The 114,052-nt window shown below is 71.0% G+C and carries 109 protein-coding genes and 2 tRNA genes (1 of these 111 cut by a window edge); 34 read left to right on the top strand and 77 right to left on the bottom strand.

Going from position 1 to position 114,052, the window contains the following annotated elements:
• From AC1Q49_RS00555 to AC1Q49_RS00530, 6 genes are all read left to right on the top strand, one after another.
• Positions 1-142 carry the 3' portion of a DEAD/DEAH box helicase gene (locus AC1Q49_RS00555; protein WP_492490650.1) on the top strand. It extends 1,700 nt beyond the left edge of the window, so only the last 142 of its 1,842 coding nucleotides appear in the window; its start codon lies beyond the left edge, outside the window; the stop codon is at positions 140-142.
• 41 nt (positions 143-183) lie between these two features.
• Complete coding sequence (locus tag AC1Q49_RS00550; RefSeq protein WP_191008653.1) at positions 184-729, top strand: SRPBCC family protein; 546 nt, start codon at positions 184-186, stop codon at positions 727-729.
• Positions 726-1,814, top strand: a complete 1,089-nt coding sequence (locus AC1Q49_RS00545; RefSeq protein WP_492490649.1) for a VIT1/CCC1 transporter family protein — start codon at positions 726-728, stop codon at positions 1,812-1,814. Before AC1Q49_RS00550 ends, AC1Q49_RS00545 begins: the two co-directional genes overlap by 4 nt.
• Before the next feature lie 73 nt (positions 1,815-1,887).
• A tRNA-Leu gene (locus AC1Q49_RS00540) sits at positions 1,888-1,972 on the top strand.
• Positions 1,973-2,095: 123 nt separating this feature from the next.
• Positions 2,096-3,406 (top strand): M20/M25/M40 family metallo-hydrolase, encoded by a 1,311-nt coding sequence (locus AC1Q49_RS00535; RefSeq protein ID WP_492490648.1) that lies wholly within the window; start codon positions 2,096-2,098, stop codon positions 3,404-3,406.
• A 10-nt stretch (positions 3,407-3,416) separates the two neighbouring features.
• Entirely contained in the window at positions 3,417-4,250 is an 834-nt protein-coding gene (locus tag AC1Q49_RS00530; RefSeq protein WP_101306429.1) for an undecaprenyl-diphosphate phosphatase, read from the top strand.
• Here AC1Q49_RS00530 and AC1Q49_RS00525 read toward each other — a convergent pair whose 3' ends face one another.
• Positions 4,251-5,123, bottom strand: coding sequence for a PAC2 family protein (locus AC1Q49_RS00525; RefSeq protein ID WP_101306428.1), 873 nt, complete (start codon positions 5,121-5,123; stop codon positions 4,251-4,253).
• 125 nt (positions 5,124-5,248) lie between these two features.
• Between AC1Q49_RS00525 and AC1Q49_RS00520 the strand changes: the two genes are divergently transcribed.
• From AC1Q49_RS00520 to lnt, 9 genes are all read left to right on the top strand, one after another.
• Complete coding sequence (locus AC1Q49_RS00520; protein WP_492490647.1) at positions 5,249-5,926, top strand: HAD family hydrolase; 678 nt, start codon at positions 5,249-5,251, stop codon at positions 5,924-5,926.
• Complete coding sequence (locus tag AC1Q49_RS00515; RefSeq protein ID WP_060958654.1) at positions 5,923-6,987, top strand: tRNA (adenine-N1)-methyltransferase; 1,065 nt, start codon at positions 5,923-5,925, stop codon at positions 6,985-6,987. The genes AC1Q49_RS00520 and AC1Q49_RS00515 overlap by 4 nt, the downstream gene beginning before the upstream one ends.
• Positions 6,988-6,991: 4 nt before the next feature.
• Positions 6,992-7,942, top strand: a complete 951-nt coding sequence (locus tag AC1Q49_RS00510) for an FKBP-type peptidyl-prolyl cis-trans isomerase (RefSeq protein WP_492490646.1) — start codon at positions 6,992-6,994, stop codon at positions 7,940-7,942.
• 56 nt (positions 7,943-7,998) lie between these two features.
• Positions 7,999-9,018 (top strand): helix-turn-helix transcriptional regulator, encoded by a 1,020-nt coding sequence (locus AC1Q49_RS00505; RefSeq protein ID WP_101306425.1) that lies wholly within the window; start codon positions 7,999-8,001, stop codon positions 9,016-9,018.
• A complete protein-coding gene (locus tag AC1Q49_RS00500; RefSeq protein ID WP_061781735.1) occupies positions 9,015-9,983 on the top strand; it encodes a helix-turn-helix transcriptional regulator in 969 nt (322 codons plus the stop codon). The genes AC1Q49_RS00505 and AC1Q49_RS00500 overlap by 4 nt, the downstream gene beginning before the upstream one ends.
• Positions 9,984-10,042: 59 nt before the next feature.
• On the top strand, positions 10,043-10,273 hold the full coding sequence (locus AC1Q49_RS00495) for a twin-arginine translocase TatA/TatE family subunit (protein ID WP_060958650.1): 231 nt from the start codon (positions 10,043-10,045) through the stop codon (positions 10,271-10,273).
• A 65-nt stretch (positions 10,274-10,338) separates the two neighbouring features.
• Entirely contained in the window at positions 10,339-11,091 is a 753-nt protein-coding gene (tatC, locus tag AC1Q49_RS00490) for a twin-arginine translocase subunit TatC (protein ID WP_492490702.1), read from the top strand.
• Positions 11,088-13,598, top strand: coding sequence for a DEAD/DEAH box helicase (locus tag AC1Q49_RS00485; RefSeq protein ID WP_060958649.1), 2,511 nt, complete (start codon positions 11,088-11,090; stop codon positions 13,596-13,598). The genes tatC and AC1Q49_RS00485 overlap by 4 nt, the downstream gene beginning before the upstream one ends.
• A 23-nt stretch (positions 13,599-13,621) precedes the next feature.
• Positions 13,622-15,214 carry an apolipoprotein N-acyltransferase gene (gene lnt, locus AC1Q49_RS00480; RefSeq protein ID WP_492490645.1) on the top strand — a complete coding sequence of 531 codons (1,593 nt, stop codon included), beginning with the start codon at positions 13,622-13,624 and terminating at the stop codon, positions 15,212-15,214.
• Between the two features lie 3 nt (positions 15,215-15,217).
• Here lnt and AC1Q49_RS00475 read toward each other — a convergent pair whose 3' ends face one another.
• The 4 genes from AC1Q49_RS00475 to AC1Q49_RS00460 form a co-directional block, all read right to left on the bottom strand.
• Positions 15,218-15,592, bottom strand: coding sequence for an RNA polymerase-binding protein RbpA (locus AC1Q49_RS00475; RefSeq protein WP_060958647.1), 375 nt, complete (start codon positions 15,590-15,592; stop codon positions 15,218-15,220).
• A 101-nt stretch (positions 15,593-15,693) separates the two neighbouring features.
• Positions 15,694-16,467: a glycerophosphodiester phosphodiesterase family protein gene (locus AC1Q49_RS00470; protein ID WP_492490644.1), complete on the bottom strand. Its 774-nt coding sequence runs from the start codon at positions 16,465-16,467 to the stop codon at positions 15,694-15,696.
• Positions 16,464-17,444, bottom strand: coding sequence for an SPFH domain-containing protein (locus tag AC1Q49_RS00465; protein WP_232783907.1), 981 nt, complete (start codon positions 17,442-17,444; stop codon positions 16,464-16,466). The genes AC1Q49_RS00470 and AC1Q49_RS00465 overlap by 4 nt, the downstream gene beginning before the upstream one ends.
• The gene (locus tag AC1Q49_RS00460; RefSeq protein WP_060958644.1) at positions 17,444-17,959 is read right to left on the bottom strand and encodes an NfeD family protein; all 516 of its coding nucleotides are present in this window, start codon (positions 17,957-17,959) and stop codon (positions 17,444-17,446) included. The genes AC1Q49_RS00465 and AC1Q49_RS00460 overlap by 1 nt, the downstream gene beginning before the upstream one ends.
• 149 nt (positions 17,960-18,108) lie before the next feature.
• Between AC1Q49_RS00460 and AC1Q49_RS00455 the strand changes: the two genes are divergently transcribed.
• Both AC1Q49_RS00455 and AC1Q49_RS00450 read left to right on the top strand, forming a co-directional pair.
• A complete protein-coding gene (locus tag AC1Q49_RS00455) occupies positions 18,109-18,873 on the top strand; it encodes an SDR family oxidoreductase (protein WP_060958643.1) in 765 nt (254 codons plus the stop codon).
• A gap of 2 nt (positions 18,874-18,875) precedes the next feature.
• Entirely contained in the window at positions 18,876-20,864 is a 1,989-nt protein-coding gene (locus AC1Q49_RS00450; protein ID WP_492490643.1) for a S9 family peptidase, read from the top strand.
• A gap of 66 nt (positions 20,865-20,930) precedes the next feature.
• Here the strand turns inward: AC1Q49_RS00450 and AC1Q49_RS00445 are convergent, their stop codons facing one another.
• A complete protein-coding gene (locus AC1Q49_RS00445) occupies positions 20,931-21,482 on the bottom strand; it encodes an HdeD family acid-resistance protein (protein ID WP_060958641.1) in 552 nt (183 codons plus the stop codon).
• 122 nt (positions 21,483-21,604) lie between these two features.
• Positions 21,605-21,802 carry a hypothetical protein gene (locus tag AC1Q49_RS00440; RefSeq protein WP_492490642.1) on the bottom strand — a complete coding sequence of 66 codons (198 nt, stop codon included), beginning with the start codon at positions 21,800-21,802 and terminating at the stop codon, positions 21,605-21,607.
• A 172-nt stretch (positions 21,803-21,974) separates the two neighbouring features.
• On the opposite strand from AC1Q49_RS00440, the gene deoC reads away from it, so the two are divergent.
• The 5 genes from deoC (at position 21,975) to AC1Q49_RS00415 (ending at position 26,305) form a co-directional block, all read left to right on the top strand.
• Positions 21,975-22,637, top strand: coding sequence for a deoxyribose-phosphate aldolase (gene deoC, locus AC1Q49_RS00435; protein ID WP_492490641.1), 663 nt, complete (start codon positions 21,975-21,977; stop codon positions 22,635-22,637).
• Positions 22,638-23,076: 439 nt separating this feature from the next.
• The gene (locus tag AC1Q49_RS00430) at positions 23,077-24,033 is read left to right on the top strand and encodes a hypothetical protein (protein ID WP_492490640.1); all 957 of its coding nucleotides are present in this window, start codon (positions 23,077-23,079) and stop codon (positions 24,031-24,033) included.
• The gene (locus tag AC1Q49_RS00425; protein WP_492490639.1) at positions 24,030-24,434 is read left to right on the top strand and encodes a GntR family transcriptional regulator; all 405 of its coding nucleotides are present in this window, start codon (positions 24,030-24,032) and stop codon (positions 24,432-24,434) included. The genes AC1Q49_RS00430 and AC1Q49_RS00425 overlap by 4 nt, the downstream gene beginning before the upstream one ends.
• 38 nt (positions 24,435-24,472) lie before the next feature.
• Positions 24,473-24,955: a DUF2087 domain-containing protein gene (locus tag AC1Q49_RS00420; RefSeq protein ID WP_492490638.1), complete on the top strand. Its 483-nt coding sequence runs from the start codon at positions 24,473-24,475 to the stop codon at positions 24,953-24,955.
• 9 nt (positions 24,956-24,964) lie between these two features.
• The gene (locus AC1Q49_RS00415; protein ID WP_101306417.1) at positions 24,965-26,305 is read left to right on the top strand and encodes an MFS transporter; all 1,341 of its coding nucleotides are present in this window, start codon (positions 24,965-24,967) and stop codon (positions 26,303-26,305) included.
• A 21-nt stretch (positions 26,306-26,326) separates the two neighbouring features.
• Here the strand turns inward: AC1Q49_RS00415 and AC1Q49_RS00410 are convergent, their stop codons facing one another.
• From AC1Q49_RS00410 to polA, 6 genes are all read right to left on the bottom strand, one after another.
• Positions 26,327-26,584, bottom strand: a complete 258-nt coding sequence (locus AC1Q49_RS00410; protein WP_060958637.1) for a DUF6458 family protein — start codon at positions 26,582-26,584, stop codon at positions 26,327-26,329.
• Positions 26,585-26,687: 103 nt separating this feature from the next.
• Positions 26,688-27,449, bottom strand: coding sequence for an SGNH/GDSL hydrolase family protein (locus AC1Q49_RS00405; protein ID WP_174524648.1), 762 nt, complete (start codon positions 27,447-27,449; stop codon positions 26,688-26,690).
• A gap of 112 nt (positions 27,450-27,561) precedes the next feature.
• On the bottom strand, positions 27,562-28,926 hold the full coding sequence (locus AC1Q49_RS00400) for an MFS transporter (protein WP_492490637.1): 1,365 nt from the start codon (positions 28,924-28,926) through the stop codon (positions 27,562-27,564).
• Positions 28,927-28,939: 13 nt separating this feature from the next.
• Positions 28,940-29,974, bottom strand: a complete 1,035-nt coding sequence (locus AC1Q49_RS00395; RefSeq protein ID WP_101306415.1) for an LLM class flavin-dependent oxidoreductase — start codon at positions 29,972-29,974, stop codon at positions 28,940-28,942.
• A gap of 38 nt (positions 29,975-30,012) precedes the next feature.
• On the bottom strand, positions 30,013-31,689 hold the full coding sequence (locus AC1Q49_RS00390; RefSeq protein WP_101306414.1) for a DUF885 domain-containing protein: 1,677 nt from the start codon (positions 31,687-31,689) through the stop codon (positions 30,013-30,015).
• An 85-nt stretch (positions 31,690-31,774) separates the two neighbouring features.
• Positions 31,775-34,447, bottom strand: a complete 2,673-nt coding sequence (gene polA, locus AC1Q49_RS00385; RefSeq protein WP_492490636.1) for a DNA polymerase I — start codon at positions 34,445-34,447, stop codon at positions 31,775-31,777.
• Positions 34,448-34,512: 65 nt separating this feature from the next.
• On the opposite strand from polA, the gene AC1Q49_RS00380 reads away from it, so the two are divergent.
• Complete coding sequence (locus AC1Q49_RS00380) at positions 34,513-34,947, top strand: hotdog fold thioesterase (protein ID WP_060958850.1); 435 nt, start codon at positions 34,513-34,515, stop codon at positions 34,945-34,947.
• Between the two features lie 43 nt (positions 34,948-34,990).
• On the opposite strand, the gene AC1Q49_RS00375 is transcribed toward AC1Q49_RS00380, so the two are convergent.
• Positions 34,991-35,611 (bottom strand): ANTAR domain-containing response regulator, encoded by a 621-nt coding sequence (locus AC1Q49_RS00375; protein WP_060958632.1) that lies wholly within the window; start codon positions 35,609-35,611, stop codon positions 34,991-34,993.
• A gap of 56 nt (positions 35,612-35,667) precedes the next feature.
• Between AC1Q49_RS00375 and AC1Q49_RS00370 the strand changes: the two genes are divergently transcribed.
• Positions 35,668-35,748: transfer RNA gene (locus tag AC1Q49_RS00370), tRNA-Leu, on the top strand.
• 72 nt (positions 35,749-35,820) lie between these two features.
• Here the strand turns inward: AC1Q49_RS00370 and pyk are convergent.
• From pyk to AC1Q49_RS00230, 28 genes are all read right to left on the bottom strand, one after another.
• Positions 35,821-37,269 carry a pyruvate kinase gene (gene pyk / locus AC1Q49_RS00365; RefSeq protein WP_060958631.1) on the bottom strand — a complete coding sequence of 483 codons (1,449 nt, stop codon included), beginning with the start codon at positions 37,267-37,269 and terminating at the stop codon, positions 35,821-35,823.
• Positions 37,270-37,314: 45 nt separating this feature from the next.
• On the bottom strand, positions 37,315-38,784 hold the full coding sequence (locus AC1Q49_RS00360; RefSeq protein ID WP_060958630.1) for a glutamate synthase subunit beta: 1,470 nt from the start codon (positions 38,782-38,784) through the stop codon (positions 37,315-37,317).
• Positions 38,777-43,378, bottom strand: coding sequence for a glutamate synthase large subunit (gltB, locus tag AC1Q49_RS00355; protein ID WP_492490635.1), 4,602 nt, complete (start codon positions 43,376-43,378; stop codon positions 38,777-38,779). The genes AC1Q49_RS00360 and gltB overlap by 8 nt, the downstream gene beginning before the upstream one ends.
• 119 nt (positions 43,379-43,497) lie before the next feature.
• Complete coding sequence (lgt, locus tag AC1Q49_RS00350; protein WP_492490634.1) at positions 43,498-44,478, bottom strand: prolipoprotein diacylglyceryl transferase; 981 nt, start codon at positions 44,476-44,478, stop codon at positions 43,498-43,500.
• A gap of 51 nt (positions 44,479-44,529) precedes the next feature.
• Positions 44,530-45,315 (bottom strand): tryptophan synthase subunit alpha, encoded by a 786-nt coding sequence (gene trpA / locus AC1Q49_RS00345; protein ID WP_492490633.1) that lies wholly within the window; start codon positions 45,313-45,315, stop codon positions 44,530-44,532.
• Positions 45,312-46,520 carry a tryptophan synthase subunit beta gene (trpB, locus tag AC1Q49_RS00340; protein ID WP_492490632.1) on the bottom strand — a complete coding sequence of 403 codons (1,209 nt, stop codon included), beginning with the start codon at positions 46,518-46,520 and terminating at the stop codon, positions 45,312-45,314. Before trpB ends, trpA begins: the two co-directional genes overlap by 4 nt.
• Entirely contained in the window at positions 46,517-47,293 is a 777-nt protein-coding gene (gene trpC, locus AC1Q49_RS00335; protein WP_492490631.1) for an indole-3-glycerol phosphate synthase TrpC, read from the bottom strand. Before trpC ends, trpB begins: the two co-directional genes overlap by 4 nt.
• Position 47,294: 1 nt before the next feature.
• Complete coding sequence (locus AC1Q49_RS00330; protein WP_060958624.1) at positions 47,295-47,525, bottom strand: DUF6704 family protein; 231 nt, start codon at positions 47,523-47,525, stop codon at positions 47,295-47,297.
• A 37-nt stretch (positions 47,526-47,562) separates the two neighbouring features.
• Positions 47,563-48,177 carry a Trp biosynthesis-associated membrane protein gene (locus tag AC1Q49_RS00325; RefSeq protein ID WP_492490630.1) on the bottom strand — a complete coding sequence of 205 codons (615 nt, stop codon included), beginning with the start codon at positions 48,175-48,177 and terminating at the stop codon, positions 47,563-47,565.
• On the bottom strand, positions 48,174-48,557 hold the full coding sequence (hisI, locus tag AC1Q49_RS00320) for a phosphoribosyl-AMP cyclohydrolase (RefSeq protein WP_492490629.1): 384 nt from the start codon (positions 48,555-48,557) through the stop codon (positions 48,174-48,176). Before hisI ends, AC1Q49_RS00325 begins: the two co-directional genes overlap by 4 nt.
• Positions 48,554-49,318, bottom strand: coding sequence for an imidazole glycerol phosphate synthase subunit HisF (hisF, locus tag AC1Q49_RS00315; RefSeq protein WP_060958621.1), 765 nt, complete (start codon positions 49,316-49,318; stop codon positions 48,554-48,556). The genes hisI and hisF overlap by 4 nt, the downstream gene beginning before the upstream one ends.
• Before the next feature lies 1 nt (position 49,319).
• Complete coding sequence (gene hisG / locus AC1Q49_RS00310; RefSeq protein ID WP_061781743.1) at positions 49,320-50,162, bottom strand: ATP phosphoribosyltransferase; 843 nt, start codon at positions 50,160-50,162, stop codon at positions 49,320-49,322.
• A 46-nt stretch (positions 50,163-50,208) separates the two neighbouring features.
• Positions 50,209-50,472: a phosphoribosyl-ATP diphosphatase gene (locus AC1Q49_RS00305; protein ID WP_060958619.1), complete on the bottom strand. Its 264-nt coding sequence runs from the start codon at positions 50,470-50,472 to the stop codon at positions 50,209-50,211.
• 59 nt (positions 50,473-50,531) lie between these two features.
• Complete coding sequence (rpe, locus tag AC1Q49_RS00300; RefSeq protein ID WP_492490628.1) at positions 50,532-51,203, bottom strand: ribulose-phosphate 3-epimerase; 672 nt, start codon at positions 51,201-51,203, stop codon at positions 50,532-50,534.
• A gap of 40 nt (positions 51,204-51,243) precedes the next feature.
• Positions 51,244-52,602 (bottom strand): RsmB/NOP family class I SAM-dependent RNA methyltransferase, encoded by a 1,359-nt coding sequence (locus AC1Q49_RS00295; protein WP_492490627.1) that lies wholly within the window; start codon positions 52,600-52,602, stop codon positions 51,244-51,246.
• Positions 52,599-53,543 (bottom strand): methionyl-tRNA formyltransferase, encoded by a 945-nt coding sequence (gene fmt / locus AC1Q49_RS00290; protein WP_101306407.1) that lies wholly within the window; start codon positions 53,541-53,543, stop codon positions 52,599-52,601. The genes AC1Q49_RS00295 and fmt overlap by 4 nt, the downstream gene beginning before the upstream one ends.
• A 47-nt stretch (positions 53,544-53,590) precedes the next feature.
• Positions 53,591-55,582: a primosomal protein N' family DNA-binding protein gene (locus AC1Q49_RS00285; protein ID WP_492490626.1), complete on the bottom strand. Its 1,992-nt coding sequence runs from the start codon at positions 55,580-55,582 to the stop codon at positions 53,591-53,593.
• Positions 55,583-55,590: 8 nt separating this feature from the next.
• Positions 55,591-56,784, bottom strand: a complete 1,194-nt coding sequence (gene metK / locus AC1Q49_RS00280; protein WP_492490625.1) for a methionine adenosyltransferase — start codon at positions 56,782-56,784, stop codon at positions 55,591-55,593.
• Between the two features lie 119 nt (positions 56,785-56,903).
• Positions 56,904-57,158 carry a DNA-directed RNA polymerase subunit omega gene (rpoZ, locus tag AC1Q49_RS00275; protein ID WP_060958614.1) on the bottom strand — a complete coding sequence of 85 codons (255 nt, stop codon included), beginning with the start codon at positions 57,156-57,158 and terminating at the stop codon, positions 56,904-56,906.
• 189 nt (positions 57,159-57,347) lie between these two features.
• Positions 57,348-58,244, bottom strand: coding sequence for a guanylate kinase (gene gmk / locus AC1Q49_RS00270; RefSeq protein ID WP_101306404.1), 897 nt, complete (start codon positions 58,242-58,244; stop codon positions 57,348-57,350).
• Positions 58,237-59,070 carry an orotidine-5'-phosphate decarboxylase gene (pyrF, locus tag AC1Q49_RS00265; RefSeq protein ID WP_492490624.1) on the bottom strand — a complete coding sequence of 278 codons (834 nt, stop codon included), beginning with the start codon at positions 59,068-59,070 and terminating at the stop codon, positions 58,237-58,239. Before pyrF ends, gmk begins: the two co-directional genes overlap by 8 nt.
• A complete protein-coding gene (gene carB / locus AC1Q49_RS00260) occupies positions 59,067-62,381 on the bottom strand; it encodes a carbamoyl-phosphate synthase large subunit (protein ID WP_060958611.1) in 3,315 nt (1,104 codons plus the stop codon). The genes pyrF and carB overlap by 4 nt, the downstream gene beginning before the upstream one ends.
• Complete coding sequence (gene carA, locus AC1Q49_RS00255) at positions 62,381-63,532, bottom strand: glutamine-hydrolyzing carbamoyl-phosphate synthase small subunit (protein WP_101306402.1); 1,152 nt, start codon at positions 63,530-63,532, stop codon at positions 62,381-62,383. The genes carB and carA overlap by 1 nt, the downstream gene beginning before the upstream one ends.
• Positions 63,529-64,083 (bottom strand): PH-like domain-containing protein, encoded by a 555-nt coding sequence (locus tag AC1Q49_RS00250; RefSeq protein ID WP_101306401.1) that lies wholly within the window; start codon positions 64,081-64,083, stop codon positions 63,529-63,531. The genes carA and AC1Q49_RS00250 overlap by 4 nt, the downstream gene beginning before the upstream one ends.
• Complete coding sequence (locus AC1Q49_RS00245) at positions 64,080-65,411, bottom strand: dihydroorotase (RefSeq protein WP_223848936.1); 1,332 nt, start codon at positions 65,409-65,411, stop codon at positions 64,080-64,082. The genes AC1Q49_RS00250 and AC1Q49_RS00245 overlap by 4 nt, the downstream gene beginning before the upstream one ends.
• A complete protein-coding gene (locus AC1Q49_RS00240; protein WP_060958608.1) occupies positions 65,408-66,388 on the bottom strand; it encodes an aspartate carbamoyltransferase catalytic subunit in 981 nt (326 codons plus the stop codon). The genes AC1Q49_RS00245 and AC1Q49_RS00240 overlap by 4 nt, the downstream gene beginning before the upstream one ends.
• Positions 66,385-66,924 (bottom strand): bifunctional pyr operon transcriptional regulator/uracil phosphoribosyltransferase PyrR, encoded by a 540-nt coding sequence (gene pyrR, locus AC1Q49_RS00235; protein ID WP_101306400.1) that lies wholly within the window; start codon positions 66,922-66,924, stop codon positions 66,385-66,387. The genes AC1Q49_RS00240 and pyrR overlap by 4 nt, the downstream gene beginning before the upstream one ends.
• Positions 66,925-67,007: 83 nt before the next feature.
• The gene (locus AC1Q49_RS00230) at positions 67,008-67,409 is read right to left on the bottom strand and encodes a hypothetical protein (protein ID WP_492490623.1); all 402 of its coding nucleotides are present in this window, start codon (positions 67,407-67,409) and stop codon (positions 67,008-67,010) included.
• A 161-nt stretch (positions 67,410-67,570) separates the two neighbouring features.
• Between AC1Q49_RS00230 and AC1Q49_RS00225 the strand changes: the two genes are divergently transcribed.
• The gene (locus AC1Q49_RS00225; protein ID WP_492490622.1) at positions 67,571-68,818 is read left to right on the top strand and encodes a DUF222 domain-containing protein; all 1,248 of its coding nucleotides are present in this window, start codon (positions 67,571-67,573) and stop codon (positions 68,816-68,818) included.
• Positions 68,819-68,839: 21 nt separating this feature from the next.
• Here the strand turns inward: AC1Q49_RS00225 and AC1Q49_RS00220 are convergent, their stop codons facing one another.
• The 5 genes from AC1Q49_RS00220 to AC1Q49_RS00200 form a co-directional block, all read right to left on the bottom strand.
• The gene (locus AC1Q49_RS00220; RefSeq protein ID WP_492490621.1) at positions 68,840-70,405 is read right to left on the bottom strand and encodes a Rieske 2Fe-2S domain-containing protein; all 1,566 of its coding nucleotides are present in this window, start codon (positions 70,403-70,405) and stop codon (positions 68,840-68,842) included.
• Positions 70,406-70,640: 235 nt separating this feature from the next.
• Entirely contained in the window at positions 70,641-71,051 is a 411-nt protein-coding gene (nusB, locus tag AC1Q49_RS00215) for a transcription antitermination factor NusB (protein WP_101306397.1), read from the bottom strand.
• An 18-nt stretch (positions 71,052-71,069) separates the two neighbouring features.
• Positions 71,070-71,630, bottom strand: coding sequence for an elongation factor P (efp, locus tag AC1Q49_RS00210; protein WP_060958603.1), 561 nt, complete (start codon positions 71,628-71,630; stop codon positions 71,070-71,072).
• Between the two features lie 96 nt (positions 71,631-71,726).
• Positions 71,727-72,185 (bottom strand): type II 3-dehydroquinate dehydratase, encoded by a 459-nt coding sequence (aroQ, locus tag AC1Q49_RS00205; protein WP_060958602.1) that lies wholly within the window; start codon positions 72,183-72,185, stop codon positions 71,727-71,729.
• Positions 72,186-72,211: 26 nt separating this feature from the next.
• A complete protein-coding gene (locus AC1Q49_RS00200) occupies positions 72,212-74,029 on the bottom strand; it encodes a sugar phosphate isomerase/epimerase and 4-hydroxyphenylpyruvate domain-containing protein (RefSeq protein ID WP_492490620.1) in 1,818 nt (605 codons plus the stop codon).
• An 82-nt stretch (positions 74,030-74,111) separates the two neighbouring features.
• Here AC1Q49_RS00200 and AC1Q49_RS00195 point away from each other — a divergent pair, with 82 nt between their 5' ends.
• The 3 genes from AC1Q49_RS00195 to AC1Q49_RS00185 all read left to right on the top strand — a co-directional run bounded on the left by AC1Q49_RS00195 (position 74,112) and on the right by AC1Q49_RS00185 (position 77,114).
• A complete protein-coding gene (locus AC1Q49_RS00195; protein WP_191008627.1) occupies positions 74,112-74,732 on the top strand; it encodes a TetR/AcrR family transcriptional regulator in 621 nt (206 codons plus the stop codon).
• Positions 74,733-74,846: 114 nt separating this feature from the next.
• Complete coding sequence (locus AC1Q49_RS00190; protein WP_223848935.1) at positions 74,847-75,743, top strand: shikimate dehydrogenase; 897 nt, start codon at positions 74,847-74,849, stop codon at positions 75,741-75,743.
• 42 nt (positions 75,744-75,785) lie between these two features.
• Positions 75,786-77,114, top strand: coding sequence for an MFS transporter (locus AC1Q49_RS00185; protein WP_060958598.1), 1,329 nt, complete (start codon positions 75,786-75,788; stop codon positions 77,112-77,114).
• Positions 77,115-77,175: 61 nt separating this feature from the next.
• Here the strand turns inward: AC1Q49_RS00185 and AC1Q49_RS00180 are convergent, their stop codons facing one another.
• The 13 genes from AC1Q49_RS00180 to AC1Q49_RS00120 all read right to left on the bottom strand — a co-directional run bounded on the left by AC1Q49_RS00180 (position 77,176) and on the right by AC1Q49_RS00120 (position 90,989).
• Positions 77,176-77,712, bottom strand: coding sequence for a GNAT family N-acetyltransferase (locus tag AC1Q49_RS00180; protein ID WP_492490619.1), 537 nt, complete (start codon positions 77,710-77,712; stop codon positions 77,176-77,178).
• Complete coding sequence (gene aroB / locus AC1Q49_RS00175) at positions 77,709-78,788, bottom strand: 3-dehydroquinate synthase (RefSeq protein ID WP_060958596.1); 1,080 nt, start codon at positions 78,786-78,788, stop codon at positions 77,709-77,711. Before aroB ends, AC1Q49_RS00180 begins: the two co-directional genes overlap by 4 nt.
• Positions 78,785-79,309 carry a shikimate kinase gene (locus AC1Q49_RS00170; RefSeq protein WP_492490618.1) on the bottom strand — a complete coding sequence of 175 codons (525 nt, stop codon included), beginning with the start codon at positions 79,307-79,309 and terminating at the stop codon, positions 78,785-78,787. Before AC1Q49_RS00170 ends, aroB begins: the two co-directional genes overlap by 4 nt.
• The gene (gene aroC / locus AC1Q49_RS00165; RefSeq protein ID WP_060958594.1) at positions 79,306-80,523 is read right to left on the bottom strand and encodes a chorismate synthase; all 1,218 of its coding nucleotides are present in this window, start codon (positions 80,521-80,523) and stop codon (positions 79,306-79,308) included. Before aroC ends, AC1Q49_RS00170 begins: the two co-directional genes overlap by 4 nt.
• A 4-nt stretch (positions 80,524-80,527) precedes the next feature.
• The gene (locus tag AC1Q49_RS00160) at positions 80,528-81,400 is read right to left on the bottom strand and encodes a shikimate dehydrogenase family protein (RefSeq protein WP_492490617.1); all 873 of its coding nucleotides are present in this window, start codon (positions 81,398-81,400) and stop codon (positions 80,528-80,530) included.
• Positions 81,387-82,955 (bottom strand): endolytic transglycosylase MltG, encoded by a 1,569-nt coding sequence (gene mltG / locus AC1Q49_RS00155; RefSeq protein ID WP_492490616.1) that lies wholly within the window; start codon positions 82,953-82,955, stop codon positions 81,387-81,389. Before mltG ends, AC1Q49_RS00160 begins: the two co-directional genes overlap by 14 nt.
• Positions 82,955-83,428: a Holliday junction resolvase RuvX gene (gene ruvX / locus AC1Q49_RS00150; protein WP_101306390.1), complete on the bottom strand. Its 474-nt coding sequence runs from the start codon at positions 83,426-83,428 to the stop codon at positions 82,955-82,957. The genes mltG and ruvX overlap by 1 nt, the downstream gene beginning before the upstream one ends.
• Positions 83,425-86,088: an alanine--tRNA ligase gene (alaS, locus tag AC1Q49_RS00145; RefSeq protein WP_205282995.1), complete on the bottom strand. Its 2,664-nt coding sequence runs from the start codon at positions 86,086-86,088 to the stop codon at positions 83,425-83,427. Before alaS ends, ruvX begins: the two co-directional genes overlap by 4 nt.
• A 70-nt stretch (positions 86,089-86,158) precedes the next feature.
• Positions 86,159-86,440 (bottom strand): ATPase, encoded by a 282-nt coding sequence (locus AC1Q49_RS00140; protein WP_223848932.1) that lies wholly within the window; start codon positions 86,438-86,440, stop codon positions 86,159-86,161.
• Positions 86,441-86,563: 123 nt separating this feature from the next.
• Entirely contained in the window at positions 86,564-87,193 is a 630-nt protein-coding gene (rpsD, locus tag AC1Q49_RS00135) for a 30S ribosomal protein S4 (RefSeq protein ID WP_060959594.1), read from the bottom strand.
• Between the two features lie 153 nt (positions 87,194-87,346).
• Entirely contained in the window at positions 87,347-88,081 is a 735-nt protein-coding gene (locus AC1Q49_RS00130) for a DUF1361 domain-containing protein (protein ID WP_492490615.1), read from the bottom strand.
• Between the two features lie 44 nt (positions 88,082-88,125).
• Entirely contained in the window at positions 88,126-89,667 is a 1,542-nt protein-coding gene (locus tag AC1Q49_RS00125; RefSeq protein ID WP_492490614.1) for a tetratricopeptide repeat protein, read from the bottom strand.
• A gap of 29 nt (positions 89,668-89,696) precedes the next feature.
• Positions 89,697-90,989 (bottom strand): replication-associated recombination protein A, encoded by a 1,293-nt coding sequence (locus tag AC1Q49_RS00120; protein ID WP_061781829.1) that lies wholly within the window; start codon positions 90,987-90,989, stop codon positions 89,697-89,699.
• A gap of 193 nt (positions 90,990-91,182) precedes the next feature.
• On the opposite strand from AC1Q49_RS00120, the gene AC1Q49_RS00115 reads away from it, so the two are divergent.
• The 3 genes from AC1Q49_RS00115 to AC1Q49_RS00105 all read left to right on the top strand — a co-directional run bounded on the left by AC1Q49_RS00115 (position 91,183) and on the right by AC1Q49_RS00105 (position 93,825).
• A complete protein-coding gene (locus AC1Q49_RS00115; RefSeq protein ID WP_101306387.1) occupies positions 91,183-91,476 on the top strand; it encodes a dioxygenase in 294 nt (97 codons plus the stop codon).
• Between the two features lie 117 nt (positions 91,477-91,593).
• The gene (locus tag AC1Q49_RS00110; RefSeq protein WP_492490613.1) at positions 91,594-93,111 is read left to right on the top strand and encodes a DUF349 domain-containing protein; all 1,518 of its coding nucleotides are present in this window, start codon (positions 91,594-91,596) and stop codon (positions 93,109-93,111) included.
• Between the two features lie 141 nt (positions 93,112-93,252).
• Positions 93,253-93,825: a type IV toxin-antitoxin system AbiEi family antitoxin gene (locus tag AC1Q49_RS00105; protein WP_492490612.1), complete on the top strand. Its 573-nt coding sequence runs from the start codon at positions 93,253-93,255 to the stop codon at positions 93,823-93,825.
• Here the strand turns inward: AC1Q49_RS00105 and AC1Q49_RS00100 are convergent.
• From AC1Q49_RS00100 to pdxS, 12 genes are all read right to left on the bottom strand, one after another.
• Positions 93,804-96,083: a RelA/SpoT family protein gene (locus AC1Q49_RS00100; RefSeq protein WP_060959590.1), complete on the bottom strand. Its 2,280-nt coding sequence runs from the start codon at positions 96,081-96,083 to the stop codon at positions 93,804-93,806. The two genes, AC1Q49_RS00105 and AC1Q49_RS00100, sit on opposite strands and share 22 nt — an antisense overlap.
• 59 nt (positions 96,084-96,142) lie before the next feature.
• Complete coding sequence (gene secF, locus AC1Q49_RS00095) at positions 96,143-97,132, bottom strand: protein translocase subunit SecF (RefSeq protein ID WP_492490611.1); 990 nt, start codon at positions 97,130-97,132, stop codon at positions 96,143-96,145.
• Positions 97,132-98,871, bottom strand: coding sequence for a protein translocase subunit SecD (gene secD / locus AC1Q49_RS00090; protein ID WP_492490610.1), 1,740 nt, complete (start codon positions 98,869-98,871; stop codon positions 97,132-97,134). Before secD ends, secF begins: the two co-directional genes overlap by 1 nt.
• A gap of 38 nt (positions 98,872-98,909) precedes the next feature.
• Positions 98,910-99,350 carry a preprotein translocase subunit YajC gene (locus AC1Q49_RS00085; protein ID WP_492490609.1) on the bottom strand — a complete coding sequence of 147 codons (441 nt, stop codon included), beginning with the start codon at positions 99,348-99,350 and terminating at the stop codon, positions 98,910-98,912.
• A 63-nt stretch (positions 99,351-99,413) separates the two neighbouring features.
• Entirely contained in the window at positions 99,414-100,445 is a 1,032-nt protein-coding gene (ruvB, locus tag AC1Q49_RS00080; RefSeq protein WP_205282990.1) for a Holliday junction branch migration DNA helicase RuvB, read from the bottom strand.
• On the bottom strand, positions 100,438-101,061 hold the full coding sequence (gene ruvA, locus AC1Q49_RS00075; protein ID WP_492490608.1) for a Holliday junction branch migration protein RuvA: 624 nt from the start codon (positions 101,059-101,061) through the stop codon (positions 100,438-100,440). Before ruvA ends, ruvB begins: the two co-directional genes overlap by 8 nt.
• 58 nt (positions 101,062-101,119) lie before the next feature.
• Positions 101,120-101,686: a crossover junction endodeoxyribonuclease RuvC gene (ruvC, locus tag AC1Q49_RS00070; RefSeq protein WP_492490607.1), complete on the bottom strand. Its 567-nt coding sequence runs from the start codon at positions 101,684-101,686 to the stop codon at positions 101,120-101,122.
• Between the two features lie 243 nt (positions 101,687-101,929).
• The gene (locus AC1Q49_RS00065; protein WP_060959584.1) at positions 101,930-102,688 is read right to left on the bottom strand and encodes a YebC/PmpR family DNA-binding transcriptional regulator; all 759 of its coding nucleotides are present in this window, start codon (positions 102,686-102,688) and stop codon (positions 101,930-101,932) included.
• Positions 102,689-102,721: 33 nt separating this feature from the next.
• Positions 102,722-103,255 (bottom strand): DUF1697 domain-containing protein, encoded by a 534-nt coding sequence (locus AC1Q49_RS00060; RefSeq protein WP_492490606.1) that lies wholly within the window; start codon positions 103,253-103,255, stop codon positions 102,722-102,724.
• Positions 103,256-103,301: 46 nt separating this feature from the next.
• Entirely contained in the window at positions 103,302-104,108 is an 807-nt protein-coding gene (locus AC1Q49_RS00055) for a hypothetical protein (protein ID WP_492490605.1), read from the bottom strand.
• Between the two features lie 43 nt (positions 104,109-104,151).
• Entirely contained in the window at positions 104,152-104,754 is a 603-nt protein-coding gene (gene pdxT / locus AC1Q49_RS00050) for a pyridoxal 5'-phosphate synthase glutaminase subunit PdxT (RefSeq protein ID WP_060959581.1), read from the bottom strand.
• The gene (pdxS, locus tag AC1Q49_RS00045; RefSeq protein ID WP_492490604.1) at positions 104,748-105,638 is read right to left on the bottom strand and encodes a pyridoxal 5'-phosphate synthase lyase subunit PdxS; all 891 of its coding nucleotides are present in this window, start codon (positions 105,636-105,638) and stop codon (positions 104,748-104,750) included. The genes pdxT and pdxS overlap by 7 nt, the downstream gene beginning before the upstream one ends.
• Before the next feature lie 83 nt (positions 105,639-105,721).
• On the opposite strand from pdxS, the gene AC1Q49_RS00040 reads away from it, so the two are divergent.
• Positions 105,722-107,080 (top strand): aminotransferase class I/II-fold pyridoxal phosphate-dependent enzyme, encoded by a 1,359-nt coding sequence (locus AC1Q49_RS00040; RefSeq protein ID WP_492490603.1) that lies wholly within the window; start codon positions 105,722-105,724, stop codon positions 107,078-107,080.
• A gap of 7 nt (positions 107,081-107,087) precedes the next feature.
• Positions 107,088-107,939 (top strand): pyridoxal kinase PdxY, encoded by an 852-nt coding sequence (gene pdxY / locus AC1Q49_RS00035; RefSeq protein ID WP_101306378.1) that lies wholly within the window; start codon positions 107,088-107,090, stop codon positions 107,937-107,939.
• A 231-nt stretch (positions 107,940-108,170) separates the two neighbouring features.
• Here the strand turns inward: pdxY and AC1Q49_RS00030 are convergent, their stop codons facing one another.
• The 3 genes from AC1Q49_RS00030 to thrS form a co-directional block, all read right to left on the bottom strand.
• Positions 108,171-108,635, bottom strand: coding sequence for an SMI1/KNR4 family protein (locus AC1Q49_RS00030; RefSeq protein ID WP_492490602.1), 465 nt, complete (start codon positions 108,633-108,635; stop codon positions 108,171-108,173).
• 13 nt (positions 108,636-108,648) lie between these two features.
• Positions 108,649-109,218 carry an HIT family protein gene (locus AC1Q49_RS00025; RefSeq protein ID WP_492490701.1) on the bottom strand — a complete coding sequence of 190 codons (570 nt, stop codon included), beginning with the start codon at positions 109,216-109,218 and terminating at the stop codon, positions 108,649-108,651.
• A 133-nt stretch (positions 109,219-109,351) separates the two neighbouring features.
• Positions 109,352-111,370, bottom strand: coding sequence for a threonine--tRNA ligase (gene thrS, locus AC1Q49_RS00020; protein ID WP_492490601.1), 2,019 nt, complete (start codon positions 111,368-111,370; stop codon positions 109,352-109,354).
• A 181-nt stretch (positions 111,371-111,551) separates the two neighbouring features.
• Here thrS and AC1Q49_RS00015 point away from each other — a divergent pair, with 181 nt between their 5' ends.
• Complete coding sequence (locus AC1Q49_RS00015) at positions 111,552-112,712, top strand: ArsB/NhaD family transporter (protein WP_101306375.1); 1,161 nt, start codon at positions 111,552-111,554, stop codon at positions 112,710-112,712.
• Between the two features lie 41 nt (positions 112,713-112,753).
• Here the strand turns inward: AC1Q49_RS00015 and AC1Q49_RS00010 are convergent, their stop codons facing one another.
• Together AC1Q49_RS00010 and AC1Q49_RS00005 are read right to left on the bottom strand one after the other, a co-directional pair.
• Positions 112,754-113,413, bottom strand: coding sequence for a DNA alkylation repair protein (locus AC1Q49_RS00010; RefSeq protein ID WP_492490600.1), 660 nt, complete (start codon positions 113,411-113,413; stop codon positions 112,754-112,756).
• A gap of 8 nt (positions 113,414-113,421) precedes the next feature.
• Positions 113,422-113,931 carry a glycine cleavage system transcriptional repressor gene (locus AC1Q49_RS00005; protein ID WP_101306373.1) on the bottom strand — a complete coding sequence of 170 codons (510 nt, stop codon included), beginning with the start codon at positions 113,929-113,931 and terminating at the stop codon, positions 113,422-113,424.
• Positions 113,932-114,052: the final 121 nt, after the last annotated feature.

The following is a 114,052-nucleotide window of genomic DNA, read 5'->3' as shown; positions in this document are numbered from 1 at the left end:
CTACGCCCGCCAGAGCGGCGAGCCGCACGGCGCCGTGCACGCCGAGCTGCGACGGGTGTGCGGGGGACCGGAGGTGGCCCGCGCCACCGTCGCGCAGCTGCAGGCCCGCATCGAGGTCCTCCGCGCCCGCGTCCGGTCCTGACATCGCACCACGCCGACACCGGCGCGCGTACACTCGCGCCCATGCGCCGCGGCTACGACTTCACGTCGCGATGGGTGGTCCCGGCATCCGTCGAGCGGTGCTGGGCGCTGTGCGAGCAGAGTCTCGTCTCGGGCGAGGTGCCGTGGTGGCCTTCCGTGCGGATCGTGCCCGGGGCGCGCGCTCCCGCCGTCGGAGACGTGCGGCATCTGGAGGTGCGCAGTCCCTGGGGCTACCGTCTGCGGGTCGCCCTGACGGTCACGGAGGTGCGACCCCCGCACCTGCTCGCCGCGACCAGCACGGGCGATCTGGTCGGCATCGGGCGGCTCGCCATCGCGGCGCGGCCGGGATCGCCCGCAGACGGCGCCGCGCTCACCTGGATCTGGCGGGTCGAGCTCACGCGGCGATGGATGCGCCTCGCCGCTCCCGTGCTGCGCCCCGCGTTCGTCGCCGCGCACCGTCTGGTCATGCGCCGCGGTGAGCGGGGGCTGAGGGCTGCGCTCGCCGGTGCTTCGGAGATCCGAAATCCTGACAATACCGGCGTGAGCGGTCGGCGCCGCCGCCGTCGACGGTACCGTGAAGCCCCGTGAGCCCGACCCCGAAACCCACGCAGAGAGACCGGCGCCGCTGGGCGCGCTATCTCGCCGACGAGCGTGCCGAGGCGCAGGTCTATCGCGCCTTGGCCGCACGGCGCGAGGGGGAGGAGCGTGAGATCCTGCTCGCGCTCGCCGAGGCGGAAGGACGACACGAGGCGCACTGGCTCGAACTGCTCGGCGGGGAGCCCGTCCGCCTTCCCGCACCCGGGTTCGGCTCGCGCGTGCTCGGGTGGATGGCCCGCCGATTCGGGTCGATCTTCGTGCTCGCCCTCGCCCAGAACGCGGAGGGACGATCGCCCTACGACAGCGAGCCGTTCGCGACCGCGCGGATGGTCGCCGACGAGAAGATCCACCGCGAGGTGGTCCGTGGGCTCGCGGCTCGCGGGCGACGCCGGCTGTCCGGCACCTTCCGCGCCGCCGTCTTCGGCGCCAACGACGGACTGGTCTCGAACCTCGCCCTCGTGATGGGCATCGGGGCGACCGGCGTCGGCGCGCAGTTCGTGCTGTTCAGCGGGATCGCGGGACTTCTCGCGGGCGCGCTGTCGATGGGCGCCGGCGAGTACGTCTCGGTGCGCTCGCAACGCGAGCTGCTCGACGCGACCGAGCCCAGCGGATACGCCGATCACGTGCTCCCAGATCTCGACCTCGACGCCAACGAGCTCGCTCTCGTCTATCGCACCCGCGGCATGGACGAGCAGGAGGCGCACGATCTCGCGCGCCGCGTCGTCGAGACGGCGCACGCCGCGGACCGTGGCGAGCCCTACCGTCTGCCGCGGGCCGCCGGTGCCGACCACGAGGTCGTGGGCAGCGCGCTGGGGGCCGCCGGGTCGAGCTTCCTCTTCTTCGCGTCCGGTGCGATCATCCCCGTGCTGCCGTGGATCTTCGGCTTGAGCGGCCTGCCCGCGGTCGCCTTCGCGCTGCTGCTGGTCGGCACGGCGCTCACCGCGACGGGCGCGATGGTCGGGCTGCTGTCGGGCGCGCCGCCGCTGCGTCGCGGGCTCCGCCAGCTCGCGATCGGGTTCGGAGCGGCCGCCGTGACCTACCTGCTCGGTCTGCTGTTCGGCGTGTCGGCGGGCTGAGCGCGACCTCGATTCCACGTCTGGCGTCGGATCTGGTACTGTCGATCTTCGGTTGCGAAACCGAAAACCACCTGCGCGGGTGGCGGAATAGGTAGACGCGCTAGCTTGAGGTGCTAGTGCCCGTATAGGGCGTGGGGGTTCAAGTCCCCCCTCGCGCACAGAGAGAAGAAGGTCCCGTCAGGGGCCTTTTTCTTTTGCCCCGATGGATGTCGGGGCGAGGTCCCGTGTCGTCGTGTGTCACCGCGCGGAGGCCCCCTCCCGATCGCAGTACCGTGGTGAGCATGTCCGCATCCGAGCTGCCTGAGACCGAGCTGCCCGAGGTCGTCGCCGTCGCGCGCGATCTGATCCGCTTCGACACCACCAACTTCGGCGAGGGGCGCTCGCACGGCGAACGCGAGGCCGCGGAGTACGTCGGGGCCTACCTCGAAGGTCTCGGACTCCGCCCGGAGTACTACGAGCCCATCCCGCGCCGCACCAACCTCAGCGTGCGGGTGCCGGGGCGCAATCGCGACAAGCCCGCCCTCGTCCTGCACGGCCACCTCGACGTGGTCCCCGCCGTCGCCGACGACTGGAGCGTCGACCCGTTCGGCGGCGTGATCAGGGACGGCATGCTGTGGGGGCGCGGTGCCGTCGACATGAAGGACATGGACGCGATGATCCTCACCTCTGTCGCCGAGCTCCTGAGAGCGGGGGAGCAGCCGGAGCGCGACCTGATCCTCACGTTCTTCGCCGACGAGGAGAACGGCGGGGTGGAGGGCTCGCAGCTGGTCGTGCGGGATCGGCCGCACTGGTTCGACGGCGCCACGGAGGCCATCAGCGAGGTCGGCGGCTACTCGATCCCGGTGGGCGAGCAGCGCGCCTATCTGCTGCAGGTGGGGGAGAAGGCCCTCGTGTGGCTCCGGCTGCGCGCTCGCGGCACCGCCGGCCACGGCAGCCGCTTCCACCCGGACAACGCCGTGACGAGGCTGTCCGAGGCCGTCGCCGCCCTCGGGCGGTCGGTCTGGCCGCTCGAGCTCACCGCCACCACGCGCCAGACCGTCGACGGCCTCGCGGCCCTGTGCGGCGTCGACCCCGCCGATCCGGATGCCGTGGCGGACGTGACCGGCGCGGCATCCGGTTTCCTGCGTTCCACCTTCCGCACGACGACCAATCCCACGGGTCTCGTCGCGGGGTACAAGCACAACGTCATCCCGGATGCAGCGGTCGCGACGATCGACGTGCGCACGCTCCCGGGCCAGGAGGAGCGGGTGCTCGCGGAGATCCAGCGCATCGTGGGCGACGACATCGAGGTCGAGATCTCGCATCGCGATATCGGGCTCGAGGTGCCCTTCCGCGGAGAGCTCGTGGAGGCGATGGTCGGGGCGCTCGAGCGGCACGATCCGGGGGTTCCGGTGCTGCCCTACCTGATGGGCGGCGGCACCGACAACAAGGCTCTCGCCGAGCTCGGCATCGCCGGATACGGGTTCGCGCCGCTGCGGCTTCCCACGGATCTCGATTTCACCGGTATGTTCCACGGTGTGGACGAACGCGTCCCCATCGACGCGTTGGTCTTCGGGCAGCGCGTGCTCACCGATCTGATCCGCACGTACTGAAAGGGCCCCCATGCACCTGTTCGAGGCGATCATCCTGGGCCTGGTCCAGGGACTCACCGAGTTTCTCCCCGTCTCCTCCAGTGCCCACCTGCGCATCATGGGCGAGTTCCTCCCGTCCGCCGAAGACCCCGGCGCGACCTTCACCGCCATCACCCAGATCGGCACCGAGCTCGCGGTGCTCGTCTACTTCTGGGGCAAGATCGTGCGGATCATCTCCCAGTGGGCGAAGTCGCTGACCGGCCGCGTGCCGCGCAACGACCCCGACGCCCGCATGGGGTGGATCGTCATCATCGGCACGATCCCGATCGGCATCGCCGGGTACCTGTTCCAGGAGTCCATCCGCAACACGTTCCGCAACCTCTGGCTGGTCGCGATCGTGCTGATCGTCTTCGGTCTCCTGCTCGGCGCCGCCGACGCGTTGGGGCGCCGCACCCGCACCGAGAAGGACCTGACCTACGGGCACGGCCTCGCTCTGGGCCTGGCCCAGATGCTCGCCCTCGTCCCGGGTGTCTCGCGCTCCGGTGCGACGACGACGATGGGCCTGGCCCTGGGCTACACCCGTCCGGCCGCGGCGGAGGTCGCGTTCCTGCTCGCGGTGCCGGCCGTGTTCGGCAGCGGCCTCTACGAGCTGGTGCAGGCCATCAAAGACCCGGGCGACCAGGTGTACAACATGTTCGAGACGGGCGTCGCCACGGTCGTCGCGTTCGGCGTGGGCCTCGCGGTGATCGCGTTCCTGATGCGCTACCTCAAGCGCGGCAGCTTCCTGCCGTTCGTGCTCTACCGCCTGGCGCTCGGACTCGTGCTGATCGTGCTGCTGAGCTTCGGAGTGCTGCAGGCGTACTGATCAGGAGCGGCGGGGGTCGTCGCGACCGGGTTTGCCGGGGCCCTCGCCGCTTCCGCCGCGGCGCAGATAGCGCTCGAACTCCTGCGCTATGGCGTCTCCGGACGCTTCGGGGGAGTCCCAGGTGTCGCGGGTCTGCTCCAGCTGGTGGATGTACTCGGTCATCTCCTCGTCGTCCGCCGCCGCGGCATCGATCGACGCCTCCCAGGCGAGGGCCTCGGCGGGCAGCTCGCCGCGGGCGACCACCGCTCCGGTCAGCGCCATGACGCGATCGAGCAGCGCGAGCGTGGCCTTCGGCGACGGCGTGTGGCCGGCGACGTAATGCGGGACACTCGCCCACAGGGCCGCGGTCGGGATGCCGGCCGCCTCGGCAGCCGCGGAGAGCACGGTGAGGATGCCGGCCGGCCCCTCGTACGTCGGCTTCTCCAGTCCCAGCGCGGCGCGCAGCTTCTCGTTGTCGCTTCCCGCGAACACCGAGATCGGGCGGGTGTGGGGCACATCCGACATCATCGAGCCGAGCGCCACGATGCCCGTGATGTCCTCGCTGAGGGCGGCGTCGATCAGCTCGGCCGCGAACGACTGCCAGGCGCGGGCGGGCTCGACGCCGGAGAGCACCCACAGCCGTGTGCCCTCGGCGGGATGCAGCGGCCGCCACACGGTGGCGTCGGGCCAGCTGAGGGTCCGCGAGCCGTCGGCTTCCACCTTGAGCTGCGGTCGCGTGTACTGGTAGTCGAAGTAGAGCTCCGGGTCGACCGAGAAGACCTCGCGGTAGGCGCCCGACTCGCGGATGTGCGCCGCGGCGGCGGAAGCGGCCTCGCCCGCGTCGTTCCATCCGTCGAAGGCCACGACCAATACGCGGTTTCCGAGTTCGTCCACTCCGCCCCTCTCGCACGGTGAATCGATCCCTCAACGATACGCGTCGCGACCGGCGACGGGGCGGCGCCCGCGCGCGACGCGCGGTGCCGGCGGGACGCCGCGGAGCGCGTCGGTAGCATGGTCCGGTGAGCCCCGCCCTTCCCGTCGCCGTCCTGTGGGACATGGACGGCACCCTCGTCGACACCGAGCCGTACTGGATGGAGGCGGAGACCGCGCTCGTCGAGAGCTTCGGCGGCACCTGGACCCACGAGCAGGCGCTGACGCTGGTGGGGCAGGGCCTCGAGACGTCGGGAGCGATCCTGCAGGAGGCCGGCGTGCGGATGTCGGTCCGCGACATCGTCGACCACCTCACCGCCGAGGTCACCCGGATGCTGGCCGAGCGCGGCAACCCCCTGCGGCCGGGCGCGGCTGACCTGCTGAGCGCTCTGCGGTCGGCCGGGGTGCGGTGCGCCCTCGTGACGATGTCACTGCGGTCGATGGCGGAGCAGGTGGTGGCGCCCTTCGGCGACACCTTCGAGCTGATCGTCGCCGGCGACGACGTCACCCGCCCCAAGCCCCACCCCGACGCCTACCTGCAGGCCTGCCGGGCGCTCGGCGTCGAACCGTCGGAGGTCGTGGCGATCGAGGACTCGCCGACGGGGGTGCGCGCCGCGGTCGCCGCCGGGGTCACCACCATCGGGGTCCCGCTGATGGTCTCGCTGGTGGGTGCCGGCGCCCACACCCTCTGGTCGACGCTCGCCGAGCGCACGCCCGATGACATCGCCGCCGTGTACGCGGCACACCGCACAGGAGATCACACATGACAACGCCCACCCCTCTCGTCGACCTCCGACCGAGCGGGCCGTTCCGGCTGGGCGACCGGGTGCAGCTGACCGGCCCGAAGGGGCGTCTGCACACCGTGACGCTCCGCGAGGGCGGCGAGCTGCACACGCATCACGGCGTCCTCAAGCACGCGCAGCTGATCGGCCAGCCCGACGGATCGGTCGTGACCAACTCGGGCGGCCACGAGTACCTGGCGCTGCGCCCGCTGCTGCGCGACTTCGTCATGTCCATGCCGCGCGGAGCGGCGATCGTCTATCCGAAGGATGCGGCGCAGATCCTCGCCTCCGCCGACATCTTCCCGGGCGCCACCGTCGTGGAGGCGGGCGTCGGCTCGGGCGCGCTGTCGATGTGGCTCCTGCGCACGATCGGATCGGCCGGCCGCCTGGTCTCCTTCGAGCGTCGCGAGGAGTTCGCCGAGGTGGCCCGCGCCAACGTCGAGACCTTCTTCGGCCACGCGCCCGAGGCCTGGGAGGTCGTGGTCGGCGACCTCGTCGCGGAGCTGCCCGGCGCGGTGGACGCGGCATCCGTCGACCGTGTCGTCCTCGACATGCTGGCGCCCTGGGAGTGCATCGACGCGGTCGCCGACGCCCTCACGCCCGGCGGTGTCGTGCTGTGCTACGTGGCCACCGCCACCCAGCTCAGCCGCGTCGCCGAGTACATCCGCGGCACGGGCCTGTTCACCGACCCCGAGGCCACCGAGACGATGGTGCGCGGCTGGCACGTGGAAGGTCTCGCCGTGCGCCCCGACCATCGGATGGTGGCGCACACCGGCTTCCTCATCACGGCGCGCCGTCTGGCGCCCGGAGCGATGCCGCCCGACGTGCGCAAGCGTGCGCTCAAGAAGCCGAGCTATGCCGACGCGGATGTCGAGGCGTGGACCCCCGGTGCGGTCGGCGACCGCGAGATCACCGACAAGAACCTCCGCAAGCGGGTGCGCGAGGCGCAGCGCGCCGCCGACGGGGCGCGACAGGCCACCGCCGGCGCCGACGCGGACACCGGCCCCGACGGCGCGGGGGAGCGGGCCGCGGACGACGTAGACTGATCCGGTGCGCCGGATCCCTGCTGCCCTCGCCGTCGTCGGCCTCTCCGTCCTGACCCTGGTCGGGTGCGCGTCCGCATCCCCATCGGCCGCCGCGTGCGACCGTGGGGCCGACCCGTCCGGCGTGCTCGACACCGTGAGCGTCTCCGGCGCCGAAGGCACCCCCGAGGTGACCCTGAGCGCTCCCGTCTACGTCGATCACACCGTCGCCGTCGACGAGACCGTGGGTTCGGGCCAGCGCGTGACCTCCGACATGCAGGACGTGCAGTTCGCCATCACGATCATGAGCGGCTCGACCGGGCAGAAGATCCTGACCTCCGGCACGCAGGTCACCCCGCTGTCGAAGTGGCGCGAGCAGTACGCCGGCTTCGCGGACATGATGATGTGCGCGACGGAGGGCTCGCGGATCGTCGGGGCCGTGCCGGCCAGTGACCTCTCCGACGCCGCGGCTCAGGGCTGGGGCCTCAGCGGCAGCGATGCGATCGTCGTCGCGATCGACCTCCAGAAGGTGTACCTCGCCGCCGCCGACGGTGTCCCGCAGTACAACGACCGCCGCGGCATGCCGTCGGTCGTGCTCGCGCCCGACGGCACACCCGGCGTCATCATCCCCGACACGGCCCCGCCCACCGATCTCGCGGTCGAGGTGCTGAAGAAGGGCGACGGCCCGGCCGTCGGCGGAACCGACAGCATCCGCATCAACTACACCGGCGTCACGTGGGCCGATCGCAAGGTCTTCGACTCGACGTGGGAGAACGGCGCCTCGGCGGCCGTCACCCTCGACGCGGTGGTGCCCGGCTTCGCTCAGGCGCTCGACGGCCAGACGGTCGGGTCGCAGATCCTCGTCGTGATCCCGCCGGCGCTCGGATACGGCGACACGGCGAGCGGCTCGATCCCCGCAGGATCGACGCTCGTGTTCGTCATCGACATCCTCGGCGTCGACACGCCCGCCACGAGCTGACGACCGCGACCGCGCGGCAGCGCCGCCGGCGCACAGGCGACGCCTAAGATTGTCGGGTGCCCACCGAGACCGTCCGCAGCGCGCCCGAGGAGCGTCTGGTCAACCTCGTCGTCGCCCTCATGGCGACCGAGCAGGGGCTCACGAAAGACACCATCCTCGCCTCCGTCGCGGGCTACCGCGAGCAGAGCAGCGCCGGCGCGTCCAAGGATGCGCTCGAGAAGATGTTCGAGCGCGACAAGGAGAACCTGCGTTCGCTCGGCATCCCGGTCGAGACGATCGGCGACTACGCCGACCCGGACGACCTCCGCGAGGCGCGCTACCGCATCCCGACGGCCGAGTACGAGCTGCCCGCCGACATCGAGTTCACCCCCGCCGAGCTCGCCGTCCTGAACCTCGCCGGCGGCGTGTGGAGCGAGAGCTCCATGTCGGCCGATGCGCGCAGCGGTCTGCGCAAGATCCGCGCGCTCGGCATCGAGGTCGACGCGCCGATCATCGGATACTCGCCGCGCGTCAACCTGCGGGAGGCCTCGTTCGGGCCGCTGCAGAGGGCGATCGAGCAGGGGCGCGTCGTCGAGTTCGCCTACCTCAAGGCCGGCGACGAGACCGCACGGGTGCGCCGCGTGCAGCCGTACGCCCTCGTCGAGTACGAGGCGCGCTGGCACGTGTACGGGTTCGACCTCGCCCAGGACGACGTGCGCACCTTCCTGCTGTCGCGCATCGTGTCGGATGTCGCGATCACCCGCGCCGGCTTCGATCTCGCGCTGCGCGAGGGCGCCGGTGAGCGCGCGCTGGCCGGTCTCGAGGCCCTCGCGGCCCGTCAGCAGGCGCTGCTCGAGATCGCTCCGGGCACCGAGGCCGCCCTGCGTCTGACCCGCCGCGCGACGGATGCCGAGCAGGGGATCCGGGTGCCGTACGTGGACGTCCACATCCTCGCCGACGAGCTCGCCTCCTACGGCCCGGAGGTGCGCGTGGTCGAGCCGGCCGCGCTGCGCGATCAGGTCATCGCCCGACTCGAGCGCACGCTCCGGCTGCACGCCGGCCCGGATGCCGCGACCGACGAGGGGGCGGGGTCATGAGCCGTCGTCGCAAGCCGCTGCTGGCGACCGATCGGGCGGCGCTCATCCTGCAGCTCGTGCCCTACCTGATCGGGAAGGGCGAGGTGTCGCTCACCGAGGCCGCCGACGAGTTCGACGTGACCGTCGAGCAGATGCGCGGGATGGTCGAGAAGCTCACCGTGATCGGCCTGCCCGGCGACGGCGGCTTCTGGCAGATGGCCAACGACCTGTTCGACATCGACTGGGACCTCCTGGACGAACAGGACCTCATCGTGATCACGAACACGGTGGGTCTGGAGCGCACCCCGCGGCTGACCGCACCGGAGGCGGCCGCGCTGCTGGCCGGGCTGCGTGTCGCGGCGACACTGCCCGGCGTCGGCGACAGCGGCGTCGTCCAGGGCCTGCTCGCCAAGCTCGCACGGGGCGCGTCGGGCGTGCCGGCCGATGTCATCGTCGCCCCCGACACGGTCGACGACGTGCGCCTGACGGTCGCGCAGGCTCTCCGCGAGCACGTCGCCGTGGCCTTCTCGTACCAGGCTCCCGATGCCGCGCCCACGACCCGCACGGTCGACCCGGTCAAGGTGCACATCGCGGGTGGCCAGTGGTACCTGCAGGGATGGTGCCATCTGCGGCAGGCGATGCGCACCTTCCATCTCGACCGCGTCTCCGACGTGCGTCTGACCGACATCGCGAGCACCCACGGCGAAGACTCGGTGCCCGCGCTGTTCGAGGGCGCCGCGGGAGACGTCGAGGTCGAGGTCCGCTATCGCGCGTCGGCGGCGCCGTTGCTGGCCGACTACGTCGTGCTGGACGACCCGGCCACGATCGACGCGGAGATCCGGTCGGCCCGCGTTCGGGTGGGCGACGCGCGGAGCCTCAAGCGCGTCGCGACGCGGCTCGGCGGCGACCTCGAGGTCGTCTCTCCGGATGCCGCACGCCGCGCGACCGCCGCGTGGGCCGAAGCGGGGCTCGCCCAGTACCGCTGAACCCATCCGTCGGGGCGGCAGGTAGACTGGCCAGCAACCCCACACCCGAGGAGACCCTCATGCTCGGAGGCTTGACCGGCTGGCACCTGCTGGCCCTCGTCATCATCATCCTGCTCCTGTTCGGGGCGGCGAAGCTCCCGGCTCTGGCCAAGAGCGTCGGACAGTCCGCTCGTGTCTTCAAGGGCGAGATGAAGGCGATGAAGGAAGAGGACGCGCCCGCCGCGCCGACCGCACCCAACGGCACCAGCCCCGCCCCGACGGCGGAACCCGGTACCGACACCAAGCCCTGACACTCGTGGCCACGGTCGACTCCGCGCGCATCGCCGAAGAAGAGGGTCCGCGCCGTGACCGGCGGATGTCGCTGGGCGAGCACCTCAAGGAACTGCGCCGTCGGTTCATCATCGGGATCATCGCGCTCGTCGTGGGGATGGTCGTCGCGTGGATCTTCACCGATGCGATCATCTGGGCGATGACCGAGCCCATCCGCGTCGTCGCCGAGCAGCGCGGCGACGCCGACGTCGTCACGCTCATGTACCAGAGCATCACGGGCCCGTTCGACATGCGGCTGCGGATCTCGCTGGCCGTCGGCGTCATCATCTCGGCCCCCGTGTGGCTGTGGCAGGTGTGGGCGTTCCTGGTCCCCGGCCTCACGCGCAAGGAGGTCCTCTACACGATCGGCTTCGTCTCCGCGGCGATCCCGTTGTTCGCCGCGGGAGTGTTCGTCGGGTGGCTGATCATGCCCCACATCGTCGAGCTGATGGCGTCCTTCACGCCAGAGGGCGCCTCGAACATCTATGACTCGAAGTACTACTACGACTTCGTCTTCAAGCTCCTGCTCGTCGTCGGCGTCTCGTTCGTCCTGCCGGTGTTCCTCGTCGCGCTGAACCTCGCGGGCGTCATGAGCGGCATGGCGATCCTGAAGGGCTGGCGCGTGGCCATCCTCGTCGCCTCGGTCTTCGCGGCGCTCGCGACACCGGCCGCCGACATCGTGAGCATGCTGATGCTGGCCGGCATCCTCACCGTCCTCTTCTTCGCGGCCGCCGGTCTGTCCGTCCTGTTCGACCGTCGACGCGCCAAGCGCGAGAAGGCCCTCGGTCTCGAGCTGTGACGGATCCCGCCACCCGCTACGCACAGGCGCAGGCGCGTCAGGCCCACCCTCTCACCGCCGCCTTCGCCGACGAGCAGAGGTTCGAGCTCGACCCGTTCCAGATCGCCGGATGCCACGCTCTGGAAGAGGGGCGCAGCGTGCTCGTCGCCGCACCCACCGGGGCGGGAAAGACGATCGTCGGAGAGTTCGCCGTGCACCTCGCCATGCGCGAGCCGGGCGACAAGGCCTTCTACACGACCCCGATGAAGGCGCTGTCCAACCAGAAGTTCCGCGAGCTGCAGCAGGTCTACGGCGAGGACGAGGTCGGACTTCTCACCGGCGACACCAACATCAACGGGAACGCGCGCGTCGTCGTGATGACCACCGAGGTGCTGCGCAACATGCTCTACGCCGACTCGCCGGCGCTGCGCGGCTTGCGGTACGTCGTGATGGATGAGGTCCACTACCTCGCCGACCGCTTCCGCGGCGCCGTGTGGGAAGAGGTCATCATCCACCTGCCCGCGCGGGTGCGGCTGGTGTCGCTGTCGGCGACCGTCTCGAATGCCGAGGAGTTCGGCGACTGGCTCGACACCGTGCGGGGGGACACCGCCGTCATCGTGTCCGAGACGCGACCGGTGCCCTTGGAACAGCACGTTCTCGTGCGCGGCGACTTGCTGCCCCTGTTCGACGATCGCGCCGGCATCGCGACCGCGCAGGTGAACCAGGAGCTGATGCGCCTGAGGTCCGTGCGCGGCTCGTCGTTCGAGAGCAACCGGCGCGCGCAGGAGCACCGCTCGCAGGAGCACCGTTCGCAGGGACACCGCGCCCACGGTCAGCGGTCCGCAGGCGACCGTGCGCCGGGACAGCGACCGTCCTCCGGCGGGCGGCGCCCCATGCGCGCGGCGAACGCCCAGCGCATCGAGCGCATCGATCGCCCGCAGGTCGTCGAGCTGCTCGCGCGCGCCAACCTGCTGCCCGCGATCTTCTTCATCTTCAGCCGCGCCGGGTGCGAAGGCGCCGTGCAGCAGGTCCGACGTGCCGGCGTGCGCCTCACCGATCGCGACGAACGCGACGAGATCCGGCGCATCGTCGACGAGCGCACGGCCGCGCTTCCCGACGAGGACTTGGCCGTGCTCGGCTTCTGGGAGTGGCGCGAGAACCTGGAGCGCGGCATCGCCGCCCACCACGCCGGTCTGCTGCCCGCCTTCAAGGAGATCGTCGAGGAGCTCTTCCAGCACAAGCTCGTCAAGGTCGTGTTCGCGACCGAGACCCTCGCCCTCGGCATCAACATGCCCGCGCGCACGGTCGTGCTCGAGAAGCTCGAGAAGTTCAACGGCGAGGCGCGGGTCGCGATCACCTCGGGGGAGTACACCCAGCTCACCGGACGCGCGGGACGCCGTGGCATCGACGTCGAGGGTCACGCCGTGATCCAGTGGACCGAGAGCCTCGATCCGCAGGCGGTGGCCGCGCTCGCCTCGCGGCGCACCTATCCGCTCAACTCCAGCTTCCGCCCGACCTACAACATGGCCGTGAACCTCATCGACCAGTTCGGGCGCGCCCGCGCGCGGGAGATCCTCGAATCCTCCTTCGCCCAGTTCCAGGCCGACCGCGCGGTCGTCGGCCTGGCGCGCGAGGTGAAGGAGGCCGAGGACTCGCTCGCCGGGTACACGGCCGCGATGACGTGCGATCGCGGCGATTTCGCCGAGTTCGCGCGGATGCGGCGTGAGCTCACGGATCTGGAACGCAAGGGCGACCGGTCCAGCTCGCCGAAGCTCCGCCAGCAGCGGCAGGAGCAGCTGGAGTCGCTGCGACGGCGTCTGAAGCGGCATCCGTGCCAGACCTGTCCCGATCGCGAGAAGCACGCCCGGTGGGCGGAGCGGTTCTGGAAGCTGCGGCGGCACACCGACAAGCTGCGTCAGCAGATCGATGCGCGCACCGGCACCGTCGCGCGCATCTTCGATCGCGTCGTCGACGTGCTCGCGGCGCTCGACTACGTCGCGGTGGACGCCGACGGCGTGACCACGCTCACCGCGGCCGGCGCGACGATGAAGCGCATCTACGGCGAGCGCGATCTCCTCGTCGCCGAGTCGCTGCGCACCGGCATCTGGGCAGACCTGGATGCCGCGGGGCTCGCCGCGCTGGCCTGCAGCCTCGTCTACGAGCCGCGTCGCGACGAGAGCGGCCCGGGGGAGCGCGGGCTGCCGCGAGGCGCGTTCCGCGACGCGCTGGCGGCCACCCAAGAGCTCTGGGCGCGACTGGACGACCTCGAGCAGGACCACCGCCTTCCCGGGTCCGCGCCCGTCGCCACCGGCCTCGCCCCGGCGATGCACGCCTGGGCGCGCGGCGCGAGCCTCGACCGGGTGCTGCAGGAGGCCGACCTCGCCGCGGGCGATTTCGTGCGCTGGACGAAGCAGACCATCGATCTGCTCGATCAGCTGTCGATGGTCGCCGACCCGCCGATCGCGACCACGGCGCGCTCGGCGCTCGACGCCGTTCGTCGCGGCATCGTCGCTTACGGCTCGTTCTGATCCCGCTCGCTTAGGCTCGTTCCGTGCCCCGACTCCCGCGACCGTCCTCGCCGCCCCCGAGGCCGCTTCTGCCGCTGTGGGCCGCGGCGGTGACCTCGGCCGCGGCGGGGCTGCTGCTGACGCTCGCCTTCCCCGCCCTCTCGTGGTGGCCGGTGGTGTTCGTGGCCGTGCCCCTCGCGCTGGTCGGGCTCATCGGACGCAGCGTGCGCGGTGCGCTCCTGGTCGGGCTGCTGTTCGGAGCCGGGCTGTTCTTCGTGAACTTCTCCTTCACGGCGCGCTATCTCGGTCCGGTGCCGTGGATCGCGCTCGCGAGCCTCGAGTCCGTCCTCACCGCCGTGATGGCGGTGCCGATCGCCCTGGCCTACCGCTGGCTGCCGCGGTGGGCGCCGGGAACGGCGGGTCGTCTGGTGGCGCTTCCGGCGCTCGTCGCGGGACTGTGGGTGTCGCGGGAGGAGCTGCAGGGGACATTCCCCTACGGAGGGTTCCCCTGGACGCGGATCGCCGTCACCCAGGCCGACTCTCCCCTGGTCGACGTGACGTCGTGGACGGGGATGAGTGGGCTGTCCTTCCTGATCGTCTTCGCCTGCGCCGCCGCGGTCGAGGCCGTACGTCTGGGGCGCCTGCGCGATCTGCGCACCGCGCTGCCGGCGGCGCTCACGGTGCTCGTGATGTTCCTGCTGCCGGCCTTCCCCACGACGGATGCCGGCAGCATCCGCGTGGGCGCGGTGCAGGGCAACGGGCCCGCCGGCTACTTCGACGAGCGGGCGGCCTACGACGTCCTGCGGGCTCAGCTGGCGGCGACGGCGCCGATCGAGGACGAGGACATCGACGTGCTGCTGTGGCCGGAGGGCGGCATCGACGCCGACGCCCTGTCGAACACGTCGGTGCGTGCCGCGCTCGACGCGCTCGCGGGCCGCGTCGGCGCGCCGCTGCTCGTGAGCGGCGTGACCCAGCGGGGCGATCAGTACTTCAACTCGTCGATGCTCTGGAAGGACGGAGCCGACAACCCCGTCGCCCTGTACGACAAACGGCATCCCGTGCCCTTCGGGGAGTACGTGCCCGATCGCTGGTTCTACGACATGCTGGCCCCGGATCTCATCGGGCTCATCCAGCGGGAGTACACGCCGGGCACGTCGACACCGATGTTCGACGTCGACGGTGTGGGCGTCGGTCTCGCCATCTGCTTCGACGTCATCTACGACGACGTGATCCGCGAGGGCGCTCTGGCCGGTGCTCAGGTCTTCATGTTCCAGACAAACAACGCCGACTTCCGGGGCACCGACGAGAACCTGCAGCAGCTCGCGTTCGCGCGGATCAGGGCCGTGGAGTCCGGTCGGGCGGTCGTGAACCTCTCCACCGTGGGAACCAGTCAGGTCATCGGTCCGGACGGGCGCACGATCGACGCCCTGCCCGCCGACGAGCCGGGGGCGATGGTCACCGACGTGCCGCTGCGCACCGGTCTGACGCCCGGCATCCTGCTCGGCGAGGCCCTGCAGACCCTGCTCGGGTGGGGGAGCGTCCTCGCTCTGGCGGTGGTCGGCCTCGTCGCGCGGCGCCGCGCGCGCACGCCGAAGACGCCGACCCCCGAAGGGGCCGGCGTCATCACGGGGGAGTGAGCGTCAGGCGCTGAGGCGAGCGTCGCCCGTGGCGCCGCGGCGGGCGCGCAGCAGAGCCAGGCGCTCCTCGAGCAGCTCCTCCAGCTCGGGCACCGTGCGACGCTCCAGGAGCATGTCCCAGTGCGTGCGGGGAGCCTTGTCGCCGGAGTGGTCGATCTCGACGACCGAGTCGCCGACGCGGAGCACGGCCTCGGCGCCGCAGGTGCGGCACTCCCAGGCCTCGGGAAGCTCGGCGTCCGCCGCGAAGGTCATCACGGTCTCGCGTCCGCACTGCGTGCAGACATACGTGTGGTTGGCGCGCTCATGGAACACGACGCCTTCCTCGCTCTGTAGGCTGGAGGCGCCGAGTCGGATGCCGCGCAGGCTGCGATCTGCCATTGTGTGGTCCTCTCGTCGTGTCAGGTATAACGCGCGCACCTGTGTGCATCATCCGAACGGGCGTCCGGCCACCCCCTTTCACAGGGGATGCTCAGCCCGGGTCAGTGCCGCGCGGCGACCGCCTGCAGTGCGAGGTCCGCACGGTCGGTGACGAGGCCGTCCACCCCCAGATCGAGCAGCCTGTCCATGTCGTCGCGGTCGTTGATCGTCCACACGTGGACCTCGACGCCCGCCGCGTGCGCGGCGCGGAGCAGGCGCGGGGTGACGATGCGCACCGCACCCTGGCGCTCCGGAACCTGGAGCGCGTCGACGTCGCGCAGCGCGCGGGCGACAAGGCCCGCCGAACCGGTGGACACCGCCGCCAGGACACGCGCGATGGTGGCCCGGCCGGCGGATGTGGCGGGCTCGCCGCCGAGGTGGCGCGCCGCGTCCAGCGCGTCTCGGCGACGCGCGTCGGAGAAGCTCGTCAGCAGCACGCGATCCGCGTGGGGGACGACGAGGCGTCCTACGGGCCGCGCGGCCGCCGCCGCCTTCACGTCGAGGTTGAAGCGCAGCGTCGGGAACGCCGAGAGGGTGTCCGCCGCGGTGGCGAGCCCACCCCGATCGGCCATGATGCGTTCGAGCTCCGCGTGGTGCACCGCCGCGATCGCGCGCGGGTCGCCGGTCACGCGTCGCAGGTCGTCGTCGTGGAAGAAGACCACGACGCCGTCGGCCGTGAGGTGGCAGTCCGACTCGACGTAGACCGCTCCGGCGGCATGGGCCGCCGCGAACGCGGCGACGCTGTTCTCCACGATGCCCTCGGCATCCGGGGGAACGAACCCGCGGTGGGCGAGCACCCGCGGTGACGACGTCCCCGTGAACCAGGGGTGGGTCACGACGGATCGACGGGAGGCGTGTGCGGTGCGGGCGCGGCGCTCGGCGGCGGGGTCGGCCCGGATGCACCCGCGGCCGCGTCGGTGCGTGCGGCGAACGCGCCGCCCAGGCCCTTCATCGCTTCGGTGAACTCGCTCGGGATGATCCAGAGCTTGCTCGATGCGCTGTTGCTGATCTTCGGCAGCGTCTGGAGGTACTGGTACGCCAGCAGCTTGTCGTCGGGGCGTCCGGCGTGGATCGCGGAGAAGACGTTCTGGATGGCGGCCGCTTCACCTTCGGCCCGCAGGATCGCCGCCTGCTTGTCGCCCTCCGCCCCGAGGATGGCGGCCTGACGGCGTCCCTCCGCCTCGAGGATCTGAGACTGCTTCGAGCCCTCGGCGGTCAGGATCGTCGCGCGGCGCTCCCGCTCGGCGCGCATCTGCTTCTCCATCGAGTCCTGGATCGAGTGGGGCGGGTCGATGGCCTTGAGCTCAACGCGCGACACCCGCAGACCCCACTTCCCGGTCGCCTCGTCGAGCACGACGCGCAACTGACCGTTGATGTTGTCACGGCTGGTGAGGGCCTGCTCGAGGTTCAGCCCGCCGACGACGTTGCGCAGTGTCGTCGTGGTGAGCTGCTCCACCGCCGACAGGTAGTTGGCGATCTCGTAGGTGGCCGCGCGTGCGTCGGTGACCTGGAAGTAGACGACGGTGTCGATCGAGACCACGAGGTTGTCCTCGGTGATGACCGGCTGCGGCGGGAACGAGACGACCTGCTCGCGCATGTCCACGAGCGGGCGCAGGCGGTCGATGAACGGGACGAGCAGGTTCAGGCCGGGGGAGAGGGTGCGCTGGTAGCGGCCGAGGCGCTCGACGACACCGGAGTAGGCCTGGGGGATGATGCGGATGGACCGGAAGAGGACCACGATCACGAAGATCGCGACGACGACCAGGAGGACGATCACGAAGATCTGTCCGACGAATGCTCCGACGTCGACCATCAGTCGGTGCTCCTTTCGGGGGAGTCGGATGCCGCGGGGGACCCCGGGGCGGGAAGCGGGGCAGCGGGCGCGACTTCGACGGTCGCCCCGCGCACGGCGGTGACCACGGCGCGGTCGCCCGGGCCGAGCGGCGCGGCGGACGGCGCGAGCTCGGCGGTCCACTGCTCTCCGTTGTCGAGGCGGACGTATCCGCGCCCGTCGACGAAGGCGGCGCTGACGCGCGCACCCATCCCGTAGAGCGCGTCGACGTTCGTCGGGTGCGGCTGGCTGGAGCGGTGCAGTGCGCGCAGCAGGAGCGGGCGGATCGTGAACAGGAGCAGGGCCGACACGGCGGCGGCGATGAGCACCTGCAGCCACCAGGGGCCGCCGAGGAGGTTCACGCCGAGGCCGCCGATGAGCGAGCCCGCGGCCAGCATGAGGAAGGTGAACTCGAGGGTCAGCAGCTCGATGATCACGAAGATCACGGCCAGCACGAGCCAGGCGATCCACAGATACTGCGTCAGATCGGGCAGCATGCGAGCTCCCTTCGAGTTCTTGTTCGAACCCTAACACCCGGTCTCTCCGTTGCGGTGGCCGCTCGCCGGTCGGCGCGAGGCCCCGGTTGATAGTGTCGAGAGGGCCACGGCGAACTCCGCCCGGCATCCGTCATTTCGCAGGAGCAATCATGTCCCAGCCCATTCCCGCCGGTTCGCTCGCCGGAAGGACGGCGCTCGTCACCGGGTCCTCGCGCGGCATCGGCGCCGACACGGTCCGTTACCTCGCCGAAGGCGGCGCGAACGTCGTCATCAACTTCCGCAACAAGGCGCCGCGCGCGGAGAAGCTCGCCGCGCAGCTGCGCGAACTGGGCGTCGAGGTGCTCGTCGTGGGGGCCGACCTCACCGACCCGGGTTCCGTCGAGGCGATGATGACCGCCGTGCAGGAGACCTTCGGGCAGCTCGATCTGCTCGTCCTCAACGCCTCCGGCGGGATGGAGAGCGGCATGGGCGAGGACTACGCGCTCGTGCTCAACCGCGATGCGCAGCTGAACGTGCTCGATGCGGCCCTGCCGCTGCTGCACGACGGTTCCCGCGTCGTCTTCGTGACCAGCCACCAGGCCCACTTCATCCGCACGACGCCGACCATGCCCGAGTACGAGCCGGTCGCCCTGTCCAAGCGCGCCGGCGAGGATGCGCTGCGTGAGCGGATTCCGGCTCTCGCCGAGCGCGGCATCGACTTCGTGGTCGTCTCCGGCGACATGATCGAGGGCACGATCACCGCGACGCTGCTCGAGCGCGCCAACCCGGGGGCCATCGCCGACCGTCGCGAGTCGGCGGGCAAGCTCTACAACGTGTCCGAGTTCGCCGCGGAGGTCGCTCTGGCCGCCGTCGAACCCGTTCCCGCCGACAACACGAGGCTCGTCGGAGACGTGAGCTCGTTCGGCGGGGAGTGAGCATGCGCGCCGTCGACATCACCTCCCTGACCACGGTCGGTCGCCCGAGCATCGCCCCCGACGGCGCGTTCTCGGTCTTCGCGACCTCGCGCCCCGACCTCGACGCCGACCGCAACGTCGGCCAGATCTGGCGGATCGACCTGCCCGACGGCGAGCCGCGTCGACTGACGCGCGGCACGGCCGACGCCGAGCCGCAGGTGTCACCGGACGGCGGACGCATCGCCTTCGTCCGCGGCGACGCCGACGGTACCCCGCAGGTGTTCGTCCTCCCCGCGACGGGCGGCGAGCCGGTGCAGGCGACCGACGCCCGCGGCGGCGTCGGCTCGTACGCCTGGTCTCCCGACGGCACGCGCATCGCCTTCACCGCCCGCGTACCCGAGCAGGGCCGCTACGGCACCGTCGAGGGCCGCTCCGCCGACGCGGAGTCGCCGCGGCGCATCACCGGGGTGCGCTGGCACGCGAACGGTCTCGGCTACATCGGCGACCGTCCGTCGCACGTCTTCGTCGTCGATGCGCCGGATGCGGGTGCGGAGCCGTTCTACACGCCCGCGCCGACCGCGGACGGCGCGAACGCGGGCGCCAAGGCGAAGCGGGTCGCAGCGGATGCCGTCGCCCTGACCTCGGGGGCGGCATCGCACCATGGCGTCGTCTTCACCGCCGACGGTTCCCACGTGCTCACGGTGGTCGACGAGATCGAGCACGACCGCCGCGACCTGCGCACCCCCCTCATCGCGGTCGCCGTCGACGGCTCGGGCAGCGTCGAGGTGATCGCGCGCGAGGCCGGCTATTCCGTCGACGAGGTCGCCGTCGCGGCGGACGGCACGATCGCGATGCTGGCATCGCGGCCGGGTGCGTCGGGCATCGACTTCATCGCCCCCGACGTCGCGCTGTACGTCCTCGACGGTCCGGTGTCGGCGGTCGTCCCGCGTCGACTCACCGATCCCGAGGCGACCGACCTCGGCGAGGTCGGTTCGCACATCACGCCCATCGGTGCCGATTTCCTCGTGCAGAACCGCACGCGTGGCCGTGTCGAGTTGCTTCGTGTCACCCGTGACGGCGACGTCTCGGTGCTCGTCGACGGCGACGTCGAGGTCGGTGGACACGCGGCGGCGGGGGAGCGGATCGTCTACGCCCACGCGACGCCGCGAAGCCTCGGCGAGCTTTCGCTCGTCGGCGAGGGTGCCCTCACGGCGTTCGGAGACGCGACGGAGCGCTCCATCGTGGTGCGTCCGGAGGAGCGGGAGATCGTCGGTCGCGACGGCTATCCCGTGCACGGCTGGGTCGCCGTCCCGGCGGGTGAGGGGCCTTTCCCCGTCATCCTGCAGATCCACGGAGGACCGTATGCGTCCTACGGCATACACGTCTTCGATGAGACCCAGGTGCTCGTCGATGCCGGCTACGCGGTCGTGTACTGCAATCCGCGGGGGAGTGCGGGCTACGGCCGCGCGCACGGACGAAGCATCCGTGGCGCGATGGGCACGCTCGACCTGGCCGATGTCCTCGACTTCCTCGACGGCGTGGTCGACGGCGACGACCGTCTGGACGGTGCCCGTGTCGGTATCCAGGGCGGCTCGTACGGCGGCTATCTGACCGCGTGGACGATCGCTCACGATCATCGGTTCGCGGCGGCGATCGTCGAGCGCGGGTTCCTCGATCCGGTCAGCTTCCAGGGAACGAGCGACATCGGCTCGTTCTTCGGCGACGAGTACGTCGGCACCGACCCGGAGGACATGGCGCGGCAGAGTCCGATGGCCGTCGTCGGTGCGGTGCGCACGCCCACGCTGGTGATGCACTCGGAGCTCGACTTCCGGTGCCCGCTGGAGCAGGCGACGCGCTACTACACCGCCCTGAAGCGGCAGGGCACCGAGGCGGAGATGCTGATCTTCCCCGGCGAGAACCACGAGCTCACCCGGTCGGGTCGACCGCGACACCGCGTCGAGCGCTTCGATGCGGTGCTCGACTGGTGGGCGCGCCATCTGCCGGCCGGCTGACCGACGGCATCCGCGACGCAGAAGCGCCCCGCGACCTCTCGGTCGGCGGGGCGCTTCTGCGTCGGATCACTTGCCGAACGAGAAGGCACGTCCGATCTGGATGACACCCATCACGACGGCCGAGATGCCCAGCAGCCACCACAGCACCACGGCGCCCCAGAGCGGCGAGAACAGCAGGGTGACGCCGGCGATGATCGAGATGATCGCGTAGAAGATCGTCCAGCCGCGCGACGGGGCCAGGTCGAGGGTCGACAAGGCGACGACGCCCTCGATGATCCACATGATCCCGACGAGGATGCCGAGGAACGCGGCGAGGGTGACGGCGGTCGCACCGAGGTTGGTGAACGCGACGATGCCGGCGACGACGAACAGGACACCGAGCAGCACGTGTCCGATCCGCGACCAGCCGCCCTTTCCGGCGGCGAAGATGCCCAGGCCCGCGTAGACGAGACCGGCGATGATCGCGTAGACCGCGATGAGCGCGGTGACGACCATCGCGGTCTTGCCGGGCCAGACGAGGATGACGATGCCGAGGATGACCGACAACACACCACCCAGACCCAGTGCGGTCCGGATGCCGTTCGTTGCCGTCTTCTCGAGGGACGGTTCAGCAGTCATGGCGAAGCCCTTTCTGAAAATCTCCTGTGAGCGGAGATGTTCTCAGGGTAGCGCTGTTGCGCGGACGGTGCGGAAAGTGACGCGCGGAGTACGCGACGGTTTCGCCGACGGGGGAGAGGGGGTCAGGGCCTCGCGGAGCCGGAATCCTCCTCTGGCTCGCCGCGGCGCTCGATCGCCCCGAGGGCGAACGGAAGGCCGACGGCGAGGGAGGTCAGCAGGAGGCCTCCGATGAAGACCAGCCCTTCGTACTCGGCGACGTTGAAAGCGAACCCCATGAGGTACATGCCGCCGAGGAACAGGACGAGGTAGAGGACGAACACGGGGGAGTCTCCTTCGGAGGGAAGCGATCACACGCAGGTGATTCGTGTGCGTACTATTAGTGTACTAACTAATGATCTGCGCGGTGTCATCACGACCCCGCCGGCGACCCCCAGCCGAGATGAGCATGACCGACCAGACTTTCCCCCCTCCGCAGACTCCGATCTGCGGGGGATGATCGACCACACGCTGTTGACGCCGGAGGCCACCGCCGCCCAGGTCGACGCGCATCTGCGCGAGGCGCTCGACCTCGGTGTCGGTGCGGTGTGCATCCGTCCGACGCTGATTCCCGCCGATGCGTACGGGCTCCGCGTGGTCACGGTGTGCGGGTTCCCGTCGGGTGCCCACGATCCGCGGGTGAAGGCGCTCGAGGCCGAGCTGGCGCTGGCGCGGGGTGCGGACGACATCGACATGGTCGTCGACCTCGGCGCGGTGGCTTCGCACGACTGGGCTGCCGTTCGTCGTGACATCGATGCCGTCCGCGCGGTCGTGCCGAGCGAGAAGACGCTGAAGGTGATCATCGAGTCCGCGGCGCTCTCGGAGGACGAGATCATCCGCTGCAGCGAGATCGGTGCCGAGGCGGGTGTCGACTACATCAAGACGTCGACGGGCTATCATCCCGCTGGCGGGGCCTCGGTATCCGACGTCGCCCTGATCGCACGGATCGTCGGGCCCCACGTCGGAGTGAAGGCGTCGGGCGGCATTCGCACTCGGGCGCAGGCGATCGCGCTCGTGAACGCGGGAGCCTCCCGCCTCGGCGTCTCGTCGACACGTGCATTGCTCGCCGACGAAGCTGCGGATGCCGCACCCGTCGGCGGGGATGCCGTGTCGTACTGACGCGCCCGGGGGGCGCGCATGGGGCGCTCGGTGGCACCTGTCGCGTTCCCTCTCGGCCTTCTCCTGTAACGCCGATAATGCACATTATGTCAACTCGAAGAGAGTGTCGTCGCGTCTCTCGCGCAGCGGTCGCTCCCCTCTCCGGCCGTGCGTCGTCGGCGCCGTGCTGCCGGTGGCGGACATGAGCCCGGTCTAGTCATTACGTCGCGGACAACGGACGCGAGGCCTGTCGCCTGCTCTTGACGCCGTTGTCGCGATCGCGCGAGTTCGAAGCCGAGCCGCAACCCTGCTTGTATCCCAAACGTGGTACAACTTGTGATAGAACTATGACACAAGAGTGGCGGGAGAGACCATGTACGGATTGAGGATCGCGGGCTTCGCTCCGATCGACTGGTTGGCGGCGGCGTTCTCGACGCCCCTCACGTCTCTGGTTCTGGCGATGATCGCCGTCGGCGGGTATGTCGCTTTTACGGGGTCTGGCCGACACGCCCCCATGGTGTTGCACGGGGCCGCCGAGCGGTCGGTGAACAAGCGATACGCACATGAGCGTCGCGCTCTGGCGATCTCTGCCCTCGCGGTGGTCGCTGTTTTCGCGGCTGAGGACATCGTGCGCGGCTCTGCGCTCCATGCGGACGGCGCGGTGTCATGGTGGCGATTCGCCACCCCCGTCGTATCCAGCGCTCTCGCCGTCGGTGTTCTCGCTGCCGTGATCACGCGGCGAGGATCCGGGCCCGCCGAAGCTGCGGTCATGACAGGAGCGCGGCGAACGTGGACGACCTTCGGTCCCCGCGTGGGCCTCATCCTGTGCGGTGTCGTGTCCGTGTTTCTCATCGCGACGACGATCGGCGCCGGGCTGACGTCGTCTGCTGATGACCGCGGTCAGCACATCTGGCTCGAGATTCCCATCCCGAACGAAGCCGCGATCGATCCGATCCGGCTCGGGTACTACGGATGGGCGTTCGGTGCGCCGGTCCTGATCGCCGTCGCGGCTCTGCTCGTCACGACAGTGATCGCACTGCGTCGCAACGCCGCGCGGCCCTTCATCCGCCCGGAGACGGTCGCAGCGGAACGCGGACTTCGCGCGGATGTCGCGAGCGGCGCCGTCGCACTGTCGACGGCCGGGATGCTGCTGGCGATGGGCGGGGCATGGCGGCTCATCGCCCGCGCGGGCTCACCGGCGCAGTTGTGGATTGACGGCCAGAACGGTGGCGAGCCGTACGACGCGACATGGCGGTACGCGGAACTCGCTTCCGTCGCCGGTTGGGCGGCTCCCATTCTCGAGCTCATCGCGTTCGGCCTCCTCTTCGTCGTCGCCGCCAAGATGGGGAAGAAGCGCCCCTCCTCCCCTGACGCGCGCATCGACGAGCTGGCCGACGCGGCGGGGACGGGTCGGTGAGCGCCCACCGGGCGCTGTCGCCGGCAGACGACGGCAGCCCCACGATGGACATCTACCGGCAGTTCCGTGGTCTCATCGTCTCCGGCCAGCTGGGGGCCAACGAGCGGCTGCCTACCGTGCGCCAGACCGCCAGCGACCTCGGCGTTGCGGCCGGCACCGCCGCGAAGGCGTACAAGATGCTCGAGCAGGACGGACTCGTGGTCACCCGGACCGCCGCCGGCACGCGGGTCGCCGAGTCGGCCGCACGCCTTCCTCTCTCGGTCGCCCGGCGGATACGCGAACTGGTGACCGCAGCCGACGCTGCCGGCGCCGAGCTCGACGATGTCATCGACGTCCTTCGTGTCACGTGGCGAACGACAGTCGACGGTGGATTCACGGGGTCACCGCAGGAAGCCATGTGAGGAGCCCTGTAAAACCCCAGCCTCGCTACCCTGAACGGATGACGGACTCCCCCGAGACGTGGCGCGCGATCATCGCGGCGTTGCGCGACGACGACGTCCGTGCGGTCCTCGCGGAGACGGCGTCCCCGCCGCGAACGCCACGAGCGCGCGAGCGAGCCCTCGACCGCCTCACGGCTCTCGGCCTGGTGGTGCGCGGCGGCGACGGCATCCGCTTCGACGATGCCCCGCTGCGGGCTCTTCTGGTGGCGCCGCCTCGCCCGCGCGGGCCCGAGCGCTTCCTCGACCACGACGGTCGCATCGATCGGTATCCCTCGCAGCAGGGTGAGCGTGTCGCGCTGCTCCGTCTCGTCACGGAGCGCGCCTTCTCCCCCGGCGTCCTCATGAGCGAGCGCGACGTCAACGAGCGGCTCGAGCCGTACGCGCCGAGCGGCGATGTCGCCGTGCTCCGACGTCACCTGGTCGATCACGGACTCCTCGTCCGCACGCCGTCCGGGTCCGAATACACGCTCGCACGCGAGTAGCGTTGAGGGGTGAGCTCGCCCCGCCTCTCCCCCGCGTCCGTCGGGCCGGATGCCAGAGCCTGGCTCATCTGGGGCGTGGGCGTCGCGGCCTACATGCTCGCCGTGATCAACCGCTCCTCGCTGTCGGCGGTGGGCGTCGACACCGCACAGCGATTCGGGGCGGATGCCGCGACGCTCTCGATGTTCGCCGTCGTCCAGCTCGCCGTCTACGGCGGCATGCAGATTCCGATCGGCCTCCTGCTCGACCGTTACGGCGCCCGCCCGATCATGACGGCGGGGATGCTGCTCATGGCGGCGGGACAGCTGACTCTCGCCTTCTCCCCCAGCGTCGGCGTCGCGATCTTCGCCCGGATGCTGCTCGGCGCCGGCGATGCGGCGATCTTCCCGGGGGTGCTGCGCCTCGTCGCCGTGTGGTTCCCGGCGCAGCGCGGTCCGCTGATGGGTCAGCTCACCGGACTCGTCGGACAAGCGGGACAGCTCCTGGCCCTCGCGCCGCTCGCCGTGATGCTCCACGCCACGAGCTGGGAGATCGTGTTCGGCGGCATCGCCGGGCTGTGCGTGCTGTTCGGCATCCTGGTGTGGGCCGTCATCCGCAATCATCCCCCCGCGCTGCGCGCCGATGTCTCGGTCGACACCAGCACCGGGGCGATCAGGGTGGTGCGCTCGTCCATGGACACCGGCGTCGGCATCCGCGCCGCCTGGGCGCACCCCGGCACCCGCCTCGCGTTCTGGTCGCACTTCACGGCTCCCTTCGCCGGCACGGCGTTCGTGCTGCTGTGGGGAACGCCCTTCCTGACGGCCGGTGAGGGGCTCAGCGCCGCCCAGTCGGCGGGCGTGCTGTCCACGTACGTCGTCGTGGGCATGGCGCTCGGCCCGATCATGGGCGACATCTCCCGTCGCATCCCGCATCTGCGCTCGCGCGCCCTGGTGCTGCCGGCGGTGGCGACCCAGTTCAGCGTGTGGATGGTGGTCGTCGCCTGGCCCGGACCTGCGCCGCTCTGGCTGCTGTACGCGCTGGCGGTCGCTCTCGCCATGGGCGGTCCGGCCTCGATGATCGCGTTCGACCATGCGCGCACGCACAACCCGGCGCACCGGTTGAGCACGGCGACGGGTATCACCAACGTCGGCGGCTTCCTCGCCGCGCTGATCGCGATCTTCGCGATCGGTCTGGCCCTCGACCTGCAGGGTGCGGGCACGCCCGACACCTACCGGCTGGACGCGTTCCGCATCGCCTTCCTGGCTCAGGTGCCGCTGTGGGCGCTCGGATGGACCTTCATCGTCATCGAACGGCGCAAGACCCGGGTTCTTCTGGGCATGGACCCGCCGCGCCGCCCGCGCGCGAAGGGCTGAACGGGGCGAGGGTGAGCCCGCTCAGACGGTGCCGTCGCCGGAGGTGCGCGACTCGGTCTGGGTGATCCGCTCCCCCACCCCGGGCTCGACGGTGCGCGTCACCTGCTGCGTCGAGCGACGACGAAGCAGGAGGACGAGCCCGATGATGAAGACGAGCACACCGGCGCCCATCAGGATGTAGCCGATCATGTCGAGGTCCACGTACGGGACGTCGACGTTCACCGCGAAGACCAGGATGGCTCCGATGACGAACAGCGCGATGCCGGCTCCGATGCTCATGGCGTTCTCCTTGGGTGGGGTTCGGGTGACGGGATGAGACGTCCCCATCGTGGCCGACCCGTGATCGCGTGCCCATGCCCTTGACAGTCACGGGCGCGCGACGCTAGCGCGGGGCGATCTCCACCCATCCGCCGCCGAACTTCGGCTCGCGTCCATCACCCGACGACGTTCCGGTCAGCCGCCGGCGCACCCAGGGGCCCAGGTGCTCGCGGACGTAGTCGCGCTGAGCGAGCCGCACGGCATCGGGGATGGCCGGCATGCTCCACCATCCGTCGGGCACGGCCTCCCCCAGGGCGTCGAGCACGCGGGCGGCGACCCGATGGTGGCCGCGGCTGTTCATGTGGAGGCGATCCTCGGACCAGTAGGACGGGTCGGACAGTTCGGCGTCGGGCCAGTTGAGGGCGCGGACGACGTCATCACGGTCGCCGACACGGTCGATGACGGCATCCGACATCAGATCGCCCCGCCGCTGGATCAGGCGGCCCATCGGCAGTTGCGCCGACGGGTTCGCGCCCGAGAGGAGGACGAGCGTGACGCCCTCCTCGTCGCAGCGGCGCAGCACCTGGCTGAAGGCGTCGGCGATGTGCGCGATGGACGTCCGCGGGCGCAGCATGTCGTTGCCGCCGCCGTTGAACGACAGATGCGTCGGCTTCAGTGCCAGTGCCGCCTCCAGCTGCTGACGCACGATCGGCCAGATCAGCTTCCCGCGGATCGCGAGGTTCGCGTACTGAAGGGGTTCCCCACGCGAGTCGGCCCACCCCTGCGCCGCGAGATCCGCCCAGCCGCGGACCCGGCCGTCGGGAAGCTCGTCGCCGACACCCTCCGTGAACGAGTCCCCGATCGCCACGAAACGCACGTCTGTCACCCGCTCAGCCTACGCCGCGCGTCACCCGACACGTCTCCTTCATTCGTCCCCTGTGGTCGCATCCCTGTGCGCAGAGCGACCACAGGGGACGGATGAAGCGGATGCCGGGGCGTCAGCGGTCGTCGAGGGCGGCGCCGCGGTGGTCGGCCGACCCCCATGCCGCAGCGGCGGCGAGGACGAAGAACGCGGCGAACACCACGAACAGCAGCGGGGCTCCGCCGCCCGCGAGCAGCGGCGACACGCTCAGCGGTGCGACGATCGACGCGATGCGTCCGACGCCGGCCGCCCATCCGGCCCCGGTCGCGCGCAGCGACGTCGGATAGTTCTCGGGCGTGACCGCGTACAGCGCGCCCCACGCGCCCAGGTTGAAGAACGACAGGGCCATCCCCGCCCCGATGATCATGCCCTCGGTCGATGCGGTTCCGAAGACGACGGCGGCCGCGGCGGATCCGGCGAGGAACATCGAGAGCGTGAGGCGGCGACCCCAGACCTCGATCAACCAGGCCGCCACCGCGTAGCCCGGCAGCTGTGCGAGGGTGATGATCAGCGTGAACCCGAACGACTTCACGAGGCCATAGCCCTGCGCGAAGAGGATCGTCGGCATCCAGATGAATGCGCCGTAGTAGGCGAAGTTGACGCAGAACCAGACGGTCCACAGCGCCGCGGTCCGCACGCGGAACTCGCTCGACCAGAGCGCGCGGACGCCTCCCGTCGCGAGTGCGGGGCCGTCCGCCGACCCCGCCGGGGCGTGGCGGCGGTGCCCCCCGCCGAGCACGGGCGACGACTCGAAGCCGGCCGTGATCGCCTCCGCCTGCGCGACGCGCCCGCGGCGCACGAGCCAGCGCGGCGACTCCGGCAGGCCCCAGCGCACCACGAGCGCGTACACGGCCGGAACCGCACCCAGCGCGAACGCCCAGCGCCAGCCGTCGGCGGATGCCGGGACCACGAAGAAGCCGATGAGGGCCGCCGCCGTCCACCCGACGGCCCAGAACGCCTCGAGGATCACGATGAGCCGTCCGCGCATCCGCGCCGGGGCGATCTCGCTCACGTAGGTGCTCGCCACGGGGAGCTCCGCGCCGAGTCCCAGGCCGACCAGCACCCGCAGGGCGATCAGGGCGGCCAGCCCGCCGGCGAGGGCGCTCGCGCCCGTCGCGACGCCGTAGACGAGCAGTGTGATCGCGAACACCGACCGACGGCCGAACCGATCGGCGAGCAGGCCGCCGAGACTCGCCCCGATCGCCATGCCGACGAAGCCCGCCGAGGCGATCCACGACGCCTGCTCCCCCGTCAGCGACCATTGCGCGATGAGCGCCGTCAAGACGAAGGAGACCAGGCCGACATCCATCGCATCCAGTGCCCACCCGAGGCCGGAACCGGTGAGCACCTTCAGGTGCCGACGGGTGAACGGCAGCGCGTCCAGCCTCTCGCCCACGTCGGCGCGCGCCGAGACGCGGGGGGCGGCCGCAGCATCCGTCATGACTGAACCCTTCTCAGGATGCCGCGAGCATCTCGCTCACGAGCGGTGCGACCCGGGTGCCGTACAGCTCGATGGAGTGCATCAGCTTCGCGTGCGACAGGGTGCCGTTCGCGTACTTCAGGTCGAAACGCGTGGCGCCGAGGGTCTTCATCGTGGCCGCGATCTTGCGGGCCACGGTCTCGGGCGAGCCTGCGTAGACGGAGCCCTCGGGCCCGATGTCGTGCTGGAACTGCAGCCGGCTGTACGGCGGCCAGCCGCGCTCGGCGCCGATCGCATTGCGGTTGATCTCCATCGCCGGGTACAGCTCGTCCCAGGCCTGGGCGTCGGTGTCGGCGATGTGGCCGGGAGAGTGCACGCCCACCGGCATCGGGGCGGTGTGACCGAACGAGGCGAGCGAGCGGTGGTAGAGATCGACGTAGGGACGGAAGCGGTCCGCGGACCCGCCGATGATCGCGAGCATGAGGCCGTACCCGTACCGCGCGGTGCGCACCACCGACTCCGGCGAGCCGCCGACACCGACCCAGGCGCGGAGACCGTTCTCCGTCTTCGGGTAGACGTCCGCGGCGGTGAGCGACGCGCGTGTCGTCCCCTGCCACGTCACGGGCTTCTCGGTCAGCAGCTGCGAGAAGAGGTCGAGCTTCTCCTCGAACAGCACCTCGTAGTCGCTGAGGTCGTAGCCGAACAGCGGGAACGACTCGATGAACGAGCCCCGTCCGAGGATCACCTCGGCGCGACCGGACGACAGCGCGTCGAGGGTCGCGAAGCGCTCGTAGACACGCACCGGATCGTCGCTGGAGAGCACGGTGACGGCCGTACCGAGATGGATCTTCTCGGTACGGGCCGCCGCCGCGGCGAGCACGAGTTCAGGGCTCGACACCGCGAACTCGTGCCGGTGGTGCTCCCCCACGCCGAAGAACGACAGGCCGACCTGATCGGCCAGCACCGCCTGATCGACGATGTCGCGGATCGTCTGCGCGTCGCTCAAGCGCGTGCCGTCATCGCCGACCGTGACGTCGCCGAAGGTGTCCAGTCCCAACTCTGCATTCATGTGAATGAGAACCTTCCGCGCGTCGGCCGCATTCCCGGTCAGCCCTGCGCGAGGGCCATCCGCAGGGTGTCGAGTCCGACACCGCCCAGTCGCAGCGCCCGCATGTGGAAGCGCTTGATGTCGAAGTCGTCGCCCTCGCGTTCGGCGGTCTCGTCGCGGATCTGCTCCCAGATACGCTGTCCGACCTTGTAGGAGGGCGCCTGACCCGGCCAGCCGAGGTAGCGGTTCACCTCGAACTGGATGAACTCGTCCGACATGTTGACGTTGCGGCGCATGAACTCGAGCGCGAAGTCGGCATCCCAGATGCCCTCGCCGTCGGGGCGCGGCTTGCCCAGGTGCACGCCGATGTCGAGGACGACGCGGGCGGCGCGCATGCGCTGACCGTCGAGCATGCCGAGACGGTCGGCGGGGTCGTCGAGGTAGCCCAGCTGCTCCATGAGGCGCTCCGCGTACAGGGCCCAGCCCTCCGCGTGACCGCTGGAGCCCGCGAGGAGGCGGCGCCAGGAGTTGAGCTCGGCACGGTTGTAGACGGCCTGCGCGATCTGCAGGTGATGACCGGGAACGCCCTCGTGGTAGACCGTCGTCAGCTCGCGCCAGGTGTCGAAGGAGTCGACGCCCTCGGGCACCGACCACCACATGCGACCGGGACGGGAGAAGTCGTCCGTGGGGCCCGTGTAGTAGATGCCGCCCTCGTTGGTGGGCGCGATCATGCACTCCAGGCGACGGATCTGCTCCGGGATGTCGAAGTGGGTCTTGCCGAGCTCCTCGACCGCGCGGTCGCTCGTCGCCTGCATCCACTCCTGCAGCGCGACGGTGCCGCGAAGCTTGCGGGCCTCGTCGTTCTCCAGGAACGCGACGGCCTCCTCGACGCTGGCTCCCGGAAGGATCTCGTTCGCGATGGCCTCCTGCTCGGCGACCATGCGGGCGAGCTCTTCCAGACCCCACTCGTAGGTCTCATCCAGGTCGATGACCGCGCCGAGGAAGCTCCGGGAGTGCAGTGCGTACAGCTCACGACCGACGCCGTCCACCTCGGAGGCCGCGGGAGCGAGCTCGGTGCGCAGGAAGTTCGCGAGCTCGTCGTACGCGACCCGCGCCGCACCGGCATGACCGGACAGGGTCTTGGCGAGCGAGGCGGGCAGCTGCCCCTCGGCGGGGGCGGCGTCGGCGGCGAAGGTCGCGAAGAAGCCGTTGTCGGACGTGTACCGCGCGATCTGACCGATGACCTCGGTGACCTGGCGGCGGGCCGGCACGACCCCGGTCGCGATCCCTTCGCGGAGGGTCTCGATGTAGCCGCCGATCGCCTCGGGGATGGCGGACAGCCGCGTGGCGATGACCGACCAGTCGTCGATCGTGTCGGTGGGCATGAGGTCGAAGACGCTGCGCAGCTCCTGCGCGGGCGAGGCGATGACGTTGACGTCGCGCAGGTGGGCGCCCGCCTCGTACAGCGCGATCGAGAGCTCCAGGTCTCCGCTCAGGTCGGCCTTGGTGACGACGTCGACGTCGTCGACCGGCTCGGCGGCCTGCAGGGCGGCGAGGGCGGCGCGCGCGGCGTCCACGCGCGCGGCGGCGCCGGCGAGCGAGTAGTCGTCGAGTCGGCCGTTGTGCTCGAAGCGTCCGATGTAGGTGGCCAACCCCGGGGAAAGCTCGGCACAGGTGTCGACCCATGCCTCAGCGATCGCGTCGATCGGCGTGGGGGTACGGGGGGAATCAGTCATTCTTCGAGCCTAATCCCGACACGGCCTCGACGTGGGGCGGGATGCCGACGACCGCGGAACCGGATGCCACCGCGGCCGCGCCCGCTCAGTGCCCCGCGATGTCCCAGTTCTCGCCCCGGCCGATCTGGACGTCGAGCGGCACCGACAGCTCCGCGGCGTCACCCATGCGGTCGTGGACGATCTTCTCGACCGTGTCCCACTCCCCCGGTGCCACCTCCACCACGAGCTCGTCGTGGATCTGGAGCAGGACCCGCGATGCGACGCCCTGCGCGCGGAACTCGTCGTGGATGCGGAACAGCGCGATCTTCATGATGTCCGCGGCGCTGCCCTGGATCGGGGCGTTCAACGCGGCGCGCTCCGCGTTCTCGCGCAGCACGCGGTTGGGGCTCGCGAGATCGGGGAAGGGGCGGCGGCGCCCGAAGATCGTCTCCGTGTAGCCGTCGATGCGCGCCTGCTCGACGGAGGAGCGCAGGTAGTCGCGCACCGCGCCGAAGCGGGCGAAGTACTCGGTCATCAGCAGCTTCGCCTCGGACTGTTCGATGCGCAGCTGCTTCGACAGGCCGAACGCGCTCAGGCCGTACACCAGGCCGTAGCTCATCGCCTTGACCTTGGTGCGCATGGCGGACGTCACGTCGGCCGGCTCGACGCCGAACACCCGTGCCCCGACGAACCGGTGCAGGTCCTCGCCCGAGTTGAACGCCTCGATCAGACCGGCGTCGCCCGAGAGGTGCGCCATGATGCGCATCTCAATCTGCGAGTAGTCCGCCGTCAGCAGGGTATCGTAGCCCTCGCCGACCTCGAACGCGGCGCGGATGCGCCGAGACTCCTCGGTGCGGATGGGGATGTTCTGCAGGTTCGGGTCGGTGCTCGACAGACGCCCCGTCTGGCTGCCCGTCTGCACGTACGTCGTGTGGATGCGGCCGTCGGAGCCCGCGGCGCGATCGTTGCCGATCGACGAGTCGAGCGACTCGATGATCTGCCGGAGCTTGGTGGCTTCGCGGTGCTGCAGGAGCAGATCGAGGAACGGATGCGGGTGCGACTCCTGCAGGTCGGCGAGCACCGCGGCATCCGTCGAGTACCCGGTCTTCGTCTTGCGCGTCTTGGGCAGCTCGAGCTGCTCGAACAGCACGTCTTGCAGCTGCTTGGGCGAGCCGAGGTTGACCTCCCGCCCGATCTGCGCGTAGGCGAGCTGGGCCACGGCGTCGGCCCGCGCGCCGAGCTCCGTGGAGAACGCAGAGAGCTTCTCGTGCGAGACGGCGACGCCGGCCAGCTCCATGTCGGCGAGCGTGTCGAGGGTGGGCAGCTCGATCTCGGTCATGACGCGGGCGACGGATGCCGGGATCTGCGCACGCATCTCGTCGGCGACCCGCAGCGCGTACCACGAGAGCTGGCCCGGGGTCGCGCCCTCGGTCTCGGGCACGAGCTGGGTGGGATCCGCCTCGGGGAGCTTCTCGTCGAGGTAACGGTCGACGAGGTCGGACAGCCCCTTGTCGGGGAAGCTCGGACGCAGCAGCCAGCCGGCGAGGATCGGGTCGAAGACGAGCCCCTGCAGGCGCACGCCCGCGCGGCGCAGGGCCTTCACCTGGGGCTTCGCGTCGGCGATGACCTTGGGCGCCGCGCTCTCCAGCCACGGCCGGAGCACGGCCGCCGTGTCGGGCGACCACGTCGTCTCGACGGCGCTGTCGGCCAGGGCGAGTCCGACGCGGGCGGGAAGGCCGGCGTCGGTCGTCACCGTCACGGCGACGTCGGCGGCATCCGGGGTGAGATCGCGGGCGCCGATCCAGGCGGCCAGCGCGGCGGCATCCGCCTCTGCGGGCTTCGGGGCGGCGACCGCGGTCGCGGCGTCGTGCGCGCCCTCGTCGGGGTCGGCGCCGACGGCCTCGAACACGCGCGGGAGGAGGGTGCGGAACTCGAGCCGCGCGAAGATGTCGCGAACGGCCTGCGCGTCGATGGGCTGCACCACGAGGTCGGACGGCTCGACGCCGAGCTCCACGTCGCGAAGGAGCGCGTTGAGCGACCGATTGCGGCGCACGTCGTCGAGATGGTCGCGGAGGTTTCCTCCGACGACACCGGTGATCTTGTCGGCGTTCTCGATGAGCGCATCCAGCGTGCCCCACTGCGTGAGCCACTTCACGGCGGTCTTCTCCCCCACCTTCGGCACGCCGGGCAGGTTGTCGCTCGTCTCGCCGACGAGGGCGGCGATGTCGGGGTAGTTGACGGGCGGGAGGCCGTACTTCTCGACGACCGCGGCGGGCGTGTAGCGCTTGAGCTGCGAGACACCCTGCACGCTCGGGTAGAGCAGCGTGACGTCGTCGGTGACGAGCTGGATCGTGTCGCGGTCGCCCGAGCACACGAGCACGTCGAAGCCCTCCGCGGCTCCCTGTGTCGCGAGCGTCGCGAGGATGTCGTCGGCCTCGACGCCCTCCTTGGTGAGCACCGGGACGTTCATCGCGGCGAGGCAGTCCTGCAGCAGCGGGATCTGGCCCTTGAACTCCGCCGGCGACTCGGACCGGTTCGCCTTGTACTCCGGATACACGTCGGTGCGGAACGAGTGGCGCGAGGTGTCGAAGGCCACCGCGAGGTGGGTGGGCTGCTCCGCCTTGACGAGGTTGACGAACATCGACAGGAAGCCGTAGATGCCGTTCGTGTGCTGCCCGTCACGGGTCGTGAAGTTGTCGACCGGGAGGGCGAAGAACGCACGGTAGGCGAGCGAATGGCCGTCCACGACGAGAAGGGTAGGCTTTGCGGAGTCCGTCACCCTGCAACTCTAGACGGGGGCATGGACACCGCAGCCTCCGATCCGATCGCTTCCGAAGGTGGATGATGACCGCTGAGAACACCCCTGCAGACCTCGACGGCATGGCCTGGGCGCGGCAGCGCGGGATGGGCGCGCTGGCCGAGAAGATGGGCATCGAGTTCGTCGAGTTCACGATCGAGCGCTCCGTCGCGACCATGCCCGTGGCGGGGAACACGCAGCCCGTCGGGCTGATGCACGGCGGTGCCTACGTCGTGCTCGGCGAGTCGCTGGGCTCGATGGCCGCGAACCTCCACGCCGGACCGACACGCCTGGCCGTCGGCGTCGACATCAACGCGACGCACACGCGGTCGGCGACCAGCGGCATCGTGACGGGGGTGTGCACGCCGGTGCACCTCGGGCGCAGCATCACGGTGCACGAGATCGTCGTGACCGACGAACAGGGACGGCGATGCTCCACGATCCGGATCACCAACATGATCACGGATCGCCCGGCGGTCTGACCCCCTCAGCGGGGCGCCGAGCCGCGGGAGACCGCCCGCGGCGTCAGGACTTCTTCGGCGAGAGCTGCTCGATGATGGCCTTGGCGACGTCCTGCATCGTCAGGCGACGGTCCATCGACGCCTTCTGGATCCAGCGGAACGCCTCCGGCTCGCTGAGGCCCATCTTCTCGTTGAGCAGCCCCTTGGCGCGGTCGACGAGCTTGCGGGTCTCGAAACGCTCGACCATGTCGGCGACCTCGGCCTCGAGCGTGATGATCTGCTCGTAGCGCGCGAGGGCGATCTCGATCGCGGGCAGCAGGTCGTTCGGCGTGAACGGCTTCACCACGTAGGCCAGGGCGCCGGCCTCGCTGGCGCGCTCGACGAGCTCCTTCTGGCTGAACGCCGTCAGCAGCACGACGGGGGCCACGTGGTTCTTGCTGAGCTTCTCGGCGGCGCTGATGCCGTCGAGCACGGGCATCTTGACGTCCATGATGACGAGGTCGGGGCGCAGCTCGGTGGCGAGCTGGACCGCGGTCTCACCGTCGCCGGCCTCGCCGACGACATCGAAGCCGTTGTCCCGGAGGATCTCGACGATGTCGAGGCGGATCAGCGATTCGTCCTCCGCGACGACGACGCGTCGGGGGGCGGATGCCGTGGGAGTCGTGCTCGGTTCCTGCTCAGTCACCTTTGAATCCTACGGTATGGTCAATCCCGGACGCGCGCCGACGAGCGTCCGCGTGCGCCGGTGTGGCGGAATGGCAGACGCGACCGACTCAAACTCGGTTGTCTTCGGACGTGTGGGTTCGACTCCCACCACCGGCACGGAAGATGCGCAACGCGAAAGGGGGGATGCCGGCAATCCCGGCATCCCCCCTTCGTCGTTCGTGCTGCGACCTACTTCTCCGTCTGGTAGATCGGCGCCTTGCCGTGGACGGCGTCGCCGATCCGGTGCACCCGGATGTCGTTGGTCGAGCCGATGATTCCGGGAGGGGAACCGGAGATCACGACGACCTTGTCCCCTTCCTGGGCGAGGCCCTGGCCGAGGAAGAACTCGTCGACCTGGAGGAACATCATGTCGGTGTGGGCGACGTGCTCGACGAGCGTCGACTGCACGCCCCACGTCAGCGCCATGCGGCGGCGGATCGCCGGGTCGACGGCGAAGGCCATCATCGGGATGCCGGGACGCAGGCGCGACATGCGACGCGCCGTGTCACCGGACTCCGTGAAGATCGCGATGTACTTCGCCTCGATGAACTCGGCGACCTCGTTCGCGGCCAGGGTCAGGATGCCGCCCTGCGTGCGGGGCTTGGCGCTGAACGGACGGATCCGCTCCAGGCCGTGCTCCTCGGTCGACTCCACGATGCGGGCCATCGTCTGCACGGTGACGACCGGATAGTCGCCGACGCTCGTCTCACCCGACAGCATGACCGCGTCGGCGCCGTCGAGCACCGCGTTGGCGACGTCGGACGCCTCGGCGCGCGTGGGGACGGGGGCGTGGGTCATCGACTCGAGCATCTGCGTCGCGACGATGACGGGCTTCGCCATCCGGCGGCACATCTCGACGGCGCGCTTCTGGACGACCGGCACGGCCTCCAGCGGCAGCTCGACGGCGAGGTCGCCGCGGGCGACCATGATGCCGTCGAACGCGTCGATGATCTCCTCGAGGTTGTCCACCGCCTGCGGCTTCTCGATCTTGGCGATCACGGGGACCTTGCGGCCCTCCTCCGCCATGATCTCGTGCACGCGGGTGATGTCGGCCGCGTCGCGGACGAAGGAGAGCGCGATCAGGTCGGCACCCGCCTTCAGCCCCCAGCGGAGGTCGGCCTCGTCCTTCTCGGAGAGCGCGGGGACGCTCACGGCGACGCCCGGGAGGTTGATGCCCTTGTTGTTGGACACGGTTCCCGCGACGATGACCTTGGTCGTGACGACCGGACCGTCGACGCTCTCGACCTGGACGCGCACCTTGCCGTCGTCGATGAGGAGGAAGTCGCCGGGCTTGACGTCGCCGGCGAGGCCCTTGAAGGTCGTGCCGACGAGATCGCGGGTACCCACGACGTCATCGGTGGTGATGCGGAAGGTCTCCCCGACGGCGAGGTCGTGCGGTCCATCGCTGAACTTGCCGAGACGGATCTTGGGGCCCTGCAGGTCGACGAGGATGGCGACGGCGCGTCCCGCGTCGTCGGCGGCCTTGCGCACGTTGGCGAAGCGGACTTCGTGCTCGGCGTACGAGCCGTGGCTCAGGTTCATTCGGGTGACGTCCACGCCCGCCTCGATGATCGCGCGGATCATCTCGTACGATTCGGTGGCCGGTCCCAGGGTTGCGACGATCTTCGCGCGTCTCACTGAAGACTCTCCGGTCTCTATGGGTTGTTCGGGGTTGATTTCAGCCTACGCGGGCTGAAGGCCGATCGCGACGTCCGTCGGGCGCACCGGTGACGGCAGGCTCGTGCGGCCCATCAGGTACTCGTCGACGGCGGCGGCCGCCGCGCGCCCTTCCGCGATCGCCCAGACGATCAGGGACTGGCCACGGCCGGCGTCTCCGGCGACGAACACGCCGGGCGCGGTCGTCTGGTAGTCATCGCCGCGCTCGACGTTGCCGCGGCCCGTGAACACGGTACCCAGCTGCGACTCGAGTTCGGCGCGCTCGGGGCCGGTAAAACCCATCGCGATGAGGATGAGGTCGGCGGGGATCTCGCGCTCGGTGCCGCTGCGCGGCACACGGCGCCCGTCGGGGAGGTACTCCGTCTCGGCGACGCGGAGCGCGCGCACCTCGCCGGCCTCGTTGCCGAGGAACTCGACGGTGGAGGCCAGGAAGCTGCGCTCCCCGCCCTCCTCGTGCGCCGAGGAGACCTCGAACACCGTCGGCGTCATGGGCCACGGCTGGTGGTCCGGGCGGCCCGCCGGGGGCTGCTTGCCGATCGCCAGGTTGGTCACGCTGAGCGCGCCCTGACGGTGCGCCGTGCCGATGCAGTCGGCACCGGTGTCGCCGCCGCCGATGACGATGACGTGCTTGCCCTCGGCGTGGATCTGGTGGGGCACCTGGTCGCCGGCGACGGCCTTGTTGGACTCGACGAGGTACTCCATCGCGAAGTGCACGCCCGCCAGGTCGCGGCCCGGGATCGCGAGTTCGCGAGGCAGCGTGGAGCCGGTCGCGATGACCACCGCGTCGTAGCGGGCCCGCAGCTCGCTCCAGGTGATGTCGGTGCCGATCTCCACACCGGCGCGGAACCGCGTGCCCTCGTCCTGCATCTGACGCAGGCGCGACTCCAGGTGGCGCTTCTCCATCTTGAAGTCGGGGATGCCGTAGCGCAGCAGGCCGCCGATGCGGTCGTCCCGCTCGTAGACCGCGACGGTGTGACCGGCCCGGGTCAGCTGCTGCGCCGCCGCGAGTCCCGCGGGGCCCGAGCCGACGACGGCGACGGTCTTGCCGGTGAGCCGCGCGGGCGGCTCCGGCTCCACCCAGCCGTTCGCGAACGCCTCGTCGATGACGGAGACCTCGATCTGCTTGATCGTGACCGCGGGCTGGTTGATCCCGAGGACGCAGGCGCTCTCGCACGGCGCCGGGCACAGCCGCCCGGTGAACTCCGGGAAGTTGTTCGTCGCGTGCAGACGCTCGATCGCGGAGCGGCCCTCGCCGCGCCACGTCAGGTCGTTCCACTCCGGGATCAGGTTGCCCAGCGGGCAGCCCTGGTGACAGAACGGGATGCCGCAGTCCATGCAGCGGCCGGCCTGACGACGCAGCACGGCGGAGTCGCCGGGCTCGTAGACCTCTTTCCAGTCCATGATGCGCACGGGAACCGGCCGGCGCGCCGGGAGCTCGCGCTCGGTGGTCTTCAGGAAGCCCTTCGGGTCAGCCACCGGTCACCTCCAGGATGCGGGTCCAGACGACGTCGCCGTCGGGGTCGAGCCCCTCGGCGGCCGCCTCCTGGCGGGTCTGCAGCACCGCGGCGTAGTCGCGCGGCAGGACACGGACGAAGTTCGCGGCCTCGGCCTCGAGATCGTCCAGAAGTGCGGCGCCGAGCGCCGAGTCGGTCTCGGCGACGTGACGCTCGAGCAGGTCGCGGAGGATCTCCACGTCACCGGAGCCCATGTCGAGCAGCTCGAGTTCGCCGGTGGCGAGCGCCTCGCGGTTGACGAGGTCGCGGTCCAGCTTGTAGATGTACGCCGTCCCGCCCGACATCCCGGCGCCGAGGTTGCGCCCCGTCGGACCGAGGATGACGGCCAGACCGCCCGTCATGTACTCGAGCGCGTGGTCGCCCACGCCCTCGACGACGGCCGTGGCGCCCGAGTTGCGCACCAGGAAGCGCTCCCCGACCACGCCGCGCAGGAAGAGCGTGCCCTGCGTGGCGCCGTAGCCGATGACGTTGCCCGCGATGACGTTCTGGGCGGCGTCGAAGCTCGCCCCGCGCGGCGGGCGCACGACGATCTCGCCACCGGACAGCCCCTTGCCGACGTAGTCGTTCGAGTCGCCCTCCAGCCGCAGGGTGATGCCCGACGGCAGGAACGCGCCGAAGGACTGGCCCGCGGAGCCCGTCAGGTTGATCTCGATGGTGCCGGACGGCAGGCCGTGCTCGCCGTGGGCGAGCGTCACGCGGTTGCCGAGCATCGTGCCGACCGCGCGCTCCGTGTTGCGGATCGGCAGGTCGATCGAGAAGTGACCGCCGTGGACGATGACGTCCTGCGCGCGCTCGATGAGCTGCACGTCGAAGTGCTCGTCCAGTTCGTGGTCCTGGTCGCGGAGGTGGCGACGGGGCACGTCGGGCGCGAACGCCGGGCCCTCGAGGATGGGCGCGAGGTCGAGTCCGCTGGCCTTCCAGTGGTCGATCGCGCCGTTCATGTCCAGCACCTCGGTGCGCCCGACCGCCTCGTCGATGGAGCGGAAGCCGAGCTCCGCGAGGTACTCGCGCACCTCCTGGGCCAGGAACTCCATGAAGTTGACGACGAACTCGGGCTTGCCCGAGAAGCGGCTGCGCAGCACCGGGTTCTGCGTCGCGACGCCGACCGGGCAGGTGTCCAGGTGGCACACCCGCATCATGATGCAGCCCTCGACGACCAGGGCGGTCGTCGCGAAGCCGAACTCCTCGGCGCCCAGCAGCGCCGCGATCACGACGTCGCGGCCGGTCTTGAGCTGACCGTCGGCCTGCACCACGACACGGTCGCGCATGTCGTTGAGCATGAGCGTCTGCTGCGTCTCGGCGAGCCCCAGCTCCCACGGGGTTCCCGCGTGCTTGAGCGAGTTCAACGGGCTCGCGCCCGTGCCGCCGTCGTGCCCCGAGACGAGGATGACGTCGGCGAGGGCCTTGGCGGTGCCGGCGGCGACCGCGCCGATGCCGGACTGGCTCACGAGCTTCACGTGCACGCGGGCCTTGGGGTTCGCGCGCTTGACGTCGAAGATGAGCTGCTTGAGGTCTTCGATCGAGTAGATGTCGTGGTGCGGCGGCGGCGAGATGAGCCCGACGCCGGGCGTCCCTCCGCGCGTGCGGGCGATCCAGGGGTACACCTTGCCCGGGGGCAGCTGCCCGCCCTCGCCGGGCTTCGCGCCCTGGGCGAGCTTGATCTGGATGTCGTCCGCGTGCGTGAGGTACATGCTCGTCACGCCGAACCGGCCCGACGCCACCTGCTTGATGGCACTGCGGCGCTCGGGGTCCAGCAGACGGTCGACGTCCTCGCCGCCCTCCCCCGTGTTCGACTTGGCGCCGATCGAGTTCATCGCGATCGCGAGCGTCTCGTGCGCCTCCTTCGAGATCGACCCGTAGCTCATCGCACCGGTGGAGAACCGCTTCACGATGGAGGAGACCGGCTCGACCTCGTCGATCGGCACGGGCGGGCGCACGCCGGTCTTCAGCTTGAACATCCCGCGCAGGGTCTTCAGCTCGGCCGCCTGGTCGTCGACGAGCTTCGTGTACTCGCGGAAGATGTCGTACCGACGGGTCCTGGTCGCGTGCTGCAGCCGGAACACCGTGTCGGGGGTGAACAGGTGGGGCGCGCCGTCCCGGCGCCACTGGTACTCACCGCCGGTCCAGAGGCGCTCGTGCGCGCGGACCGCGCCGTCCTCGGGGTAGGCGTAGTCGTGGCGAGCCTGGTTTTCGGCGGCGATCTCGCGGACGCCGACGCCGCCGAGCTTGGTCTCGGTGCCGGTGAAGTACTTCTCGATGAGCTCCTCCGACAGGCCGACGGCCTCGAAGACCTGCGAGCCCGCGTAGGACGAGACGGTCGAGATGCCCATCTTCGACATGATCTTCAGCACGCCCTTGCCGAGCGCGTAGATGAGGTTCTTGACGGCCTTCTCGGGCGTGATGCCGGTGATGAAGCCGGCGCGGACGAGATACTCGACCGTCTCCATCGCGAGGTAGGGGTTCACCGCCGAGGCGCCGTAGCCGATGAGGGTGGCGACGTGGTGCACCTCTCGGACGTCGCCGGCCTCCACGACGAGGCCGACCTTCATCCGGTTCTCCTTGCGGATGAGGTGGTGGTGCACGGCCGACAGCATGAGCAGCGACGGGATCGGCACGAGGTCCTTGTTCGAGTCGCGGTCGCTCAGGATGATGAACTCGGCACCGTCGGCGATCGCGGCATCCACTTCGGCGGAGATCTCGTCGAGGCGACGCTCGAGGGCGTCCTCGCCGTGCTCGAGGTGGTAGAGGCCGCGGATCGTCACGGAGCGCCGTCCGGGCAGGGCTTTGTCGATGTTCTGGAGCTTCGCCAGCTCGTCGTTGTCGATCACCGGGAAGTCGAGCATGATCGTCCGCGTGTGCTCGGGACCCCACTCGAGGAGGTTGCGCTCGGGGCCGAGGCCCAGGGCGAGCGAGGTGACGACCTCTTCGCGGATCGAGTCCAGCGGCGGGTTGGTGACCTGCGCGAACTGCTGCACGAAGTAGTCGAACAGCAGGCGCGGCCGCTTGCTGAGCACGGCGATCGGGGTGTCGGAGCCCATGGCGCCCAGCGGCTCCGCGCCGTTCTGGCCCATCGGGGTCAGGAGGATGCGGACCTCCTCCTCCGTGTAGCCGAAGGTGCGCTGGCGGCGCGTGATGGAGGCGATCGGATGCACGATGTGCTCCCGCTCCGGCAGTTCCTTCAGGCGCACGCGGCCGGCGTCCAGCCACTCCTGCCACGGCTGCAGAGCCGCCAGCTCGGCCTTCACCTCGTCGTCCTCGATGATGCGACCCTGCGCGGTGTCCACGACGAACATGCGGCCCGGGCGCAGGCGTCCGCGGCGCTTGATGCGCTCGGGGGCGAAGTCGAGCACACCGGTCTCGCTGCCGATGACGACCAGTCCGTCGGTCGTCTCGGTCCAGCGGCCGGGGCGCAGGCCGTTGCGGTCGAGCGTCGCGCCGACGAGCGTGCCATCGGTGAAGATGAGCGCGGCCGGGCCGTCCCACGGCTCCATCTGCATGGAGTGGTACTCGTAGAACGCACGCAGATCCGGTGCGATGTCGGCCTGCTTCTCGTAGGCCTCAGGCACCATCATCATGATCGCGTGCGGCAGGCTGCGTCCCGTCAGGGTGAGCAGTTCGAGCACCTCGTCGAAGGATGCCGAGTCGCTCGCGCCCTCGGTGCAGATCGGAAGCAGCGGGCGGATGTCGCCGATCAGCTCGGACTCGAGCTGCGACTGACGTGCGCGCATCCAGTTGCGGTTGGCGCCGACGGTGTTGATCTCGCCGTTGTGGGCCAGCATGCGCAGCGGCTGCGCGAGGGGCCACGACGGGAACGTGTTGGTCGAGTAGCGCGAGTGCACGACCGCCAGCTCGCTCTGGAAGCGCTCGTCCTGCAGGTCGGGGTAGAAGGGCTCGAGCTGGAGCGTCGTGACCATGCCCTTGTAGCCGAGCGTGCGCGCGCTGAGCGACACGAAGTAGGCGTCGTGCTCGCGACGGGCCCGCTTGCGCAGGCGGTAGACGCGCCGGTCGAGCTCGATCCCGCTGAGCGCGGGGGCGTCGCCCACGGCGGGGCGCGACACGAAGAGCTGCTCGAAGTGGGGACGGGCCTCGTAGGCCAGCTTGCCGAGGTGCTCCTGCTCGGTCGGGACGTCGCGCCAGCCGAGCACCGTCAGGCCCTCGGTCTCGGCGATGCGCTCGACGCCCGCCTTGATGTCGGCGCGGGCCGCCTCGTCGAGCGGGAGGAACGCCATGCCGGCGGCGTACTCCCCCACCGGCGGCAGGTCGAAGTCGACGACGGCGCGCAGGAACGCGTCGGGCATCTGCGTGAGGATGCCGGCGCCGTCGCCCGTGCCGGCGTCGGAGCCGATCGCGCCGCGGTGCTCGAGGTTGCGCAGCGCCGTCAGCGCCAGCTCGACGATGTCGTGGCCCGGCTCGCCGCGGAGCGTGGCGACCATCGCCAGGCCGCAGGCATCCTTCTCGAAGGCCGGGTTGTACATCCCCTGCTTGGCGGGGAAGCCGGATGCGGGGCGCATCACGGGCTGTTCGTGGGTCTCTTCACGACGGGGGCTCGAAGCCATGGCAACCGTCCTCATGGTCAAACTGATCGGGGACGACGTCGGCCCTGGGCATTCAGCGGAGGTGTGTTCAGCGGAGGAGAAATCGAAGCGTGGCGGGCACCGGGGAGGTGACTGCGGTGCTACTTCGATGCGACGGTGCTTGTGGCTGCGTCCGCGATGGAGTCGGGCGTCGGGGGTGCGCTGACGTCCACGAATTCATCGGTGTTCTGCGATTGTACAGCCCCGCCCCGCTCGCGGCCGCGCATGTACGGCGACGGCTCGAAGCCGGGGTGACGACGCGTCTGCACCACGAAGATGGCCAGACCCACGATGACCCCGAAGATGGCCGCCCACACGTTGGTGCGCAGGCCGAAGAACACCTCGCTCGGGTCGATGCGGATGCTCTCCCAGACGATGCGACCGGCGCTGTACCAGACGAGGTAGATCGCGAACAGACGGCCCCACTGCAGCCGGAAGCGGTGGCCGGCCCACAGGAGGACGAAGACACCCATCATGTTCCAGATGACCTCGTAGAGGAACGTCGGGTGGAACAGCGTGCCCGCGGGCAGGCCGACCGGCCAGGCTGCGTTCGGGTAGTCGATCTGCAGGCCCCACGGGAGGTCGGTGGGCAGGCCGTACAGCTCCTGGTTGAACCAGTTGCCGAAGCGTCCCATCGCCTGCGCGAGCAGCAGCCCCGGGGCCAGGGCGTCGGCGAAGGTCCAGAAGCGGATGCCGGTCCACTTGCAGCCCAGCCACGCACCGATCGCGCCGCCGATGAGGGCGCCGAAGATCGCGATGCCCCCGTCCCAGACGTTCCAGATCGCGTCGCGGACGAAGGGGTTCCACCAGTCGCGGCCCTGCTCGAAGTAGAAGCCCCAGTGGGTGACGACGTGGAAGGCGCGCGCCCCGACGATCGCCAGCGGCACCGCCAGCAGGCAGATGTCGATGACGACCCACGCCTCGGCTCCGCGCTTGGTCAGCCGGTGGTTGGTCATGAACGCCGCGACGACGATCCCCGCGAGGATGCACAGGGCGTAGAAGTGGATCGTCAGCGGGCCGATCTGGAAGGAGCTGATCGACGGGCTCGGGATGCTGGCGACGACGGAGGCGGAGGAAAGCACGAGGGGCAGTCTACTTCGCCGTCGGGATCGTCACGTGTCGCCGCGGACGGCTCAGGAGCCGGTGCCGCCCGTGAGCGCGCGGGTCTCGGCGGCGAGGGCCGCCACGCCGCCGTCGCGGAGGGCACGGACCAGAGCCGTCCCGACGATGGCGCCGTCGGCGTACTCCAGCACTGCGGCGACCTGTTCGGCGGTCGAGATGCCGATTCCGACGCAGGCGTGCTCGACGCCGAAACCGCGGAGACGGGCCACGAGGGTGCGGGCGGCGGCATCCAGTTCTGCGCGCTCCCCCGTGATGCCCATCGTGGAGACGGTGTAGACGAAGCCGGTGGAGGCCTCTGCGATCATCCGCAACCGCTCGTCGGTGGAGGTCGGTGCGGCGAGGAAGACGCGGTCCAGTCCGGTGCGCTCCGAGGCGGCGATCCAGTCGGGTGCGGCGTCGGGGGTGATGTCGGGGGTGATCAGGCCCGCTCCCCCCGCCGCGACGAGCTCGTCGGCGAACTGGTCCACGCCGTACTGCAGCACCGGGTTCCAGTAGGTCATCACGAGGATGGGCACGTCGACGCGCGCGGCGATGGCGCGGACGGCCGTGAAGGTGTCCCGCAGCCGGAAACCGCCGGCGAGGGCCGCCTGCGTGGCCTCCTGGATGATGAGCCCGTCCATCACGGGGTCGGAGTAGGGCGGCCCCAGCTCGAGGATGTCGGCGCCGTTGTCGGCCAGGGCGACGGCGGCGTCGATGCTCGTCTGGAGGTCGGGGAACCCGAGCGGCAGGTAACCGACGAACGCCCCCCGCCCTTCGGCCTTCGCGGCGTCGATCGCCGCGGCCACGCGCGAGGTCACTGCGCGGCCCCCTCGTCGTAGAGTCCGAACCAGCGGGCGGCGGTGTCCATGTCCTTGTCGCCGCGGCCGGAGAGGCTGACGGCGATGATGGCGTCCGGGCCCAGCTCGCGGCCCAGGCGCAACGCGCCCGCGAGGGCGTGGGCGGACTCGATCGCCGGGATGATGCCCTCGGTGCGCGAGAGCAGGCGCAAGGCGTCCATGGCCTCGGCATCCGTGGCGGGGATGTACTCGGCGCGGCCGATGTCGGCGAGCCACGCGTGCTCCGGCCCGACACCCGGATAGTCCAGGCCCGCCGAGATCGAGTGCGACTCGACGGTCTGGCCGTCCTCGTCCTGCAGCACGTAGGTCTTCGCGCCGTGGAGCACACCGGGTCGGCCGCGCTCGATGGATGCCGCGTGCTTCGGGGTGTCGACGCCGTCGCCGGCCGCCTCCACGCCGTACAGCTTCACCGTCTCGTCGTCGAGGAACGCGTCGAACATGCCGATCGCGTTCGAGCCGCCGCCGACGCACGCGACGACGGCGTCAGGCAAGCGCCCGGTCTCGTCGAGGAGCTGGGCGCGCGCCTCCTCGGAGATGATCTTCTGGAAGTCCCGCACCATCGCCGGGAACGGGTGGGGTCCCGCCGCGGTGCCGAAGATGTAGTTGGTCGTCTCGACCGATGCCACCCAGTCGCGGTATGCCTCGTTGATCGCGTCCTTGAGCGTGCGCGACCCGGTCGTGACGGGGATGACCTCGGCGCCGAGAAGACGCATGCGGGCCACGTTCAGTGCCTGGCGCTCGGTGTCGACCTCGCCCATGTACACCGTGCACTCGAAGCCGAACAGCGCGGCGGCCGTCGCGGTCGCGACACCGTGCTGGCCGGCGCCGGTCTCGGCGATGACGCGCTTCTTGCCGAGCCGTTTCGTCAGCAGAGCCTGCCCGATGACGTTGTTGATCTTGTGCGAGCCGGTGTGGTTGAGATCCTCGCGCTTGAGGAAGATCCGGGCGCCGCCCGCGTGCTCGGCGAAACGGGGCACCTCGGTCAGCGCCGACGGGCGCCCCGCGTACGAGTGCAGCAGGCTCTCGAACTCCGCCTGGAACGCGGGGTCGGCCTTGGCCGACTCGTACTCCGCGGTCAGCTCGTCGATCGCGGCGATGAGCGATTCGGGCATGAATCGACCGCCGAAGTCGCCGAAGAACGGTCCGTGCTGGTCACGCAGGCTCATGATCCGGCCTCCAGGAAGGCATGCAGGGTGGTGATGGGGTCGTTCGTGACGAGCGCCTCCCCCACCAGGACGACGTCGGCGCCGCCGGCGCGGTAGTGCGTGACGTCGGCGGGGGCGAGCACCGCGGACTCGGCGATCTTCACGGCATCCGCCGGGAAGTGCTCGGCGAGCGAGCCGAACAGGTCGCGGTCCAGCTCGAAGGTGGACAGGTTGCGGGCATTCACGCCGATGAGCTTCGCGCCCAGGTCGGCGGCGCGCTCCAGCTCCTCGCGGGAATGCGTCTCGACGAGCGGCGTCATGCCGAGCTGGAGCACCAGCTCGTGCAGTCGGCTCAGCAGCGGCTGCTCGAGGGCGGCGACGATCAGCAGCACCAGGTCGGCGCCGGACGCACGTGCCTCCAGCACCTGGTACGGCGTCGCGATGAAGTCCTTGCGCAGGACGGGCACGCCGACGCGTCCCTTCACCGCCTCGAGGTCGGCGAGGGAGCCCTTGAATCTGCGCGCCTCGGTCAGCACGGAGATCGCCGAGGCCCCGCCCTCCTCGTACAGCGCGGCCTGGAGGGCGGGATCGGGGATCGCCGCGAGATCGCCGCGGGACGGGCTCGCGCGTTTGACCTCGGCGATGATCTTCACCCGGTCGGCCGGGGCGAGGGCGGCGAGGGCGTCGAGCGCGGGGGCCTGTGCGAGGGCGTCACGCTCGACATCGCGAAGAGGACGTGCGTCCTCCCGCGACCGGGCATCTTCCACCGCACCGGCCGTCAAGCCATCGAGCATGTCAGTGCTGCTTCGGGGCGTACTTCGGGCCCTTGGCGCCGTAGCCGGCCTTCGCCATGCCCCAGCCGACGAGCGCGCCGACGATGAGCAGGCCCACCGAGGCCCAGACCAGGATCGGCATGTCGAACCAGTAGAAGACCGTGCCGAGCGTCACGGCGAGCAGCATGATGACCACAGCCGTCCAGGCGGCGGGCGAGTGTCCGTGGCCGGGGTCGTCGATGCTGTTGCTCATGATGCTCCTCGGAGTGATTCGGGGGTTCTCCGCCAGTCTAGCGGGCGGTGGGATCGTCGCCGTGCGACAGGTCGTCCCAGGAGTCGATCGCGTCGTAGGGGCGGGAGGCCGCCGCTGCGGACGGCGCGGCGGCTCCCGCGCCGGTCCCGCCGTCGGTGCGGTAGCGGCGGCCGCTGCGGCGCCAGAGGTGCGCCGTCGCGATCGTCAGCGCACCCCCGGCCACGATGAGCACGCCCGCCACGACGGTCAGCCAGGGCCACGGCGTGGCGGTAATGGACGTCACGAGTCCGGCGATCGCCGCCGTACCCGACAGGCCCGTCGACGTCGTGACTGCGGCGGCGACCGCATCCAGCGGATGCTCGATCGCGATGCGGCCGGCGGCGACGGTCAGCGTCCCGCCGATGAGGAGGGCGAGCGCGCCGAACGCATACCGCAGCGCGCGGCCCACCACCGTCAGCGCGAGTCCCAGCGCGAGGGCCGCCAGACTCAGCGGTGCCAGCATCGTGAACGCCTTCGCCCCCGCCACCTGCAGGGCCGCGGTCGCGCCCGCGTCGAGGGTCACGTCGAGCCAGGTCTGGGTCGACGAGATGATCGCCAGCGCTCCGCCGGCGATGATCGCCAGCACCGCAAAGCTGCGCGCACGTGCCGTCACGACGCGTCGCCGCCGGAATCGATGGGCGCCCAGGCGACGACGGGCGACAGGTCGTCGGCGTCGAAACAGGTGTGGTCACCGGTGTGGCAGGCCGCGCCGATCTGCTCGACGGCGATCAGCAGGGTGTCGCCGTCGCAGTCCAGCCGCGCGCCGCGGACGTACTGCGCGTGTCCGGAGGTGTCGCCCTTGCGCCAGTACTCCTGGCGGGACCGCGACCAGAACGTCACGCGGCCCTCCGTCAGCGTGCGGCGCAGCGCCTCGGCATCCATCCACCCGAGCATGAGCACCTCGCCGGTGTCGTGCTGCTGGATGATCGCCGGGACGAGCCCGTCGTCGTTGAAGGCGACGCGGCCGATGCGGGGATCGTCGACGGCGGTCATCGGCGCACCTCGATGCCGTCCGCGCTCAGCGCGTCCTTGACCTCGCCGATCGTCAGCTGGCCGGAGTGGAACACGGATGCCGCGAGCACGGCGTCGGCTCCGGCGTGCACGGCCGGGGCGAAGTGGTCGACGCTGCCGGCGCCGCCGGAGGCGATCACCGGCACCGACGACAGCTCGCGCATGAGCCCGACCAGCTCGAGGTCGAAGCCGTCCTTGGTGCCGTCGGCGTCGATCGAGTTGACGAGCAGCTCGCCGGCGCCGCGGTCGATGGCCTCACGGGCCCAGTCGAGGGCGTCGAGGCTCGTGGCCGTGCGTCCGCCGTGGGTCGTCACGACGAACCCGGACCGGGTGCCGGGTGCGCGCTTCACATCGAGCGAGAGCACGAGCACCTGGGCGCCGAAGCGGTCGGCGATCTCGCCGACGAGGTCGGGGCGCGCGATGGCCGCGGAGTTCACGCCGACCTTGTCGGCACCGACGGCGAGCAGGCGCGCGACGTCGTCGGCGCTGCGCACGCCCCCGCCCACGGTGAGCGGGATGAAGACCTCTTCGGCCGTGCGCCGCACGACGTCGTACGTCGTCGCGCGGTCGTCCACCGTCGCGGTCACGTCGAGGAACGTCAGCTCGTCGGCGCCCTGGGCGAAGTAGAGCGCGGCCAGCTCGACCGGGTCGCCCATGTCGCGCAGGTTCTCGAAGTTCACGCCCTTCACGACGCGGCCGGCGGCCACATCGAGGCACGGGATCACCCGTCGTGCGAGCGACATGTCAGAGCCTCGCGTTGTGGATCGGCGTCACCAGGATGGCGCGGGCGCCGATGGCGTAGAGCGCGTCCATGACCTGATTGACCGTCGTGCGCGGGCTCATCACGCGCACCGCCACCCACTCGGGGTCGCGCAGCGGCGAGATGGTGGGCGACTCGATGCCGGGTGCGATCGCCACCGCGTCGTCGACCAGCGACGCGGGCAGGTCGTAGTCGATGAGCACGTAGCGACGCGCGACCATGACGCCACGCAGGCGCCGCAGCAGGGTCTCGGTGCCCTCGGCCTCGGTGGGAGCCCCGATGAGCACGGCCTCCGACTGCAGGAGCACCGGTCCGAAGATCTCCAGGCCCGCCTGCTTCAGCGTCGTGCCGGTGGAGACCACGTCAGCGACGGCATCCGCCACGCCGAGCTGCACCGCCGACTCGACCGCACCGTCCAGCGGCACGAGGTCGACGGCGACGCCCTGCTCGTCGAGGAAGCCGTCGACGAGGCCCGGGTAGGCCGTCGCGACCCGCAGGCCCTCGAGGTCGGTCACCGCGGTGAAGCGTCCGGGAGGGCCGGCGAAGCGGAACGTCGAGCCGCCGAAGCCGAGCTGCTCGATCTCGCGTGCCCCCGGCATCCGGGCGTCGAGGAGCAGGTCGCGGCCGGTGATGCCGACATCGAGGGCGCCGGAGCCGACGTAGGTCGCGATGTCCTTCGGACGCAGGTAGAAGAACTCGACCTCGTTGATCGGGTCGATGACATGGAGATCCTTGGGGTCGCGACGGCCGGTGTATCCGGCCTCCGCGAGCATCTCGGCGGCGGTGTCGGCGAGCGACCCCTTGTTCGGCACGGCGATGCGCAGCATGGGTGAAGGGCTTTCGGTAGCGGGACGAGCAGAGGCGGGAGCGCGCTCAGAGATGTCGGTACACGTCGTCGAGGGTGAGGCCCTTGGCCAGCATGAGCACCTGCAGGTGGTACAGCAGCTGGGAGATCTCCTCGGCCGTCTCGTCGTCGGACTGGTACTCCGCGGCCATCCACACCTCGGCGGCCTCTTCGACGATCTTCTTCCCGATGGCGTGCACGCCGCGGTCGAGCTGCGCGACCGTGCCGGAACCCTCGGGACGGGTCTCGGCGGTCGTCGTCAGCTCCGCGAACAGGGCGTCGAACGTCTTCACCCTGACAGGCTACCGGTCCGCGCCGGGGGCGAGCGCCGTCCGGGCGGCCGGCGGGCGGGTCAGTGCCGGTGGTGATCGACGGCGAGGCGACGCAGGGCGGCGATCGCGCGGTCCGGCTCCCCCGCGCCGAAGACGGCCGAACCGGCGACGAACGTGTCGGCGCCGGCCTCGGCGGCCTGGGCGATCGTCGACTCCGAGATGCCCCCGTCGACCTGCAGCCACACCTGCGAGCCGCGCCGACGGGCCTCGTCGTGCAGTCGCGCCAGCTTGGGCATCTGGTCGGCCATGAACGACTGTCCGCCGAAGCCGGGCTCCACGGTCATGACGAGGATCTGGTCGAACTCGTCGAGCACGTCGAAGAGCCCCTCGACCGCCGTCGCGGGCTTCACCGCCACGCCGGCGCGGGCACCGATCGCGCGCAGGCGGCGCGCGAGGGCCACGGGATCGGTCGCGGCCTCGAGGTGGAAGGTGACCGATGCCGCACCCAGCTCGGCATAGCCGGGAGCCCAGCGGTCGACGTCCGAGATCATGAGGTGCACGTCCAGCGGCACCGGGCTCGTCGCCTGGATGCGCTCGACCATCTGCGGACCGAACGTCAGATTCGGCACGAAGTGGTTGTCCATCACGTCGACGTGGACGAAGTCGGCTGTCCCGATACGGGCCAGCTCCGACTGCATGTTCACGAAGTCGGCGGCCAGGATGCTGGGGTTGATGCGGATGTCGCCGGTCACGGCACCACCCTAGCCGCCGCCGACGGGCCCGCCGGGCCGCTCAGCGCTTGCGCAGCAGCGAGATGGACATGGCATCGGTGCCGTGACGGTGCGGCCACAGCTGCGCGCGCCCGGACCCGTCCGCGGGTGCGGCGAGATCGATCGGTGCGTCGGAGATCCCCGCGACGACCGCACGCGCATCGATCTCCTCGATGGTCTCGCCGTGGGTGCGCAGGGCGTCGGCGACGACCGCGGCGGTCTCGGCCAGGTGCGGCGAGCACGTGACGTAGGCGACGATGCCGCCCGGGCGGAGTGCCGCGATCGCGGCATCCAGCAGTTCGGTCTGGAGCGCGGCGAGCTCGGGGACGTCGGCGGGCTGCTTGCGCCAGCGCGCCTCGGGACGACGGCGCAGGGCGCCCAGGCCGGTGCAGGGGGCATCGACGAGGATGCGGTCGTAGCGCCCGCGGGCGGCCCGTGTGCGACCGTCCTCCTCCGACACCGGAACCTCCAGCGGTACCGACGCGACCGAGTCGCGCACGAGCGGCGCGCGAGCCGGCGACAGCTCGTTCGCCTCCAGCTCCGCGCCGTGGGCGAGCGCCTCCGCCGCGAGCACCGCCGTCTTGCCCCCCGGCGCGGCGCACAGGTCCAGCCAGCGCTCGCCGGGTGCCACCGGGAGGGCGCGGGAGAGGGCGAGCGCCGCCAGTTGGGATCCCTCGTCCTGCACGCGGACGAGGCCCCCGGATGCCGCGACCAGCGCACCGGGATCGCCCCCGGCGGAGCGGAACCCGAGCGGCGAATACGGCGTCGGCGCGGCGTCGGCGGGCCGGTGCGCCAGTCCGGGGAGAGCGGCGAGGGTGACCACCGGCGCTGCATTGTCGGCGGCGAGGAGCGCTTCGAGCTCGTCGGCGCGGCTTTCCGCGGCCAGGGCGCGGCGGAAGGCGCGGATCACCCACACCGGATGCGCGTAGCGGAGGGCGAGGCGCTCGTCGTCCGACCGCGCCCCCGCCGCGAGACGCTCGTCCCACTCGTCCGGCGTCCGCTCGCTGACGCGACGCAGCACCGCGTTCGCGAAGCCCGCCGCCGACGCGCCGACGGCTTTGCGCACCTGGCGGACGGTCTCGTTGACGGCCGCGTGCGCGGGCGTGCGCATCGCCAGCAGCTGATGGACCCCCAGCAGCAGGGCGTCGCGCACGGCGGGGTCGATGTCGGCGACCGGGCGACGTGCGGCATCCGCGATGATCGCGTCGTAGGTGCCCTCGCGGCGCAGCGTGCCGTAGGTCAGCTCGGTGGCCAGTCCGGCGTCGGGGCCGGTGAGCCCGGCCCGCGTGATCGCACGCGGCAGCAGGAGGTTGGCGTACGCGTCGGAGTCGTGCACGGCGCGCAGTACGTCGTAGGCCACCCAGCGCGGCGACCCGCTCACGAGGCCGCCTCCCCCGACGACGGCAGCTCGATGCGCGGGTCGTCGACCCGCACGCCGCGCCACCAGTCCCCCGCCGCCATCGCGCTCTTGCCGGCCGGCTGGACGGTCTTCAGGACCACGCTGGTGCCGCCGCCGGCACCGAGCAGGATGTCGCGGCCCGAGGCGCTCACCACGCCCGGCTCCAGCCCCGCATCCGGCCCGCGGTGCGCCGCGAGGATCTTCAGCCGCGCGCCGTCGAAGCTCACATGCGCCCCGGGCTCGGGCGTCGTGCCGCGGAAACGGTCCAGCACGACGTCGGCGGGAGCCGTGAGATCGAGGGCGCCATCGGCGATGGACAGCTTCGGAGCGAGCGTGGCCGTCCCCGTCTGCGGCGTCGCGCGCGCGGTTCCCGCCGCGATCTCGTCGACGACGCGCACGAGCAGCTCGGCGCCGGCGTCGGCCAGCTCGGTGAGCACCTCCCCCGCGGTCGCGCCGCGGGGGACGTCGTAGCGCACCTCTGCGAACACGTCACCCGCATCCAGGGCGGCGACGAGCTGGAACACGCTCGCGCCCGTGCTCCGGTCCCCCGCGATGAGCGCGTGCTGCACCGGGGCTGCGCCCCGCCAGCGCGGCAGGAGGGAGAAGTGCAGGTTGATCCACCCGTGCTTCGGCATCGACAGCAGCGGTTCCCGCACGAGGCCGCCGTAGGCCACGATGACGCCGAGATCGGGCGCGAGGGCGTCGATCGCGGCGCTCGCCGCGGCGTCGAGGCGGTCGGCCTTGACGATCGGCACCCCCAGGTCCGCTGCCGCCGCGGCCACCGCGGACGGCGTCAGCACCCGCTTGCGACCGAGGGGCGCGTCGCTGCGGGTGACGACCCCGACGAGATCGTGAGCGGATGCCGCGACCGCCCGCAGGGACGGGACGGCGGGCGCCGGTGTGCCGGCGAAGACGATGCGCATGGGATACCTCGGTTGATGACGACGATCACGGCGGCGAGCCCGCCGGATCAGAGATCGAGTTCGGGGACGTCGAGCCGCACCCGCAGTGTAGTGCGCGCGCCGCTGTTCGCCCCGCGCGCCGGTCCGCGACGGGCCGCGCGACGCCCCCGCAGGGCCTCGGCGACGACGGCCGCGCGCAGCGTCTCGGCGACCGCCTTGCCGTGGGCGTAGTCGAAGCGCACGAGGGCGCGGACCACCCCCTCCTCGACGGGGACGGGACCCAGGATCGCGCCCGCGGGGGCGGCGAGCGTGGGAACGGCGTCGCGGACCGCGCTGAGCGCCCCCTCGACGGCGGTCACGCTGCCCTCGACCGCCGCGACGCGGATCACCGGTGGCATCGCGAGCGGCGCGCGGTCGGCGAGCTCCGCGCGCGCGTAGGCCGGCTGCGTCCAGGTCGCGAGGGCGCGTGCGACCGGTCCCGCGACACCCACGAGGTGCACGGGGGCCGTCGGGGCCGCGAGTGCGGCCGCGTTCGACCACCAGCGCAGCGCGGACTCCCCGATGCGCAGCTGCTCGGCCAGCAGCATCCGGTCGCCGTCGAGCAGGATCACCGCGCGATAGCCGCCGCGCGCGAACGGCTCGGCGCCGCGGGTCGCGATGACGAGCGCCGGCCGCTCGTCGACGTGGGTCACGGGATGCGCGCCGTCGGCGACGATGACGCGGGTGTGGGGGAAGGCGCGTCCGAGCTCGTCCGCCGTGCGCTCGCTGCCCGACGACGCCATGCGCAGCTTCACCGAGCCGCAGTTCGCGCACGTCCAGGCGGGGGCGGAACGGCCGCACCATCCGCAGTCGGGGGTCGCTCCGGGGCGGCGCGCCCGCAGCGGGCCCGTGCAATGGCGGCAGCGGGCGGGCGTGCGGCAGTCGGCGCACACCAGCACCGGCGAGTAGCCCGGGCGGGCGACCTGCACGAGGACCGGTCCCTCGTGCAGGGCGTCGCGGGCGGCGGCGAACGCGCTCGACGGCACGCGGGCTCCCCGCGACTCGCCCTCGCGTGTGGCCGACAGCACGACGGTCGGGCTCGGCCTCCGGGCCGCCGGCAGGTCGCGCACCCAGCCGAGCTGCACCAGCCGCTCCACGTCGGTCGTGCGCGTGTGACCGGCGAACACGAGCGCCGAGCCCTCCAGCTCCTGGCGGAGGAGGGCCGCGTCGCGCGCGTGGACGCCGGGACTGAGCGGCTCGGCCAGCAGGGGGTCGCCGTCGTCCCACACGACGACGCAGGCCGTGTCGTGCGCGGGGGCGTAGACCGTCGACCGGTTGCCGACCACGATGCACGGCGACGGCGTCAGCAGCCGCAGGTAGGTGGCGTAGCGCTCGGGGCCGGAGCGGCGCGCGTCGTCGCGCACCACGGCGTCGTCGGGCGCGCGCCCCGCGAGGGCGGTCAGGAGCTGGTCCTGGTCGCGGTGATCGGGCACCACCAGCACAGTGCTGCGCCCGTCCGCCAGCGTGCGCACGGCGATCGCGGCGACCAGGTCGGCCCACGCGCCGGCCGGGCGATCGGGGGCGGGGCGCGGCGGCGCGTCGAGGGCGAGCCGCTCCCCCGCCGCGACGGCCCCGGACAGCCCCGGATAGGCCGCGAGCACGCCGTCGGCCCAGGCCGCGGCATCCGTCGACACCGCGGCGGCGGAGGCGTCCGCATCGCCGGCGGCGAGCCACGCCTTCTCCGCGCGCACCATCCGCTTCGGGATCACCAGCCTCAGGATGTCGCTCGCCGAGCCGGCGGCGCGGTCGGCCGCGCGTCGGGCGAGCGCGTACAGCGCCGGGGTCAGCACGGGCACCGACGAGACGACCGCGTCGAGCTCGGAGAGCGGCCGCTCGGGCGCCTCCGCCGTGTGCACCTCGACGAGGTAGCCGTCCACGACGCGCCCCGCCGTCCGCAGCGGCACGCGCACCCGGACTCCCGGCACGGCGTCGGCGACGAGCGATGCCGGGACCTCGTAGTCGAAGAGCCGGTCCAGCTGCGGCAGGGGCGAGTCGATGAGGACCCGGGCGACGACGATCACGGCGTCGGTCAGAGACCCGCGGCGGCGCGCAGCTCCTCGACGCGGTCGGTGCGCTCCCAGGTGAACTCGGGAAGCTCCCGGCCGAAGTGGCCGTAGGCGGCCGTCTGCGCGTAGATGGGCCGCAGCAGGTCGAGGTCGTCGATGATCGCCCTCGGACGCAGGTCGAACACCTCTCGGATCGCCCGGGTGATCTTCTCGTCGGACACGTGCGCGGTGCCGAACGTCTCGACGTAGAGCCCGACGGGCTCCGCGCGACCGATCGCGTACGCGACCTGCACCTCGAGGCGGTCGGCGAGACCGGCCGCGACGGCGTTCTTGGCGACCCACCGCATCGCGTAGGCGGCGGAGCGGTCGACCTTGGACGGGTCCTTGCCGCTGAACGCGCCGCCGCCGTGGCGGGACGCGCCGCCGTAGGTGTCGATGATGATCTTGCGGCCGGTGAGACCGGCGTCGCCCTTCGGGCCGCCGGTGACGAACGGGCCCGCGGGGTTGATGACGTAGCGGACGTTCGACACGTCGAGGCCGGTGGTGGCGAGGATGGGGTCGATGACCTCGGCCTGCACCGCGGCGCGCAGGGCGGGCAGCGAGATGTCGGGGTTGTGCTGGGTGGAGAGCACGACGGTGTCGACGGTGCGCGGCACCGGACCGTCGTAGCCGAGGGTCACCTGGGTCTTGCCGTCGGGACGCAGGAACCCGAGCGCGCCGGAGCGGCGGGCATCCGTGAGACGCTCGGCCAGCCGGTGGGCGGTCCAGATCGCCATCGGCATGAGCTGCGGTGTCTCGTTCGTCGCGTAGCCGAACATGATGCCCTGGTCGCCCGCGCCGAGCGCGTCGACGGGGTCGACCGAACCGCCCTCGCGGTGCTCGATCGCGTTGTCGACGCCGGCCGCGATGTCGCCGGACTGCTCGCCGATCGACACCGTGACGCCGCAGGAGTCGCCGTCGAAGCCGGTCTCGCTCGAGGTGTAGCCGATGCGGTTCACGACCCGGCGGACGATGCCGGGGATGTCGACGTACCCGTCGGTGCGGACCTCGCCCGCCACGTGCACGAGGCCCGTGGTCACGAGGGTCTCCACCGCGACACGGCTGCCCGGGTCGACCGTCAGCAGGGCGTCGAGGATCGAGTCGGAGATCTGGTCGCAGATCTTGTCCGGGTGCCCCTCGGTGACGGATTCGGACGTGAACAGACGCAGCGCGCTCATCGGTGCTCCAGACGACAACGGGTACTCGACAATCATGCCCGCGATCTCCGACACGACGTCGTCGTAGCGGGGATCACGGGCATGGCGACGCCATACGGCGTCATGAAGTCAGCGGAGGATCACTCGGCCGCGCGCAGGCGCAGCTTGTCCTCGTGGATCTCGTGCAGCGCGATCGTGAGCGGCTTGTCCTCGACGCTCGAGTCGACGAGCGGACCGACGTTGTCGAAGAGGTTCCCCTCGTGCAGGTCGGAGTAGTAATCGTTGATCTGGCGCGCGCGCTTGGCCGCGTAGATCACGAGCTGGTACTTGGAGTCGACCTTGTCGAGCAGTGCGTCGATGGGCGGGTCGATGATGCCCTTGTCACGTCCGGCCATGATGAACCTCCAGGATCGAATGGCGGTGGGAAAACTCGCGGGGACACGCCCACGCGGGAGAACTCGTGGCCGCAGGATGCCGCGGCATCCGTTCATTCTATCAGCGCGGACTCGGCGATCGCTTTCATCCGTCCCGCGACGTCGCTTCTGCGGGTGCGATCCGACCTCGCGGGACGGATGAAGCGGCGCTCAGCGGGCGAGGGCCGCGATCTCGGCGGCGGCGCGGGCGACGTCGTCGTTGACGACGCGGTAGTCGAACTCGCCCTGGGCGGCGAGCTCCACCTTGGCCGTCTTGAGGCGTCGGGTCCGCTCCTCGGCTCCCTCGGTCCCGCGCCCCACGAGGCGGTTGACGAGCTCGTCCCAGCTGGGCGGGGTGAGGAACACCAGCGTCGCGTCGGGCGCGGCGGCGCGCACCTGGCGCGCGCCCTGCAGGTCGATCTCCAACAGCACCGTACGGCCCGCGGCCAGCGCCTCGTCGATCGGCCCGCGCGGTGTCCCGTAGCGGAACGCGTTGTGCACCGTGGCGTGCTCCAGCAGGGCGCCGTCGGCGATGAGCCGGTCGAAGCCGGCGTCGTCGACGAAGAAGTAGTGCTCACCGTCGACCTCGCCCGGTCGCGGCGCACGGGTGGTGGCCGAGACGGACAGCAGGATCTCGGGGTGGTGCTCCTTGATGTGGGCGGCGACGGTGCCCTTGCCGACGGCGGTGGGCCCCGCGAGCACGATCAGCCGGCTGCGGCCGCCGCGGGGCTGCAGCGGCGGGAACCGGGTGTCGAGCCAGTCCTTCAGCGCGACGCGTTGGCGGGCGCCCAGGCCGCCGAGCCGCTTGACGGGGGCGATCTCCAGGTCCGCGAGGATGCGGTCGCGCTTGCCCTCGCCGATGGCCGGCAGCGCCGTCAGGAACTCGGTGATCCGCATCGCGCCGGCGGGGCTCTCCGGTGCGTCGAGCGCGCGCTGCAACAGCTCCTGCGGCGTGATGACCCGCATCGCGACGTCGTGCTTGAGGGCCGCGCGTTCGCGGCGTGCGGCGACGGCGCGACGGGATGCCGCGACACGGTCGACCTCGGGAGGGGTGCGGGAGTCAGCCATGGGATCCTCCACGGTACAGGGCGGCGCGTTCGGCGATCCGCGCGGCGAGCCGGTCGGGTCCGGCGGACAGGATGCTGCGGCTCTCGCTCGCGATCACGCCGTCGGCGAGGCCACCGAACACGCGCGTCAGGTCGGCGGGCTCGGCGCCCTGGGCTCCGAAGCCGGGGGCGAGGATCGGCACGGTCCGCCCGAACGGTCGCAGGCCGCGGTCCGCGAGGTCGACCGTCGCGCCCACCACGAGGCCGAGCGAGGCCCAGTCGCCCGTGGAGGAGTCGGCGGCGACCACCTCGGCGGCCACGGCGGCGGCGACCGGGGCGCCGGTGTCCACGTGCGCCGTCTGCAGCTGCGCCGCCTCGGGGTTGCTCGTCGCGGCGAGGACGAAGGCGCCCTTCCCGTGGGTCAGCGCGGAGGCCAGCGTCGAGGCGAGCGCGCCGACGCCGAGGTACGGGCTCAGGGTGAGGGCGTCCGCCTCCAGCGGCGCCCCGGGGGGCAGCCACGCGGCCGCGTACGCGTCCATCGTCGTGCCGATGTCGCCGCGCTTGGCGTCGGCGATCACGAGCAGCCCCGCGGCGCGGGCGGCCGCCATGACCTCTTCGAGGGCGGCGAACCCGGCGGCTCCGAACCGCTCGAAGAACGACACCTGCGGCTTGACGATCGCCACGGTGGATGCCGCGGCATCCACCGTGCGCAGCCCGAACTCGCGCACGCCCTGCGCGTCGACACCGAGCCCCCACTCCCGCAGGAGCGTCTCATGGGGGTCGATGCCGACGCACAGGCGTCCGCGCGTGGCGACGGCCCTCTGCAGTCGCGAGCCGAACGAGCTCACACCGCGGCCCGCTGCTCGGCGGCCTGGAGAGCCTCGGCGCGGTCGACGGCGTACTCCTGGAGGCTGCGCACGGCGAAGCCTTCCCGCAGTACCGGCAGCGCGCTGACCGCGGCGCCGAGGACGGCCATCGTGGTGAACAGCGCCTTGTCGGCGGCCACGGCCGCCGCGCGGATCTCGTACCCGTCGGCGCGGGCGATGCCGCCGGAGGGGGTGTTCACGACGATGTCGATCTCGCCCGCGTTGATGAGGTCGACGACGTTGCGCTCCCCCGACTCCTGCGTGTCGGAGTACTTGTTCACGACGTCCACGCGGATGCCGTTGCGCGCGAGGATCTCGGCCGTGCCCGACGTCGCGACGAGGCGGAAGCCGAGCTCCTGCAGGCGGTGCGCCGGCAGGATCACGGCGCGCTTGTCGTCATCGGCCACCGACAGGAACACCGTGCCCGAGGTCGGCATGCCGCCGTAGGCCGCCGCCTGGCTCTTGGCGAACGCGGTCGGGAAGTCGCGGTCGATGCCCATGACCTCGCCGGTGGAGCGCATCTCCGGGCCGAGCACGGAGTCGACGGTGTGGCCGTCGGCGGTGCGGAACCGCTTGAACGGGAGCACGGCCTCCTTGACGGCGACGGGAGCGTCCAGCGGCACGCGCGAGCCGTCCTCGACGGGCAGCAGGCCCTCCGCCTTGAGCTCGGCGATGGTAGAGCCGGCCATGATGCGCGACGCCGCCTTGGCCAGCGGGATGCCGAGCGCCTTCGACACGAACGGCACGGTGCGCGAGGCGCGCGGGTTCGCCTCGATCACGTAGAGCACGCCCGCCGAGACGGCGAACTGCACGTTGAGCAGACCCCGCACGCCGACGCCTTCCGCGATCGCCTGCGTGGCGGTGCGGACGCGGTCGATCTCGGTGCGACCGAGCGAGATGGGCGGGAGGGTGCACGACGAGTCGCCGGAGTGGATGCCGGCCTCCTCGAGGTGCTCCATGACGCCACCGATGTACAGCTCGTGGCCGTCGTAGAGCGCGTCGACGTCGAGCTCGATCGCGTCGTCGAGGAAGCGGTCGACCAGCAGCGGCTTGCCCTCCTCGATGACGACCTCACCGGCGGTGCGCACGAAGTAGTCGCGCAGGCTCTCGGTGTCGTAGACGATCTCCATGCCGCGGCCGCCGAGCACGAAGCTCGGGCGCACGAGCACGGGGTAGCCGATCTCCTCGGCGATCGCGACGGCGCCCGCCTCGTCGACGGCCGTGTCGTGGCGCGGGGCCACGAGTCCGGCGCGGTCGAGCAGCTGCGAGAACAGCTCGCGCTCCTCGGCGATGTCGATGGCGGCGGGAGAGGTGCCGAGGATCGTGTAGCCGGCCTCCTCGATGCCCTTCGCGAGTCCCAGCGGCGTCTGACCGCCGAGCTGGCAGACCACGCCGAGGATCGTGCCCGACGCGCTCTCGGCGTGCAGGACCTCCAGGACGTCTTCGAGCGTGAGCGGCTCGAAGTACAGCCGGTCGCTCGTGTCGTAGTCGGTCGAGACGGTCTCCGGGTTGCAGTTGACCATGATCGTCTCGTAGCCGGCGTCCGACAGGGCGAACGAGGCGTGCACGCACGAGTAGTCGAACTCGACGCCCTGGCCGATGCGGTTCGGGCCCGATCCGATGATGACGACCTTGGTGCGATCGCTCGGCGTGACCTCGGTCTCGTAGTCGTAGCTGGAGTAGTGGTACGGCGTCAGGGCGGGGAACTCCCCCGCGCACGTGTCGACCGTCTTGTACACCGGGCGGATGCCGAGGCCGTAGCGGACGCCGCGGATCTCGGCCTCGGTCACGCCCCGCAGCTGCGCGAGCTGCGCATCGCTGAAGCCGTGCTCCTTGGCCAGACGCAGGGTCGCGGCATCCAGCTCGGCGGCGGCCTGCACGAAGGCGGCGACCTCGTTGATCAGTGCCATCTGGTCCAGGAACCACGGGTCGATCTTCGTGGCCTCGAACGCCTGCGCGACCGTGGCGCCCTTGCGCATCGCCTGCTGCAGCGTCACGATGCGCCCGTCGGTGGGGACCTTCGCGATCTCCAGCAGCTCCTCCACCGAGCGGGGCTCTTCGCCCCAGTGGAAGCTCGATCCGCGCTTCTCGAGCGAGCGCAGCGCCTTCTGCAGCGCCGTCGTGTAGTTGCGGCCGATCGCCATCGCCTCGCCGACCGACTTCATGGTGGTCGTGAGCGTCGCGTCGGCGTTCGGGAACTTCTCGAAGTTGAAGCGCGGCACCTTGACGACGACGTAGTCGAGCGTCGGCTCGAAGCTCGCCGGCGTCGCCTGGGTGATGTCGTTCGGGACCTCGTCGAGGCGGTAGCCGATCGCGAGCTTCGCGGCGAGCTTCGCGATCGGGAAGCCCGTCGCCTTGGAGGCGAGGGCCGACGAGCGCGAGACGCGCGGGTTCATCTCGATGACGATGATGCGCCCGGATGCCGGGTCGACGGCGAACTGGATGTTGCAGCCGCCGGTGTCCACGCCGACCGCGCGGATGATGTCGATGCCGATGTCGCGGAGCTTCTGGTACTCGCGGTCGGTCAGGGTCAGCGCGGGGGCCACCGTGATCGAGTCGCCGGTGTGCACGCCGACCGGGTCGACGTTCTCGATGGAGCAGACGACGACCGTGTTGTCGGCCATGTCGCGCATGAGCTCGAGCTCGTACTCCTTCCAGCCGAGGATCGACTCCTCCAGGAGCACCTCGGTGGTCGGCGAGTCGCGCAGGCCCGCACCGCCGATGCGGCGCAGATCCTCCTCGTCGTAGGCGAATCCGGAGCCCAGGCCGCCCATCGTGAACGAGGGGCGCACGACCAGCGGATAGCCGAGCTCGGCGGCGCCGGAGATCAGATCGTCCATCGTGTGGCAGATGACGCTGCGGGCCACGTCGGCCCCGGCATCCAGCACGAGCTGCTTGAAGATCTGACGGTCCTCGCCCTTGCGGATGGCGTCGACCTTGGCGCCGATGAGCTCGACGCCGTACTTGTCGAGGATGCCCTGCTCGTGCAGCGCCATGGCGGCGTTGAGCGCGGTCTGGCCGCCCAGGGTCGGCAGGATCGCGTCGGGCTTCTCCTTCTGGATGATCGTCTCGATCACGGCGGGCGTGATCGGCTCGATGTAGGTCGCGTCCGCGAAGTCGGGGTCGGTCATGATCGTCGCCGGGTTCGAGTTGACGAGGATGACGCGCACGCCCTCCTCGCGCAGCACGCGGCAGGCCTGGGTTCCCGAGTAGTCGAACTCGCAGGCCTGGCCGATGACGATCGGGCCGGAGCCGATGACGAGGACGCTCGTGATGTCGTCGCGCTTGGGCATCAGTTCTTGTTCTCCAGAGAGGTGCGCACCATGTCGGCGAAGCGGTCGAAGAGGTAGTTGGCGTCGTGCGGGCCGCCGGCGGCCTCGGGGTGGTACTGCACGCTGAACGCCGGGATGTCGAGGGCGCGCAGGCCCTCCACGACGTTGTCGTTGAGGCCGATGTGGCTCACCTCGACGCGGCCGTAGCCGTTCGGGCTGAGGGTCTCGCCGTCCAGCGGAGCGTCCACGGCGAACCCGTGGTTGTGCGCCGTGATCTCCACGCGCCCGGTCTGCTTGTCGAGCACCGGCTGGTTGATGCCGCGGTGGCCGAAGGGCAGCTTGTACGTGCCGAAGCCGAGCGCACGGCCGAGCAGCTGGTTGCCGAAGCAGATGCCGAAGAAGGGCAGGCCGTCGTCGAGCACGTTGCGCAGGAGCGTGACGTGGTCGTCGGATGCCGCGGGGTCGCCCGGGCCGTTGGAGTAGAAGACGGCCACGGGGTCGATCGCGCGGACCTCGTCGATCGTCGCCGACTGCGGCAGCACGTGCACGTCGAACCCGCGGGCGGCGAGGTTGAGCACGGTCGCGCGCTTCACGCCGAGGTCGAGCACGGCCAGGGCGCCCAGCCTCTGCACGTCGGCGGCGGCGGGCGTGACCTCGACCTCGCTGACCGAGACGGCTGCGGAGAGGTTCTGGCCGGCCATCTCGGGCGCTTCGCGCACGATGCGCAGCTGCTCCTCGGGGTCGAGGGCCGCGGCCGCGCCGGAGAACACGCCGCCGCGCATCGAGCCCGACGAGCGGAGCACGCGGGTGACGGCGCGGGTGTCGATGCCGGCGATGCCGACGATCCCGTCGCGCACGAGGGCGTCGTCGAGCGACTCGTCGGCACGCCAGTTGGAGACGACGCGCGAGGGGTCGCGCACGATGTAGCCGGCGACCCAGATGCGGCGTGACTCGGGGTCTTCGCCGTTCATCCCGGTGTTGCCGATGTGCGGCGCGGTCTGCAGGACGATCTGTCCCGCGTAGGAGGGATCGGTGAGCGTCTCCTGGTAGCCGGTCATGCCGGTGGAGAAGACGACTTCGCCGAGGGTCGTGCCCCGTGCGCCATAGGCGCGGCCGGGGTGGCGGGAGCCGTCTTCGAGGACGAGGACGGCGGGGTCGAGCAAGAAGGTCATGCGGCGTTTCCCGTCGAGGTGGTGGAGGTCTGGTCTGTCGCGGTCGGGGTCGAAGGCGGCAGGAGGGCGGAGATCGCAGCGGCGAGGGCGGAGGCCGACTCGTCCTGCGGGCGGAGGTAGCTGTCGACGATCTCGGTGGAGCCGTCCGAGCGGTTCGCGAGCCAGGCGATGCGCACGAGCCCGCCCGCCTCGACCACACGGTCGATGGCGGTGTTGGCGAGGTCGACGCCGGAGATCCGCTCGAGAGCGAGGAACATGCGCGGCTGGCCCACGAGGTCGAGGGCGACGCCCCGATCGGTGACCGTCACGTCGAGGCGCGAACGGAAGCCGAGCCCGCGGATCGCGAGGCGTTCCAGGGCGTCGTCGTGCCGGGTCGTCGCGACGTAGAAGCCCGAGCTGCGCACCTGCTCGCGGGCGTCCGTCGGCGCCTCGCCGAACGGTGCGGCGAGCCCGCCGTCCCGCCGGGATCGTCGTCGCCACGCGACCACACCGAGCGCCAGGAGCCCGACGGCCACGGCGATCATGACGAGCAGTGCCCCTTCACGGGTCATGACGTGACCTCCTTCATGGCGGTGGCCACGACGCCGTCGGCGACCGTGGGAGCGCCGCGGAAGAACGTCCACCGCACCTCGCCCGGCAGTTCGCGGCCCAGGTAGGGAGAGTTGACGCTGCGTCCGCGCAGATCGTCGCGGCCGAATGTCCGCACCGGCGCCGGGTCGTACAGCGTGAGCGAGGCCGGTGCTCCCACGGTGAGCGGCGTGCCGGCGTCGGCGAGGCGGCCGATGCGGGCCGGTGCGGCCGACATCACGCGGGCGACGTCGTCCCACGACAGCATCCCGGTCTGCACCATCGCCTGGTGGACGACCCGCAGCGCGGACTCCAGCCCCACCATGCCGTTGGCGGCCGCCTGCCACTCGCACGACTTGGCCTCCGCCGGGTGCGGGGCGTGGTCGGTGGCGACGATGTCGATCGTGCCGTCGGCGAGGCCTTCGCGCACGGCCTGCACGTCCTCGTCGCGGCGCAGCGGCGGGTTCACCTTGTAGCGGGCGTCGTAGCCGCGCACGAGATCCTCGGTGAGGAGCAGGTGGTGCGGCGTGACCTCGGCGGTGACGTTCACGCCCCGCTTCTTCGCCCAGCGGATGATGTCGACCGACCCGGCCGTCGAGAGGTGGCACACGTGCAGGCGGGAGCCGACGTGTTCGGCCAGCAGCACATCGCGGGCGATGATCGACTCCTCGGCCACGGCGGGCCAGCCGGCGAGGCCGAGCTCGGCCGAGACCGTGCCCTCGTTCATCTGGGCGCCCTCGGTCAGCCGCGGATCCTGTGCGTGCTGCGCGACGACGCCGTCGAACGCCTTCACGTACTCCAGCGCGCGGCGCATGATGAGCGGGTCGAAGACGCAGAAGCCGTCATCGCTGAAGACGCGCACGCGGGCGCGGGAGGATGCCATCGCGCCCAGCTCGGCGAGGCGTTCGCCCTTCTGCCCCACCGTCACGGCGCCGATCGGCTGCACGTGCACGTAACCGGCCGCCTCGCCCAGCGCGAGCTCCTGCTCGACGACACCGGCCGTGTCGGCGACCGGCGAGGTGTTCGGCATCGCGAACACCGTCGTGAACCCGCCCGCCGCGGCGGCGCGCGAACCGGTCAGCACCGTCTCCGACGCCTCGTAGCCGGGCTCGCGCAGATGCACGTGCAGGTCGACCAGGCCGGGCAGGGCGATCAGCCCGTCGGCATCCACCACATCGGCGCCGGCGCGGGTGAGCCCGGTGCCGATCTCGGCGATGCGGCCGCCTTCGAGCACCACGTCGGCGGCCTCTGCCCCGTTCAGGCGGGCGCCGCGGATGATCGTCGGGCGCTCCGGGGTGTGTGGAACCGTCACGGGGCGTGCTCCTCTGCGTTCGTGTCGCGCTCGCCGGGTCGTTCGCCGGCCAGCACCAGGTACAGCACCGCCATCCGCACCGAGACGCCGTTCGCGACCTGCTCCAGCACGGTCGAGCGCGGGGAATCGGCGGCGTCGGCGGAGATCTCCAGGCCCCGGTTCATGGGGCCCGGGTGCATCACCATGCTACCGTCCGGCAGAGCGGCCAGACGCTCGGCATCCAGTCCCCATCGACGCGAATACTCCCGTTCAGTGGGGAAATACGCCGCGTTCATGCGTTCGAGCTGAATCCGCAGCATCATGATCGCGTCCGGTGCGCCCGCGATGGCCTCGTCGAGGTCGTAGACGATGCGCGCCGGCCACGCCGAGACATCCTGAGGGATCAGCGTCGGAGGAGCGACGAGAGTGACCTCCGCGCCGAGCGTGTGCAGCAGCCAGACGTTCGAGCGCGCGACGCGCGAGTGCAGGATGTCGCCGACGATCGCGACCCGCACGCCCGCAAGGTCTCGACCGCGGCTGTCGTCGCCGAAGCGGCGCTTGCGGATCGTGAAGGCGTCGAGCAGCGCCTGGGTGGGGTGCTCGTGCGTGCCGTCGCCGGCGTTGACGACGCCCGCGGTGATCCAACCGCTCGTGGCGAGGGTGTGCGGTGCTCCGGACGCGCCGTGACGGATGACCACGGCATCCGCGCCCATCGCCTGCAGCGTCTGGGCGGTGTCCTGCAGCGACTCCCCCTTGCTGACGCTGGAACCCTTGGCGGAGAAGTTGATGACGTCGGCCGACAGTCGTTTCGCGGCCGCTTCGAAGGAGATGCGCGTGCGCGTCGAGTCCTCGAAGAAGAGGTTGACGATCGTCTTGCCGCGTAGCGTCGGCAGCTTCTTGATCTCCCGCGACTGGGTGTCGCGCATGTCCTCGGCGACGTCGAGGATGCGCAGGGCCTGCTCGCGTGCGAGCGTGCGGGTGTCGAGCAGGTGCCTCATGATGCGATCGTCACCTCTTCGACGCCGTCGACTTCCGCGAGGTGCACGTTGACGCGCTCGCTGCGGGCGCTCGGCAGGTTCTTGCCGACGAAATCGGGGCGGATCGGCAGCTCACGATGGCCGCGGTCCACGAGGATGGCGAGCCGCACCGCGGCGGGGCGGCCGATGTCGCCGATCGCGTCCAGGGCGGCCCGGATGCTGCGTCCCGAGAACAGCACGTCGTCCACGAGGACGACGGTCTTGCCGTCGATCCCCCCGGCCGGGATCTGCGTCGGGCGCGGCGTGCGGGTGGGATTGCGGTGCAGGTCGTCGCGGTACATCGTGACGTCGAGGGCGCCGACGGGGACGCGCGAGCCGGAGATCTCGCCGAGGAGGCCGCCGATGCGCTCCGCGAGGGTCACCCCCCGGGTCGGGATGCCGAGGAGGACGAGGCCGTCCGCCCCTTTGTTGGACTCCAGGATCTCGTGGGAGATCCGAGTCAGTGCGCGGGCGATGTCGGCTGTCTGCATCACGGTACGCGTGTTACCGGTGCTCATCCGTCGCTCCCTTCTCCGCCTCACGGGACGGTGTTAAAGGTTGCTGTGGTACGTCACCCACTCTACCCGACCCGGGCGGCGCTTCAGGTGGTGGATCGCCCCGGCGCGATCGCGCGTCGTACCCCGGCGCGGGCGGCCGTGAGACCGAGCACGAGCAGCGTGACCGACCAGAAGCCCCCGAGGGAGACGGCGTCGCCGAACAGCACGTCCTCCAGCCACAGCACGACGAACTTGCTGCCGGGCAGGATCAGCACGAGCATCACGACCGAGGTCAGACGCCGCGCGGTCGTCGAGGCTGCACGCAGGCGCGCCACGACCGCCTTCTTCACGCGCAGCACGACCTCGAGCACGAGCTTCAGCATGATCGCCGTCGCCAGCGAGACGGCAAAGCTCTCCGAGATGACGCTCGGCACGAACTGCGCGGTGAGGTTGAGGATCACCAGGTAGACGAACACGTCGACGAGGTGCAGCGGGTCGATCTTCATGCCAAGGTCCTCCCTCGCGGACCCCCGGTGTAGTGGTCGCGCTCACTCTAGGGCAGGCCGTTGAAGCGCATGAGAACACTCTCGCGCGGTGTGTGATGTTTCCACTCTCGATCTGGACTTTTCCACCGTGTGGTGTCGGAGGCCCTCGGCAGAATGGGGGTATGGACCTCCTCGCAACGCACCTCGACGACCTGCGTTCGCAGGTCGTGCACGTGCTGCGCGCGGCGGCCTCGAACCGTGTCTTCGAGCGGGGCACCGAAGGCGAGCTCGCCCGGCAGATCGCCGCGATCGCCGAGATCGGCCGCTTCGTCGAGGCGCTCCTGATCGACGCGACCGGCGAGGTCATGCGCCGGTCGGAGAACCCCGTGCGCGACGAGCGGATGACCTCGCACCTCGGATGCCGCGACGTCACCGATCTGCTGCAGACGCTCACCCGGCTCGAACCGCGGTCGGCGGCCCGGCTGCAGCGGGCGGCGACGGCTGTCCGCCGCGCCGTGTCGCCCACGACCGGTGAGGCGCTCGACGCGCCGTTCCCGTCGGTGCGGGCCGCGATGGTCGACGGGGTGGTCGGTACCGACGGCATCCTCGCGATCACCGGACCCCTCCAGCAGACCGCGCCGCGCGTCTCCGCGGACGCACGCCGGGACGCCGCCGACATCGTGGTCGCGGCGGCCCGGGGCGAGGGGCCGGATGCCGCGCCGCCCGCATGCGCCGAGCTGCTGCGCATCCACGCGCAGACGTGGGCGCTCGCGCTCGATCAGGACGGCGCCGAGCCGCGCGAGCGGGTGGCCGAGCGGAAGCGCTCGCTCGTGCTCGGTGTCGCCACCGCGGCCGGAGTGCCCGTCCGAGGAACCCTGCTGCCCGAGGTGGCGGCGCAGCTGCAGACCATCTTCGATGCCCACCTCTCCCCCGCGGTCGCCTTCGACGACCCGTTCACCGCCCTTGACGACGACCCGCTCGTCGCCCGGGATGAGCGCACCCGCCCGCAGAAGCAGCACGATGCGCTCGCGGCGGCACTCGGTGTCGCGGCATCCAGCGGGCTCCTGCCCAGGGTCGGCGCCCACGCGCCCACCCTGGTGGTCTCCGTCGAGGCCGACGATCTCATCGCGGGCACGGGTTACGCCCACGCGCAGGGCTGCGATCAGGCCGTCAGCACCATGGTCGCCCGCCACGTCGCCTGCGCCGGCGCGATCCAACGCGTCGCCAGCCGCCCAGGCGGACGCATCGGCGTGCTGCTGTGCTGGTACCACCACCGCTTCCTCGACCGCATCGGCCGGCAGCTGCGCATCAACAGCGGCGTGCCCGAGGTCACGGCACCGCCGTGGCACGGCAGGGATCATCGGTGGCGGCCGGTGACGACGTCGCCCGTGCGACTCACGAAGCGCGCGAGGCGAATCCTGACGACGTGAATCCCGTGCGTCAGAGCCGGGTCACGACGTCTGCGCGGAGGCCGTCTCGCTGACGCGCGCCGCGCGGATCGGATGCCCCGGTGCGGTAAGGCACTGTCCGCTCGCCAGGTCCCACTTCCAGTCGTGGAGGGCGCACGTGAGCACGCCGTCCTCGATCTTGCCCGTCTTGGTGAGGTCGGCGCGCAGGTGCGGACAGCGCCGCTGCACGTTCCAGCCGTCGATCTCGGCATCCTCGGTCTGATCCGACTGCTCGGCGTACCAGTTCTCGACGTACTCGATGCGGTCGCGCGAGAGGCACTTCAGGAACGTGGTGAGGAACTCGTTGAACTTGCCGCTGCGGCCCACCTCGAACTGCATCGACAGGAAGATCGAGTTCGACCAGTCGATCTCGTGGTCGCGGATGTTCGTCGAGACGAGATCGGCGGGGATCGTGTACCAGTAGATGCACTCCTCCCCCGCGTACGCGCGCACCTTGGCCTTCGGGAAGTCGACGACCATGTCGAGCTCGCCGATGCGGAAGCGGACGTTGCCGCCCACCCCGGTGCGGATCGTGCGAGCGCGGCGCAGCAGCGGCTCCCACCACTCCTGCAGTGCCGCGAGCATCTCGTCGGGTGCCATCGGCTCGGCGCGGGTGGCGATCTCGGCGATGACCTCTCCCTGACGGCTGTCGCGCTGTTCGGCGAGGTAGGCCCACTTGTCGTCGAAGACGCGGTCGATCTCCTCCGCCGAGTAGAGGGTCTGGGTGATCTCGATCGCCCCGCCGTCGAGGTCGACCTGCGTGCCGGGCACGAACTCGTAGCCCTTCTGGTCGGGACGCTCGTCGCGCATGTGCGCGAGGAACTGACGCTGATCGGTGAAGATCGAGTCGTCCTCCAGGCCCCACCCGTTGAAACGGAACAGGTCCTCACGCAGGAACATGGGCGGACCCGCCATCGGGAAGACGTGCTCGGCATCCACCTTCTCGATGTAGTACATCGCGCGCTTGTTCTGCGCGTCGCGCTTGAGCTTCGCGAAGTGCTGCTTGGAGTCCTGCGGCAGGTCGTAGACCATGGGCCACCAGATCGCCCCCGACACCTGCGTGAAGTACGCGTCGGGCTTCGAGAACGAGAGCAGCCGGTCGAGGTCGAGCGGATGCGAGTCGTTCTGGTTCAGGATGCTGGCGGTGCCGTCGTCCACGCTCAGCGAGGAGTCGCCGATCGGGCCGTCACTGGGCGCGCGCAGCGGCGTGACCATGATCTTCAGCCCGCCGGGGTACTCGATCGTCCGGCCCGCCTGGGTGTAGACGATGTTGTCGTAGCCGAGGCGGCGGAGGTCCACCTCGAGGTCGTCGGTCGGGTACTCCGGCAGCAGGACGCGGATGTCCTTCGGCACGTACCGCTCCAGCAGCGTGGGGTCGAAGTGGTCGCGGTGACGGTGCGAGATGTAGAGGAAGTCCGCCTTCCCGAAGCGCTCCCAGTCCAGGCCGCGGTTGTCGGGGAAGGGGAACCACGAACCGAAGAAACTCGGCCCCATCACGGGGTCGCACAGGATGCTGCCGCCCGTCGTCTCGATGAACATTCCGGCGTGGCCGAGGCCTGTGATCCGCATGGGTCCTCCTGGTCGAACAGCTCCCGAGTCTACGCGCGAGAGGCTGTGCGCCCGCTCAGGCGAGGCGGGAGTCAGGGTGCGGAGAGACCGAGGCGCGGGTACAGGCGGGCGAAGCCCTCGGCCAGACCGCCCTCCAGGGCGTCGACGACATGGCCGGCCCCGGGCACCACGTGGCTGTCGGCCTGCCAGCCCGCCGGGGAGAGGAGATTCCCCCCCCAGCCATACGGATGTGACGTCAGGCGGTGCGGGCGATACGTCCGAGCACGCCGTGCACGAACGAGCCGGAGTCGTCGGTGGAGAACTCCTTCGCGAGCTCCACGGCCTCGTCGATGGCGACCGCGGAGGGCACCTCGTCGTTGAACATGAGCTCCCAGACGGCCAGGCGCAGGATGGCACGGTCGACCGCCGGCATCCGCTCGAGCTTCCAGTCGCGCGCGTGCGTGACGATCTGCTCGTCGATCTCGTCGCGGTTGTCGATGACGCCGTCGACGATCTCGCGTGCGTACAGCCAGGACGCCTCGCGGGCGGGCTCGTTCGCCGCGCGCTTGGCCTCGGCCGCGAGCGTCACGGCGAGGTCGTCACCGCGGACGTCGGACTGGTAGAGGATGTCGAGGGCGCGCTTTCGCGCCTTGGAGCGTGCGCTCATGTGATCGGATGCCGCGCGTCAGTTGACGCGGCCGAGGTAGTCGCCCGTCCGGGTGTCGACCTTCACCTTGGTGCCGGTCTCGAGGAACAGCGGGACCTGGATCTCATAGCCGGTCTCGACGGTCGCGGGCTTCGTGCCCGCCGACGAGCGGTCGCCCTGCAGACCGGGCTCGGTGTAGGTGATCTCCAACACGACGGAGGCCGGGAGCTCGATGTAGAGCGGGTTGCCGTTGTTGAGCGCGATCTGCACCTGCTGGTTCTCGAGCAGGAAGTTCGCGGAATCGCCGACCGTCGCGGCGCCGACCGTGATCTGGTCGTAGTCGGCGACGTCCATGAAGACGTAGCCCTCGCCGTCGTTGTAGAGGTAGGTGAAGTCGCGGCGGTCGACGTTCTCGATCTCCACCTTCGCGCCGGCGTTGAACGTCTTGTCGACGACCTTGCCGGTCATGACGTTCTTGAGCTTGGTGCGGACGAAGGCGCCGCCCTTGCCGGGCTTCACGTGCTGGAACTCCACGACGCTCCAGAGCTGTCCGTCGATGCTGAGGACGACGCCGTTCTTGATGTCTGCGGTCGATGCCATGAGTGTGGAGTTTCCGTTCGTGAGTTCGAGGTGGCGCACGCGGTGGCGCGCGGCCGACAGTCGATCTTAGCCCACGCTCCTCCGCGGGCCCGGGCGTCAGCCCTCCGCCGCACCCGTGATGACGTCGATGAGCAGAGCGACCGCGCGCGCGTAGCCCGAGACGCCCTCGCCGATGACGTGGACGGCGGCGACGTCCGCAACGTAGGAGTGGTGCCGGAAGGCCTCGCGTTCGAGGATGTTGGAGATGTGCACCTCGGCGACCGGCAGCGAGACGCCCGCGAGCGCGTCGCGGAGCACGACGGACGTGTGCGTCAGGCCCCCCGGATTGATCACGATCCCGGCGCAGTCGGTGCGCGCCTCGTGGATCGCGTCGAGGAGCACGCCCTCGTGATTGCTCTGCACGGCCCGCACCTCGAAGCCGCGCTCCGCGGCGGCATCCCGGGTGAGGCGTTCGACGTCCGCGAGGGTGTCGCGACCGTAGATCTCGGGCTGGCGGGTGCCGAGGAGGTTGAGGTTGGGGCCGTTGACCAGCAGCAGTCGTCGCGTCTCGCTCATCGTCGGCACACTATCAGCGCGGCCGCTCACCGGGCGGCGTCGCCTTGCGCGGTGAGGCGGATGGGGGCGTTTCCGGCGCCGAAGCCGGCGTAGCCGTCGCGGCGCTCCACGAACTCCCAGAAGATCTGCCCGACGGTGCGGGTGTAGACGTGCAGGTACTCGCCGTCGGCGTCGCGGTCGTACGCGATGTCGAGCGCGCGCAGCTCGCTGATGACTTCGGTCGGCAGGTCGAAGCGGGCCGCGAGGTCGTCGTAGTAGTTCTGCGGCATGCGCAGCAGCTGCATCCCCCGCGCGCGGGACGCGCGGGCCAGCGCGCGGACGTCGTCGCACGCGAACGCGACGTGCTGCGCCAGACCCGTGGCGCTGCCCTGTTCGGCCACGATCGGGGGCGCAACGTTCAGCGGCAGTCGCACGCCGTCCTCGCCGGGCCCGGCGAGGACCCGGCTGCGCACCAGCCCCTGCGGGCCCGGCACGTCGGTGCTGCTGGCGACGTGGAGGCCGAAGGCCGCCGTGTAGAACAGCGTCGTCTCGTCGATCTCCTGCCACGGCTGCGTCATGCTGACATGGTCGAAGCCCGTCACGGCGCTCGCGGCGGCGACCTCGCCGTGCTCGAACTCGCGGGTCCAGGAGGGTTCGCCGGCGTCGGCGGCCTGCGTCCAGAACACCGCCATCCCGCCGGGGGCCACGGCGGCGTCGAGCTGCTGCTCGCGGGCGTAGGTGCGTCGGTAGGCCCGGGGCGTCTGCAGGGCGTCGACGCGGCGCGACACGGCCTCCGCGTCGTCGACCTCGAACCCGACGGCGGCCAGGTGAGGCGCCATGTCGCGCGCGTGCTGCTCGTTGAGTACGACCCGCGCCCGCCCGGCCGACCACAACGTCACCGGCTTGGAGCGGTGGCGTCCGCGGGAGGTGAATCCCGCCTGCGAGAGCAGCGCTTCGACCGGAGAAGTGTCCTCGGCGCGGATCTCGACGAAGTCGATGCCGGAGGGCGCTGCGGAGTCGGGCAGCATCTCCAGGTCGGGTAGATCGGGATACCGTCGCGCCACGGCGTCCTCGAGCCACTTCAGTGACCGGTGCGCGTGCAGCGCCGTGCGCGCGGAGTCCGTCTGCCGGAAGGTGTCGTTGAAGACCTCGAGCGACCACGGCCCCGAGTAGCCGGTGTGCAGCACCTGACCCATGAAGCCGACGAGATCGAAGCTGCCCTCGCCCGGGAACAGGCGGTGGTGCCGGCTCCACGACAGCACGTCCATCGACAGTCGCGGCGCGTCGGACAGCTGCAGGAAGAAGATGCGCTCGCCCGGGATGTCGCGGATCGCGGACGGGTCGTGGCCGCGCGAGAGGATGTGGAACGAGTCGAGGCACAGCCCCACGGCCGGGTGGTCGGCGAGCTGCACGACCCGCCACGCCCGGCGGTAGTCGTCGATGAAGCGTCCCCAGGCGAGCGCTTCGAACGCGATGCGCACACCGTGCCGCGCGGCGACATCGCCGAGGCGGCGCAGCTGCACCGCGCTCACCTCGTCGTCGTCGACCGTCGCCGTCGCCACGTTGCTGCAGCACAGCACGAGGTCGATGCCCAAGCGCGCGGCGAGGGCGAACTTCGCCTCGGCGCGGTGCAGCACGCGGGCGAACTCCGCCTCGTCGACGCCTTCGACGTCGCGCAGCGGCTGGAAGAGATCGAGCGTCAGGCCGAGGCGGTCGGCGACGGCGCGGATCTCCTCCGGGCTCTCGGGCGCCGCGACCAGGTCGGGCTCGAAGACCTCGACGCCGTCGAAGCCGGCCTCGGCGCAGGCGTGCAGCTTGTCGACGAGAGTGCCGCTGACGCACACGGTCGCGATCGAGGTTCTCATGCCGGGAAATGTACCATCCGGTACATACGTGCGGTAGGCCTCGCCTGCGAGGTTCGGTCTCGCCCGTCGATATCCTGAGCGGATGGTGGTCCAGCAGCGCGACGCGGAACGCACCCGGGCGGAGCTGCTCGCGGTGGCGACGGAGGTGTTCGCGCAGGACGGCTACTCGGGTGCGCGTGTCGACGACATCGCGGAGCGCACCCGCACGACGAAGCGGATGATCTACTACTACTTCGGCAGCAAGGAGGGCCTGTATCTCGCGGTGCTCGAGAACGCGTATCGCGGCATCCGTGATGCGGAGCGCGGGATCGACCTGGCCCACACCGATCCCCTCGCGGCGATCCGGGAGCTGGCGGAGCTGACGTTCGACTATCACGTCACCCACGACGACTTCATCCGTCTGGTCTCGATCGAGAACATCCATCGTGGAGCGTTCATCCGCCGCATCGATGCGCTGCGCTCCCTCTCCCAGCCGGCCAAGACGCTGCTCGATGACATCTTGGAGCGCGGGCGCGCCGACGGCGTCCTGCGGTCCGATGTCGACGCGATCGACGTGCACCTGGTCATCAGCGCCTACTGCGTGTTCCAGGTGGCCAACCGTCACACCTTCGGCTACCTGTTCGACATGGACTTCGACGACCGCAGTGCGCACCTGCGCGCGCTCATCGGCGACGTCGTCGTCTCCTGGCTCGCCGCGCGCTGAGCGCGAGGATGGCCGGGGTTTTTCCCGGCCGATCCTTGACGTCGTGGAATTGCCGTGGTTCACTCTGAACGTACCGGTTAGTACATAGACCGGAGCGTACGAAGGAGTACACCCGTGATCGTCACCCACACCGCTCGGCGTCCCTATCTCGTGGGACTCGTCGGCAGCGGGGTCACGCCCTCGCTCACGCCGCCGATGCACATGGCGGCCGCGCGCGAGCTCGGTCTCGAGTACGTCTACCGCCCCCTCGACATCACGGCGCTCGGCCTGTCCCCCACCGCAATCGGCGACATCCTCACGTGGGCGGAGCGCCTCGGCTACGACGCCCTCAACGTCACGCATCCGTGCAAGCGGCTCGTCCTGGACCACCTCGACCACCTCGACCCGCTGGCCGCGGCGCTCGGCGCCGTCAACACCGTGCTGTTCACGCCGGAGGGCCGTATCGGCCACAACACCGACACGACCGGCTTCGCCGCCGGGTTCGTGTCCGGCCTCCCCGGCGTCGCGACCGACCGCGTCGTGCAGCTCGGTGCCGGAGGTGCGGGGTCGGCGGTCGCCGATGCGCTCCTGCGCGGTGGCGTCGGTCGACTGATCGTGGTCGACATCGACGGCCGTCGCGCGGCGGAACTTGTCGACGATCTGCGGTCGCGCCACGGAGTCGAGCGCGTCGCCGTCGGTGCCGCCGACGAGCTGGCCGTCCTGCTGGCCGCGGCGGACGGACTGGTCCACTGCACGCCCACGGGGATGGCCGAACACCCCGGGATGCCCGTCGACGCGGTGCTCCTGCGGCCGACCCTCTGGGTCGCCGACATCGTCTACCGCCCCTATGAGACGGCGCTGCTGCGGGCCGCGCGCGCTCTCGGGGCCCCGACGCTCGACGGCGGACGGATGGCCGTGTTCCAGGCCGTCGACGCCTTCGAGCTGATCACCGGCATCCGGCCCGACGCCGATCGGATGTCCGCCCACTTCCACGCTCTCGTGGCCGCCGACCACGACGTGCTCACCCGCTGACCCGAGTCCGGCGCTCACGTCCCCTTCGAAGGAGAACCACCGATGTCCGAATCCGCAATGGCGCGGAAGACCCCTGTCAGAGCCGCCGTGGCCTCTTTCATGGGCAGCGCCGTCGAGTACTACGACTTCTTCCTGTTCGGCTCCGCCGCCGCGCTGATCTTCCCCACCGTCTTCTTCCCCAGCGGCGACCAGGCCGCGCTGGTGATGTCGTTCGCCACGTTCGGGTTCGCCTACATCGCGCGTCCGTTCGGCGCGGTCATCCTCGGCCACTTCGGCGACCGCATCGGCCGTCAGAAGGTGCTGATGTTCACCCTCATCCTCATGGGGGCATCGACGTTCATCATCGGCTGCCTCCCCGGCTTCGCACAGATCGGCTGGGCCGCCCCGGCGCTGCTCGTGCTGTGCCGGCTCCTGCAGGGACTGTCCGCCGCCGGCGAGCAGGCCGGCGCGTCGTCGCTGACCCTCGAGCACGCACCCGACGACCGACGCTCGTTCTTCACCTCCTGGACGCTGACCGGCACACAGGGCGGGCAGATCCTCGCGGCGCTGATCTTCATCCCGGTGGTCGCCATGCCCGACGAGCTCAAGTTCAGCTGGGGCTGGCGCATCCCCTTCTGGCTGAGCGCCGTCGTCGTCGTGGTCGCCTACGTCATCCGCCGCTCCCTTCACGAGACCCCCGAGTTCGAGGACGCGAAGGCGGAGGGCAAGATCGCCCGTCTGCCCCTGATCCCGTTGCTGCGCGATCACTGGCGCGACGTCCTGCGCGTGATCTTCTGCGCCTTCATCGCCGCCGTCTCGACGGTCTTCGGCAACCTCGCCCTGGCCTACGGCAAGCAGGTGGGACTGGCGGAGAGCCTGACCCTCTGGCTCGTCGTCATCGCCAACGTCGTCGCGCTCGGCACGCAGCCCTTCTTCGGTACCCTCGCCGACCGCTACGGACGCAAGCCCGTCTTCATCTACGGCGCGGCCGCGTCGGCGGCGCTGATGCCCTTCTACATGCTCTCGATGAGCAGCGGCAACACCTTCCTCACCCTGGTGCTCGCCGTGCTGACCTTCTCGTTCGGCTACGCGGCGGCCAACGCGGTGTGGCCGTCGTTCTACGGCGAGATGTTCTCGACGCGGGTGCGCTTCTCCGGAATGGCGATCGGCACGCAGCTCGGCTTCCTCATGGCCGGATTCGCTCCCTCGATCGTCACCGCGCTGGGCGGCGTCGCCCCCGGCGGGTGGGTCGTCATCAGCATCTTCACCGCCGTGATCGCCCTCATCGCCATCGTCAGCGCGGCGACGGCGCGCGAGACCCGCAGCGTCCCGACCGCACAGCTGGGCCTCCCGCGCACGACCGTGCGGACGCGCGAGAGCGTCTCGGCCTGACGCGCCGGAACGGCCGCACGCCGCGTCCCCTCGCCGGGTGCGGCGTGCGGCCGTGTGCCGCTCAGGGGCGGGGGCGCCGCATCACGATCTCGGCGCCGATCGCGCTCGAGAACGTCTCCCCCGTCGGCACGAAGCCGAGCCGGCGGTAAGCGGCCTGCGCGCGGGCGTTGTCGACGTGCACGTCGAGGGTCAGCGCCTCGGCGCCGCGGTCGCGGGCCCAGTCGTGGGCGGCGTCGACGAGTCGCCCGAGCAGCCCCGTCCCCCGGTGCGAGGGCGCGACGTAGACGCCCACGAGGTCCGCTCGCGACGCCGTCACGGCGCGATCGAGATGATCCGATGCCCCCGGCTCGCGCAGGAGCACCGTGACCGTTCCGACCCAGCGGCCGTCGTCGTCGGCGATGAACTGCGCCGCATCCGTGCCGATCGCGGCGCCCGCGGCCCGCTCACGCCAGAAGGAGTCGTCGCGCGCTCGCTCCTGCTCGATGGTGGTCAGGAACGCGATGGATGCCGCGGGATCGCCGACGGCCTCGATCCGCAGGTCACGCACTTGGCGCCATTCCGGCATCCGCACGCGGCGGACGTCCGGCTCGTCCGTCACTCCGCGACGTCCTGATAGGCGGCGAAGAGCAGCGACTCGTCCGGTGCCTGGAGGACCGTCGGCTTGGCGATGTCGTCGAGCACGATGAAACGGAGCATCGCGCCCCGCGTCTTCTTGTCGCGCTGCATCGTCGCCAGCAGCTGCTTCCATGCTCCCGAGCGGTAGGAGGTGGGCAGGCCCAGCAGCTCGAGGATGCGGCGGTGCCGGGCGGCGGCGTCGTCCGAGAGACGCCCCGCCAGCCGCGACAGCTCGGCGGCGAACAGCATCCCCACCGAGATGGCGGCGCCGTGGCGCCATTGGTACCGCTCGGCGTGCTCGATCGCGTGACCCAGCGTGTGCCCGTAATTGAGCACCTCCCGAAGCCCCGCCTCGCGCAGGTCCTCCCCCACGACGCGAGCCTTCATCTCGATGGCCAGCTCGATGCAGCGGCGGAAGGCGGGCGACTGCGGGTCGACGGCGGCGTCGGGGTCGGCCTCGATCAGGTCGAGGATCTCCGGGTACCAGATGAACCCCGCCTTGACGACCTCGGCGAAACCGGCCACCCGCTCGTTGCGGCTCAGCGAGTCGAGCATCGCCAGATCGCAGACGACGGCGCGCGGCGGCCAGAACGCCCCGACGAGGTTCTTGCCCTCCGCGGTGTTGATCCCGGTCTTGCCGCCCACGGCGGCGTCGACCATGCCGAGCACGGTGGTGGGCACCTGGACGACCGCCACGCCGCGCAGCCAGGTGGCGGCCACGAACCCGGCGAGATCGGTGACCGCGCCGCCGCCGAAGCCGACGACGGCGTCGGTGCGGGTGAAGTCGGCCTGTCCCATCACCTGCCAGCAGAAGGCCGCGACCTCGACCCGCTTGCCGGACTCGGCATCGGGGATCTCGGCCAGGAGCACCTGACGCTCGGTCGTCATCAGCAGCTCTCGCAGCTGCGCCGCCTGCGCCGCCAGGGTCGGCGGGTGGATCACGAGCACCTTGCGGGCCGTCTCGGGCAGCGCCGAGCCGACGAGGGGAAGGATGTCGCGGCCGATCGTGATGTCGTAGGGCTGATCTCCCGCGACGGTGATGACGGTGTTCTCGCTCATGAGTCCTCCTGACGCCGGGCGTCTGCGTGCACCCAGTCGACGATGCCGGCCACGACATCGGCGAGGGGTCCGGTCGAGGTGTCGAAGGTGATGTCGGCGACCTGCTCGTACACGGGGCGCCGCTCATCGAAGATGCGGGTCCAGCGCGCCACGGGGTCTTCGCCGGCCAGGAGCGGGCGCGCGCCGCCCCCGATGCGCGAGGCGATGATGTGCGCTTGGACGGTCAGCAGCACGACGTCGTGCCGTCGGAGGTCATCGCGGGTGGCGGGGTCGAGAACCGACCCGCCGCCGAGGGCGACCACCCCGCCGACGGCGAGGGCCTCCTGCACCGCGAGGCGCTCGACGGAGCGGAAGTGCGCCTCGCCGTGCGTGGCGAACAGGTCGGCGATCGCCCCGTGATCGCGGACGACGATCTTGTCGGTGTCGGTGAACGGTCGATCCAGGGCCCTCGCGACGCGGCGGCCGACGCTCGTCTTGCCGGCTCCCATCGGCCCGATCAGGACGAGTGCGCGCCCCGTCATCCGAGCGACAGGGCGTCGTCGCTGTCCGACGCCGTCTGCAGGGTGCCCGGGATGGCGGCGAGGTAGCCCTCGAGGTTCCGCCGCGTCTCGGCGACGCTGTCGCCGCCGAACTTCTCCAGCACCGCCTCCGCGAGCACGATCGCCACCATCGCCTCGGCGACCACGCCGGCCGCGGGCACCGCGCACACGTCGGAGCGCTGGTGGTGGGCCGTCGCGGCCTCGCCGGTCGCGACGTCGATCGTGCGCAGCGCGTGCGGGACGGTCGCGATCGGCTTCATCCCGGCGCGCACGCGCAGGACGGTGCCGGTGGACATGCCGCCCTCGGTGCCGCCCGCCTTGTCGGAGGCGCGCGTGATGCCCTCCGACGCCGCGAACAGCTCGTCGTGGGCGGCCGACCCGCGCCGGCGCGTGGTCTCGAAGCCGTCGCCCACCTCGACGCCCTTGATGGCCTGGATGCTCATGAGGGCCTGCGCGAGCCGGCCGTCGAGGCGGCGGTCCCACTGCACGTGCGAACCGAGGCCGGGCGGCAGCCCGTAGGCGAGCACCTCCACGATGCCGCCGAGCGTGTCGCCGTCCTTCTTCGCGGCATCCACCTCGGCCACCATCCGCGCCGATGTCGCGGGGTCGAAGCACCGCAGCGGATCGGCGTCGAGCGCCTCGACGTCGTCGGGGGTCGGCAGCGCCGCGTCGGAGGGCACCTGCACGGGACCGATCGAGAGGGTGTGACTCACGAGACGGATGCCGAGCTCGCCGAGGAAACCCCGGGCGATCGCACCGAGGGCGACGCGCGCCGCGGTCTCGCGGGCGCTGGCGCGCTCCAGGATCGGGCGGGCTTCGTCGAAACCGTACTTCTGCATGCCGACGAGGTCGGCGTGTCCGGGGCGCGGGCGGGTGAGAGCGGCCCCGCGGCCGCGGGACTTCTCCGTCAGCTCGACGGGCTCCGCGCTCATGACCTCGGTCCACTTCGGCCATTCGGTGTTGCCGATGCGCAGGGCGATCGGGCTTCCCATGCTGAAGCCGTGTCGGACGCCGGACGAGATGGTGAGTTCGTCCTCTTCGAACTTCATCCGCGAGCCGCGGCCGTAGCCGAGCTTGCGGCGCGCGAGATCGGCCTGGATGGCGGCGCGCGAGACGGGGACGCCGGCGGGCAGTCCCTCCATGAAGGCGACGAGTTCGGGGCCGTGCGATTCGCCGGCCGTGAGCACGCGGAGCATTCGCCTAGTCTCCCACGAGCGCGCGGGCCATGACGTCCACGACGGCAACCTCGTCGGCGAGCGGCACTTCCGGATCCCCCGTCAGGAACGCCCGGATCTGCAGCACCGCCTGGTGCAGCAGCATCCCGCGCCCGTCGACGGCGGGAGCGCCGGCGTCCTCCCACGCCCGGGCGAGATCGGTGGGCCAGTGCCCGTAGACGACGTCGTAGAGGAGCCCGCCGCCGGCGGCCAGGCGGCGGCAGGTCTCGTCGGCGAGGGTGGTGCCGCCCGGCAGCGTCGAGACGGTGAGATCCACGGATGCCGGGGCCTCGGCATCCGTCGGAGCCGTCGTCACCCGCACCGACAGGCGCGCGCCCAGCTCGAGGAGGGCGGCGGCCGCCTCGGGGCGCCGCGCGACGACCTCGACCGTCTGCGCGCCCAGCTGGGCCAGGGCGACGAGGGCGGATGTCGCCGTCGCGCCGGCGCCCACGATGCGCGCCCGTTCCACGCCGTCGACGCCCTGCGCGCGCACGTCCGCGACGATGCCGCCGACGTCGGTGTTGAACCCGACCCGGTCCCTTTCGGTGAGCACCAGCGTGTTGACGGCACCGGTGAGTGTCGCGGTGCGGTCGCGGCGGGTGGCCGCGGCGAACGCCTCGGCCTTCAGCGGGAAGGTCAGCGACAGCCCGCGGAAAGCGGGCGGCAGGCCGTCCAGAACGGCGCGGAGATCGGCCGCGGCCACGCGCCGCCGACCGTAGGTCCAGTCGAGGCCGAGCCGCGCGTACGCGGCGCGATGCAGCCGCGGCGACAGGCTGTGGTCGATGGGGTCGCCCCACACCTCCAGAGCGGTGCCCGAGGGCAGCGCCGCGGAGGCGGTCGAGGCGTCAGCAGTCGTCACTGGCGTTGGCGGCGCACCACTGCTGCCACTGGGCGACGGCCTTCTCGTGCTCGGCGTAGGTCGTGCTGAACACGGTCTCGCCCGTCTCGAGGTTGACGGTCACGAAGTACAGCCAGGGGCCGTCGGCGGGGTGCATGGCGGCGTCGATCGCGAGGTCGCCCGGGTTCGCGATGGGCCCCACCGGCAGTCCCGGGTGGAGGTAGGTGTTCCACGGGTTGTCGTTGGCGAGGGCCTCGGCCGAGGAGCTGGCCGTGCCCTTGTTGATCTCGTTGTAGCCGTACTGCGCGGTGGAGTCCATCTGCAGGAGGCCGTGGGTCTCCTCGTTGTCCGGGTCCAGGCGGTTCTCGATGACGCGCGACACCTTGTAGAAGTCGGCGGTGAACCGCGCTTCGCGCTGGATGATCGAGGCGACCGTCAGGATGCGCTCACGCTGGTCGACGGGAACGCCGGCGGCATCCAGCGATGAGACCGTGCGGTCTACGAGGGTCTTGATCACCTGCTGCGCACTCGTGCCGGGGTCGAAGGTGTAGGTCGCCGGGAACAGCCAGCCCTCCAGCGTCGTCGCCGCGACGCCGTACTGCGACGGGTCGGCGGCGGCGGCCTGCAGATCGGCGAGCGGGATGCCGGTGCCGTCGGCGAGCCGCGTGAGGGTCGACTCCATGGTGAGGCCTTCGGGCAGCTGCGCCGTGTTCTCCCGACGACTGGCCGGATCCTCCAGGGCCTTCAGGGCCGCCGCGGACGACATCTTCTGCTTCAGCGCGTAGACGCCGGGCTGGAAGGTCGGGTTCTGGCCGGTCTTGATGAGGTAGTCGTAGAACGCGCCGTCGGTCTTCGTGACCCCGGCCTGGAAGAGCGTCGTGGAGATCGTCGAGCCGGTGTCGCCGCTGACGATGGTCACCGTCGCGTCGCCCTCCGCGATGCCGTCCTCGTAGTCCTTCGGCTCCTCCCAGCCCATGAACGAGCGGATCTTGTCCTCGTACGTGTTCCACACGTAGAAGCCGCCGCCGGCGATCCCGCCGACGATGGCGAGGATCACGCCGAAGATCACCCAGCCGGCGATGCGGCTCTTGCGGCGGTCCCGGTCGTGCTGCTTCACACGCTCGCGTTCGGCGTGCTCTTCGGCCTGGAACAGCGCGGCGAGCTGGTGGTGCTCCGACGGCGGCTCCTCGCGGCGCTCCGGTGCGTCGACGGCGCCCTCGCCGGCGGCATCGGCTGCGGTGACGGGGCCGGCCGGCTCCCCCCTGCGCGCCGACACGGGCGGCGCGCTCGCGGCGAGGTCGGCGGGCGGCTCGGCCGCGGCGGCGGGCACGTTCGCGACCGGGGAGGTCGCGGCGCCCCCCCCCGCCCCTTCCCCGGCGGCCCCGCCCCCGGCGGCCGCTTCCCGGGCGGCGCGGCGCGACGGCGGGACGGCCGGCGGCTCCTCGGCGCGGGGTCGGTCGCTCGCACGGGTCTCGGAGCCCCCGGGAGCACCGGACGACGGCGCCGCGCTCCGCGGCGTCGGGAGTTTGCTGAACAGGTCCGCGAACTCATCGTCGTTCGGCGGGGTTTCGGGCATCAGACGGGCTCCTGCAGATCGGGCACGGCGGCGCCGGCGGGGGCACCGGTGCTCTTCTCGACATCGATCGCCTGCTGCAGCAGGACCACCGCGGCGACTTGGTCGACAATCCTACGAGACGAACGCTGAGAGCGCCCGGCGCTGCGCAGGGCCGCGTGGGCGGTCACCGTGCTGAGCCGCTCGTCCACCAGTCGCACGTCGATCCCGGATGCCGCGCGCAGCGCCGCCGCGAACTCCCGCGCGTCCGCGGTGGACGCGGTGTCCCCGCCCGCGAGGCTGATCGGCAGTCCCACCAGCAGCTCCATGGCGGAGTACTCCTCGGCGAGCTCGACGATGCGCGCGACGGCGGCGTCGGTGCGCGCCACCGTCTCGACCGGGACGGCCAGCAGGCCGTCGCGGTCGCACCGCGCCACCCCGACGCGCGCCTTCCCGACGTCGATGCCGAGGCGCACGCCCGGGCGGAATCCGCTCACGCGCCCGGGGTCTCCAGCGCGCGGGTGAGGGCGGTGAGCGCGCTCGGAAGGGCGCTGACATCCGTCCCGCCGCCCTGGGCGACGTCGTCGCGGCCTCCCCCGCCGCCGCCGAGCACGCCGGCGGCGGTCTTGGCGAGCACGCCGGCCTTCGCACCGGCGCCGCGGGCCGCATCGTCGGTGGCGACGATCACGATCGGCCGCCCGCCGACGTCGGCGCCGAGCGCCACGACGGCTCCGGCCCCGACCCGTTCGCGGATCTGCAGCGCGAGCGTACGCACATCGTCGGCGGATGCCGCCGTGCCGAGCGTCTGCGCGACGACACGGTAGGCCCCGATCTGCTGCGCCGTCGCCGCCAACTCGGGCAGGCGGCTCTCCAGCGCCTTCGCCTCGAACTGGGCGATGCGCTTCTCGGCGGCCTTGAGGCTCGCGGCCAGATCCGCGACGCGGGCGGCGAGCTGATCCTTCGGCGTCTTCAGCGAGCTGGTCAGCTGCGACACGATGGCGCGCTCGGCCGCCAGCTCGCGGAAGGCGTCCAGCCCGACCAGGGCCTCGACGCGGCGCGTCGACGCCCCCACCGAGGACTCCCCCACGAGGTTGATCAGACCGATCTCGGCGCTGGACGCGACGTGCGTGCCGCCGCACAGCTCACGCGACCACGGGCCGCCGATGTCCACCATGCGCACGGTGTCGCCGTACTTCTCGCCGAACAGCGCCATCGCGCCGGCGGCCTTCGCCTCGTCGAGGGGAAGCACGCGCGTGGTCACCTGCAGGTTGTCCCGCACGGCGTTGTTCGCGATCTCCTCGATCTCCGTCTTCGTCGCCTCCGACAGGGTCTGGCCCCACGAGAAGTCGAAGCGCATGTAACCGGCGCGGTTCAGCGATCCGGCCTGCGTCGCGGACCTGCCGAGGGTGTCGCGCAGGGCCGCGTGCACGAGGTGGGTCGCCGAGTGGGCCTGCTGCGCGGCGCGACGGTTGACGGCGTCCACGACGCTCGTCGCCGGCTGCCCGACGCCGACCTCGCCGGAGGTGACCTCGACCGTGTGGCTCACCAGACCCGGGACGGGACGCTGCACATCGAGCACCTCGAGCTCGTAGCCCGGGCCGACGATGACGCCCTTGTCGGCGACCTGGCCGCCGCTCTCGGCGTACAGCGAGGTCTCGGCGAGGATCACCTCGGCGATCTGGCCCTGCAGCGCGCGCTGGGCGGGGGCGCCGTCGACGAGCAGGCCGAGCACGGTCGACGGGGTCTCCCACTCCGTGTAGCCGGTGAAGACCGTCTCGCCGTGCGCGCGGAAGTCGCGGTACACGCTCGTGTCGGCGAGCTGACGCTTGCGCGAGCGGGCGTCGGCCTTCGCGCGGGCGCGCTGCTCATGCATCAGCGAGTCGAACGCGTCGCGGTCGACGGACAGGCCCGCCTCCTCCACGATCTCCATCGTCAGATCGATCGGGAACCCGTACGTGTCGTGCAGGAGGAACGCCTCCGCGCCGCCGATCGCGGTGGCGCCGGCATCCTTGGCCGCGGCGATCGAGGCGTCGAGGTTCTCGGAGCCCGCCGCGAGCGTGCGCAGGAACGTCGCCTCCTCGGCGAGGGCGTAGGCGACGAGACGGTCGTAGTCGATGCCCACGACCGGGTACGCCTCCTTCATCGCGTCGCGCGACGCGGCGAAGAGGATCTCGAAGGTCGGGCCGTCCACGCCCAGCAGCCGCATCGAGCGGATGACGCGGCGCATGAGGCGACGCAGGATGTAGCCGCGGCCCTCGTTGGCGGGCGTGACCCCGTCGCTCAGCAGCATCAGCGACGAGCGCACGTGGTCGGCGACGACGCGGAAGCGCACGTCGTCCTCGTGGTTCGCGCCGTACGCCTTTCCGGAGAGGGCGACCGCGGCGTCGAGCACCGGGCGCACCTGATCGGTCTCGTACATGTTGTCGACGCCCTGCTTGAGGAACGCGATGCGCTCGAGCCCCATGCCGGTGTCGATGTTCTTGTTCGGCAGCTCGCCGACGATCGTGAAGTCGTACTTGCTGCGCACGTCGGTGATCTCGTACTGCATGAACACGAGGTTCCAGATCTCGACGTAGCGGTCGTCGTCGGTGGCCGGACCCCCGTCGATGCCGTAGGCGGGACCGCGGTCGAAGAAGATCTCCGAGCAGGGACCGGCGGGGCCGGGAAGACCGGTCGACCAGTAGTTCGTGTCCTTGCCGAGGCGCTGGATGCGCTCCTCGGGCAGGTCGGTGAGGCGCAGCCACAGGTCGTGTGCCTCGTCGTCCTCCTCGTACACGGTGACCCAGAGGTCCTTCGGGTCGAAGCCGAGGCCGCCCTCCTCCTCCGCCGTGGTCAGCAGCTCCCACGCGTAGCGGATCGCGCCTTCCTTGAAGTAGTCGCCGAACGACCAGTTGCCGAGCATCTGGAAGAACGTGCCGTGGCGCGGCGTCTTGCCGACCTCTTCGATGTCGTTCGTGCGGATGCACTTCTGGTTGTCGGCCGCGCGCGCGTAGGGCGCCGGCACGTCGCCGGACAGGTACGGGATGAACGGCACCATGCCGGCCACGGTGAACAGCAGCGCCGGGTCGTCGGTGACCAGGGATGCCGAGGGCACGATCGTGTGCCCGTTCTTCTCGAAGTAGTCCAGGTAGCGCTGGGCGATCTCGGCGGTCTTCATCTGTGGGTTCCTCGGCAGAGCACGGGCGTGCGGGATCGGGCGGTCCCGGACGGGGACGGTGCGGGGTGGGTCAGTCGGCGTTCTCGACGGCGTCGGCCGCGGCGTCGACGGCGCTGGAGGCGGCATCCTTCGCGGCCTCCACGGCGTGGGCTGCGGCATCCTTGACGTTCTCGGCGATGCCGTCGATCTTCGCCTCCTGGGCGCGATAGGCCTCGCCGATGCGGTCGGTGAACTCGGTGATGCGGGCATCGACCTCCGCGAGCACCTCGTGGCCGCGCGGATCCTTGTTCACCAGGTGGGCGGCGACGAAGCCCCCCGCGAGTCCGACGACGAACCACAGCACGCTCTTCATGGGTTCCATGTTAGGTGCACGGGTGATCCGGGTGGGCGCGGGGACGGCGAAGGGCGCCGGGGGAACCCCGACGCCCTTCGGGCGGCATCCGATCGCTGAGCGGATGCCGCGAGTCGAAACGGCTCAGCGCGCGGCGTAGTACTCGACGACGAGCTGCACGTCACCGGTCACGGGGACCTCGGCGCGCTTGGGGCGACGCACGAGACGCGCCTGGAGCTTGTCGAGCTCGACCTCGAGGTAGCCCGGAACGGGGGGCAGGACCTCGGCGTGGCCACCGAGCGCGGCGACCTGGAAAGGCTCCAGCGACTCGCTCTTCGGCTTGACGTGGATGAGCTGACCCGGCTTCACACGGAACGACGGTCGGTCGACGAGCTGGCCGTCCACGAGGATGTGGCGGTGCACGACGAGCTGACGGGCCTGCGCGGTGGTGCGGGCGAAGCCGGCACGCAGCACGAGGGCGTCGAGGCGCATCTCGAGCAGCTCGACCAGGTTCTCACCGGTCAGGCCGTCCTTGCGGCGGGCCTCGTTGAACGTGTTGCGCATCTGCTTCTCGCGGATGCCGTACTGCTCGCGCAGACGCTGCTTCTCGCGCAGACGGACGGCGAAGTCGCTGTCCTGCTTGCGCTTGGTGCGGCCGTGCTCGCCGGGGGCGTACGGGCGCTTCTCGAGGTACTTGGCTGCCTTGGGGGTCAGCGCGATGCCGAGGGCACGCGACAGACGCACCTTGCGGCGGTCCTGGGACTTCGTAGCCACGAAGTGTTCCTTTCGTTACGCGGACGCGACTGTCGCGCCTCGCGGACGTATCGCCTCTCCTCGCCCTGTCCGGACTGCACGCCGGGGCATGCCGGAAGGTCGGTCAAGAAGAGAGGGGATGCCCGAAAACCGGTTTCGAGCCCCTCAAGCCTATCAGAGCGCTCCCCCGCTGAGCGCGGACCAGCCCAGCGCGAACAGCGGCACGTACAGGAGCGCGATCAGCAGCGCGTGCGTCAGGACGAAACCGAAGGCCTCCAGCGCCTTCCCGCGCAGGCGGAGGTGCCCGGTGAGCTTGCGGATCATCGAGGTGGGATGGCGCACGTCCCAGCTGTTGAACCGCAGGTAGCGGCCGAGGTAGACCCCGACGGCGCCGAGCACGATCACGACCCCGGCGAACACCCAGCTTCCGCCGGGAATGCGCCGGTCCGCCGGATCGAGCAGCAGGACGACCATCGTCTGGACGACCGCCAGGCTGAGGACGGCGTTCGCGATGCCCGACAGCGTCAGCGCCAGCGTCTGGACGATGTCGTACCAGAGCGGGACGGGAGTCGCCCGCCCCCGGTGGCTGAAGTTCAGCTCCGTGATGAGGTAGACCGAGTTCGGGAAGAACAGCAGCCAGACGGCGGTCGCGATGACGAGGTAGACCCAGATCGCGACCGTGCCGCCGCCGTCGACCGCCTGCGCCGCGCGGCCGAACACGGGTGTCAGCAGCAGGAAGCCGACCCCGAAGACGATCGCCAACAGCACCGGCAGGAAGGACAGGCCGATGTTCACGAGCATCGGCCGGTACAGCCGCACGGCGTACACGCGGGCTCGCAGCACGACGAGCACGGCGGCGTAGACGTTGAGCAGCGCGACCGCCAGGACACCGAGAAGCAGAGCCGACACCCCGCCAGCCTGGCACATCGCCCGTGCGCGCCGGGGCGCGCGGGTCAGCCGAGCAGGTCGAGGATGCCGACGGGGTAGACGGGCCGTGTCGTGTCCCGCGCCGCGGCGGCGATGTCGTACCAGCCGACGCTCGTGTGGCTGTCGCGGACCGCGATCCGCCCGTCGACGGGGAGGGCGCTGAGCGTGCGCGAGCGCACCCGGAAGACGTGCACGATCTCGTGGCCGCGTCCGGCGGGGCCATCGAAGATGTTCTCGGTGACGCCGAGCGGCTCGACGTCGTCGAGTGGGGCGTCGAGCTCCTCCGCGAACTCGCGGGCGAGTGCCACCGCGGCCGGCTCGCCGAAGGCGATTCCGCCGCCCGGCGCCCGGAGGAACTCGCCGTGCCGGCCGTTCGCGGGGTACGACTCCAGCAGCACGCGACCGTCGTGCACGAGGAGCCCGACGGCGATGGCGCGGACGCGATCGGGTGCGCTCAGCTCTGCCGCATACGCGCGGACCGCGCGCTGGTAGCGCGGCAGTCGCGGAGCGAGGGTGGTGAGGGCGGTGGTCAGCGCGCGCGCCGGCTTCTCGTCGGAGAACAGCGCGAGCGAGAGGAAGGCGCGGGCGGCGTCGATGAGGGGGTCGTCGTCGGCGACGCCCTGCAGAAGGGCGATGGCCGCCGAGGACTCGCCGACGTTTCGCAGGGAGCTGGCCAGCTGGATGACCGCGCGTGTGCGGTGCGGGCCCGCCAGTCCCCGGCCGAGGGCGTCGCGATAGAGCGGGATCGCCTCCCGCTCCTCTCCGAGGGAATCGTGCAGAGAGGCGCGTTCGTAGCTCGCGCGGGCGTCGTCCTGCCCGCGGGCGGCCAGGATCGCGGCCAGCTCGGCGCGGGCCCGCTCCGGTCGCTCGAGGTCGACGTGCTCCCAGAACCGGTCGAGGTCGTCCTCCGCTGCCGCCGGATCCGCCGCCGCCGTCGCCGTCGCCGCACCGACCGCGGCGCCGTCGTCCCCCGTCCACGCCGAGCCGACGACGCCCTGCAGGTCGCGGAGGGTCGGATCGTCGAGGTCGGATCGCAGGAAGACCTGCAGGCCCCGCACCGCCTCCCCCGCGTCGCTCAGGTCTCCCGACAACAGGTGGGCGATGAGGGCGTCGAGGGTGACGGTGAGGACGGTGCCCGTCTCGCCCGTCTCCCATCGCGGTTCGCCGACGCGGCGGCATCCGGCGGCGATCACGACGTGCTTGCGCCGCGTCGAGTTGGCGCCCGACCACTCCGAGCCGGCGTGGAACAGGGCCGCCGCGCGGTGGCCGGTCTCCTCCCGCAGCTCCCGCGCCGCTGCGGTGACCGGGTCCTCACCGGGATCGATGAGGCCGCCCGGAAGCTCCCGCACGGGCGTGCGCGGGCCGACGCGGAACTGTTCGAACAGCAGCGCACGGCCCGCGTCCGTCACCGCGATCACCGCGACCGTGTCGCCCTGCACGAGGACGTCCCAGTCCGAGACGGAGCCGTCGGGAAGACGGTAGGTGTCACGGCGCACCGTGGTGTAGCCGTCGTAGACGGTCTCCTGGCCGAGGCGGACCCAGGGGGTTGTTGCGCTGTCGTCGTCCATCATCCGATCCTCGCACCGGGGCGGCCGCGTCAGTCGCCGAGGATCTTCCGGATCTTCTCGACGCGGGCCGCGATGTCGCGCTCGAGCCCGCGTCCCGTCGGCTCGTAGTAGTGACGGCCGCGGAGCTCGTCCGGCAGGTACTGCTGCGTCGCGACACCGACCTCGAGATCGTGCGGATAGACGTACCCCTTGCCGTGGCCGAGGCGCTTGGCGCCCGGGTAGTGGGCGTCGCGAAGGTGGGTGGGGACGCGGCCGAAGCCGCCCGCGCGGACGTCGGCGATCGCCTTGTCGATCGCCGTGTACGCGGCATTCGACTTCGCCGTCGTCGCGAGGTAGGCGGTCGCCTCCGCGAGCGGGATCCTGCCCTCGGGCATGCCGATGAACGCCACGGCGTCGGCGGCCGCGACGGCGATGACGAGCGCCTGAGGGTCGGCGAGCCCGATGTCCTCGGATGCCGAGATCACCAGGCGCCGCGCGATGAAGCGCGGGTCCTCACCGGCCTCGATCATGCGCGCGAGGTAGTGCATCGCGGCATCCACGTCGGATCCGCGGATGGACTTGATGAACGCGCTGATGACGTCGTAGTGCTCGTCGCCCTGCCGGTCGTAGCGCAGCAGGGCGCGATCGACGGCCTGGGCGACCTGAGCGGCGGTGACGGTGGGCGCCTCGACCTCGGACTCGTCTGCCGTCTCGTCGCCGTCGGCGACCATCGCGGCCGCCGCCTCCAGCGACGTCAGCGCCCGGCGGGCGTCGCCCGACGCGAGCTGGATGAGGGCCGTCCGCGCCTCCGCGTCGAGCCGGACGCGGCCGGCGAGCCCGCGCGCGTCGTCGACGGCGCGGTCCAGGAGCAGGCCCAGATCGTCGTCGGTCAGCGGCTGCAGCGTCAGCAGCAGCGAGCGCGACAGCAGCGGCGAGATGACCGAGAACGACGGGTTCTCGGTCGTGGCCGCGATGAGGATGACCCAGCCGTTCTCGACGCCGGGAAGCAGCGCGTCCTGCTGCGCCTTGGTGAACCGGTGGATCTCGTCGAGGAACAGGATCGTCGAGATCCCGTAGAGGTCGCGCTGGGTCATGGCCTCCTGCATGACCTCGCGCACGTCCTTCACGCCCGCCGTCACCGCCGACAGCTCGACGAAGCGGCGCCCCGAGGTGCGCGCGATGGCCTGCGCGAGCGTGGTCTTGCCCGTGCCCGGCGGTCCCCAGAGGATCACCGAGACGGCGGTCTTGGCCGCGCCGGACGGATCCGCGAGCGCGACCAGGGGCGACCCCGGGCGCAGCAGGTGCGCCTGCCCGGCGACCTCGTCGAGCGACGTGGGGCGCATCCGAACGGCCAACGGGGTCTGACCCTGGAAGAGAGCGGATGCCGATGCCACGCACCCAGGCTATCCGCGCCCCCCGACGCCGGGGTCGCCGACGGGGACGCGACGGCGCCCGTTTGTGGGCGGGAACGGCCGACACGTAGTCTTCGCGTAGTGTTTGTGCGCCCCCGGATCGCGGGGAACGAGGGAGGTCCGGGTGGCTGCGGCGACAGGGAAGAAGCAATCGCGCGTCGAGAAGGAGCGGGCGCGGGCCTACCGTGCGCGCCAGGAGTTCCATGAGGGCCTGATCGCGCGTCGCCGCCGCGACAACCTCATCGCCGGAGTCGCCGGCGGTCTGCTGATCCTCGCCGTCGTCGGCGGCCAGGTCGCCTACTACACGACGGGACCGGGCGCCCCGACGCCGGTTCCCACCGACACCGGCACCCCCGCGCCGACCCCGATCGAGCTGCCCGGGTCGTCGCAGATCCCGACGCCGACCCCCACTCCCTGACGCGTCCGGCCCCGGGTCCGGCGGGTGCGTGCGCCCACCACGGACGACGGGGTCGCGCATATAGGCTGTAAGCCGACCGAACCCCCATGCGGCGTGCGCCGCGACGAGGTGCTATCCGTGACTGACGTCTCCCTTTCCCAGCCCGACCACGAGCCCGCAGAGCAGGCCGCCGTCGAGGAACCCGTGCTCGCCGACGACGGCGTGGACGCCGACGCTCCGACCGCGCCCGCGCCCGTCGACGAGGCGCCCTCCGACGAGGCGCCGGTGGAGTCGGCTCCCGTCGAAGAACCCGCCGCCGACCCTGCGCCCGCCGCGGACGCCGGTGCGGCTCCCGTGCCGACGCCGCGAGCCGTTCCCGTGCCGCGCCCGCCGGCGCGTCGGGCGGCCGTCGCACCCCTGCCGTCGGCGGTGCCCGACACGTTCGGCCGCGTCGACGACGACGGCACCGTCTCCGTGCGCGAGGGCGATGAGTGGCGCGTCGTGGGCCAGTACCCGGACGGCACGCCCGCGGAGGCGCTGGCCTACTTCGAGCGCAAGTACGTCGACCTCGCCGGCGAGGTCACCCTGCTCGAGGTGCGCCACCGCAACGGCGGCGCCTCGGCATCCGATCTGCGGGCCACCCTCGCGACCGTTCGCGAGCGTGTGACCGGCGCGGCCGCGGTGGGCGACCTCGCGGCGCTGGAAGAGCGCCTCTCCGCCCTGGATGCCGCGCTCAGCGAGGCGTCCGCGGAGGAGGCCCAGGCCCAGCGCGAAGCGGTGGATGCCGCGATCGCCGAGCGGACCGCTCTCGTCGAGCGCATCGAGGCCATCGCCGCCCGCGATCCGAAGTCGATCCAGTGGAAGCAGACGACCGCCGAGGTGGGCGAGCTCTTCGCGCAGTGGCAGGCGCACCAGGCCACCGGGCCGCGCCTTCCCAAGAGCACGGGCCAGCAGCTGTGGAAGCGATTCCGCGACGCGCGTGCGGTTCTCGACAAGCACCGTCGTGAGTTCTACGCCGGCATGGACGAGCAGCACCGCTCCGCGCGCGACGCCAAGGCGCGGCTCGTCGAGCGGGCCGAGGCCCTCGCCAGCAAGGGTGAGGACGGCATCGGCGCGTACCGCACGCTGCTGGACGAGTGGAAGAGCGCGGGCCGCGCGGGCAAGAAGGCGGACGACGCCCTGTGGGCCCGTTTCAAGGCGGCCGGCGACGCACTCTACGCCGCGCGCAGCGACCGCGAGCAGGCCGACGCCGAAGCCTCGCGCGAGAAGATCGACGCCAAGCGCGAGCTGCTCGCCGAGGCGGCCGCGGTGCCGCAGGAGAAGGACCTGGTGAAGGCCCGCACGCTCCTGACGGGCATCCAGCGCCGCTGGGACGAGATCGGACGCGTGTTCCCCCGCGAGGCCGAGCGGGGCCTCGACGACGACCTCCGCAAGATCGAGCAGAGCCTCAAGGCGCGCGAGGACGCCGACTGGAAGTCGAACAACCCCGAGACGAAGGCGCGTCAGAACGACATGACGCAGCAGCTGCGCGACGCGATCGCGGGTCTCGAGGCCGATCTCGAGAAGGCGAAGGCGTCCAAGAACGCCGGGGCCATCGCCAAGGCCACCGAAGCGCTCGAGGCGCGCAAGGGCTGGCTCAAGGCGCTCGGCGGCTGACATCCGGAGCCGGCGGTCTCTCCGCCGGCTCCCCTGCCCCTGCCTCTGCGGCTTCCTCCCCGGCGGGGGCGTCGCTCGCGATTGTCCACAGTTCGGTGCCTGTCGTGCCTGCGCGCACCCCGGGGGCGTGAGACTGCCGTCATGCCCTGGCCGTTCCTCTACTTCCCCGGCGACCGTCTGTCACGAACCGAGCTGTCGGCCGCGCGTCTCGACGGTCATGTCGTCGAGGTCGGCGAGGCGTACATGCCCGCCGACGCCGTCGAGACCCGGGAACTTCGCGCCGGATCGGCGCGGCCGTGGCTGTCGGCCGCGCTGGCGTTGACGCACGAGTCGGCGGCCTGGGTGCACGGCGCCCTCGCCGAGCCCCCGGTGCGCCAGCGGGTGCAGCGCGTGACGGCGCGCCGCATCCCATCGGTGCTCGACGTGCGGCTCGTGTACCGCGATGTCGCGCTCCGGCCGGAGGACGTCGAGGTCATCTCGGGCGTCGCGGTGACCACACCGGAGAAGACCCTCGGCGATCTGGCCCGCGATCTCTGCGGCGGCATCGACACGCAGGGCGCCGTCGACGCCCTCGTGGCGTGGCGCCCCGGCCTCGCCCGGTCGACGGCGGATGCGGTGGCAGAGGGGCCGCCGCTGCATCACAAGCGCGCGGCGATCGTCTACCTCCGCGCGCGGGCGCAGGAGGTCCGGGCTCAGGAGGAGGTGACGCGGTAGACGTCGTAGACGGCGTCGATGCGGCGCACCGCGTTCAGCACGCGATCCAGGTGCACGATGTCGCCCATCTCGAAGACGTACCGGCTCAGCGCCAGGCGATCGTTCGTGGTCTGCACGGAGGCGGACAGGATGTTCACGTGGTGCTCGCTGAGAACGCGCGTGATGTCGCTCAGCAGCCCGGAGCGGTCGAGGGCCTCGACCTGGATGTGCACGAGGAAGACGCTCTTGGTCGTCGGGGCCCACGAGACGTCGATCATCCGGTCGGGGTCGTCCTTGAGCGAGCGCACGTTCGTGCAGTCCGCGCGATGCACCGACACGCCGCTACCGCGCGTGACGAACCCGACGATCTGGTCTCCGGGGACGGGCGTGCAGCATTTCGCGAGCTTGACGAGGATGTCGGGCGCCCCGCGCACCAGCACGCCGGAGTCTCCCCCGCGCGGAGCCTTCGAGCGCCCGATGTGCGGGATCTCGATCGGCCCGGTGGAGGTGTCCTCCTGCGAGCTGACGAGCGCCGTGACCTTCTCGAGCACCGACTGGGTGGACACGTGTCCTTCGCCGACGGCGGCGTAGAGCGCGGTGACGTCCTCGTAGCGGAGCTGATGGGCGACCTCGGTGAACGAGTCCTGGTTCATCAGCCGCTGCAGCGGCAGGTTCTGCCGTCGCATCGCGCGGGCGATGGCGTCCTTGCCCTGCTCGACGGCTTCCTCTCGGCGTTCCTTCGTGAACCACCCGCGGATCTTGTTGCGGGCACGGGTGCTCTTGACGAACCCCAGCCAGTCCTGGCTCGGGCCGGCATCCGGGTTCTTCGAGGTGAACACCTCGACGACGTCACCCGAGTGCAGTTCGGACTCGAGGGGAACGAGGCGCCCGTTGACCTTGGCGCCCATCGTCCGATGGCCGACCTCGGTGTGCACGGCATACGCGAAGTCGACCGGCGTGCCGCCGGCGGGAAGACCGATCACGCGTCCCTTGGGCGTGAAGACGTAGACCTCTTTCGCCCCGATCTCGAAGCGCAGCGAGTCGAGGAACTCGCCCGGATCGGCCGTCTCGGCCTGCCAGTCGGAGATGTGGGCGATCCACGCCATGTCGGTGTCGACCGACTTGGCCTCGGACTTGCCGCCGGCCATCCGCTCCTTGTACTTCCAATGCGCCGCCACGCCGTACTCGGCCTGCTGGTGCATCTCGTTGGTGCGGATCTGGATCTCGACGGTGCGTCCGCCGGGACCGATCACCGTCGTGTGCAGCGACTGGTAGAGGTTGAACTTCGGGGTCGCGATGTAGTCCTTGAACCGGCCGGGGATCGGTGTCCACCGCGCGTGGATCGAGCCCAGCACCGCGTAGCAGTCGCGCACGGTGTTCACGAGCACGCGGATGCCGATGAGGTCGTAGATGTCGTCGAACTCTCGGCCGCGCACCACCATCTTCTGGTAGACGGAGTACAGCTGCTTGGGGCGCCCCATCACGCGACCGCGGATGCGCAGATCGCGGAGGTCCGCCTCGACCGCCTCGATCACCTTGTGCATGTACTCCTCGCGCTGCGGCGTGCGCTGCTTCACGAGGCTGTCGATCTCGGCGTAGAGCTTCGGGTGCAGCACGGCGAACGAGAGGTCTTCGAGCTCGCTCTTGACGGCCTGGATGCCGAGGCGATGCGCCAGCGGCGCGTAGATCTCGAGCGTCTCGGTCGCCTTCTTCGCCGCCTTCTCGGGCGGGACGAAGCCCCAGGTCCGTGCGTTGTGCAGGCGGTCGGCGAGCTTGATGATCAGCACCCGGATGTCCTTGGACATCGCGACGATCATCTTGCGGACGGTCTCGGCCTGCGCGGCATCCCCGTACTTGACCTTGTCGAGCTTGGTGACGCCGTCGACGAGCATCGCGACCTCGTCGCCGAACTCCGCGGCCAGCTCGTCGAGGCGGTAGTCGGTGTCTTCGACGGTGTCGTGCAGGAGGGCCGCGGCGATCGCGCGGGGACCGAGGCCCAGGTCGGCGAGGATCTGCGCGACCGCGAGCGGATGCGTGATGTAGGGCTCGCCGCTCTGACGCTTCTGCGCCGCGTGCGCCCGGGCGGCCACCTCGTAGGCGCGCTCGATGATGGCGACATCGCCCTTGGGGTGGTGCGTGCGCACCGTGCGGATCAGCTGCTCGAGGCCGTTGCGCGACGGCGCGCGGGAGAAGATGCGCGGCACGAGGCGGCGCAGGGAGGAGCTGGGCGGTGGCGCGACGTTTCCGGCACTGTTGGACGTGGGAACCGTCTCGGCCATCCGCTCACCTCCGCCTTGAATGATCCGTCAATCCTACGCCCGGGCCCACGGCGCCGCGTTCACGCCTCGACGCGTGCGCGTTCGCGTGCCGCGAGCACCCGGGTGTCGCGCGCCTTCAGCTCCGTCTCGTTCTCGCGCAGCAGCGAGTACAGGGGGGCGGCGACGAAGAGCGTCGAGTAGGCCGCGACGATCGTTCCGACGAAGATCGACAGCGAGATGTCGGTCAGTGTCTGCGCACCCAGCCAGAGCGCACCGATGAACAGGATCGCGCCGGTGGGCAGGGCCGCGACGACGGTCGTGTTGATCGAGCGGATCAGCGTCTGGTTGACGGCCAGGTTGACCGACTCGCCGAACGTCCGCCCCGACTTCTCGCCGTCCTCGCGCGTGTTCTCCCGCACCTTGTCGAAGACGACGGTGGTGTCGTACAGCGAGTAGGACAGGATCGTCAGGAAGCCGATGACGGCGGCCGGCGAGATCTCGAACCCGAACAGCGCGTAGACGCCGACCGTGATCACGAGGACGTCGACGAGGCCGATGATGGCCGCGACGGACATCTTCCACGTCCGGAAGTAGATCGCGAGGATGACGAAGGTCAGCGCGAGGAAGATCGCGAGACCCCACAGCGACTGGCGCGTCACGTCCTGGCCCCAGCTGGGCCCGATGAACGACGAGCTGACGTCCGACTCCTGCACGCCGAACTCCTGCGCGAGCGCGGTCGTGACGGCCTGCGTCTGGGTGTTGGTCATCTGGTCGGTCTGGATGCGGAGGGCGTCCGAGCCGATCGTCGTGACCTTGGTGGTCGCCCCGGGGACGACGGACTGCACGGCGGCGGTCGCGGCGGTCTGGTCGGGGGTCGCGACCTGGTTGACGGTGAACTGCGATCCGCCGGTGAACTCGATCGAGAACTGGATGGGGCGGAACAGCGGAACGAGGGCCGCGCCGATGACCAGCACCGCGGCGATGATGAACCACAGGCGACGGCGTCCCACGAAGGGGAAGGAGGTCTTTCCGGTGTAGAGGTCGTTTCCGAACTCGTTCATGGAGCGCATCAGTCGTCTCCCTCCGTCGTCGAGCTCGGTCTGGTTCCGTTCTTGCCCGCCAGTTCCGCCTGCTTGCGTTCGGCGATCGTCTGCCGGCGCTCCGCCTCTCCGCGCGAGCGTCCGGCGCGCCGGGCTGCGGCACCCTTCGCGCCCTCCGACACCGGCGCACGGAACTGCGCGCGGCCCCGGTAGACGGCGCCGAGTGCTTCGGGGTCCAGGCCCGACAGGGGGTGACCCCCGCCGAAGAAGCGCGTGCGCGCCAGCAGCTGGAGCACGGGATGCGTGAAGAGAATGAAGATCAGGATGTCGATCAGCGTCGTGAGGCCGAGGGTGAAGGCGAAGCCCTTCACCGTCGCATCGGCGAGGATGTAGAGCACGACGGCGGCGAGGATGTTGATCGACTTCGAGATGTAGATCGTGCGCTTGGCGCGACCCCACCCGTCCTCGACGGCGCCCGTGATCGACTTGCCGTCGCGCAGCTCGTCGCGGATGCGCTCGAAGTACACGATGAAGGAGTCCGCCGTGAACCCGATCGTGACGATCAGGCCCGCGACACCGGCGAGCGACAGGCGGAAGCCCATCCGCCACGCGAGGATGCACAGGGTGATGTAGGTCAGCACGCCCATCACGCCGAGCGACGCGATGATCACGAAGCCGAGGGCGCGGTAGACGATCAGCGAGTACAGGGCGACGAGAGCGAGTCCGATCAGACCCGCGATGAGGCCGATCTGCAGCTGCTGCGAGCCGAGCGTCGCGGAGATCGCGTTGTCGCTGACGATGCCGAAGCTGAGCGGCAGGGCGCCGTACTTGAGCTGATCCGCGAGCGTCTTGGCGCTCTCCTGGTTGAACGAGCCGCTGATCTGCGGCTTGCCGTCGAGGATGACGCCGTTCATCGACGGTGCGGAGATGACCGCGCCGTCGAGCACGAAGGCGAACTGGTTCTGCGGGCTCTTGCCGGCCTGCGTGAACGCATACAGGCGCTGGCTCACCTCGCCGAAGGTCTTGGTGCCCTGCTCGTCGAACACGATGTTGACGACCCACTGGCCGTTCTGCGTGTTCATGCCGCTGGTCGCGTCGGTGATCGCCGATCCGTCGAGCTCGACGGGACCGAGGAGATACTTCGCGGTGCCGGTGGGGTCACAGGCGATCAGCGGCTCGCCGGCGGGGCTGTTGGCGGGGTCGTTGTCGGCGGCGGCGCAGTCGTACGCCAGGAACTTCGCCTGCAGCGCGGGGGTGATCCAGTTCAGATCGCTCCCGTCGGTGGGCGACGCCGTCGGCGTCGAGGCCAGGCCCGGGTCGGGCGTGGGATACGGCGTGGAGTTGCCGTCCTCGCCGACGTAGGACGTGCTCGCGGCGGTCGTGGCCAGCACCGCGCGCAGCTGCATCTGCGCCGAGGACTCGATGCGCTTGCGCGTCTCCTCATCGGCCTGGCCGGGGATCTGCACGACGATCTGGTTGCCGGCCTGGGTCGTGATGTCGGCCTCGCCCACGCCGGACGCGTCGACGCGCTGACGGATAATCGCGGCGGCCTGGTTCATCTGGTCGGTCGACGGCGTCGCACCGTCGGGCGTCTTCGCCTCGAGGATGATCTGCGTGCCGCCCTGCAGGTCGAGCGCGAGCTCGGGTGTCCAGGAGCTCTTACCGAAGACGTAGACGCCGAGCGCGTTCACGCCGAACAGCAGGGCTGTGATGACGAGGAGACCGGTCAGTGCGCGCCAGGCACGGCGCACCGGGGTGGGTGTGGCCACGGAGGGTCAGCTTTCTTCGGGAGCGATGCGCGTCTGGATCAGGCCTGGGGCTTCGCGTCGCCCGCGTCGGAGGCCTCGGTCGAGGTCTCGACCTTGCTCGCGGCGCGGTCGTCGCTCACCGAGGTGACCTCGCCGTCGGCGACATCCGCGGCGTACTCGGCCTGGTCGGACTCCGCCTCGATGAACTCGTCCTCGGTGACGGTCCCCTCCTCTTCGTCCACGACGCGCAGGATGGCCTGGCTGTGGACCTCGACCTCCATGCCGGGGGCGAGCTCGACGAACGCGGGCTTGGACAGGTCTTCCCCGTCGTACGCCACGAGCGTGCCGTAGAGGCCGCCCTGGAGGAGCACCTTGACGCCGGGGACCATCGCGCGGGCCTTGGCCTCCTGCTCCGCCTTCATGCGGGTGGCACGACGCCGCGAGCTCCAGAACATGAAGCCGAGCAGCGCCGCCATCGCGACGAGCAGAATCCAATCCATGCGGACACACCTTTCGGGAGCGCGCCGATCGACGCGAAGAAGGCGGCAGAAAGCCTTCAGTGATTATAGGTCATCGAATCTCAGCGCCTCGCCGGGCTGTGCGACGCGTAGATGCGCGTAGGCCTCGGGCGTCGCGATGCGCCCACGCGGTGTGCGCCCCAGGAAGCCGATGCGAACGAGGTAGGGCTCGACGACCGACTCGATCGTCTCCGCCTCCTCTCCCACCGTGACCGCGAGGGTGCTCAGGCCGACCGGACCCCCGCGGAAACGGCGGACCACGGCATCCAGCACCGCGCGATCGAGCCGGTCGAGGCCGATCGCGTCGACGTCGTACAGCTCCAGCGCCGCGGCCACGTGCGCGTCGGATGCGGTCCGGTCCGGCGTGCCGTGCACGATCACGTAGTCGCGCACGCGACGCAGCAGTCGGTTCGCGATGCGGGGTGTGCCTCGGGAGCGGCGGGCGATCTCCGCACGTGCCGAGCGCGGCAGATCGACGCCGAGGACGGCGGCCGATCGCGAGACGACCTGCTCGAGCTCGTCCGGCTCGTAGTACTCCAGGTGCGCCGTGAAACCGAACCGGTCGCGCAGCGGGTTGGGCAGAAGGCCCGATCGCGTCGTCGCGCCCACGAGCGTGAACGGCGCGAGGTCCAGCGGGATGCTGGTGGCGCCGGCGCCCTTGCCGACCATGATGTCGATGCGGAAGTCCTCCATCGCCAGGTACAGCATCTCTTCCGCGGAGCGCGCCATTCGGTGGATCTCGTCGATGAAGAGCACCTCCCCCGGCACCAGGCTCGACAGCAGCGCGGCCAGATCGCCGGCGTGCTGGATCGCCGGTCCGCTCGACAGGCGCAGCGGTCGGCTGCTCTCGTGGGCGACGATCATCGCGAGGGTCGTCTTGCCGAGCCCGGGCGGGCCGGACAGGAGGATGTGATCCGGAGGACGCTGCTGGATGCGCGCGGCATCGAGCAGCAGCTGGAGCTGTCCGCGCACCTTCTGCTGGCCGACGAACTCGGCGAGCGACCCCGGTCGCAGCGCCCCCTCGACCGCGAGCTCGGTCTCGTCCTCGGCGAGGCTCGGATCGCGCGGGTCAGACACCGGCACGCTCCGGACGGGCCGGCCCCAGCTGTGCCAGCGCGAGCTTGAGCAGCGAGGGCACGGATCGACGATCGGCGTCGCCCGCGGCATCCACCACGATCGCGACGGCCTCGACGCTGGTGCGCTCGTTCCAGCCCAAAGCGGTGAGGGCGGCGACCACCTGGCCCGCGATGTCGTTGCCCGCGGATGCCGCGGGCGCCGCCGTCGCGCCGACCCCCGCCGGCAGCTTGCCGGCGAGCTGCACCACGATGAGCTTCGCGGTCTTGGGACCGATGCCCGACACGCGGCGGAAGGGAGCGTCGTCCTCGGCGGCCACGGCGTCGGCGATCTGCGCCACGCTCAGGGACGACAGCACGCCCAGAGCCGACTTCGGACCCACGCCGGACACGCTGAGCAGATGCTGGAACACGGTCAGCTCCTGCCGCTCGGCGAAGCCGAAGAGGGAGAGCGCATCCTCGCGGACGATGAGCGCGGTGTGCAGCATCGCGTCGTCGCCGATGTGGAGGGCGCGGGCGACCTGGGCGGGCACGGCGACGCTGAAGCCGACGCCGCCGACCTCGAGGATCGCCGACTCGGAGTCGAGGTGCAGCACGCGGCCGCGCAGCGAGGAGATCATGCCACCACCCTAGACACCGGTTCGCAGATTTGTTCGATCGACACGCGCCCCGGCCGCCTCAGCGTCGGCTCGCGCGTTCGGCCTCCGCCCAGGCGCGCTGGGCGGGCGTGAGGGTTTCGCCCGTGCCGCCCGCGACCGGCGTCCCCCGCCGCCATCCGTGGCAGAGGGCGATCGCGAGCGCATCGGCGGCATCGGCGGGCTGGGGCAGTGCGTCGAGGCGCAGCACGCGGGCCACCATGGTCTGCACCTGGAGCTTGTCGGCCGAGCCGTAGCCGGTGATGGCCGCCTTCACCTCCGAGGGCGTGTGCGTCGCGGCGGGAAGTCCGTGCTCGGCCGCGAGCAGCAGCGCGATGCCGCTGGCCTGCGCCGTGCCCATGACCGTGCTGCGGTTCTGCTGCGCGAACACACGCTCCACGGCGACGACGTCGGGTCGGTGCGCCGCGAGCACCTCGCGCAGCCCCGCCGCGATGAGCGCGAGCCGCTCCGACACCGGCAGATCCGCGCCCGAGCGCACCACCCCGACGTGGACGAGGGCCGCGGACCGGTCGGCCCGCACGTCGACCACGCCGACGCCGCAGCGGGTCAGGCCGGGGTCGATGCCGAGGATGCGGAGAGCGGATGCCACTCCCCCACGCTAAGCGCCGATGGCTGCGGACGGCGTTTCGACTCGCGGCTGTGCCGCTCGCTCAACGACCGGTTCTCCCGCTCCCCCCCCGGTCGTTGAGCGAGCGGAGCGAGCCGCCCCCCGGTCGTTGAGCGAGCCGCCCCCGGTCGTTGAGCGAGCGGAGCGAGCCGCCCCCCGGTCGTTGAGCGAGCGCAGCGAGTCGAAACGCGGTCGTTGAGCGAGCGGAGCGAGTCGAAACGCGGTCTACTCGTCGTTCTCGAGCTCGGCCTGCACCTCGGCGCTGAGGTCGAAGTTGCTGAAGACGTTCTGCACGTCGTCGCTGTCCTCGAGGGCGTCGATCAGGCGGAAGATCTTGCGCGCGGTCTCCGCGTCGATCTCGACCTTGAGGTTCGGCACGAACTCCACGTCGGCCGACTCGTACTCGATGCCGGCATCCGTCAGCGCGGAGCGCACCGCCACGAGGTCGGAGGCCTCGGTGATGACCTCGAAGCCCTGAGCGTGCGGCTCGATCTCCTCGGCGCCGGCCTCGAGGGCCGCGAGCATCACGTCGTCCTCGCTCGTGCCCTCCTCGGAGACCACGATGACGCCCTTGCGGGTGAAGTTGTAGGCGACCGAGCCGGGGTCGGCGAGCGTGCCGCCGTTGCGGCTGAGCGCGGTGCGCACCTCCGCGGCGGCGCGGTTCTTGTTGTCGGTCAGACACTCGATCATCAGCGCGACGCCGTTCGGGCCGTAGCCCTCGTACATGATCGAGGAGTACTCGACCGACTCGCCGCCGATGCCGGCGCCGCGCTTGATCGCGCGGTCGATGTTGTCCTTCGGAACGGACGTCTTCTTGGCTTTCAGGACCGCATCGAAGAGGGTCGGGTTGCCCTGGAGGTCCGGGCCGCCGAGCTTGGCGGCGACTTCGATGTTCTTGATGAGCTTCGCCCACGACTTGGCGCGGCGGGAGTCGATGACCGCCTTCTTGTGCTTGGTCGTGGCCCATTTGGAGTGTCCGGACATGATCTCCAGTTTACTCAGGCGACACCGCTGCTCTCAGCGCAGGATCTTGACGAGTGTGCGCAGGTTGCGCGTCGTGGTCGTGGGCTTGTACTCGGACCGGCCGAGCAGCCTGCCGAACGGCGTGTCCAGCGTTCGTCCCTTCTCGGGGCTCCAGTAGACGACGCCGAATCCGGGCTGCGTGGGGTCTTCTGCGGGGTCGAGGGATGCCGCGGCATCCACCAGCGCGTCGCGCACCGCCAGTTCGCTGCAGAAGACGACGTAGGGCTGTCGAGTCTCGTCGTCGGCGTCGAACGGGTACGTGGTCGTCGCGGCTTCCAGCTCGTCGAGCGTGATGAGCACGATCCACGCGTCGTAGTCGAACTGCTCCCGCAGAGCCGCCTCGATCCGCGCCTTGAGGCCGGCCCGTCCCGTGACGTCAACGTCGGTCGAGAAGCGGGCGTTGCCGCTGGCGAGCACCGTCTTCACGTCGTCGAATCCGAGCCGGCGCAGCAGCGCGGCCAGGTCCGCGCTGCGGATCGTGATGCCGTTGACGTTCACGCCGCGAAGCAGCGCCACCCAGGTCGTCATGCCGCCACGTTAGCCCGCCGCACCGACACCACACGCTCGAGGACGGTCAGTGGGGCGGGCGCAGGTCGCTGAGCGCGGTCGTTCCGCGGCAGCCGAGCTCGCCCGGCTGCAGGTACACGCGCGGCGCGTACACCCGCTCGGTCACGCCATCCACGCGGCGCACGAGCACGCATCTGCTCTCGGTGCCCATCGAGGCTCCGAGCGCGCCGTCGGCGGTCCGCACGACCTCGAGCGGGGCGAGTTGTTCGTACGGACCGGTGGGCGGGGTGAGCCGGGCCAGGATCGCGCTCTCCAGCTCGCTCGTCGAGGCCGTCGCAGAAGCGTCGCCGACCACGGCGAGGATCGCGTCGGCCGCCTCCTCGGGGACCACGAACACCGGGGAGGTGTCGGGTGGCGCCGTCACCGCCGTCGCTCGGTCGGGGCAGTCGATCGTGCGGACCGGGCTGGGAGCGCCCCACGGCCGCTCGTGAGCGACGGCTCCGTACCTCGTGAAGTCGACGGCGTAGCACGACGTGCTCGACACGGTGTCGGCGGACCACATATCGGTGCTGCGTGCGGTCATCTCGACGCGGAAGGACAGCGTGCCGAGCGGGTCGATCGGCTCCTGCGCGGTCTGCGGCGTGATGCCGATGAGGGTGATCGTGCTCCGGTCGCCGGTGGCCTCCGTGGCGAGCCGCGCCCATCCGTCGATGTCGGAGGCCTGCCGAGGCGAAATCTCCCCGACGAGCCACGCGACCGCGTCGCGCGCGGCCGCGTCCGCCGGGTTCTCGGGGGCCGCGCATCCCGCGAGGAGGACGACCGAGGCCGCACCCGCCACCGCGCTTCCGATCATCCGCGATGCGCGTCGTGCCATGGTGCGATCCTATGCAGCCGCCTCTGCGGGTCGCAGCATCCGCTCAGCGCGCGCGGGCGGCGACGAGGTCGAGCAACAGCGCGTGGAAGCGCGTCTCCCCCGACATCTCGGGGTGGAAGGCGGTGCCGAGCAGCGCCCCCTGGCGCACGGCGACGACCGCCCCGTCCGGCAGGGAGGCCAGCACCTCGACGTCCGGTCCGGTCTCCACCACCCGCGGTGCGCGGATGAAGGTGGCCGAGACCGGCTCATCGAATCCCGCGACCGCGAGCTCCGTCTCGAAGGAGTCGACCTGCGACCCGAACGCGTTGCGCTGCACGGTGACGTCGAGTCCGCCGAAGGTTTCCTGTCCACGGATGCCGTCGGTGATGCGATCCGCCAGCAGGATGAGCCCCGCGCACGTGCCGTACACCGGCATCCCCTCCGCGATCGCGGCGCGGATCGGCTGCTGCAGGCCGAAGGTGCGCGCCAGCTTGTCGATCACGCTGGACTCGCCGCCCGGGATGACCAGCCCGGAGACGGCGGCCAGCTCGGCGGGTCGGCGCACCGCGACCACCTCCGCGCCCAGCGTCTCGAGGCTCCGGACGTGCTCGCGGACGTCGCCCTGGAGGGCGAGGACGCCGACTCGCGGCATCCCCGTCGTCACCATCCGCGCTCGGCGAGGCGGTGCGGCGCCGGGAGGTCGGAGACGTTGATGCCGACCATCGCCTCGCCCAGGCCCCGGGACACGTCGGCGATGACGGCCGCGTCGTCGAAGAAGGTGGTCGCCTTCACGATCGCGGCAGCCCGGGCGGCCGGGTTACCGCTCTTGAAGATGCCCGAGCCGACGAACACGCCGTCGGCGCCCAGCTGCATCATCATCGCGGCATCCGCGGGCGTGGCGACGCCGCCGGCGACGAACAGGACCACCGGGAGCGTCCCGGTCTCCGCGATCTCGGCGACCAGCTCGTAGGGGGCCTGCAGCTCCTTGGCGGCGACGTAGAGCTCGTCGCGCGAAAGCGCCCCGAGCGCGGCGATCTCGCCGCGGATCTTGCGGATGTGCTTCATCGCCTCGGAGACGTCGCCGGTGCCGGCCTCGCCCTTGGAGCGGATCATCGCCGCACCCTCGGTGATGCGCCGGAGGGCCTCGCCGAGGTTGGTGGCCCCGCAGACGAAGGGGACGGTGAAGTTCCACTTGTCGATGTGGTTGACGTAGTCGGCGGGAGAGAGCACCTCGGACTCGTCGATGTAGTCGACGCCGAGCTCCTGGAGAACCTGCGCCTCGACGAAGTGGCCGATGCGGGCCTTCGCCATGACCGGGATCGAGACCGCCTCGATGATGCCGTCGATCATGTCGGGGTCGCTCATCCGCGACACGCCGCCCTGGGCGCGGATGTCGGCGGGCACGCGCTCGAGTGCCATGACCGCGACGGCGCCGGCATCCTCGGCGATCTTCGCCTGATCGGGGGTGACGACGTCCATGATGACGCCGCCCTTGAGCATCTCGGCGAGTCCCCGCTTGACGCGGGACGATCCGGTGACGGGAGTGGACACGGCGGGCTCCTTCGGGAGGGTTCGGATGCCGGATATTGGCCTAGGCCAAAACGTAGCATGATCTGTCACATAGACTTCACGGTGTGACCAGCCCCCGCGGATCGACCACCGAGGTCCGCATCGTCGGCGCCACCGCCACCGAGATCGCCGACAGCGTCCGTCAGCACGTCGAGCGCGGCGTCCTCTCCCCCGGTGCGCCGCTGCCACCGGTGCGAGCGCTCGCCGATGAGCTCGGCGTCAACCGCAACACCGTGGTGGCCGCCTACCGCCTCCTCACCCAGGCGGGCCTGCTCGAAGCGCGCGGCCGCGCCGGCACGCGCGTCGCGGAACGCACCCCGGTCGCGCAGGAGGGCTTCGCGCGGGGCACCGTGCTCCGCGACCTCGCGGCGGGCAACCCCGACCCCGCGCTGATCCCCGACCTCCGCCCGGCTCTCGGGCGCATCGCCGGCCGGCCGGTGCTGTACGGCGAGCCCGTCATCGATCGCGATCTCGCCGCCTGGGCCGAGGCGTGGATGCGCGACGCCGTCGGTGACGACCGCGCCCTGCGCCTGACGATCACCGGCGGCGCCTCCGATGCGATCGAGCGCCTGCTCGCACAGACGCTCACCCGCGACGACGCCGTCGCCCTCGAAGACCCCTGCTTCCTCGCGAGCCTGAACACCGTCCGCCTCGGCGGCTACCGCCCGGTCGCGGTTCCGGTCGACGACGAGGGCATGACCGTCGACGGCCTCCGCGCTGCGCTGGATGCCGGGGTGCGCGCCGTGCTGCTCACGCCGCGCGCCCAGAACCCGACCGGCGCCAGCCTGACGGCCGAGCGCGCCGCGGCCCTCCGCGCCCTGCTCGCAGACCACCCGTACGTGCTCGTGATCGAGGACGACCACTTCTCGCTGCTGTCCTCGCGGCCGTTCCACTCGGTGATCGCTCCCGGCCATCATCGCTGGGCGCTCATCCGCTCCGTCTCGAAGTTCCTGGGCCCCGACATGTGCCTCGCGGTCGTCGCCTCCGACCCCGACACCGCCGATCGGCTCGCGGAGCGTCTCAACCCGGGCGCCACGTGGGTCAGTCATCTGCTGCAGCGGCTCGCTCTGGAGCAGCTCACCGACGCGGATGCCGTCGCCGCGGTGGCCGCGGCATCCGCCCACTACGCGGCGCGCAACGCCGCCGCCGCGGCGGCGCTGACCGGGCACGGCGTGCCGGTGTCGGCCGGTGACGGGCTGAGCCTCTGGGTGCCGCTGCCGGTGCCGGCACGCGCGGCATCCGAGCAGCTCATGCGCCGCGGCTGGCTGGCGCGTCCGGGCGACGAGTTCGTGCTCGAGAACGCCCACGCCGCCCGCCATCTGCGCCTCACGGTGCACGACCTGTCCGACGCCGATCTCGCGCGTCTGGCCACCGACCTGGCCGCGGCGATCCCCGCCGCAGCCGCGACTTCGAAAGCAGGATGATCGCCCGATGAAGATCCTCTCCATCCAGTCCGCCGTCGCGTACGGACACGTCGGCAACTCGGCCGCCGTGTTCCCCTTGCAGCGCATCGGCGTCGAGGTGCTGCCGGTGTACACGGTGAACTTCTCCAACCACACCGGGTACGGAGCCTGGCGCGGACCGCTCATCTCGCCCGACGACGTCCGCGACGTCATCACCGGGATCGAGGAGCGGGGCGTCCTCGGGGAGATCGACGTCGTGCTCAGCGGCTACCAGGGTGGGGAGGGCATCGCCGACGTCATCCTCGACGCGGTCGCGCGCGTGAAGTCCGCGAACCCGGCGGCGATCTACGCGTGCGATCCGGTGATGGGCAATGCGAAGAGCGGCTGCTTCGTCGCCCCCGCCATCCCGATCCTGCTGCGCGAGCGCGTCGTGCCGGCGGCGGACATCATCACGCCCAACCAGTTCGAGCTCGGCTTCCTCACGCAGACCGAGCCGGGCGACCTCGCCTCGACCCTCGCGTCGGCCGACGCCGCGCGCGCGATGGGACCGCGCACCGTTCTCGTGACCTCGGTCGAGCGCCCCGACGCACCGGAGGGCACGATCGAGATGCTCGCCGTGACCGACGACGGCGCGTGGATCGTGCAGACGCCGCGCATCCCGATGAAGGCGAACGGGTCGGGCGATGTCACGGCGGCGCTGTTCACGGCCCACTACCGGGCGAGCGGGGATGCCGCGGATGCCCTCGCGAAGACCGTGTCGAGCGTGTACGACCTGCTGCAGACGACGTTCGACGCCGGCGCGCGCGAACTCCAGCTCGTGGAGGCGCAGGAGTTCTACGCCCACCCGCGGCTGCAGTTCCCCGTCACGCAGGTGCGCTGAGGTTCGGCGTTTCGACTCGGCGCTGCGCGCCTCGCTCAACGACCGGGACTCCCCTCGCCCCCGGTCGTTGAGCGAGCGCAGCGAGTCGAGACGCGCCTCGCCCGCGTTCCCGGTCGTTGAGCGAGCGAAACGCCCCTCGCCCGCGTTCCCGGTCGTTGAGCGAGCGAAACGCCCCTCGCCGCGCTCCCGGTCGTTGAGCGAGCGCAGCGAGTCGAAACGCGCCTCGCCCCGTCAGAACAGGTCGTACGGCCAGCGTGCGCTGAGCTCGGGCGAGATCGCCTCCAATGCGGCGCGGGTGCGCTCCACGGCGGTGTCGCTCGTCGTGTCAGCCGCCTCCAACGACGCGAGCACGTGCCCCACCATCAGCCACTCCGTGATCGAGAGGTGCATCGGCGCGAAGCGCGACACGGCCCTCTCGCCGTCGACGTGATCGAAGAACCAGACGTCGCCGCGCGGCCCGAGCCACCATTCGTCGCCCTGGCCGTTGTCGCCGACGATCACCCATCCCGCGGCGACCTCGAGGTCCACCCAGTACAGCGGATCCTGCCGCTCCCGCGTCTCGGCGACGGCGCGGGCGACATCGAACGCGGTGATGTCGCCGCTGAGCTCGACGGTGGATGCCGGCAGCGCCCGGAGCCGGCTCTCGTCGACGTCCAGGGGCTCGGCGCCGTCGTCAGGCCTCCCGACGCTCACCACGACGGCGCTGTCCTCACGCGTGCGGCCAGGCGGAGGCGACGGCTTCGCGCACCTCGCCGAGCAACTGGGGCAGGGCCTTCGTGCGCGCGATGATCGGGAAGAAGTTCGCGTCTGACGCCCACCGGGGCACGATGTGCTGATGCAGGTGTTCGTCGACACCGGCACCCGCGACGGCGCCCTGGTTCATCCCGATGTTGAAGCCGTCGCAGCGCGAGACCTCGCGCAGCACCCGCATGCCCACCTGGGTGAGCGCGCCGATCTCGGCGACCTCCTCCGCGGTCGCCTGGTCGTACGTCGCGATGTGGCGGTACGGGCACACGAGCATGTGGCCGGAGTTGTAGGGGAACAGGTTCAGCAGCACGTACGACGTGACGCCCCGGTGCACGATGAGGCCGTCGGCATCCGACTTCTGCGGCGCCGCGCAGAACGGGCACCCCGATCCGCGGAGCGCGTCGGCGCCCGTGTTGATGTAGGCCATGCGGTGCGGCGTCCAGAGCCGCTGGAAGCCGTCGGGGACGCCGGCGAAGGCGCTCGCCTCCTCGAGAGAGGCGTCTGCGTTTCGACTCGCCTCCGGCTCGCTCAACGACCGGGGGGTCGCCTCCGGCTCGCTCAACGACCGGGGGGTCGCCTCCGGCTCGCTTGACGACCGGGAGGTCGCCTCCGGCTCGCTCGACGACCGGGGGGTCGCCTCCGGCTCGCTCAACGACCGGACCCTCTCATACGAGGTCCGCCGCGGTGTTCACGAGCAGCTTGCCCGAGATCGCGGCGACGATCTTGTCGATCGCCTCGTCGACGGGGATGCCGTTGGTCTGCGACCCGTCGCGGAAGCGGAACGAGACCGTGCCGGCGGAGCGGTCCTGCTCCCCCGCGATCAGCTGCAGCGGCACCTTCTGGGTGGTGTGCGTGCGGATCTTCTTCGGCATCCGGTCGTCGGAGTGATCCACCTCGGCGCGTACGCCGGCGGCCCGCAGGCGCGCGACGATGTCGTCGAGGTACGGTGCGAAGTCGTCCGCGACGGGGATGCCGACGACCTGCACGGGTGCGAGCCACACGGGGAACGCGCCGGCGTAGTGCTCCAGGAGGATCGCGAAGAACCGCTCGACCGAGCCGAAGAGCGCGCGGTGGATCATCACCGGGCGGTGCTTCTCGCCGTCGGGTCCGGTGTACTCGAGCTCGAAGCGCTCGGGCTGGTTGAAGTCGAGCTGGATGGTCGACATCTGCCAGGTGCGCCCGATGGCATCGCGCGCCTGCACGGAGATCTTCGGTCCGTAGAACGCGGCGCCGCCCGGGTCGGGCACGAGCTCGAGCCCGGATGCCTCGGCCACCTCGCGCAGGGTCTCGGTCGCCTCGGTCCAGAGCTCGTCGGCCCCGATGAACTTCGGGTTGCCGTCTTCCTTCGTCGACAGCTCCAGGTAGAAGTCGTTGAGACCGTAGTCGCGGAGCGTCTGGAGCACGAAGTCGAGGCTGTGGGTGAGCTCGCCCTTGACCTGGTCGGCCGTCACGTAGATGTGGGTGTCGTCCTGGGTCATGCCGCGCACGCGCGTGAGGCCGGAGAGGGTGCCGCTCTTCTCGTAGCGGTACACCGACCCGAACTCGCTCAGCCGCAGCGGCAGCTCGCGGTACGAGCGGCCGCGCGAGCGGAAGATCAGGTTGTGGAACGGGCAGTTCATGGGCTTCAGGTAGTACTCCTGGCCCTCCCGGCTGACGTGGCCGTCGGCATCCACGACCTCGTCGAGCACCATGGGCGGGTACATGCCGTCGGCGTACCACTGCAGGTGTCCGCTGGTCATGAACAGGTCGCCCTTGGTGATGTGCGGGGTGTTCACGACCTCGTAGCCGCTCGCGAGCAGACGCTCGCGCATGTAGCGCTCGATCTCGTAGCGGATGATGCCGCCCTTGGGATGGAACACGCTGAGGCCGGGGCCGATCTCGTCGGGGAACGAGAAGAGGTCGAGCTCCTTGCCGAGCTTGCGGTGGTCGCGCTTGGCCGCCTCTTCCAGACGCTGCTGGTAGGCGCGCAGCTCGTCCTTCGTGGGCCACGCGGTGCCGTAGATGCGCTGCAGCTGCGGGTTCTTCTCGCTGCCGCGCCAGTATGCACCGGCCACGCGGGTGAGATCCCAGCCGTTGGACACGTAGCGGGTACCGGGAACGTGCGGACCGCGGCACAGGTCGCGCCAGGCCACCTCGCCGTCGCGGTTCACGTTCTCGTAGACCGTGAGCTCGCCGGCGCCGATCTCGGCCGACGCGCCCTCGGCGGCGTCGGCACCCGAGCCCGGACCGCCGGCGAGCGAGATGAGCTCGAGCTTGAACGGCTCGTCGGCCATCAGCTCGCGAGCCTCGGCCTCGTCGACCACGCGGCGCACGAACCGCTGGTTCTCGCGGACGATGCGCTCCATCTCCTTCTTGATGGCCTTGAGGTCGTCGGGAGTGAAGGGGTCGACGTTGCCGAAGTCGAAGTAGAAGCCGTCGGTGATGGGCGGGCCGATGCCGAGGTTGGACTGCGGCTTGATGCGCTGCACGGCCTGAGCCATGACGTGCGCGGTCGAGTGGCGCAGGATCGACAGGCCGTCGGGGCTGTCGACGAGGACCGGCTCGACCTCGTCGGCGGCCGTGACGACCGTCGCGAGGTCTTTGAGGTCGCCGTTGACGCGCAGAGCGACGACGGAGCGGTCGGGGAACAGGGTGAAGCCGTCGGCGGGGTAGGTCACGGCCGCCGCGGGTGAGACGTCAGTCAAGGAAGGTCTCCAGAAGATGGATCGGATGGGATGCTCAGCTTCGGGCGCCGCGCGCCCTGCCCGCTCAGGCCCAGATCGTTCGTGCACCGGGCGTTCGGGTGCCGGTCGCGAAGGCGCTGATCCGGCTCTGTTCCATGTGTGCAGTCTATCGCCGCACCGGACCGCTCGATGAGGGTCCATGATGGATGCCGTGATGCTTGCCGTGGTCGGAGCGGTGCTGCTGCTCCTGGGCGGCGCCGCCGTCGTGTTCGGGGTGCTGCCACCGGAGGCCGCCCTCGAGATCGGCGATCGGGTCTGGCCGATCCTGCTCTTCGTCGTGGCAGTCACGGTCGTGGCCGAGCTCGCGGCGCAGGCCGGTGTCTTCGACGCCGCCGCGGCCCGGCTGGCGCGCCTGTCACGGGGGCGCGTGATCGTCCTGTGGCTGATGGTCGTCGCGTTCGCGGCGGTCGTGACCGCCTTCCTGTCGCTCGACACCACCGCGGTGCTGTTGACGCCGGTGGTCGTCGCGGTGGCGCGCGCGAACGGACTGTCGCCGATGCCGTTCGCGTTCGCGACGGTGTGGCTGGCGAACACGGCGTCGCTGTTCCTGCCCGTGTCGAACCTCACCAACCTCCTTGCCGCGCACCGACTGGGCGATCTCGACGCCCTCGGTTTCCTCGTGCTGCTCGGCCCGTCGGCGGTCATCGCCACCGTCGTCACGGTCGTGCTCCTGTGGCTGACGAATCGCCGCGACCTGCGCGGTCGGTTCACCCCCGCGCGGCCGCCGCGCGTCGCCGACCCGGCCCTGCTGCGCATCTCCGGCGTGGTGCTCGTCGTCATGTTGCCGCTGCTGGTCATCGGCATCCCGCCGTGGATGCCGGCGCTCGGCGCCGCCGTCGTGCTGTCGGTCGTCTTCGCCTGGCGCTCGCCGCGTGTGCTGCGGTGGGCTCTGGTCCCGTGGCAGCTGGTCGTGTTCGCCTCGGGGCTCTTCCTGGCGGTCGGTGCCGCCGAGGCGCTCGGGTCGGGGGCGCTGCTGGCCGCGGCGACCGGAACGGGTGAGGATCTCGTCTCGCTGTGGCAGGTCGCGGGCGTCGGGCTCCTGGGTGCGAACGTCGTCAACAATCTGCCGGCGTACCTCGCGCTCGAGTCGGCGGCGGGCTCCCCCGTGCGTCTGGCGGCTCTGCTGATCGGCGTGAACGCGGGACCGCTCATCACGCCTTGGGCATCGCTGGCGACGCTGCTGTGGCACGAACGGTTGCACGCCGTGGGCGTCGATGTGCCGTGGAAGCGCTACATCCTGCTGGGGCTCGTCGTCGCCCCGGTCACGGTGGCGCTGGCCGTCCTCCCGCTCGCGCTGCGCTGAGTCCGGCGCGGGAGACCCGGTCGGATCGTGGGCAGGCGGGCTCAGAGGTTCTTGAGGGCCTCTCGGGCGCTGAGGGGGCTCAGACGGTGTGCGGCGACGAACGCGCGCGCCTCGTCGGGTCTCGTGCGCGCGGCATCGCGCAGCGCCCACCCGATCGCCTTGCGGATGAAGAACTCCGGATCGTCGGCGTTCTGCTCGATGACATCGGTGAGCAGATCGAGGTCGAGACGGTCGCGTCGGCCGAGCTGCGCGATGATCGCGAGCCGCCGCATCCACAGGTCGTCGTCGACGCTCCAGCCGCGCACGAGCAGGGTCGCCTCCGCGGCGTGGGCGTCGAGCAGGTCCGCGACGCGGTGCGCGAGCTCGTCCGTGATGTCCCACCACTGACCCGTCCGCACCATGTGCGCGATCAGCGGGACGATCGCGAGGTCGCCCTTCACCGGTCGCAGCGCGAGCAGGGCCAGCGCGGCATACCGCTCCTCGCGGAACTGCGCGCCGTCCCAGAGGGTGAGCGCGGTCTCCTGCAGCACGACGCCGTCGCGGATGCCGCGCGCGCGGGCGTGTACGAGCCGCCTCGCGGCGGGCACCCGCACGCCGAGGAACGGCATCGCCGACTTCATGTAGGCCTGCTGGCCGGCGGCGCGCGCGGGGTCGGCGGCGAGCCGCAGATCGGCGCGGATCGCGTCGGCGAGCTCGTCCATCTCCGGCGTCAGCCGACGGTGAGATCGACCTGGATCTCACCGGCGAGTGCTTCGAGGGCGCTCGTGAGGGCACCGGCATCCGCATCGGCCGGCAGGCTGACGGTGACGGTCGCCTCGAACAGGCTGCCGCCCGCCATGGGGGCGTCGAGCGTACGGCTGCGGAAGGTGTCGATACTCAGGGCGTGGGCCGCGATGGCGGCGGTGACGTCGCGGACGATCCCGGGGCGGTCGTTGCCGAGGACCGTGAACGAGACGGCGTGCGGTGTCGCGATCGACGTCGGTGACGGTGCGTCGTGGGTCGTGATCCGCAGCAGGCCGTCGAGGCCGTTCAGCGCCGTGATGAGGGACTGCTGCTGGTCGTCGGGCACCGACACGAGCACGATGCCGGCGAACGCGCCCGCTAGTTCGGCGAGCTCGCTCTGCTCCCAGTTGCCACCGTGGTCCGCGACGGTGTGGGCGAGGGCGCTGACGAGACCGGCGCGGTCGTCGCCGACGACGGTGAGCACGAGGTGGGCCATGCCGCGAGCCTAATGCTCAGGCCACGGCGGGTGTGAGCGTCGCTCCGCGGCGGCGCATCGATTCCACCAGGACGATCAGGAGCAGCGTCAAGGCGAGCGCCACCCACCCCGACCCCAGGCC

The sequence above is a fragment of the Microbacterium sp. MPR-TSA4 genome (genome assembly GCF_058792815.1).
This window is presented reverse-complemented; position numbering and strand designations above follow the sequence as displayed.

Excerpts from the sequence above, each read along its gene's own strand:
- AC1Q49_RS00475 (WP_060958647.1), bottom strand. The coding sequence starts at position 15,592 with ATGGCAGATCGCAGCCTGCGCGGCATCCGACTCGGCGCCTCCAGCCTA.
- nusB (WP_101306397.1), bottom strand. The coding sequence starts at position 71,051 with ATGAGCGCACGCTCCAAGGCGCGAAAGCGCGCCCTCGACATCCTCTAC.
- AC1Q49_RS00410 (WP_060958637.1), bottom strand. The coding sequence starts at position 26,584 with ATGAGCATCGGAGCCGGCATCGCGCTGTTCGTCATCGGAGCCATCCTG.
- AC1Q49_RS00060 (WP_492490606.1), bottom strand. The coding sequence starts at position 103,255 with ATGACGACCTGGGTGGCGCTGCTTCGCGGCGTGAACGTCAACGGCATC.
- AC1Q49_RS00200 (WP_492490620.1), bottom strand. The coding sequence starts at position 74,029 with ATGAGAACCTCGATCGCGACCGTGTGCGTCAGCGGCACTCTCGTCGAC.
- AC1Q49_RS00420 (WP_492490638.1), top strand. The coding sequence starts at position 24,473 with ATGACGGACTCCCCCGAGACGTGGCGCGCGATCATCGCGGCGTTGCGC.
- AC1Q49_RS00390 (WP_101306414.1), bottom strand. The coding sequence starts at position 31,689 with ATGACTGATTCCCCCCGTACCCCCACGCCGATCGACGCGATCGCTGAG.
- aroC (WP_060958594.1), bottom strand. The coding sequence starts at position 80,523 with ATGCTCCGCGTGCTCACGGCCGGCGAATCGCACGGCCCCGAACTCGTC.
- mltG (WP_492490616.1), bottom strand. The coding sequence starts at position 82,955 with ATGCCCGAAACCCCGCCGAACGACGATGAGTTCGCGGACCTGTTCAGC.
- trpB (WP_492490632.1), bottom strand. The coding sequence starts at position 46,520 with ATGAGCCTGCGTGACCAGCACGGACCGTTCTTCGGCGACTTCGGCGGT.
- tatC (WP_492490702.1), top strand. The coding sequence starts at position 10,339 with ATGTCGCTGGGCGAGCACCTCAAGGAACTGCGCCGTCGGTTCATCATC.
- carB (WP_060958611.1), bottom strand. The coding sequence starts at position 62,381 with ATGCCCAAGCGCGACGACATCACGAGCGTCCTCGTCATCGGCTCCGGC.
- AC1Q49_RS00330 (WP_060958624.1), bottom strand. The coding sequence starts at position 47,525 with ATGAGCAACAGCATCGACGACCCCGGCCACGGACACTCGCCCGCCGCC.
- pdxT (WP_060959581.1), bottom strand. The coding sequence starts at position 104,754 with ATGGTGACGACGGGGATGCCGCGAGTCGGCGTCCTCGCCCTCCAGGGC.
- AC1Q49_RS00100 (WP_060959590.1), bottom strand. The coding sequence starts at position 96,083 with ATGGCCGAGACGGTTCCCACGTCCAACAGTGCCGGAAACGTCGCGCCA.
- AC1Q49_RS00535 (WP_492490648.1), top strand. The coding sequence starts at position 2,096 with ATGTCCGCATCCGAGCTGCCTGAGACCGAGCTGCCCGAGGTCGTCGCC.
- carA (WP_101306402.1), bottom strand. The coding sequence starts at position 63,532 with ATGACCTTCTTGCTCGACCCCGCCGTCCTCGTCCTCGAAGACGGCTCC.
- secF (WP_492490611.1), bottom strand. The coding sequence starts at position 97,132 with ATGCGCTCCATGAACGAGTTCGGAAACGACCTCTACACCGGAAAGACC.
- pdxY (WP_101306378.1), top strand. The coding sequence starts at position 107,088 with ATGAAGATCCTCTCCATCCAGTCCGCCGTCGCGTACGGACACGTCGGC.
- AC1Q49_RS00515 (WP_060958654.1), top strand. The coding sequence starts at position 5,923 with ATGACAACGCCCACCCCTCTCGTCGACCTCCGACCGAGCGGGCCGTTC.
- AC1Q49_RS00065 (WP_060959584.1), bottom strand. The coding sequence starts at position 102,688 with ATGTCCGGACACTCCAAATGGGCCACGACCAAGCACAAGAAGGCGGTC.
- gltB (WP_492490635.1), bottom strand. The coding sequence starts at position 43,378 with ATGGCTTCGAGCCCCCGTCGTGAAGAGACCCACGAACAGCCCGTGATG.
- AC1Q49_RS00455 (WP_060958643.1), top strand. The coding sequence starts at position 18,109 with ATGTCCCAGCCCATTCCCGCCGGTTCGCTCGCCGGAAGGACGGCGCTC.
- deoC (WP_492490641.1), top strand. The coding sequence starts at position 21,975 with ATGATCGACCACACGCTGTTGACGCCGGAGGCCACCGCCGCCCAGGTC.
- AC1Q49_RS00085 (WP_492490609.1), bottom strand. The coding sequence starts at position 99,350 with ATGGATTGGATTCTGCTCGTCGCGATGGCGGCGCTGCTCGGCTTCATG.
- AC1Q49_RS00445 (WP_060958641.1), bottom strand. The coding sequence starts at position 21,482 with ATGACTGCTGAACCGTCCCTCGAGAAGACGGCAACGAACGGCATCCGG.
- AC1Q49_RS00225 (WP_492490622.1), top strand. The coding sequence starts at position 67,571 with ATGGACCTCCTCGCAACGCACCTCGACGACCTGCGTTCGCAGGTCGTG.
- AC1Q49_RS00400 (WP_492490637.1), bottom strand. The coding sequence starts at position 28,926 with ATGACGGATGCTGCGGCCGCCCCCCGCGTCTCGGCGCGCGCCGACGTG.
- AC1Q49_RS00105 (WP_492490612.1), top strand. The coding sequence starts at position 93,253 with ATGCCCTGGCCGTTCCTCTACTTCCCCGGCGACCGTCTGTCACGAACC.
- AC1Q49_RS00010 (WP_492490600.1), bottom strand. The coding sequence starts at position 113,413 with ATGGACGAGCTCGCCGACGCGATCCGCGCCGATCTGCGGCTCGCCGCC.
- hisG (WP_061781743.1), bottom strand. The coding sequence starts at position 50,162 with ATGCTGCGCATCGCCGTGCCGAACAAGGGGTCGCTCGCCGACACCGCC.
- AC1Q49_RS00195 (WP_191008627.1), top strand. The coding sequence starts at position 74,112 with ATGGTGGTCCAGCAGCGCGACGCGGAACGCACCCGGGCGGAGCTGCTC.
- AC1Q49_RS00380 (WP_060958850.1), top strand. The coding sequence starts at position 34,513 with ATGACCGCTGAGAACACCCCTGCAGACCTCGACGGCATGGCCTGGGCG.
- rpoZ (WP_060958614.1), bottom strand. The coding sequence starts at position 57,158 with ATGGCCGGACGTGACAAGGGCATCATCGACCCGCCCATCGACGCACTG.
- aroQ (WP_060958602.1), bottom strand. The coding sequence starts at position 72,185 with ATGAGCGAGACGCGACGACTGCTGCTGGTCAACGGCCCCAACCTCAAC.
- AC1Q49_RS00015 (WP_101306375.1), top strand. The coding sequence starts at position 111,552 with ATGGATGCCGTGATGCTTGCCGTGGTCGGAGCGGTGCTGCTGCTCCTG.
- AC1Q49_RS00240 (WP_060958608.1), bottom strand. The coding sequence starts at position 66,388 with ATGAGGCACCTGCTCGACACCCGCACGCTCGCACGCGAGCAGGCCCTG.
- pyrR (WP_101306400.1), bottom strand. The coding sequence starts at position 66,924 with ATGAGCACCGGTAACACGCGTACCGTGATGCAGACAGCCGACATCGCC.
- AC1Q49_RS00185 (WP_060958598.1), top strand. The coding sequence starts at position 75,786 with ATGTCCGAATCCGCAATGGCGCGGAAGACCCCTGTCAGAGCCGCCGTG.
- AC1Q49_RS00465 (WP_232783907.1), bottom strand. The coding sequence starts at position 17,444 with ATGGTCGACGTCGGAGCATTCGTCGGACAGATCTTCGTGATCGTCCTC.
- AC1Q49_RS00550 (WP_191008653.1), top strand. The coding sequence starts at position 184 with ATGCGCCGCGGCTACGACTTCACGTCGCGATGGGTGGTCCCGGCATCC.
- ruvA (WP_492490608.1), bottom strand. The coding sequence starts at position 101,061 with ATGATCTCCTCGCTGCGCGGCCGCGTGCTGCACCTCGACTCCGAGTCG.
- AC1Q49_RS00170 (WP_492490618.1), bottom strand. The coding sequence starts at position 79,309 with ATGACGGGGCGCGCACTCGTCCTGATCGGGCCGATGGGAGCCGGCAAG.
- AC1Q49_RS00450 (WP_492490643.1), top strand. The coding sequence starts at position 18,876 with ATGCGCGCCGTCGACATCACCTCCCTGACCACGGTCGGTCGCCCGAGC.
- AC1Q49_RS00250 (WP_101306401.1), bottom strand. The coding sequence starts at position 64,083 with ATGACCCGTGAAGGGGCACTGCTCGTCATGATCGCCGTGGCCGTCGGG.
- AC1Q49_RS00120 (WP_061781829.1), bottom strand. The coding sequence starts at position 90,989 with ATGCGCCCCACGTCGCTCGACGAGGTCGCCGGGCAGGCGCACCTGCTG.
- AC1Q49_RS00500 (WP_061781735.1), top strand. The coding sequence starts at position 9,015 with ATGAGCCGTCGTCGCAAGCCGCTGCTGGCGACCGATCGGGCGGCGCTC.
- hisF (WP_060958621.1), bottom strand. The coding sequence starts at position 49,318 with ATGTCGCTCGCACGACGGGTGATCCCGTGCCTCGATGTGGCCGCCGGC.
- gmk (WP_101306404.1), bottom strand. The coding sequence starts at position 58,244 with ATGGCTGACTCCCGCACCCCTCCCGAGGTCGACCGTGTCGCGGCATCC.
- AC1Q49_RS00430 (WP_492490640.1), top strand. The coding sequence starts at position 23,077 with ATGATCGCCGTCGGCGGGTATGTCGCTTTTACGGGGTCTGGCCGACAC.
- aroB (WP_060958596.1), bottom strand. The coding sequence starts at position 78,788 with ATGAGCGAGAACACCGTCATCACCGTCGCGGGAGATCAGCCCTACGAC.
- AC1Q49_RS00005 (WP_101306373.1), bottom strand. The coding sequence starts at position 113,931 with ATGGCCCACCTCGTGCTCACCGTCGTCGGCGACGACCGCGCCGGTCTC.
- fmt (WP_101306407.1), bottom strand. The coding sequence starts at position 53,543 with ATGCGCATCGTCTTCGCCGGCACACCGGCGCCCGCCGTCCCGTCCCTG.
- AC1Q49_RS00140 (WP_223848932.1), bottom strand. The coding sequence starts at position 86,440 with ATGAAGAGCGTGCTGTGGTTCGTCGTCGGACTCGCGGGGGGCTTCGTC.
- AC1Q49_RS00460 (WP_060958644.1), bottom strand. The coding sequence starts at position 17,959 with ATGCTGCCCGATCTGACGCAGTATCTGTGGATCGCCTGGCTCGTGCTG.
- AC1Q49_RS00495 (WP_060958650.1), top strand. The coding sequence starts at position 10,043 with ATGCTCGGAGGCTTGACCGGCTGGCACCTGCTGGCCCTCGTCATCATC.
- AC1Q49_RS00125 (WP_492490614.1), bottom strand. The coding sequence starts at position 89,667 with ATGGACGACGACAGCGCAACAACCCCCTGGGTCCGCCTCGGCCAGGAG.
- hisI (WP_492490629.1), bottom strand. The coding sequence starts at position 48,557 with ATGACCGCCGTCGACGATCCCCGCATCGGCCGCGTCGCCTTCAACGAC.
- AC1Q49_RS00220 (WP_492490621.1), bottom strand. The coding sequence starts at position 70,405 with ATGCGGATCACAGGCCTCGGCCACGCCGGAATGTTCATCGAGACGACG.
- AC1Q49_RS00395 (WP_101306415.1), bottom strand. The coding sequence starts at position 29,974 with ATGAATGCAGAGTTGGGACTGGACACCTTCGGCGACGTCACGGTCGGC.
- AC1Q49_RS00055 (WP_492490605.1), bottom strand. The coding sequence starts at position 104,108 with ATGGCACGACGCGCATCGCGGATGATCGGAAGCGCGGTGGCGGGTGCG.
- efp (WP_060958603.1), bottom strand. The coding sequence starts at position 71,630 with ATGGCATCGACCGCAGACATCAAGAACGGCGTCGTCCTCAGCATCGAC.
- AC1Q49_RS00230 (WP_492490623.1), bottom strand. The coding sequence starts at position 67,409 with ATGAAGATCGACCCGCTGCACCTCGTCGACGTGTTCGTCTACCTGGTG.
- alaS (WP_205282995.1), bottom strand. The coding sequence starts at position 86,088 with ATGAAGACCGCCGAGATCGCCCAGCGCTACCTGGACTACTTCGAGAAG.
- trpC (WP_492490631.1), bottom strand. The coding sequence starts at position 47,293 with ATGCTCGATGGCTTGACGGCCGGTGCGGTGGAAGATGCCCGGTCGCGG.
- AC1Q49_RS00530 (WP_101306429.1), top strand. The coding sequence starts at position 3,417 with ATGCACCTGTTCGAGGCGATCATCCTGGGCCTGGTCCAGGGACTCACC.
- metK (WP_492490625.1), bottom strand. The coding sequence starts at position 56,784 with ATGAGCGCGCTGCGTCTGTTCACGTCCGAATCCGTCACCGAGGGGCAC.